This window comes from Novipirellula artificiosorum, assembly GCF_007860135.1.
Taxonomy (GTDB): domain Bacteria; phylum Planctomycetota; class Planctomycetia; order Pirellulales; family Pirellulaceae; genus Novipirellula_A; species Novipirellula_A artificiosorum.
In genome coordinates this window covers 57,672-154,597 of record NZ_SJPV01000003.1, presented here as the reverse complement: position 1 = coordinate 154,597, position 96,926 = coordinate 57,672, and the positions used below count along the sequence as shown (strand labels likewise).

81 protein-coding genes and 2 tRNA genes (1 of these 83 only partly in view) are annotated in these 96,926 nt (G+C 55.6%); 45 read left to right on the top strand and 38 right to left on the bottom strand.

All coding sequences use genetic code 11. The features are described from left to right. The 3 genes from Poly41_RS10025 to tnpB all read left to right on the top strand — a co-directional run. On the top strand, positions 1–452 hold a 452-nt coding region (locus Poly41_RS10025; RefSeq protein WP_146526505.1), incomplete at its 5' end, for an efflux RND transporter permease subunit. 94 nt (positions 453–546) lie between these two features. Further along, the gene (locus Poly41_RS10020) at positions 547–1,080 is read left to right on the top strand and encodes a C40 family peptidase (protein WP_231615561.1); all 534 of its coding nucleotides are present in this window, start codon (positions 547–549) and stop codon (positions 1,078–1,080) included. Between the two features lie 109 nt (positions 1,081–1,189). Next, complete coding sequence (tnpB, locus tag Poly41_RS35635) at positions 1,190–1,345, top strand: IS66 family insertion sequence element accessory protein TnpB (RefSeq protein ID WP_146526029.1); 156 nt, start codon at positions 1,190–1,192, stop codon at positions 1,343–1,345. Here the strand turns inward: tnpB and Poly41_RS33920 are convergent. Both Poly41_RS33920 and Poly41_RS10010 read right to left on the bottom strand, forming a co-directional pair. Next, positions 1,312–1,515: a hypothetical protein gene (locus tag Poly41_RS33920; RefSeq protein ID WP_197231200.1), complete on the bottom strand. Its 204-nt coding sequence runs from the start codon at positions 1,513–1,515 to the stop codon at positions 1,312–1,314. The genes tnpB and Poly41_RS33920 overlap by 34 nt on opposite strands. 10 nt (positions 1,516–1,525) lie before the next feature. Then, complete coding sequence (locus Poly41_RS10010; protein ID WP_146526027.1) at positions 1,526–2,386, bottom strand: endonuclease/exonuclease/phosphatase family protein; 861 nt, start codon at positions 2,384–2,386, stop codon at positions 1,526–1,528. An 81-nt stretch (positions 2,387–2,467) separates the two neighbouring features. On the opposite strand from Poly41_RS10010, the gene Poly41_RS10005 reads away from it, so the two are divergent. Both Poly41_RS10005 and Poly41_RS10000 read left to right on the top strand, forming a co-directional pair. After that, positions 2,468–3,040, top strand: a complete 573-nt coding sequence (locus tag Poly41_RS10005) for a hypothetical protein (protein WP_146526025.1) — start codon at positions 2,468–2,470, stop codon at positions 3,038–3,040. Between the two features lie 13 nt (positions 3,041–3,053). Further along, the gene (locus Poly41_RS10000) at positions 3,054–3,428 is read left to right on the top strand and encodes a DsbA family oxidoreductase (RefSeq protein ID WP_146526023.1); all 375 of its coding nucleotides are present in this window, start codon (positions 3,054–3,056) and stop codon (positions 3,426–3,428) included. A gap of 112 nt (positions 3,429–3,540) precedes the next feature. Here Poly41_RS10000 and Poly41_RS33915 read toward each other — a convergent pair whose 3' ends face one another. Then, positions 3,541–3,720 carry a hypothetical protein gene (locus Poly41_RS33915; RefSeq protein ID WP_197231199.1) on the bottom strand — a complete coding sequence of 60 codons (180 nt, stop codon included), beginning with the start codon at positions 3,718–3,720 and terminating at the stop codon, positions 3,541–3,543. A gap of 69 nt (positions 3,721–3,789) precedes the next feature. On the opposite strand from Poly41_RS33915, the gene Poly41_RS09990 reads away from it, so the two are divergent. Together Poly41_RS09990 and Poly41_RS09985 are read left to right on the top strand one after the other, a co-directional pair. After that, on the top strand, positions 3,790–4,200 hold the full coding sequence (locus tag Poly41_RS09990) for a DUF3024 domain-containing protein (RefSeq protein WP_146526022.1): 411 nt from the start codon (positions 3,790–3,792) through the stop codon (positions 4,198–4,200). A 27-nt stretch (positions 4,201–4,227) separates the two neighbouring features. After that, positions 4,228–4,623 carry a hypothetical protein gene (locus Poly41_RS09985; protein ID WP_146526020.1) on the top strand — a complete coding sequence of 132 codons (396 nt, stop codon included), beginning with the start codon at positions 4,228–4,230 and terminating at the stop codon, positions 4,621–4,623. Here Poly41_RS09985 and Poly41_RS09980 read toward each other — a convergent pair. Together Poly41_RS09980 and Poly41_RS09975 are read right to left on the bottom strand one after the other, a co-directional pair. Beyond that, a tRNA-Ser gene (locus Poly41_RS09980) sits at positions 4,594–4,680 on the bottom strand. The two genes, Poly41_RS09985 and Poly41_RS09980, sit on opposite strands and share 30 nt — an antisense overlap. A gap of 104 nt (positions 4,681–4,784) precedes the next feature. Beyond that, entirely contained in the window at positions 4,785–4,973 is a 189-nt protein-coding gene (locus Poly41_RS09975; protein ID WP_146526018.1) for a hypothetical protein, read from the bottom strand. A gap of 763 nt (positions 4,974–5,736) precedes the next feature. Between Poly41_RS09975 and Poly41_RS09970 the strand changes: the two genes are divergently transcribed. The 7 genes from Poly41_RS09970 to Poly41_RS09940 all read left to right on the top strand — a co-directional run bounded on the left by Poly41_RS09970 (position 5,737) and on the right by Poly41_RS09940 (position 13,630). After that, the gene (locus tag Poly41_RS09970; protein WP_231615560.1) at positions 5,737–6,750 is read left to right on the top strand and encodes a DUF3500 domain-containing protein; all 1,014 of its coding nucleotides are present in this window, start codon (positions 5,737–5,739) and stop codon (positions 6,748–6,750) included. A 217-nt stretch (positions 6,751–6,967) separates the two neighbouring features. Next, positions 6,968–7,636, top strand: coding sequence for a zinc metallopeptidase (locus Poly41_RS09965; RefSeq protein WP_146526014.1), 669 nt, complete (start codon positions 6,968–6,970; stop codon positions 7,634–7,636). 21 nt (positions 7,637–7,657) lie between these two features. Beyond that, positions 7,658–8,107 (top strand): DUF2721 domain-containing protein, encoded by a 450-nt coding sequence (locus tag Poly41_RS09960; RefSeq protein ID WP_146526013.1) that lies wholly within the window; start codon positions 7,658–7,660, stop codon positions 8,105–8,107. Between the two features lie 500 nt (positions 8,108–8,607). Continuing rightward, entirely contained in the window at positions 8,608–9,609 is a 1,002-nt protein-coding gene (locus Poly41_RS09955; protein WP_146526011.1) for a ThuA domain-containing protein, read from the top strand. Further along, entirely contained in the window at positions 9,596–10,480 is an 885-nt protein-coding gene (locus Poly41_RS09950) for an aminotransferase class IV (protein ID WP_146526010.1), read from the top strand. The genes Poly41_RS09955 and Poly41_RS09950 overlap by 14 nt, the downstream gene beginning before the upstream one ends. Before the next feature lie 235 nt (positions 10,481–10,715). Further along, a complete protein-coding gene (locus Poly41_RS09945) occupies positions 10,716–12,020 on the top strand; it encodes a hypothetical protein (RefSeq protein WP_146526008.1) in 1,305 nt (434 codons plus the stop codon). Then, positions 12,017–13,630 carry an ABC transporter permease gene (locus Poly41_RS09940; protein ID WP_146526007.1) on the top strand — a complete coding sequence of 538 codons (1,614 nt, stop codon included), beginning with the start codon at positions 12,017–12,019 and terminating at the stop codon, positions 13,628–13,630. The genes Poly41_RS09945 and Poly41_RS09940 overlap by 4 nt, the downstream gene beginning before the upstream one ends. Before the next feature lie 3 nt (positions 13,631–13,633). Here Poly41_RS09940 and Poly41_RS09935 read toward each other — a convergent pair whose 3' ends face one another. Genes Poly41_RS09935 through Poly41_RS09925 form a run of 3 tightly spaced genes read right to left on the bottom strand, consistent with a single transcriptional unit; the run spans position 13,634 to position 16,453 of the window. Further along, positions 13,634–14,941 carry a TRAP transporter large permease gene (locus tag Poly41_RS09935; protein ID WP_146526005.1) on the bottom strand — a complete coding sequence of 436 codons (1,308 nt, stop codon included), beginning with the start codon at positions 14,939–14,941 and terminating at the stop codon, positions 13,634–13,636. After that, positions 14,938–15,444: a TRAP transporter small permease gene (locus tag Poly41_RS09930; RefSeq protein WP_197231198.1), complete on the bottom strand. Its 507-nt coding sequence runs from the start codon at positions 15,442–15,444 to the stop codon at positions 14,938–14,940. The genes Poly41_RS09935 and Poly41_RS09930 overlap by 4 nt, the downstream gene beginning before the upstream one ends. Beyond that, complete coding sequence (locus tag Poly41_RS09925) at positions 15,434–16,453, bottom strand: DctP family TRAP transporter solute-binding subunit (RefSeq protein ID WP_146526001.1); 1,020 nt, start codon at positions 16,451–16,453, stop codon at positions 15,434–15,436. The genes Poly41_RS09930 and Poly41_RS09925 overlap by 11 nt, the downstream gene beginning before the upstream one ends. A 137-nt stretch (positions 16,454–16,590) precedes the next feature. Here Poly41_RS09925 and Poly41_RS33910 point away from each other — a divergent pair, with 137 nt between their 5' ends. The 8 genes from Poly41_RS33910 (at position 16,591) to Poly41_RS09890 (ending at position 30,988) form a co-directional block, all read left to right on the top strand. After that, positions 16,591–16,764, top strand: a complete 174-nt coding sequence (locus tag Poly41_RS33910; protein WP_197231197.1) for a hypothetical protein — start codon at positions 16,591–16,593, stop codon at positions 16,762–16,764. Positions 16,765–16,879: 115 nt separating this feature from the next. Beyond that, entirely contained in the window at positions 16,880–17,557 is a 678-nt protein-coding gene (locus tag Poly41_RS09920; protein WP_146526000.1) for a PspA/IM30 family protein, read from the top strand. Between the two features lie 141 nt (positions 17,558–17,698). Next, complete coding sequence (locus Poly41_RS09915) at positions 17,699–18,775, top strand: hypothetical protein (protein WP_146525998.1); 1,077 nt, start codon at positions 17,699–17,701, stop codon at positions 18,773–18,775. A gap of 3 nt (positions 18,776–18,778) precedes the next feature. Further along, complete coding sequence (locus Poly41_RS09910; protein WP_146525996.1) at positions 18,779–25,810, top strand: hypothetical protein; 7,032 nt, start codon at positions 18,779–18,781, stop codon at positions 25,808–25,810. Between the two features lie 68 nt (positions 25,811–25,878). Next, positions 25,879–26,928 carry a methionine synthase gene (locus Poly41_RS09905; protein WP_146525994.1) on the top strand — a complete coding sequence of 350 codons (1,050 nt, stop codon included), beginning with the start codon at positions 25,879–25,881 and terminating at the stop codon, positions 26,926–26,928. Continuing rightward, positions 26,925–27,767, top strand: coding sequence for an MBL fold metallo-hydrolase (locus tag Poly41_RS09900; RefSeq protein ID WP_146525992.1), 843 nt, complete (start codon positions 26,925–26,927; stop codon positions 27,765–27,767). Before Poly41_RS09905 ends, Poly41_RS09900 begins: the two co-directional genes overlap by 4 nt. A 285-nt stretch (positions 27,768–28,052) precedes the next feature. After that, a complete protein-coding gene (locus Poly41_RS09895) occupies positions 28,053–29,519 on the top strand; it encodes a nitronate monooxygenase (protein ID WP_146525990.1) in 1,467 nt (488 codons plus the stop codon). Between the two features lie 533 nt (positions 29,520–30,052). Further along, complete coding sequence (locus Poly41_RS09890) at positions 30,053–30,988, top strand: aldo/keto reductase (RefSeq protein ID WP_146525988.1); 936 nt, start codon at positions 30,053–30,055, stop codon at positions 30,986–30,988. A gap of 81 nt (positions 30,989–31,069) precedes the next feature. Here Poly41_RS09890 and Poly41_RS09885 read toward each other — a convergent pair whose 3' ends face one another. Then, on the bottom strand, positions 31,070–32,557 hold the full coding sequence (locus Poly41_RS09885; RefSeq protein WP_146525986.1) for a Gfo/Idh/MocA family protein: 1,488 nt from the start codon (positions 32,555–32,557) through the stop codon (positions 31,070–31,072). Between the two features lie 295 nt (positions 32,558–32,852). Between Poly41_RS09885 and Poly41_RS09880 the strand changes: the two genes are divergently transcribed. Beyond that, a complete protein-coding gene (locus Poly41_RS09880) occupies positions 32,853–33,431 on the top strand; it encodes a hypothetical protein (RefSeq protein WP_146525984.1) in 579 nt (192 codons plus the stop codon). Positions 33,432–34,143: 712 nt separating this feature from the next. After that, positions 34,144–34,217, top strand: a tRNA-His gene (locus Poly41_RS09875). Positions 34,218–34,311: 94 nt separating this feature from the next. On the opposite strand, the gene Poly41_RS09870 is transcribed toward Poly41_RS09875, so the two are convergent. Together Poly41_RS09870 and Poly41_RS09865 are read right to left on the bottom strand one after the other, a co-directional pair. Next, entirely contained in the window at positions 34,312–36,552 is a 2,241-nt protein-coding gene (locus tag Poly41_RS09870; protein WP_231615559.1) for a serine/threonine protein kinase, read from the bottom strand. Between the two features lie 139 nt (positions 36,553–36,691). After that, complete coding sequence (locus Poly41_RS09865) at positions 36,692–37,789, bottom strand: ATP-grasp domain-containing protein (protein ID WP_146525981.1); 1,098 nt, start codon at positions 37,787–37,789, stop codon at positions 36,692–36,694. A gap of 128 nt (positions 37,790–37,917) precedes the next feature. Between Poly41_RS09865 and fae the strand changes: the two genes are divergently transcribed. From fae to Poly41_RS09850, 3 genes are all read left to right on the top strand, one after another. Further along, a complete protein-coding gene (gene fae, locus Poly41_RS09860; RefSeq protein WP_146525979.1) occupies positions 37,918–38,415 on the top strand; it encodes a formaldehyde-activating enzyme in 498 nt (165 codons plus the stop codon). 108 nt (positions 38,416–38,523) lie between these two features. Continuing rightward, entirely contained in the window at positions 38,524–39,393 is an 870-nt protein-coding gene (locus tag Poly41_RS09855; RefSeq protein ID WP_146525977.1) for an NAD(P)-dependent methylenetetrahydromethanopterin dehydrogenase, read from the top strand. 67 nt (positions 39,394–39,460) lie between these two features. Beyond that, entirely contained in the window at positions 39,461–41,134 is a 1,674-nt protein-coding gene (locus Poly41_RS09850) for a glycoside hydrolase family 43 protein (protein WP_146525975.1), read from the top strand. Positions 41,135–41,253: 119 nt separating this feature from the next. Here Poly41_RS09850 and Poly41_RS09845 read toward each other — a convergent pair whose 3' ends face one another. The 4 genes from Poly41_RS09845 to Poly41_RS09830 all read right to left on the bottom strand — a co-directional run bounded on the left by Poly41_RS09845 (position 41,254) and on the right by Poly41_RS09830 (position 48,378). Further along, positions 41,254–43,773, bottom strand: a complete 2,520-nt coding sequence (locus tag Poly41_RS09845) for an arylsulfatase (protein ID WP_146525974.1) — start codon at positions 43,771–43,773, stop codon at positions 41,254–41,256. Positions 43,774–43,963: 190 nt separating this feature from the next. Further along, on the bottom strand, positions 43,964–45,484 hold the full coding sequence (locus Poly41_RS09840; RefSeq protein WP_146525972.1) for a hypothetical protein: 1,521 nt from the start codon (positions 45,482–45,484) through the stop codon (positions 43,964–43,966). A 103-nt stretch (positions 45,485–45,587) separates the two neighbouring features. After that, positions 45,588–47,378 carry a protocadherin gene (locus Poly41_RS09835; RefSeq protein WP_146525970.1) on the bottom strand — a complete coding sequence of 597 codons (1,791 nt, stop codon included), beginning with the start codon at positions 47,376–47,378 and terminating at the stop codon, positions 45,588–45,590. A gap of 58 nt (positions 47,379–47,436) precedes the next feature. Next, the gene (locus Poly41_RS09830; RefSeq protein WP_146525968.1) at positions 47,437–48,378 is read right to left on the bottom strand and encodes a YybH family protein; all 942 of its coding nucleotides are present in this window, start codon (positions 48,376–48,378) and stop codon (positions 47,437–47,439) included. A 308-nt stretch (positions 48,379–48,686) separates the two neighbouring features. Between Poly41_RS09830 and Poly41_RS09825 the strand changes: the two genes are divergently transcribed. After that, the gene (locus Poly41_RS09825) at positions 48,687–50,210 is read left to right on the top strand and encodes a glycoside hydrolase family 5 protein (RefSeq protein WP_197231196.1); all 1,524 of its coding nucleotides are present in this window, start codon (positions 48,687–48,689) and stop codon (positions 50,208–50,210) included. On the opposite strand, the gene Poly41_RS09820 is transcribed toward Poly41_RS09825, so the two are convergent. Then, positions 50,204–50,872: an RNA polymerase sigma factor gene (locus tag Poly41_RS09820; RefSeq protein ID WP_197231195.1), complete on the bottom strand. Its 669-nt coding sequence runs from the start codon at positions 50,870–50,872 to the stop codon at positions 50,204–50,206. The two genes, Poly41_RS09825 and Poly41_RS09820, sit on opposite strands and share 7 nt — an antisense overlap. On the opposite strand from Poly41_RS09820, the gene Poly41_RS09815 reads away from it, so the two are divergent. Continuing rightward, positions 50,858–51,688: a sigma-70 family RNA polymerase sigma factor gene (locus Poly41_RS09815; protein ID WP_231615558.1), complete on the top strand. Its 831-nt coding sequence runs from the start codon at positions 50,858–50,860 to the stop codon at positions 51,686–51,688. The genes Poly41_RS09820 and Poly41_RS09815 overlap by 15 nt on opposite strands. After that, entirely contained in the window at positions 51,685–53,487 is a 1,803-nt protein-coding gene (locus Poly41_RS09810) for a serine/threonine-protein kinase (RefSeq protein ID WP_146525961.1), read from the top strand. Before Poly41_RS09815 ends, Poly41_RS09810 begins: the two co-directional genes overlap by 4 nt. Positions 53,488–53,491: 4 nt before the next feature. Here Poly41_RS09810 and Poly41_RS09805 read toward each other — a convergent pair whose 3' ends face one another. The 7 genes from Poly41_RS09805 to Poly41_RS09775 form a co-directional block, all read right to left on the bottom strand. After that, on the bottom strand, positions 53,492–54,970 hold the full coding sequence (locus Poly41_RS09805) for a hypothetical protein (protein WP_146525960.1): 1,479 nt from the start codon (positions 54,968–54,970) through the stop codon (positions 53,492–53,494). 3 nt (positions 54,971–54,973) lie between these two features. Then, entirely contained in the window at positions 54,974–57,070 is a 2,097-nt protein-coding gene (locus Poly41_RS09800; protein WP_146525958.1) for an AAA family ATPase, read from the bottom strand. Between the two features lie 46 nt (positions 57,071–57,116). Beyond that, positions 57,117–60,581 (bottom strand): tetratricopeptide repeat protein, encoded by a 3,465-nt coding sequence (locus Poly41_RS09795; protein WP_146525956.1) that lies wholly within the window; start codon positions 60,579–60,581, stop codon positions 57,117–57,119. Positions 60,582–60,776: 195 nt separating this feature from the next. Further along, the gene (locus Poly41_RS09790) at positions 60,777–61,067 is read right to left on the bottom strand and encodes a DUF167 domain-containing protein (RefSeq protein ID WP_146525954.1); all 291 of its coding nucleotides are present in this window, start codon (positions 61,065–61,067) and stop codon (positions 60,777–60,779) included. Positions 61,068–61,134: 67 nt separating this feature from the next. Beyond that, positions 61,135–61,569: an AP2/ERF family transcription factor gene (locus Poly41_RS09785; protein ID WP_146525953.1), complete on the bottom strand. Its 435-nt coding sequence runs from the start codon at positions 61,567–61,569 to the stop codon at positions 61,135–61,137. Positions 61,570–61,832: 263 nt separating this feature from the next. After that, entirely contained in the window at positions 61,833–63,635 is a 1,803-nt protein-coding gene (locus tag Poly41_RS09780) for a prenyltransferase/squalene oxidase repeat-containing protein (protein ID WP_197231194.1), read from the bottom strand. A gap of 501 nt (positions 63,636–64,136) precedes the next feature. Continuing rightward, on the bottom strand, positions 64,137–65,138 hold the full coding sequence (locus Poly41_RS09775) for an extracellular solute-binding protein (protein ID WP_231615557.1): 1,002 nt from the start codon (positions 65,136–65,138) through the stop codon (positions 64,137–64,139). 29 nt (positions 65,139–65,167) lie between these two features. Here Poly41_RS09775 and Poly41_RS09770 point away from each other — a divergent pair, with 29 nt between their 5' ends. From Poly41_RS09770 to Poly41_RS09710, 13 genes are all read left to right on the top strand, one after another. Further along, positions 65,168–66,469 carry a hypothetical protein gene (locus Poly41_RS09770; RefSeq protein ID WP_146525950.1) on the top strand — a complete coding sequence of 434 codons (1,302 nt, stop codon included), beginning with the start codon at positions 65,168–65,170 and terminating at the stop codon, positions 66,467–66,469. Positions 66,470–66,711: 242 nt separating this feature from the next. Continuing rightward, positions 66,712–67,359: a GTP cyclohydrolase I FolE gene (gene folE, locus Poly41_RS09765; protein WP_456237821.1), complete on the top strand. Its 648-nt coding sequence runs from the start codon at positions 66,712–66,714 to the stop codon at positions 67,357–67,359. A gap of 130 nt (positions 67,360–67,489) precedes the next feature. Next, complete coding sequence (locus tag Poly41_RS09760) at positions 67,490–70,489, top strand: FAD-binding oxidoreductase (protein WP_146525948.1); 3,000 nt, start codon at positions 67,490–67,492, stop codon at positions 70,487–70,489. A gap of 131 nt (positions 70,490–70,620) precedes the next feature. Beyond that, positions 70,621–70,866: a MoaD/ThiS family protein gene (locus tag Poly41_RS09755; protein WP_146525946.1), complete on the top strand. Its 246-nt coding sequence runs from the start codon at positions 70,621–70,623 to the stop codon at positions 70,864–70,866. An 8-nt stretch (positions 70,867–70,874) separates the two neighbouring features. Continuing rightward, positions 70,875–71,315, top strand: a complete 441-nt coding sequence (locus Poly41_RS09750; RefSeq protein WP_231615556.1) for a molybdopterin synthase catalytic subunit — start codon at positions 70,875–70,877, stop codon at positions 71,313–71,315. 11 nt (positions 71,316–71,326) lie between these two features. After that, positions 71,327–72,481: an aminotransferase class V-fold PLP-dependent enzyme gene (locus Poly41_RS09745; RefSeq protein ID WP_146525944.1), complete on the top strand. Its 1,155-nt coding sequence runs from the start codon at positions 71,327–71,329 to the stop codon at positions 72,479–72,481. Positions 72,482–72,639: 158 nt separating this feature from the next. Beyond that, positions 72,640–73,449, top strand: a complete 810-nt coding sequence (locus Poly41_RS09740) for a hypothetical protein (RefSeq protein WP_146525943.1) — start codon at positions 72,640–72,642, stop codon at positions 73,447–73,449. A 127-nt stretch (positions 73,450–73,576) separates the two neighbouring features. After that, the gene (gene nusA / locus Poly41_RS09735) at positions 73,577–75,007 is read left to right on the top strand and encodes a transcription termination factor NusA (protein WP_146525941.1); all 1,431 of its coding nucleotides are present in this window, start codon (positions 73,577–73,579) and stop codon (positions 75,005–75,007) included. Positions 75,008–75,607: 600 nt separating this feature from the next. Next, a complete protein-coding gene (gene infB, locus Poly41_RS09730; protein WP_146525939.1) occupies positions 75,608–78,658 on the top strand; it encodes a translation initiation factor IF-2 in 3,051 nt (1,016 codons plus the stop codon). 242 nt (positions 78,659–78,900) lie between these two features. Then, the gene (rbfA, locus tag Poly41_RS09725; protein ID WP_146525938.1) at positions 78,901–79,401 is read left to right on the top strand and encodes a 30S ribosome-binding factor RbfA; all 501 of its coding nucleotides are present in this window, start codon (positions 78,901–78,903) and stop codon (positions 79,399–79,401) included. Positions 79,402–79,474: 73 nt separating this feature from the next. Then, on the top strand, positions 79,475–80,593 hold the full coding sequence (locus Poly41_RS09720) for a hypothetical protein (protein ID WP_146525936.1): 1,119 nt from the start codon (positions 79,475–79,477) through the stop codon (positions 80,591–80,593). A 15-nt stretch (positions 80,594–80,608) separates the two neighbouring features. Then, positions 80,609–81,352, top strand: coding sequence for a YebC/PmpR family DNA-binding transcriptional regulator (locus tag Poly41_RS09715; RefSeq protein WP_146525934.1), 744 nt, complete (start codon positions 80,609–80,611; stop codon positions 81,350–81,352). Positions 81,353–81,458: 106 nt separating this feature from the next. Continuing rightward, positions 81,459–82,574: a hypothetical protein gene (locus Poly41_RS09710; RefSeq protein ID WP_146525932.1), complete on the top strand. Its 1,116-nt coding sequence runs from the start codon at positions 81,459–81,461 to the stop codon at positions 82,572–82,574. Here the strand turns inward: Poly41_RS09710 and Poly41_RS09705 are convergent, their stop codons facing one another. The 9 genes from Poly41_RS09705 to Poly41_RS09665 form a co-directional block, all read right to left on the bottom strand. Continuing rightward, positions 82,575–83,219 (bottom strand): corrinoid protein, encoded by a 645-nt coding sequence (locus tag Poly41_RS09705; protein ID WP_146525931.1) that lies wholly within the window; start codon positions 83,217–83,219, stop codon positions 82,575–82,577. Between the two features lie 115 nt (positions 83,220–83,334). After that, positions 83,335–84,402 (bottom strand): uroporphyrinogen decarboxylase family protein, encoded by a 1,068-nt coding sequence (locus Poly41_RS09700; RefSeq protein WP_146525929.1) that lies wholly within the window; start codon positions 84,400–84,402, stop codon positions 83,335–83,337. A gap of 180 nt (positions 84,403–84,582) precedes the next feature. Further along, a complete protein-coding gene (locus Poly41_RS09695) occupies positions 84,583–85,413 on the bottom strand; it encodes a TatD family hydrolase (RefSeq protein WP_146525927.1) in 831 nt (276 codons plus the stop codon). A gap of 57 nt (positions 85,414–85,470) precedes the next feature. Next, complete coding sequence (locus Poly41_RS09690) at positions 85,471–85,743, bottom strand: hypothetical protein (protein ID WP_146525925.1); 273 nt, start codon at positions 85,741–85,743, stop codon at positions 85,471–85,473. 403 nt (positions 85,744–86,146) lie between these two features. Next, the gene (locus Poly41_RS09685) at positions 86,147–86,572 is read right to left on the bottom strand and encodes a TIGR03067 domain-containing protein (RefSeq protein ID WP_261344895.1); all 426 of its coding nucleotides are present in this window, start codon (positions 86,570–86,572) and stop codon (positions 86,147–86,149) included. Positions 86,573–86,673: 101 nt separating this feature from the next. Continuing rightward, complete coding sequence (locus Poly41_RS09680) at positions 86,674–86,892, bottom strand: hypothetical protein (RefSeq protein WP_146525921.1); 219 nt, start codon at positions 86,890–86,892, stop codon at positions 86,674–86,676. A 323-nt stretch (positions 86,893–87,215) separates the two neighbouring features. Further along, a complete protein-coding gene (locus Poly41_RS09675) occupies positions 87,216–87,839 on the bottom strand; it encodes a metal-dependent hydrolase (RefSeq protein WP_146525919.1) in 624 nt (207 codons plus the stop codon). Then, on the bottom strand, positions 87,836–88,156 hold the full coding sequence (locus Poly41_RS09670) for a hypothetical protein (RefSeq protein WP_146525917.1): 321 nt from the start codon (positions 88,154–88,156) through the stop codon (positions 87,836–87,838). Before Poly41_RS09670 ends, Poly41_RS09675 begins: the two co-directional genes overlap by 4 nt. A gap of 99 nt (positions 88,157–88,255) precedes the next feature. Further along, a complete protein-coding gene (locus tag Poly41_RS09665) occupies positions 88,256–88,672 on the bottom strand; it encodes a hypothetical protein (RefSeq protein ID WP_146525915.1) in 417 nt (138 codons plus the stop codon). A 313-nt stretch (positions 88,673–88,985) separates the two neighbouring features. Here Poly41_RS09665 and Poly41_RS09660 point away from each other — a divergent pair, with 313 nt between their 5' ends. Together Poly41_RS09660 and Poly41_RS09655 are read left to right on the top strand one after the other, a co-directional pair. Next, positions 88,986–89,432, top strand: coding sequence for a BlaI/MecI/CopY family transcriptional regulator (locus Poly41_RS09660; RefSeq protein WP_197231193.1), 447 nt, complete (start codon positions 88,986–88,988; stop codon positions 89,430–89,432). After that, positions 89,429–91,549, top strand: coding sequence for a M56 family metallopeptidase (locus tag Poly41_RS09655; protein ID WP_146525913.1), 2,121 nt, complete (start codon positions 89,429–89,431; stop codon positions 91,547–91,549). Before Poly41_RS09660 ends, Poly41_RS09655 begins: the two co-directional genes overlap by 4 nt. 268 nt (positions 91,550–91,817) lie before the next feature. On the opposite strand, the gene Poly41_RS35405 is transcribed toward Poly41_RS09655, so the two are convergent. The 6 genes from Poly41_RS35405 to Poly41_RS09630 all read right to left on the bottom strand — a co-directional run. After that, on the bottom strand, positions 91,818–92,312 hold the full coding sequence (locus tag Poly41_RS35405; RefSeq protein WP_146525911.1) for a TFIIB-type zinc ribbon-containing protein: 495 nt from the start codon (positions 92,310–92,312) through the stop codon (positions 91,818–91,820). Between the two features lie 1,074 nt (positions 92,313–93,386). Next, the gene (locus Poly41_RS33895; RefSeq protein WP_197231192.1) at positions 93,387–93,548 is read right to left on the bottom strand and encodes a hypothetical protein; all 162 of its coding nucleotides are present in this window, start codon (positions 93,546–93,548) and stop codon (positions 93,387–93,389) included. Positions 93,549–93,687: 139 nt separating this feature from the next. Continuing rightward, positions 93,688–94,848 (bottom strand): endonuclease/exonuclease/phosphatase family protein, encoded by a 1,161-nt coding sequence (locus tag Poly41_RS09645; RefSeq protein ID WP_146525909.1) that lies wholly within the window; start codon positions 94,846–94,848, stop codon positions 93,688–93,690. Between the two features lie 66 nt (positions 94,849–94,914). After that, on the bottom strand, positions 94,915–95,430 hold the full coding sequence (locus Poly41_RS09640; RefSeq protein WP_146525907.1) for a HEAT repeat domain-containing protein: 516 nt from the start codon (positions 95,428–95,430) through the stop codon (positions 94,915–94,917). A gap of 162 nt (positions 95,431–95,592) precedes the next feature. Then, positions 95,593–96,309, bottom strand: coding sequence for a ribonuclease PH (gene rph / locus Poly41_RS09635; protein ID WP_146525904.1), 717 nt, complete (start codon positions 96,307–96,309; stop codon positions 95,593–95,595). A gap of 9 nt (positions 96,310–96,318) precedes the next feature. Further along, positions 96,319–96,926, bottom strand: partial view of a phytoene desaturase family protein gene (locus Poly41_RS09630; RefSeq protein ID WP_146525903.1) — the end only. 1,006 nt of this gene lie beyond the right edge of the window; the window shows 608 of its 1,614 coding nt (coding positions 1,007–1,614); the start codon falls outside the window, past its right edge — the gene reads right to left on this strand; the stop codon is at positions 96,319–96,321.

The following is a 96,926-nucleotide window of genomic DNA, read 5'->3' as shown; positions in this document are numbered from 1 at the left end:
ATGCCTTACCCACTGCATTCATTGGTGGCGTGATGGCGTTGGTGATTACACAACAAAATTTGACCGTGGCCAGTCTCGTTGGTTTCATTTCGCTCGGGGGCATCGCGGTCCGAAACGGCATCTTGTTAGTGACACATTACTTTCATTTGATGCAGGAAGAGGGCGAAGAGTTTTCGCAAGCGATGATCATGCGAGGTAGCCTCGAACGACTCGCTCCCGTGTTGATGACAGCATTAACTGCAGGCATTGGTTTGATGCCGTTGGTGCTTGGTGGCCAAGAGCCTGGACGGGAAATACTGTATCCCGTCGCTACCGTGATTCTCGGCGGACTAATCACGTCTACATTCTGCGAATTTCTGATCCATCCTGGATTGTTTTGGAAATTCAGTGGAAAGGACGCTGCCTACTTGGCATTACACGAAACGGAGGAGGGCGAATTTGGAATGAAGTGATCGAATTAACAACGAATCCGTAGGGGCGATCAACGTCTCAACTTACTGTTCAAAACAATTTGCCAACACTCAAAACACTTACAGGAAACAAATTATGAAACTTTCAACTACGATGTTCACTCTCTTGACAACCGCGTGCGTCTTAAGCTTCGCCGGCTGCAAGGACGCAGGAACCCCAGCGACGTCGGCTCCCGAAGCGGCGGCGTCCAATGACGATGGTACGCACGTCCATGCCGATGGCACCGAACACGCGCCGCACGGAGCGCACGGTGTGGGGCCACACGATGGCACCATCGCCGATTGGGGTGGTGGTAAATATCATGTCGAATTCACCGTCGATCACGACAAGCAAGAAGGCACAGTTTATATCCTCGGTGCCGACGAGAAGTCGCCCGTTCCCATCGAAGCCGAGTCGATCGATCTGAGCATCAATGATCCCGTAATGCAAGTGAGTCTGAAAGCTGCACCACAAAGCAGCGACCCAGCAGGCAAAGCGTCACGCTTCATCGGTAACCACGCGAGTCTAGGCGTCGTTCAGGAATATGCAGGAACGATTGGTGGAGTAGTCGACGGCACGCCCTATTCCGGTGACTTTACCGAAGAGGCTCACGGCGACCACGAACACTAATCGTAGTGTGCTGGAACCATAGAATAACTCGATCAGCGGACAACTCCAGATTCAGCTGAGGCAATACAGATTCGATGGGCTTTGTGGACTTGTTACCTCTGTTCTGAAAATGGATCCGTTGTCCGGTCAACTGTTTCTGTTTATCAATCGAAGATGTGACAAGATGAAGATCTTGTACTGGGACGGTGACGGACTCGCCATCTGGTATCGAAGACTTGAACAGGGAACGTTTCAGTTTCCAAAAATCGCAGAAGGTCTCGGTTGAAGAACTGCAACAACTGGCGGACGAACTTGAGAACAAGGCTGGGTTTCATCCAATTCATCTCCTACATCCCACTGATCCATTTCCTTGATCAGCCAACAACCGGCTATGGGGCAAATGATAGAAGCCATCACATCGTTTAGGCGTGACGAGATTTTGTCGTCGCTGCTCATTGTCGTTTCCCTATTTCCACTCGAACACAGCCAACTGCGGCAAGTGATCACTCAACGCAAAGGATTCCTCGTCGTTTATATTCAGCCGAAAAGCTCCCTCAAACAACGGCTTCGATTCAACAACCCGATCTGCGATTGGTCCAGCCGCCATGACGTAATCGATTCGCCACTGGGGAATGTCAGACTTTATCGTGGGGCCATCGCCTTTCCCAACCTTGGCGAACGTATCCACCCAACCAGCGTCAATCCAAAGTTTGTACTCATCAGTGTCGGGGCCGTGGTTCAGATCGCCGATCAAAAGCATCGACCGTTTGGCATCGAGATCCGGTTTCATTGATTCGATCATCGCTCGAATCTCTCTCAGTCGAACCGTGGGATCGGCGGTCGGGTAAAGATGTGCCGAATGCACGATCAGCTTTTCGTCGCTCGGCAATTTGACCGTAGCTCTTCCCCAATGTCGGGTGAACAACTCTTTAGGTCTCTCGGTCTTCATTGGTGCGTTCTGAGACTCGATGATCTCGAATTTACTCAGCAGTGTTCCCGGCCAATTGCCGCCGCTGGGGAATCGAACGTGATTCATTCCCAGCAGTTCGGCAACTTCCTTGGTGAGCTTTTCGCTGGGTGATTCTGAGAAGTTGATGATATCGGGGTCATAGAGAGCTAGCTCCATCGCCAGCCGCCTTGCCATCTGGCCTTTGGCAACAGCTTGCTTCGCCAAGTTACGTTCGTTTGGCCAGCCAGTCAGCTTATAAATGTTGTAGGCGATCACTCGAAGCGGCTTGGGCTTCGGCTCATCAGCGAACAAGTTTGCGTTGGCTACGGTGAGACTCGCTCCAACTGCTCCGCAAAATTGTCGTCGTGAAATCGTCATCGTGTTCTCCATGGTAATGTTCTCCAAGATAATGCTCGCCAAGTCTATCCCGGCGTTGCTTGCTCCGATAGAATTGGCGCAATGAAGAAGCCATTTGAGACGATTCGAGTTGAAGTAGCCACCGTGTCAAACTTTCTGGCAATTACGTTCCTTTTCTTGCCTGCCATCGTAGGACTGACGAGTTGCGTCACCGCTTACGGGGATGACCTGCCATTCAGGATCACAACAAAGCGTGATGACGACAAAGTTGAAGTCAAAGTCGAAGAGGGCAAGACACACTTTACAGTCCAAAGCCCAGTTGGGATCAGTCAGGCAATCATCGAACGCAGCGGCGAGAATTGGCCGACCACCGTAATGTTGCGGTTGCGTCTGAAGGGACTAGAGAAATTCAAAGTCACGGATGGCAAGATCACGCTTGAAGCTTCGGTTTCGAGTCAGGATGGCAAGGTGCGGCTCTGGAAGGACGGCAAGGAAGATTCACCACTGGACTCGAAGCATCCGTACTGGATGGAGATTCGCATGGTCGGCAAGGATGGGAAACCAGTGAAAACGATTCCGCTGAAGGAAGGCTACTTCGAGATGAAGTTGCCCAAAGCCTTGTTTGAGGACAATCCGAAGTCGATTACCTTAAGCTGGATCGACTTTTATCGCTAAGCGGGGAGTTGCAATGAATCTTTTCGTCGATGTGATTTCTGATGTGATCTGTCCGTGGTGCTACATCGGCAAACGGCGACTTGAGAAGGCGATTGCTGCCATTGATGGTCAGCACGACGTGCAGGTTCACTGGCATCCATTCCAACTCAACCCGACGATGCCAAAGGAAGGCATCAGTCGCAAAGAGTATCGCACCAGAAAATTCGGCAGTTGGGAAAGGTCACTGGAACTAGATGCCAAAGTCATTGCTGTCGGTGAGTCCGAAGGAATTCGTTTCAACTTCTACAGAGCGGAGAAAACGCCAAACACAGTTGATGATCACCGGCTGATCTGGCTTGCCGGTCAAAATGTTCTCATTTGGCGGCGTGGGGAATCATCGCCCTGTTGATCGCCGTGTTTCCTGCCACCGTATATCTCTACCAGCATCAGGAGATTCTCCCGGCTTCGCCGCTCGTTCACCTGCTCCGACTTCCGTTACAGGGCGTCTTTATTCTGTGGGCTTATTGGCATACGAGACCGGCAGAGAAGAGACCATGAACCTGAAGCCCATCGTCCAAGCCATCCTCGAAGATTACGCTCTGCCACTTGGGGCCGATCAGCAGCCATGAATCCTGCGGCAAGAAATCGATACCTGCTGGCTTTAGGAGTCGCCGCAATCGGGCCGTGGAAAATCTACTCACCTTAACCTCCTCTCAGCTAAAGTCACTCAAAGAAAAGTACCACCAGTGAGTGGGCAAAGAGTAATGTCAATGTCAAAACCAAGAGAGCCGTGGAATATCCGACCGGCAAAGAAGAAAGTTGTCATCCCCGCTTCGATCAAGTCGCAAGTGGAAGCTGAAGCCAAAGACTTGATTGAGAATGTGTTGAAACCGAAGCACGTTTTGCCACCCAAAACAGACGAGAAGTTTAACTACATTTCGGACATCCATGCGAAATGGTTCAGAAACTATTTCTACTTCATTTCAACCTATACCTGCCCCGATCCGAACAACGCATATTCGACGTTTGATTCGAAATTCGCAAGGCTGGAATATCTTGGCAATGGCACGTTCGCACTCTACTTCATGAGGTACACCGGCGAATGGGTGGGCATGTACGATGCACTGTCCATTGATGAATCCATGAAAGCCATTCAAGACGATCCTTGTTTCGATCCTTGAGCGTGCGGCATGAATGAAGACCTCGCCATGAAACCCAGAATAGTTTTGCTACTGCTTCTGATCCTTGCCTTACTTTCCGGTGGGATCGCCTACTGGATGCTGACGACGACGCATCCATCGCAAAACGATGGCATTGCCAACGTCACGCCCCCAACGAACTCAATCGAAGACGTAAAGCCAGAGTCCGAGGGCGAAAAGACCCGCCGTATGCTGCTGGGTGTTTGGCAGGACGACTACCAAGGTAAACGAACGATGACTTTGAACGAGGATGGCAATCCTCTTCGGCAGAAGCCGAGCCCATATGAAATTGCAGCAAAATTGCACAACAAATTGCAGGCGAGGGCAAGAGGAAGCAAAACTTCCGTTATTTGCGAGAGAAACCGCAGAAGAGAGCGGATGGGGTGGGATTCGAACCCACGGTAGAGTCACCCCTACGCCAGTTTTCAAGACTGGTGCCTTCGTCCACTCGGCCACCCATCCGTCGAGTGCCGGGAATTTACCAAAGCATGCACCAACGCGGAACCGATCAATCGCGGTTCCGGTTCAATTTTTCTTGCGTGTGTCTCACCTTGCAATTTTGCAGCCTACCCTCGCAGGCTCTTTTGCAGCGATCGAGGCGAGACAAACTCGCGAAGATGCTCCTCGAGATCTTGCAATTGCTCGCTGACCCACTCGTCGAACTGGTCGGTGGATTGCGGTGATAAGGTCGCCGTCAAAGCGTGCCAAGTGCCTTCTTCGGGCGTTGGCGCTCGATGTTCGCTTGAAGTAGTCATCGGAGGAAGCTCCTGGGTCGCGGTCCGTCGCAAGGTGATAAGGTAAGCAAACCGGTCAGTGGATAAAAGGCGTTAACGTCGCCAAAGGGCTGCGTTATGTTGTCGCAGCGGACTCTCGACCACTTTGACAACTGCGGGAATACCTTGGTTCACTGCAAGCGGTATGCCTTGTCTCATGCTTACTTCTCGGTTTTGCCCGTAAGTCATTTACATAAAACAACTTGCGAAAAAAACGTTCTTTTGGATGCCTAGTTTTTGCGTCATCAAGCCGACATCCGTTGTCGCAAAATGCCAACCAGGCAGTCCTCTACGCCTCATTATCGTCCAAACACGTCTCACAGTGATATCCTAATCCGCTAGATGCGAATAAGGAAGGATATGCCGCCTATAGAACCTTTGTTTTGTTGAAAATATTATTCAAGGAGCGGCCAGGAAACGTCGGCGGAGAGCATGCGTATGCATCTCTCACCGGCAAGCCGCCTTGTTTTTTGGCAGGTGGCCATCCGTCGCTGGATCAGCGGCAGCTCCTTCTTGCCAGACTTCATCGATCGGTAGCATCGTTTGCATCCAAGCGGGCACTCAACTCCCACGCAGAGGGGCGATGTTGTTGGAACGTCAATTTATTCCGACCCATTCGCAGCGGATATCTGCTAAATTGCTCTCACACTGCTGCGTCCTTTTCTTAGAATCGAACAAACCCTCATCACTTCTTTCTGTTGGGAACCCTATGCGATTGACCCGTTTTCGTCTTTCCGTGCTGTGCATGTCCACTTTGTGTTTGGCCTCGTTGTGTGTCTTGGTTGGCATGAAAGTCGCGGATCCGCCGGGACAGCAGATGCAGTCGTTCGGATCGGCTTTTCTGGATTCACTCGATGACGACCAATTGGCGATTGCAAGGATGCCCTACGATTCTGCCGAGCGTTTGGCGTGGCATTTCATCCCCAAGCCGACGCGAAAAGGGTTGCCCTTGAAGGACATGAACACGGCTCAGCGGACCGCGGCGTTGCGGCTGTTGCGTGCCGCGCTGAGTGAAGCAGGCTATGAAAAGGCGAGTCAAATCATGCTGCTCGAAGGGGTGTTGCGTCAGCTCGAAGGCCCCGGCAGCGAATCACGCCGTGACCCACAGAAGTATTACGTGACCCTCTTCGGGGCGCCGAGTGAGACCGAACCATGGGGCCTTAGCTTCGAAGGCCACCACATGTCGCTGAATTTTAGCTGTCGTGGTGGACAGCTGGTCGACAGCACGCCTCAGTTTTTCGCATCGAACCCGGCGACGATCCAAAGCGACGTGGAAGGGCCCCTCGGCAAAGGGACTCGCGTGCTCAGGGAAGAGGAAACGCTTGGCTTCGAATTGGTCAATGGCTTGAACGCGCAGCAAGCCGAAAGTGCGATCATTGCGAACAAGGCGCCGGCAGAGATTCGTTTCGCAGGCGAGCCGCAGGCAGACGTCGGTGAGCCCGAAGGAATTCGGTTCGGACGACTGAGCGAAGATCAAGCCGAACTGTTGACGCGGTTGGTCCGTGTCTATACCGATGCGGCACCTGATCCGATTGCCCAGCAGCGCCGTGATGCAATCCAGTCGAGCGGGTGGGACAAAGTCCATTTCGCATGGGCTGGAGCGACCAAGCCAGGTATCGGCCACTATTACCGCGTTCGGGGAGAGGGGTTCCTGATCGAGTTCGTCAACACGCAAGCGGACGCATCCGGGAATCCCGCAAATCACATTCACTGTGTGTGGCGTGATTTGACTGGCGACTTCGACTTGCCCCACAACTAATCCCACCTCATGGAACGTGGCTGCCTTCTTCATGTCAGCTACGAACTCATCCGTTTTTCTAACCTCTCAAGCCGTTGAATCGCCGAAAAGTCGTGATTGCAAACCCAATGGTCCCGAAGTTGCTTATACTTGGGTTTCGCCCTCTGCGGACTGTCGTTTTGACCGTGCCGAACCGAGGGGTACTATCGAATGTAACCGTTGAAAGAGTTCCGTAGCCATGATGCTTTACTTCCTGTTCGTGATTCCGCCGTTTTTACTGGGTCTTTACGCTCAGTGGAAAGTGAAGTCCGCGTTTTCGCAGATGAGCGAAGTTCCGTCGCGAATGAGCGGATACCAAGCGGCAAGGCTGATGCTCGACAACGGTGGGTTGCACTCGGTCGACATCGAGCAGATCGATGGCAGGTTGAGCGACCACTACGATCCACGTGCGAAAGTGCTGCGGCTCAGCAGTGACGTTTACAATGGCCGCAACATGGCGGCGGTCGGCGTTGCCTGTCACGAAGCCGGGCATGCGTTTCAGGACGCTCATCAATACGCCCCCTTAATGATTCGCAACATGGCAGTCCCCGCGGCCAATTTTGGGTCGGGGGCCGGCATGTGGATGCTGTTCGGTGGCCTGATGCTGCACATGCCCGCTTTGGCGTGGGTGGGCGTGATTCTGTTCGCCGCCGTGGTGTTCTTCCAAGTGATCAATTTGCCGGTCGAGTTCAACGCCAGTTCGCGGGCTCGCGAAGAATTGGTTGCTCAGGGAATCATTGCGGGCAACGAAGAACAATACGTTGCCAAGGTGCTCAACGCAGCAGCATTGACCTACGTGGCGGCAACACTACAGTCGATCATGACGTTGGCCTATTACGTCTTCATTCTGACGGGAAATCGTCGATAGGTCCTTTGACGATCAAGCCCTATGTCACTACACGAACTGATCCCCATCCTTCAATTTGCGATTGGGCCCGTGATCCTGATTTCGGGCGTCGGCTTGATCTTGCTGAGCATGACCAACCGAATTGGCCGTGTGATCGATCGAGCGCGACTGCTTGCCCATGCCGTTCGGGTTGAGGCTGGCAGTGGCGACCAGGAGCGGATTCTCGATCAGTTACAGATTCTATGCAGCCGTGCCAGGATGATTCGCGCGGGGATTGCGTTTGGTGTCATGAGCGTGCTTGTCGCGGCGCTGCTGATCATCAGCCTCTTTATCGCTGCGTTGTTTCAGCTCAGCATTGTGCCGTTCATCATCTTTCTGTTCATCCTGTGTATGGTCAGCCTGATCGTCTGTTTGGCGTTCTTCATTATCGATGTGAACCTATCCTTGACCGCTCTGTGGCATGAGGTGCCGGCGGAGGGCCAACACCGTTAAATCGAGGTCCAAGGATAGCGGCACGGCGCAAGCAGGCCGGTGTCGAGGCCTCGCCAATTCCATCGTAAAACCGGGCGGCTCGCGCCGCTCCGCTAACAAAAGCGAATCTCGTTTGAGCGGTATTGAGCGGAAGGCCCCTGGTGGCTGGAACAAAAGCAGCGTTTCCCCCTCTCAACAATAGTACGCATGGCGCCGTAAGCCGGAGCCTGCAGCAAACCCCCAAGCAGGAGGTACACGCCAGGTGCCAATGAAGTCAGGGTTGACTGCCTCGCAGTCGGTCCGGGCTAGCAATCCCGGATGCAATCGAGTTGAATAACGTTTCCTTCGTTTGACTTTCGCATGGTACGGCGTCGGTTTCAAGAATGTTGAACAATCGCCCTCAAACATAGAACGAGGCGAGTTGCCCCCCGGGAAAACGGCGAAAGTCGTGCTTTGGCTCCTTCCCTTCCATTCCCTTCCATTTCCTTTCCTTTCCTTTCCCACTCAAGCGGTGAGCAAAAATGTCGAAAGTAAAAACAATCCTGGCTTGCTTTGTCGGTATGACGGTCCTGTGCTGCCCGACCGCCGAAGCCAAGATCCGTGCCTTGATCATTGATGGCCAAAACAATCATCTTGTCTGGCCCAAATCGACAATCATGATGAAGCAGTACTTGGAAGAAACAGGACTGTTTGAGGTTGAGATTGACCGAACGCGTTACACATGGAAAGCGGAGCGAGAAGAAGCGTATTTGCCATTGGCAGGCGTCGGCGAAACCGAGAATTTGAAAGAACCCAAGACCGATCCAATGTTCCGACCCAAGTTTGAGGATTACGATGTTGTGATTTCAAACTTTGGTTGGAAGGCGGCCGATTGGCCCGAGAGCACGCAACAGGCACTGGAAGCATACATGGAAGCAGGCGGCGGTTTCGTGTCGGTGCATGCCGCCGACAATTCGTTTCCCACATGGAAAGAGTTCAACCTCATGATTGGGCTCGGCGGGTGGGGGAACCGAAATGAGAAGGACGGTCCCTATGTCTATTACACCAACGAAGGTGAATTGGTGCGTGATGGGTCGCCGGGCGGCAGTGGGGCTCATGGTCCCGCACATTTGATTCCCATTACCGTTCGAGTTGCCGATCATCCGATCACCAAGGGGATGCCTGAGGTATGGATGACGACCAAGGATGAGTGCTATGCAAAGCTACGCGGGCCGGCCGAAAACATGACGGTATTGGCGACGGGAAAGGACATGTCGGGCAAAGCGCCGACGGACCGTCATGAGCCAATCTTGATGGTCATCGATTATGGAAAGGGACGCGTCTTTCATACCACGCTCGGCCATGACGACTACTCGTGCGAAGGCGTCGGTTTCATCGTCTCGTTCACGCGAGGTGTAGAGTGGGCAGCCACGGGAAAGGTCACCCAGCCGATTCCCGATGATTTCCCCTCGGCGGACGAATCGACTCATCGAGCATTCAAGCTCAAAGATGCAGAACTCGTGAAGTCGGATGATGAGTCCTAGGGGAAGCACGGCAAGCCACGTATCGTTTTTTTGTGGTGATTGGATTCCCTACGCCGAGATCCGGCTGTCGCCAGACGACTTGGGTTTTCGCCAAGGAGTCACCGCGGTTGAACGGCTTCGCACGTACGGCGGAAACGTCTTTTCGTTTCCGCAGCACTGGGACCGTTGGCAGCGGACGACCGAGTATTTGAAATTGGCGGGCTTGCCGGGGAAAGCAGAAACCGAAGCACTGGTTGCAGAGCTATTCCACCGCAACGTCGATTGGATCGCTGCTCAGGGGGATGTTGGCATCACATGGTTTGCAACACCAGGAATCATCGGAGCCTGCCGCGCGACGTTGGGTCTGCACCTGAACCAGATCGATCACGTGCGGGTGCATCATCGCCGCGAGCAGGGGCAAGTGTTGTTGGTCACCGACGTCGTTCAGCCACCCGACGCGACGTGGCCTCGATCGCTTAAGGTGCGTTCGCGAATCCACTATTACCATGCGGATCAACTCGCTCGCCAATACGATACGGACGCCAGCGGTATTTTGGTTGACGCCGATGGTACGGTCACTGAAACGAGCATTGCGAATTTGGCAATTGTTGAAGAGGGCATGATTATTTCGCCGCTCCGTGGCCAAATACTCGGTGGCATCACTCAGCAGGCAATGGAATCCGTCGCTCAGCAGCAAGGGCTCGTTTGGCGAAAAGAGCGGATCTCGAAAGATCGATTTGTCGCGGCGAAGGAGATTCTCTGCATGGGCACCGACACCGGAATTTGGTTCGCTCGTCAGATTGCCGGACAGTCGACCGATCTGCGAAAGGCGGGGCCGGTGTACCAAGCATTGGTTCGTGGTTTTGACCAGAGGGTGAACGCCGCAACCTAGTGGACCGTCAGCATTAAATTTTAGGGTAGTGGATTTCGTCAGAAATCCGTAACTCAAATGTTCTTAGGGACTTCTGGCGAAGTCCACTACGTCCCCACTCGCAGTTTTTACCTTGGCGGTCCACGAGAGCTGGGGCATACCGAGCGAAAACGCTATCATGCATAGCGAAAACTCGATCACGTCCGATTGCTCCTCCGCTTCTTTTCTTGCCCGCGTCAAATGGGATTGTCTCTTGATGAACCGAACGTCCCGGCGATCGCTTGGAATCTTGTTTTGGTGCTTGATCACCTTGTCACTGTTTTACGCCTATTCCGCAACGACGCGGTCATCCGGGTCGGATCATCGCAACGAGTTCGCTGCATTCTTGTTCGGCAATTCAACCCATCTGGTTGCGAGCGACCCAACCAAGACCTTGCAGAAATACGATCCGGTTTTTAGGCAAACCGAGGAAGGGGTTTGGAAACAATCGGGATACGTCACGGGGCTACGATCAGAGGGATCGTCGGCCAATCGGATTGGTTTGACATGGTATGACCCAACCTTGTCGGCATCCGAATTCGAGCTGGTCTACTATCGCAACGCAGGCCGTTTAGAGGATGTGGTTCGGATCATGCTTCCAGCCGAAAAACGGCTGCGTATCCAGCAGCAACTGGCGGCGGCGTTCAACGCACATGGGCAGGAATTCTCCAATGCATTCGTTCCGCTCGTTCAGCAGAGCATCGAGGAATCGTTGCCGGTGATCGAGGAGGAATTTCGAAAATCAATTGCTCGTCATCACGCCGAGGTCGAGCATCTTGCGGACCGTTGGAACGACGAAGTCGTCAGCGATCGGCTGATCCCGTTAGCCCGCCAAGAGATACTGCCGATCGTTCGTCAGCACGGTCAGCCCACGGCGGAAGCAATTGGCCGCGACGTTTGGAATCGCGCGTCGGTTTGGCGGTTCGGTTGGCGAGCGGTATACGATCGCGCGCCGCTGCCGGAGCAGAATCTTGTCCAAGAAGAATGGCGGCGTTTTGTCGAGCAAGAAGCCGTGCCGGTGTTCGAACGGCATGTGGACGAGATTGTGGAAAGTGTCCAGAAGATCTTAGCGGAAACCGCGGCAAACCCAAAGGTGCGAAGCGAATTGGCGGACGTGCTCAAGCAGCTTTCGAATGACCCCGAGGCGCAAGCGTTGGTCAAAGCGGTTTTAAAAGAGACGCTGGTGGACAACCAAAATGTCCGACAAGTCTGGGGCCGTGTGTGGCAAAGCGACGAAGCCAAGCAAGCGATCGAGATGGCGGGAGAGCGAATGGAGCCGGTTGTCCGCAAAATCGGTGACGAGCTTTTTGGTTCCCAGCAGACCGGAATCGATCCGATGTTCGCACGAGTGTTGCGAAACCAGATCTTTGGAAAAGACCGTCGTTGGTTGGTGGCTCGCCACCGAACGGACACCGCCTCCGAGGAACTGATCCAGATCGTCAAGGCCACCGATTCGATGGTCTACCCCGTTGTGTATTTGGCGTCGGAAACCGGATCGGGCAGCGAGGGAGGGCGACCATGAACGATACCCAACCTGATGACGAAAAATCGGTGCTGCCGCTACGGCTGATCGATCTCGAGATTCGGGCGGGGTCGCGAGTTCTGATCACCGACACGAATGTGACGATCGCAGCCGGCAAGATCACGGTGATTGTCGGCGGCAGCGGCGCGGGGAAGTCCGTGTTGCTCCGTGCCTTGGCGGGTTTGCTGCCCAGCGACGGTGAGGTGATCTCTTGGACCGGTCAAATCGATCTTGGCGAGCCCGCCGCAGAAACCACTCGGTCGTCGAATCTGGCGAAACGGGTAGGGATCGTGTTTCAACAATTCGCGTTGTTTGATGAGTTGTCACCAACAGCGAATGTCCAATTTGCGATCGATCATCGCAGCGATCCGAAGAAGCCTCCGTTGCAGTCGGCGCCCGAGTGGCTTGATGAACTCGGTGTCCCAATGCAGACCGGGGTTGCCGCTTTGAGCGGTGGCCAGAAACAGCGGCTCGCCATCGCGCGAACGTTAGCCGCCGATCCGGAAGTGATCCTTTATGATGAACCCACCAGTGGGCTTGATGCAGCGAGTGGTCGAAAGGTCGCCGAACTGATTCGCCACACCCAAGCGATGCATCGTCGAACCAGCATTGTCGTGACGCATGACTATGACACGCTGCTACCGATTGCCGATGAAGTGCTGTTGCTCGATTCCCAGCAGAAGCGTTTATTGCCGATTCCCAAGGATCAATGGGCACGGGTTCCCGAGCGGATGAAGCCGGTTCAATTCGATGAACAAGGGGTTCCGGAGCCGCGACCGCATTCCTGGGCAACTCGGTACGCACTTCTCGCGCGACGAGCTGTCGATGATTTCCTGGCCGCAACCGGATCGGCATTGGCAACGACGGTTTGCTTGCCTTCCGAACTTCGTCCCGTTTTTCCCCATCTGCGCTGGGGGCTACGTTTTGTTCTGCATTATTTGCGATTGGTTGGCGGCCCGTCGGCTTGGGTTTACTTGATCTTGGCGGGTTTAATCATTGGATTCACCAGCACCTATTTCACCTTTCGGTTCCTGCCATTTCGGGCCTACACCCAGCCGCTACTGATCGATGAATTGCTCGCCTCGGTCGGTTTCGCACTGTATCGAATTCTCGTCCCGGTTTTGGCGACGGTTTTGATCGCTGCCCGTTGCGGTGCGGCCGTGGCAGCGGACGTGGGGGTCAAACGCTACGGTGGCCAAGTCGATGCGCTACGGACACTCGGGGTGAAGCCAAGAGCCTACCTCTTATTGCCCATCGTGATTGCCTTCTTGATCGCAACGCCGATGCTGCAGTGGCTGTCCTTTTCGGCTGCGAAGATGATCAGTGTGGTGACCTTTGTTGCTGCCTATCCATCGATCGGCCCCCATTTTTGGCAGCAACATTTTTTGCGGAATTTGACGAGCGATACCAGCCTGTTCTTGGCGGGATGGAAGTGGGTGTTGGCAAAGAACTTGCTGTGTGGTTTTGGGACAGCGGTCATTGCTTACTATCGCGGGCTATCGCCAAAAGATTCTGCCAGCGATGTCAGTCACGCGATCACTTCGACCGTGTTGTGGACAACGCTGTATGTGTTGGTCGTACACTTCGTCGTCGCCTTGATCGAATTTTGAGAGCTAATTCATCCCAAGCCAATCCGGCAACCACAAGCTGATCGACGGTACGAAGGTAACGATCAACAATGTAGCGATCAGTGGGACTAAGAAGGGTGCGATGCCGCGCATGATCACGGGCATGCTGGATCCCGTGACGCTGCTGAGTACATACAGGACCAATCCGACGGGTGGCGTGATCAGGCCAATCACGAGATTCAAAATCATCACGATCCCAAGATGCAACGGATCGATCCCAAACTGAATCGCAACCGGTAGCAACACAGGAACGCAGATCAACAGCGCCGCGGTGGGTTCCAGCAGCATGCCCACCAAAAGCAAGAATGCGTTGACCAACAGCAAAAAGACAATGGGGTTGTCGGTAACCGCCAGCAGTGATTCTGCGACCATCTGTGGCCCCTGCTCGCGAGCAATGATCCATCCGAAGAGGCTGGCGGAGGCAACGATTAGCAAAATCGTTCCCGTCGTGGCCGAGGTTCGCAAGAAGACATTCGACAAGGCTTTCCAGCTCAGCGATCGGTAGCAACCCCCTAAGACCATCATGTACATCACCGCCGCCGCAGCCGCTTCGGTCGGAGTGAACACGCCGCCGAGAATGCCTCCGAGAATAATGACCGGCGTCAACAAGACGGGGATCGCGGCAGCCACGGCTCGCCCCGTTCCCGATGCCTCGATCCTTTCCGATTCCGCATTTGCGATTTCGACACGATCAGCTGCCAGCGGATGCCGACGAACGTGTAGAAAGACATGGAGGCACAACGACGTCGCCAAAATCAATGCGGGAATCACGCCAGCAAAAAATAGCCCGCCGACCGAGACGCCAGCGGTGACCGCAAAGATAATCGCGGGAATACTTGGCGGCATGATGGGGCCGATCATCGAAGAGGCGCCGGTCAGTCCAAGCGAGAATCCTTCGTCATAACCTTCCTTCCTCATCGCGGGTACCAACACCGCGCCCAATCCCGCCGCGTCGGCAATCGCAGCGCCGCTCATCCAGGAAAACATCACGCTGCATCCAACATTCACGTAGGCCAAACGCCCCGGCAAATGGCGAAGCAAGCGGGCCAACAAATCGAACAATCGCTGTGACAAACCTGCCGCATTCGCCAGATAGCCCGTCATGATGAACAGGGGAACCGCCAACAGAGGAAAACTGTTGATCCCCGCGACCATACGTTGCAGCGCAACTCCCATCGTGATGTCGGGCGAAATGGCCGTGTACAGCAAACAGGGCAACAGCATGGCGTGGGCCACGGGGACGCGAACCGCCATCAAGCCAAGCATGCCGAGTACCAAAAGCAACAAGGTCATGTTTGTTCTCGCGAAGGGTTGACGGGCTTGCCAAAAAGCCCCACGGCTGCATGAAACGACATCATCGCCAACCCAAAGCTGGCCGCGGCATACCATAAACTCATCGAAACGCCCGTTCCGGGTGAACCGACCGGCCAAACTCGCCATACGAATCGGAATCCGCCAATCAACAACATCAAACAGGTGACCATCACGATCGCGCCCGCTAACTGATCGCACATCCGACTCGCTCGTGGCCCAATCCGGCTGGGGAGGACATCGACCGTAATATGCTCCTGTTCCGCAGTGACGAATCCAGATGCGACAAAGGAGAGCCAGATCAAAGCCAACCGTGCGACCTCTTCGCTCCACGAAATGGGTGAATGAAACAGATACCTTGCGAGGACTTGCCCCGCCAACGTGACGACGACAACGGCCAGCAGAATCATCGCCATGGCCTTTTCAAACCGGACGAGATACAAGCTCACTCGCGTCCAGGGTGATGATGTGGATTCAGCGTTCATTGGCGATCTGCAAATAGAGGTCACTGAAGGGGAATCCTTCACGAAAGAACTGTCGCGATCGTTCTTCAAAAGCAGCGACCTCGACGTCTTCGACAATTTGGATCTCTGCATCACGTTTCCATCGCTGAAGCAGTTCGGCTTCTTGATGCCGGATCCCTGACAACACCTTGTCCCCGAGTCCCGCAACCGATTGACGCAGGGCCGTCTGCTGCGGCTCGCTCAATCGTTGCCACACCCGTTCGTTGATCAACACCAACACCGATGATTGGACGTGCCCGGTTCTGCTAAGGTAAGATTGGACCTCTTGAAACCCTTTCGCTTGGATGACCGGTACGGGGTTCTCCTGCCCGTCGGCGATCCCCTGTTGCAGTGCCATGTAGACTTCGGAGAACGCGATCGGCATCGGGCTGGCACCGAGCGCTCGGCCGGTGGCTTGCCACACCGAGGATGCTGGCATACGCAATCGAAAACCCTGTAAGTCGTCGGGATGCCGGACCGGACGATTGCCCGTGATGTGGCGAACACCGTAAGCCCAGGTGCCTAGCACGCGGATACCGAAACGTCGTCGCAATTCTTCCCAATGCGGCTGCATCACGGGGCCATCGGCGATGCGGAGCATGTGTTCGAGGTCCTTGAACGCGTAGGCTGCGTCAAACACGCCGACCGGCGGATGCCACATGGCAAGAAAGGAAGGACCGGCAATGGCCAAATCAATCTCGCCGGCAACCAGTTGTTCCAACAGCTCCGATTCGCTTCCCAGTTGCGATGCGGGGTAGACACGAAGTTCCATTTCGCAGTCGGCGTCCACAAGCTGAGCGTTCAACTGCCCCGCGCCGAACGTATGGGTTGGACTGTTGACTTCGTACACGTGCCCCATTCTCAAACGGAGCATGCCATCCGACCGGATAGCCGAATCGCAACCCATTTGGGTCAGAGCCAACGCAAATGCGGCGACGATCGAAAGAGCACGAAAACTGCTACAACCGGTCTTGTGCTCGTAGTTAATCACGTTTTCGTTGTCCCCCTGCTGACTCGAAGCAGCGAAAAGGCCAAGTATTGGCTAAAATGACCGACCAAACGGTTGGCAGTCCCATGCGGTGGATATCCGGTTCACCGCTCTACTTCGCTTGATGAATGTACAGGAAAATGGACAAGAAAGCAAAAAAACGGCTCGATGTGATTAACAAGAAACTAACGACGCTTCGTCCCCGGCTCGCGGGATCGCGGCAGCAGGCAGATGATCCGGACGAACTTCGCCAGCTTGAGGAAGAAGTCGCCAAGTTGGAAGCCGAAGTGAAGCAATTGAAAGAATCAAAATAGTTTTGTGACGCCCGAAGTTTCTTCACACCACAGGCTCTGGTTCTACAGAGGACGTTCCTGTTGCAACGTCTGTTCGAAGAACCCAAAAGAACCCGAAGGTGTCGAGGGGACTGTCATGAGTATTTTTTCGAGAGTGTCGGATATCATCAACGCGAACGTCAGCGATATGCTCGATCGCGCCGAAGATCCGGAAAAGATGGTCAAAATGCTGATCTTCGAGATGGAAGAACAGATCAGCTTGGCTCGCGCCGGCGTGGTGAAGGCGATCGCGGGCGAAAAGAAGTTGGAGCTCAATTTGACGAAGAACCGCGACGAAGCGGCTTCGTGGCACGCGAAGGCTGAGGCGGCCGTCACACGCGGTGACGAAGAATTGGCTCGCAAATGCTTGGCTCGAAAAAAAGAGCACCAGCGGATTGCCGAGAGTTTGCAGCCGCAGTGGGAGCGAGCCAACCAAACCAGCGGCACGCTGAAATCGGATCTCCGCCGATTAGAGGAAAAGCTAGACGAAGCGATTCGTCGTCGCGACAGTCTGATCGCTCGGCAAATGGCGGCGGAGGCACAGAAAGAGGTGCAAAGCGTTGCCCCGGCGTTGAACCGTGTCCAACGTCATTTCGACAAGTTCGATCGGATGGAACGCCGAATCGAGGACATGGAAGCCGAGGCTGCCGCAACCGCAGAGCTATCCAGCGCCGCAACCGAGTTGTGTCGTGAGGTTGAGCGGAAGCAGCAAGATGCCGAAGTCGAATCGGAGTTGGCGGCGTTGAGAGCGAGCTGCCAGAAAGATCCGTCGTAGGACGCCAACGTTGAGTCTTCGGTTTTCCGGCAAGATCCGGCAACGAATGCCTTGCCGCTCCAACGTGGTTGCAACGGAGTTCAAGAACGCACCGCCCTCAGGCCTGACAAGGTCTGTTGATGCCTTTGCAAGAGGATTCCCATGTCCGAGCCCGCAGTCTCCTGCCCCAATTGTGCTCACCCCAATGCCGCAAACCCATGGTGGTGTGAAAATTGCGGCACGCTTCTACCGCTGCGGCTTCCAACTCCTTTGCCGCCCGATCCCCCCTTGCTTAGCGAGCGAACTCAACTCTACCAGCGCGCGCTTCGCGATTTGGAGAGCTTAAAAAGGGATCAGAAGGTTGATCCGCAGACCTACGATCCCATCCGATCTTTCTATCAACAACAACTTGCGGAGATGGAAGCGATGGTCGCCGAGCGACGTCGCACCAAATCGGTTTTCCAACTGCTTACCGACGCGCATCGGGCAGCGCAGGACGGCAACCTGGAATTTGTCATGTCGCTATTGCAGCGTGCGGCAAGCGAGGAGCAGGGCGAATACCACGTCGCCCGCGTGATCGCGGAGGTGGCTCAGAAGCAAGATGCCAAACGCGTTGAGCAGGCGGAGCAAGAGGCACACGAGCAGGCGGCACGAGAACGGATGGCGCGAGCCGCGGAATCGCCCATGGGGGGAATCACATTAACGAACCAGCTTGACGAGAACGAGGGGGTCGAGTCCGAGGCTTTGAAGGTTGAATTGGCCAATGCTGACTCGGATCGCGAAGAGGTCATTGTTGCTGCGTTGGTCGAGTCGAAGCACGTGGCGAGTTTTACAGAAACGGTGGACGAGACGCCGAGTCCGATCCAGCGATTCGTCGAAGCGACATCACAGTGGTCGTCGATCGTGAAACCTTTCTTGCTTGACAATGTCGGCTGGTTCGTCGGCGCTTTCTTGGTGGTGGCCGGATTCGTTGTCTTAATCGTGACGTTCTGGAGTAACATCGAGCAGAATCGCATCTTGATGCACTCTCTTGCCTTTGTCTCGTTGGCGTTCGCGACCGCTGCCTTCTTTGCATCCGCCTACTTTATGCGGCTGAAGTACCCGCAGTTGGAAAGTTCCAGCAATGTGCTGCTGACGATCGTGGCGTTGTTGATCCCCTTGGTTTTTGCCGCCGCCCTGCTGACGTCGCTAATTCCTGGCGTCACTGCTGGTCCCGTTCTTCTCTTCTTGCCGGTGTAAATCATGGACATTACCGCAGTTTGGATCGGTTTGCTTTACGGCGTTTTCTCGGCAATGCTTTGCTACGTCGTCGCGATGATGACTTCCGGGTTGTTTGCGAGGTCGTTTTATCGTTTGTATGCTCGCGAGCTGATCGCGATCTGTTCCGTGATGCTCTCGGCGCCGGGTCTGCGATGGTTGGCCAATACGAATCCCCATCTCGCGTCAATCGCGTTGACCTTGGCACAGTTCGCCGTCGCCGGCATTCTCGGTTACGGCGTCTTTCGGTTTAACCGAGATTACATGAAAGGTGTGTTCATTGGCCGCAGTACCGCTGCGTATTTCACGTTCGGAACTCTCGCGAATGCGGCCGTGGTGACACTAACCTTCTTGCATTTATCGGTGACACGGGCTCCGAACTGGCAAGACCAAGTAAGTGGATTTGTTGGAGTGTGGCATTACGGCCCCCTGCTGATGCTACTGGCCGCGATGGTCTTTCACACCGACTACTCTCTCAAACGGGCCGTTGGCGATCTGCGAAAATTCAGCCGTTTTACCTTCGTCGGCTACGCGATCTCGTTTCTTGGACTGGCGTTCTCGGTCGTGCCCTATTTGGTCAACTCGCACACGTTCACGCCCCTTGCTGGGCAGCAGAGCCCGCTGCTGCAAAACTTCTTTTGTAGCCAAACGCTTGTGATCGCAATCGCTGTCTATGCGTGGTTGGTGTGGCGGTACGAATCGATTCCACCGTTGTTCGTCCTGTTGCTCTCGATCATGGGGTTGTACCACGTGCTCGTGACACAGTGGGTGGTGCGATCCTGTGGCGTGGCGAGTTGGGCCATTGCTTCGTTACCGCTGTATGGAGGATTGGCCACGATGAGTCAGTTCTTTGGTCAATGGGATGATCGCAAGCAAAAGTCGATCGAGCGAAGCGGCGTTGAATCGGTCGCCATGCGTTTTGCGATACCCTTTCGATTTGTCGAAGTGGCGCTGCTGGTGGCTGTGTTTTCGATCACGCTGTGGGTTCGCATGTCGGGATTGGACTCGGATGGAGCCATTTGGCTTGCTGCCACGTTTGCGATCTACGCGTGTTTTTTCTTCGGCATGGCGATTGTCAGAAAACAGCCGCACTGGATCTACATCAGCTGGATTCTGGCGGGTTCGGCCGTTCTCGCAGGGCCGCTGCCCTACACCGAACCGATGTCGGTTGCAATGCTAGCCTCGCTGGCATTGGCAGGGGCGGGGATGGCATGTGCGGGCCATATTCGAGGATTGAAATGTGCATGGCGAACGCCGTTGACGGACGGTGGTTTCCTTTCGGCGATTCTGGTTTGCATCATCGTGCTCGTTCGACATGTTTCGGGTCACCCTGCGTATCACTTTGCTCCCGTCGGCACACTCGACGCAGTCGCGCTCACGGTGTCGGCGTTGGCATTCGCCGCTACTGCGTACCAATATCGATCGTGGTTACCGGTTTTTGGTGTGCTGGTTGCCTTGGCAATTGCGGTGCCGCCTTGGAGCGCCGCAGTCGGGTTGTTCGCCACGGTTGTCGCAGCGTTCTTGAGCAATCGGTTGTCCTCGGAAAACGTGCTGGCATTAGAGAATCGCGTCCGTTTTGTCGGTAAGTACCGCATGCCGATGGAAGACGTGCTTCCGGGGCTTTACGCGAGTCCGCTTTCGATGGGGGCGATCCCGTTGTCGCTGATCGGTTTGCTGATCTCCCTAATGCACGTCATGCAAGACAACTATGATTTCTCGATTCTTTTGGGGGCCGCAATTTCAGCGATCGTGCTTGGGATCTTAACTCGCACCTACCGGTTACCTTGGCTCTACATTGTTTCGATTTTGGCAGGCTACTTCGCGGTTCATGCGTCCGCTCACGGGTATCTTCTTCGAGGTCTGCCCAACGACGATGCCGTGTCCGTTCACTTGTGTATCGATGCTGCGATCTCACTTGCCGGTTGGATTGCAGCGACCGGCTATGCGACGTGGTGTGGCTTCTTGTTCCGCCGCGTCCATGAAGACCAAGAAGCAGCCGTAATCCGCCGCCGTGACTACTACAGCGGGATTCTGTTGGATCTGACTTGCATCATCGCCATCGCCACTTTCGTGATCACGGTTCTGTTCTGGATCGCGGGCGATGGCAAGCCCGGTTTGTTGGCGATCAGTGCCGCATTGACGGCGCTCTTGTTCGCAGGTGCTGGGCGAGTTTACCGGACTCGGCTTGGATCCTACTTGGCGCTCGCGTCCTTCACGGTATCGGTCATGAATGTTCTCGTCCTGTTCGAGTACTCGCTTCCACAAATTGCTTTGGCCGTCGCAGGCATGGGGCTTGTCGCCTCGGCCTACTCCTGCGTAGCGTGGCGAATTTCGGTGGGTGACTCCGAGTTGGATTCAGGTTCTCCGGATCAATGGAAACCTGCGATCCGCTTGCTCGAACGAGATGCGACGGGGCTTTGGTTGCGACCGCTGGCGATGTATGCCTTGCTCACCTGTGTGGCTGCGGTGCTGGTTGCTTTGCAGAGTGATTTTTCCCGTGGTGAACGTTTTGTCCTCAGCGACATGACTCCGATCACGTTGGCAATGTGTAGTGTCGCATTCTTGATGAGTACTCGAGCGTTTCGGAGGCCCATCACCTACATCACCTCCATTGCGTTGGGGTATGCTTCAGTTCATGCGCTCGGAGTCCTCGCGGTTCAGGCGGGACGGATCCACGTCACCCCCGCACCGATGCACTTGGCCATTGCTGCGGCCGCGTCGCTGGTCGGTTGTTTGTTGGCGGCTTTGCTCGTCGTCGCAATCAACCGGCGCAACCGGCATGCGTTGGATACGGATCGGCTGATTGACAATCGCGAGTACTATGCCGGCATCTTGCTTCATTTCAGCTCAGGGGTGATTGGTGCCTTGCTGCTAGGGCTGGCCGCGTTGGTTGCGACTTGTGATTGGAGCCAGACACAGGAACTGCATCTGATGCTTTGGGTTAGCGTTCTGTTGACGGCTGCCTTTAGTCTGTCGGGGCTGATCTATCGCTCGCGTCTTCAGACCTATTTGGCGATCGCCGCTGCGTGCTTAGGGCTCTACACGGTTGTTGCCGTTTGGGTTCCCGAAGCGTATCGCGAAACCTATCAAACCTTCGCCTTGTCGGTCACCGGGTTGCTGTTGGTCGCCATCGCCAAACGGATCGAAGGGCGAGCAATACGGACGACCGATCTCGCATCGCCGCGACCAAGACGGCTGGAGTGCTGGCAGCAGTCCGTGCTTCCGCTGGTGCCGCAACATGAGTCGCTTTGGTCGTGGCCTCTTGCACATGTTTCGGTCCTCTTGTCCTTTTTCACCCTGCTCTTTGTCGGCCAGGATTGGATCGGACACCCCGAACAACGACATCGAACGTGGCTGCAGGTTCTACCCATCTTTTTCGTCGCCGCGTCGCTGTGGGTGGCGTCGTTGACGGAAGCATTCCGCTTCGTGTCACGTGGACTACTTGTGGAGCGCCACCGAGACGATGCCGATTCACGCTTCGGTCAAGGGATCGTGGAACGAGGGCTATTGTACGTCTCATCATTGATCGTTGCAGCAGCGGGGGTTCACATGACGGTTCACCTGTTGCAACTGCAGACGTTCGCTTGGCCAGCTGTTTTCCATTGGCATCTGCTCGTCACGATGTTGATAGCGACGACCGCTTGGGCGGCTGCCAGCCTGTATACAAAACGTTGCGTAGAGGGAATGCCAACGTCGAAGGATCCGCAACGGCTGAAAGCCAATCAAATGATCTACGGTGGCTCGGTTTATAGCACTTCGACATTTGCCGCCGGTCTCGTCCTTTTCGGCGTCTGTTGGTTCGGGATTCCGCCGCATGAGGTCTCGCTGCCGCTATTCGGTGTGATCACGCTGTTGGTCGTTCTGTTTGCGCTCGCCAGTGCGACCTATCGATCCGAGTTTCTTTGCCGGGTTTCGCTCCTGACGTTAGGGCTTGGCATGTTACACGCTGCTTTAGCGGCAATGCGTTGGATGCCAGAGATGGGGTGGCTCGACCCAGTTTTGATCACGCTGCTAAGTGTCGTGCTGATGTTGGCTAGCCAACGGTATCGCAAGCACAATTCGGGCCTTTGGACACGTCCGCTTTGCGATGTTTCCATCTTCTACGCGGTCGTCGGATTGGTGTTGATCGGCGTGCGTCCACTACTCGGTGGATCTCCCGACCACACCGCAATCCTTGCCATGATGACCTGCATGTTGGCGGTGTGCACGTTTGCGCTGGCAGCGTTGGCGTACCGGACGCCGCTGTTGACTTATCTTTCGGTCGGAATCTTCACACTCAGCACAATCCCGATGCTGAGGATTGCGGACCAACCCCTGACACAATGGAGTGTGGCCTTGTCCGCAGCGGCTTTGGTCCTTGGGTTCATCGCCTTGGCTGTGGAACAGATGGAGAGACGATCGAGTGCTGTTCTTCGAGAATCCCGCGTAGGCGTTTTGTCTCAGCTTTACCAGCGTCCATTGATTCGATGTTCTGCAGTCTTGGCTCCCCTTGCGATCGTCCATTGCCTCGCAATTGCGGTTCAACACGGCTGGGACGTAGCGCAAACGCCTCTGATCGCTTCGTGTGCATTGGGGGCAACCACGCTGATGCTCAACGCGCGTTCTTTGATTGCGTTGCACCGCGATACTTTCGCCCGGCTGCTCGTTTATCTTGGTGCCTTCGCGATCGCGGGCTTTACCCTGGCCCTTGCTTCGTTGCTGGGCGGGTCGGCCGCAGTTGGATTGACTGCTGCGATGACTGCGCTCGGAATGATCAGTTCTGGGCTGTGGTTGCTCGAACGCTCACGGTCGGCGAGTGACACAACCACCGAAAGAACCGGTTATCGGTTGTCGTTCGGGCAGCCACTTTCGCATGTTGGTCCAGGGTTGTCGTTCGTCGCGATCGGCATCGCCTTGGGGTCCGTGTTGGTGTCGTTGATGGCTGGACCTGGCGCCCGTGGGTTGGTTGAGACGTTCACGTCTCTCGACTGGGCTTTGCTGCGTCCCACGGCCGTCACCATTTTGATTGCTGCCGCAGTCAGCTTGCTAGCCGTCCGGGCTCAATCGAAAATCCTTTGGTTGTATTCGGCCGTGGCTCTTGCGATTGTAGGACTTTGTTTGCTGGGCAAGACACAATTCCATGGCTCCGTCGCGCTGGCGGTCATCGGAGCGTTGATGCTATTGAATGCGATCGTTGTCGTTGCCAGGGTTGTTCATCGCCAACACGCATCGGTTGCATCACTGCTGCGAGTTGCTCAGGATGACTCGACACGCTTAACCTGTGCACGACCCTTGTTTGAGATTCCGGCTCTGTTCACTGCCGTGCTGCTGCTTGTTCAATTGACGTACCTGGCTTGGCTTCTCCTTGGCAATCAAGCCTTGGCGTTCTCTTGGCCATGGTTGTGGGCGGGTCTGTTCAGTGGCGGACTTTTCTTCCACGTGATGTACCTTCGCCCGCGATCGGAATACGTCCACTTGTTAGTGATCAGCAGTGTGACCGGAATCATTGGAACGGTCATGTCGTATCACTCGCTGCTGACGGTCGACGTTGCGTTGTCGGTTTTGGGGATCGCTTGGGGAACGGTTGCATTTGTAATCGATCGTCCGTTGGGTCGGCGTTTGGCGATTGGATTCCGTTTGTCATGGTCGTCGCAGCATCGCTGCCGGGCCGAGCGTCATTTGGTGGGGTGGTCAGCTGGTCTGATCGCCGGATCGTTGGCGTTTGCGGTTTCAAATGCAGTTGGTCTCTTGAGCGGCGAAGCCAACATGACAACAACCCTCTTGTTGGCAACGTTTGCCACGGCAATCGGCGCGTTCCGATGGCGAACTGCGTCCGCGGCGACGTTATCGGCGGTGCTGCTGCTCCTCTCACTTGCATCCGCGGCGTTCCGCTATGGTGATGTCGATGCACTGTACCAATACGCGAGCTTGATCGTTGCAGTGATTACGGTCGTCTACTTCGGGGCGAGTCAAATCATGAGTCGGATGGCGACGACCGACCGGGACGATCGTTTTTACGGCGACGTTGCTCAATCATTATCCAAAATGGCAAGTCTTTTCAGTGCTGTCGCCATGTTCGCGGCCATCGGTGCGATCGCAAAGCCGTATGCTGCGGCTCCGATCGCAATTTCGCTTGGCGTCGTTAATCTGCTATGGGCTTGGAAGGCTTGGGTGTCTCACCGCGAAGCCTATGCTTACGCGAGTCTCATCGGCGGACTGTTCACGGTAGCATACACTTGCAACACCCTGCTCCACCTGCGGCTAGTGCAAGATTCACTTGCAGCATTCATGGTGATTTGTGGCTGCTTCGTGCTTTATGCGGTGAATATCTTGGCCAGTCGGTCGAGTCGAGGAGGCTTGAGGACGTTCATTCAACCCACGTACTACATTGCCCTGACTCTTCCGCTGTTGCTTTTGGTTTCGATACCGCTTCATCAGCGGGCGGTGGCAGCCTTTGTCCTGTTAGCAGCGGGCTCCTTTTATCTGGTGATTGCTCATCAATCGCACATGCGTTGGACGATGTATGCCGCTGCTGCATGTGTCAATGTTGCAATCTATCTCTGGGTTCCTGTTGCTCGCCAGTGGACGGGGCTGTACCAACTGTACGTGATTCCTGCGGCCATCACCGTGTTGATCTTTGCTGAATTGCATCGGCGAGATCTGAAGCCCTCCGTGCTTTCAAGCATCCGTCTGGCCGCATCGGGTGCGATTTTGGCCGTTTCGACCTCCGAGGTCTTTTTGACGCAAGATCCTGGGTTGCTGCAATTTGTCTTCGTGCTTGGCTTTTCGCTGTTAGGAATTGCAGCGGGAATTGCGCTACGGGTCAAGCCGTTCGTGTCGGTCGGATTGGCGTTCTTGGTGATCAATGTTGTCAGTCAATTGGGACTCCAATTTCATCAAGAAGGAGGAATCATCCGTGCGGTGATCCTGATTGGCGTTGGGCTTGTGGTGCTCATCGCGATGATCTTCTTCAACATTCACCGCGAACGGATTTTGGCACGCTATCGAGGATTCATGTTGGACGAGCATTGGCAGTAGCATGGTTGACGGACCATGATAGGCAACCGAAACTGGGTTTGCTGCCGTTATCCTTCCCAGGGCTGTTTATGAAAACCAATCCACTTCGCACGTCCGTCATTGGCAGCTATCCCTTTCCTGGATGGCTGGAATTCGCGTCACAAAACCTCGATCAATTTGGACCGATCGATGTCGCCGAGATGCAAGAAGATGCCGCCGTTGCGGCGGTGCGTGACCAAGTTGCGTCCGGATTGGATGTGATTACGGATGGAGAGCAAACGCGTTTGGATTTCAACCTCTCCTTCTACGGCTATTTGCAAGGTATCGACCTGGAATCCTCGCTACCGCGTCGATGGGGGCCACCCGCGCACGATCAGCGAGGAAAACACGACATCGTCGGCACGCTCAGCGCACCTGGCGGGCTTGGTGCGGTCGAAGAGTTTGAACGATTGAAATCGATTGCATCCGACATTGTCCCTGAACGCGTGACCTTGAAAGCCAGTATCCCAGGGCCCTTTACCTTGTCAGGACGCTTGAATCCGAACAAGCAATACCCAGACCGCTTCGCGATCACCGAAGCCTTGCTGCCGTTGGTGCGCGAGGAAATCACGCAGTTGATGAACCATGGCTGCAAGGAGATCTGTGTCGATGAACCCTCGATGAGCTGTTATGCGCATAAAGAAGACACCAGGCGCTTTGTGGATATCTTTAACCGTACCATTGAACCCATCGTCGGCAAGACACGCGTCTGCATGCACATGTGTTTTGGAAACTTTAAGGGGCGAAGTGTCGGAGGAAAGCGGCCGGAGTGCATGTTCCCTGACTTTTTGGAGATGAAGGTCGATGAGATGCATTTGGAGATGGCGACGCTGAACTTTGCTCCGTTGGAGTTGATCAAACAGGTGACCGATGCGGGAATGGATGCGGCGGTTGGAGTGGTCGATGTAAAAAGCTACTACATCGAAACGCCCGAAGACATCGCGGATCGAGTCAAGGCTTGCTTGAAGTTCTCGCCAGCGGACCAATTGGTGTTTGCACCCGATTGTGGGCTCAGCCAAACGGCTCGCTGGGCTTCGCGTCAGAAGTTGGCGAATATGGTCGAAGGGGTTCGCCGTGTGCGCGAGGGGTTGAAACTGTGAGTTTGATCCCAGCGGTTCAAAAGGATGAGGTGTTGCAGCGTGATTTTCAATCGGCCGTTCCCGCTGAAGGCATTCTCCTTTGGTGGCTCGGGCAAAGTGGTTTCCTGATCAAGAGCGAATACGGCACGGTGTTGTTCGACCCCTATCTTTCCGATTCGCTGACGGATAAGTACCGCGATACGGATAAGCCACACGTCCGCATGACGGAAAGGGCCATCAAGCCGAGCCAACTGACTGGCATTGATCTGGTCACCTCAACGCACAATCACACCGATCACTTGGACGCCGCCACCCTCGGTCCGTTGATTGCTGCGAATCCATCGATCAAGTTGGTGATTCCCGAAGCGAATCGAGCCTTTGTTGCGAAGCGACTTGCTTGTGATTTCGCGTGGCCGATTGGGTTGTCGGATGGGCAAAGCGAAACGGTCGGGGCGATAACGATTCACGCGGTGCCGGCGGCTCATAACAACGTGGATCGTGATCAACAGGGCCGGTGCCATTACCTGGGGTACATCGTCCAATTGGGACCCAACACGATCTATCACAGCGGCGACACGTTGATGTATGACGGGATGTCCGAGATCTTGCGGCCGTTCGCGGTCGATTTGGCAATTTTGCCCATCAACGGCATGCGGCCTGAGCGACGCGTGTCGGGGAATCTGTTTGGCGACCAAGCGGCCCAATTGGCTCACCAGATCGGGGCTCGGATGGTGGTGCCATGCCACTATGACATGTTTTCTTTCAACACCGAATCGCCGGATATTTTCATAGACACTTGCAAAATGCTCGGTCAACCCTATCGCATACTCGGATGTGGCGAACGATTTGCGTTTTCGTGACATTTTGTCGCAGTCCGAACGCGACTTGGGCGGCCTTAGCTAGCAAGCGACTTTGCCGTTTGAGCCGGTTGGCGAGAGTTTTGGACGATTCGGCGACATTGTGACAAAAAGTTTGCACAACGGTTACATAAGTCTCCGCCTCTAAACGGGGCGATGACGGTACAATACCGACGGAATTAACAGGACGATGGATCGCGAGTTGCGGGACTTAGCCAATTGTTTTTGGCTCGGCCGCCGGCATCCATCAATCATTGCTGCAAAGTATGCATAAAGGAAATAGAAGAGATGTCATCTACGGCTAGCCGAGCAGAACCGACCATCATTCAAGGCGGGATGGGAGTCGCCGTTTCGGCGTGGCAACTTGCCAGAGCGGTATCGAAAACGGGCCAATTAGGGGTCATTTCGGGAACCGCTCTTGATGCAGTCATGGTCCGTCGGCTTCAACTTGGGGATGAAGGTGGCCATCTGCGCCGAGCCATGGCCGAGTTTCCTTATCCGGAAATGGCCGATCGGATCCTGAAAAAGTACTTTGTCGAAGGTGGCAAGGCGGACGGCGAACCGCTGGTCGGGACCATGGTCATTCCGATGGAGCCGACGCAGGAGCAACTCGAATTGGTCGTGGTCGCTAATTTCGTCGAGGTTTATTTGGCGAAGGAAGGTCATGACGGAATTGTCGGTGTCAATTTTCTCGAGAAGATCCAGTTGCCTACTTTGCCATCGATCTTTGGTGCGATGTTGGCGGGTGTCGATTACGTGCTGATGGGTGCCGGGATTCCGAAAGCCATTCCCGGAATCCTCGACCGGTTGAGTGAAGGCAAGGCGGTTGAGTTGCCCATTTATATCATTGGCGCCGAGCGTGATGACAATTTCGTGACTCGGTTTGACCCCGTCCAATTCACCAACGGCGAACTGCCTTGGCTACACCGTCCCAAATTTTTGGCGATCGTGGCATCCGCGACCTTGGCAAACATGTTGGCCAAGAAAGCCAGCGGGTATGTGGACGGGTTCATCGTCGAAGGTCCGACGGCGGGCGGACACAACGCACCACCACGAGGACCGAAGCAGACGAACGACCGGGGCGAACCGCTGTACGGGAAACGCGATGTCGTTGATTTGAACGCGATCGCGGCGCTCGGACGTCCGTTTTGGTTGGCGGGGTCCTACGGGTCACCCGATCAAGTCATGAGAGCTTTGGAGTCAGGGGCAACCGGGGTGCAAGTGGGAACGGCGTTCGCATTTTGCGAAGAGTCGGGTTTCAGTGGCGACATCAAGGACGTCGTCTTCAACATGGTCAAAGCGGGCGAGGTGGATGTGAAAACCGACGCCGAGGCTTCACCCACCGGATTTCCGTTTAAGGTGCTGCAAATCGAAGGTACGATGTCCGACGAAAAGGTCTACAAGGCACGAACCCGCGTTTGCGACTTGGGCTTCTTGCGCGAAGGCTATCGCAAGCCGGATGGATCGGTCGGTTGGCGATGTCCATCCGAGAAGATCGCTGCATTCACTTACAAAGGTGGCGATGCGGACGACACGGTTGGTCGGAAATGTGTTTGTAATGGGCTGATGACCAATGTGGGTTTGGGGCAACGTCGCAAGAACGGTGAAGATGAGCTGCCACTGGTCACATGCGGAAACGACGTCGCAGGGATCAAAGGCTTCATGAAGACAGCCGGTTCGACGAGCTATTCCGCTGCGGACGTCGTCGAACGGTTGATGTCGAATGTTATCGTGCCGGCCGTCGCCGCCCACTGATCCGGGCAGCGACGGCGATCGGTTGTGAACCGACACTCGCGACAGACGCACGATCGATGGAACAACGGCATCGCGGCGGGAGGTTTGTTGACTCATCCGACGAAAGCGCGCGGAACCCAGACTCGAAGTTTTTTGGAGGTATGACTCCGGTGTCCAATGCTCTCTTAGAAAAGAGTCACCGACGGACGGTCGTCCGCCGGGAACCGGTAGCACCCTTGGCGCACCGTCGACCGGGATATCCCTTGTCAAGTTGCACCTCTGCAGAGCTCGACTCCGTTGCTCCCGGCAACTGCACGATAACCAGTGAAAATAGCTCCTGCCAGCAATGATGGGACACCGGAGAGATGCCTCGAAAACCTCCTGAGCACGCTTCCGCCGGATGAGCCGGCTTGTTGACCTCCCGCGCGACGAGGGATGCGTTGTTGCCCCTGCTGAGAACGTGTTGCCCCTGCTGAGAACGTGTTGCCCCTGCTAAGAACGTGGTACAATGTTGCTTTCTTTGACATTCCCCGTTCACAACGGCTCCCATTTCCATGCAACGAAACGCCCTCGGTAACACCGGCCTTTCTCTTTCGGTTCTCGGTTTTGGTGCGTCCTCGATCGGTGGCGAGTTTCGTCCGATTGAGGTGGGCGAAGCATTGAAATGTGTCAACGTCGCGCTTGATCGAGGGATCAATTTCATCGACACGGCGGCATACTATGGGCGTGGATTGAGCGAGTGCATGCTCGGTCAAGTCTTGCCCTCGGTGCCTCGTGATTCGTATCTGATCAGCACCAAACTCGGCCGGTACGCGCCAAAACACTTTGATTTTAGTGCTAAACGAGTTGCCGAGAGCATCGATGTGTCACTTGAACGGATGAAGATCGAATGCATCGACATGGTCTTTTGCCACGACATCGAATTCGTGAACTTGGACCTCATTGTTGAAGAAACGCTGCCTGCACTTCGCAAGGAAGTGGAGAAGGGCAAAGTGCGTTATTTGGGCGTCAGCGGCTATCCGATGAAGATTTTCACGGAGATGCTCGAGCGAAGTGAACTGGACGTGATTCTGACCTACAACCACTACACGTTGCAAAACGACATGGCGCTTCGATTGGTTGAGCCATGCAAACAGAAAGGCGTGGGGTTGATCAATGCGGCACCGTTCTCGGCGCGATTGCTTTGTAACGCTCCGCTACCCGATTGGCACAAAGCGACACAAGAAGTACGAGACATTACGGCCAAGGCAGCCGCTTATTGCGAGAAACAGGGCACCGACATCGCCAAGCTGGCACTCCAGTATTCGGTGGCCAACGATAGCTTCGCAAGCTGCGTGACCGGTTCGGCCAACCCGGACCGAGTGGCCCAGTGGTGTGATTGGATTGAAGAGCCGCTCGACGAGCACTTGGTTGCCGATGTGAAACAGATCCTTCAACCCATCCACAACTGGGTCTACTATGAAGGCCACCCTGACAACAGCGACGACTAAAGCACGAGGCTTCCGTTACCGTCGTCGGATGTCTTTGACAGGACCTGGCGAATTTCCACCCGCTGATTTCCAGCGATTCGATTACAAGTCGGCGAGGGCTGGCACCCTGAAACCAGGGTTATTGGGGTTCTTCAGCAACGCGTTGGCTTGATCGGCAAAGGGGCCAACGTGTCGTTCGGTAGCCGGATCAAAGGTAAGCATCGGCCCCACCGTGTACTTGGCTTGGGATTCGGAAACTCCGACTCCGTCACGCATCAGTTCATGGAGCTTGACGAAATGTTGCTTCGCAGCTTCGTTACCGTCAAAAGGGGCCGCATCGATTCTGAACGGAGCTTCTTGACCGAGTCGGTACGAGTTGTTCATCAGGTGTCCCAACGTGCAACTGTAGTGAGCTTCTTGAGCCGTCCCATTCGCCATTTCTGGCTCTGCGGCGCGAACCGCTGCGATAAACGAATCCCAGTTGCCGCCCGGGGTCACGTCGCCTGGCTCGACATCAAGTTTTTCCGCCTTCGAGGCGCCCGGACGCTTGATCTTGTATCCACCGTCTTCCACGATCACGCTGCCGTCTTCGAGATAATACTCATTCATCACCTGACGTTCGTAGTTCGCATAGTTGACATTGCGGACGTTGAAGAAAACCATTTGGCCGTTAGGGTACTCGGCCATCGCAAACATCGTATTGGGCGTCTTGCCTTGGTCGTCCCACTGGAAACGCCCACCGATGGCCATGGAGCGAATGGGGTGCGTTTGGTCGTCATCGAGAGCCCAACGAGCGACGTCAAGTTCGTGAGTGCCTTGGTTGTTTAAGTCTCCGTTTCCCGTTTCCCAGAACCAGTGCCAATTATAGGGGTGATAGTTGGCGTGATAGTTTTCAATCACAGCAGGACCTTTCCATAGGTCCCAATTCAAATTCGCTGGTGGCGGGCCGATCGGTTTGTGTCCAATCCCGTCGCGTGGTTTGCAGCAGTAGCCGTAAGCGATTTTCAGTCGAGGCAACTCGCCTGACTTGAGCATTCGATGAAGCCCAGCGATCGTTGCCGAGCTTCGTTTCTGTGTGCCGTGCTGGATCACAACGCCGTACTTCTTCTGAGCTTCCGCGACAATCCGACCCTCGCCGACGTCATGGCTCATCGGTTTTTCCACATAGACATGCTTACCGGCCTGAGCCCCGTGAATTGTGATGAGCGAATGCCAATGATTGGGCGTTGCAACGGAGATCGCATCGACGTTTTTGTCATCAAGCGCCTCGCGAAAATCGCTGACGGCCTGGGTCTTGAATTTCGTATTCCCTTGCGAAGCCTTTTCTTCAAGTACCTTCATGGAATTCTTGAGGACGCGAGCGTCGGGATCGATCACATATGCCAATTCGGTGTTCTCTGCTTTGCTCCAACCTGCGATGTGAGATTGACCACGCCCGTTCAACCCAGCTACCGCGATACGAACGCGATCATTCGCGCCCTGAATCGCACCGGATGCCTTTGTTCCGAGGATCAGAAGTGAGCCAGTCGCCGCCGAAGTCGATTTGATGAACTGGCGGCGGGACGAAGATGATTTTTGGCGTGAGATCATCGCGATGGGTTCCTTAGAGGTGGGAAGAAGCGGTGGGAGGACTTGGTGAGGAGCCGGGAAATCGTTCGGACTTCCTCCGACTAGTATAGAGCGAGACGCGGCGGCGATGGTGCTCGATCAGGCAAGGCAGGCGCAGCGAATTGACCTGCCCGTAGAAAACACACACCAGTAAAGATGGGCAATCTAAGTAGTGTGGGCATATTTTTTGTTGATTATGTCTATTCGGGAGGTAAAGTTGATGGAGATAGACCACTTCGTCACTAGGCGAAGATCTTCTCCTCAAGGGCTCAATACCATGCTTCTCACCAGAATTCTCTCCCTATCGCTTGCCGCGCTGCTGGTTTCGGCAATCGCTGCGCCTGCCCAAGCGTTCATGATTGCTGGGACGGAAAACAGCCAAGAAAACCGACTCGACCTCAAAACGATGGTTAGCGAACTCGCTGAGTTTAGTTCGGACGAGTCCATTACCTGTGAGCAAAAGATCGCTCGCATCGATCAAGCGTTGACGAAACTGGACGCGATCCTCGACGCCGGCACGATGGCAGAGGCAGACGTGCTGGCGACTCGCGACGCGATTCTCGAAATTCGCCGGAACTTGAAGTGCACCGAGCACCATCTTGCGGGTTGTCCCGATTGCCTAGGTGGCGACGTCATGGCCTCACCGATGTATGACGGCGGATTTGCGGCACCGATGATGGACGGCGGATTTGCCTCCGGAGCAGGCGGGTTTTCGGGCGGGGCCGGCGGTTCGGGCGTTGGAGGCGGCGGTGCTCGCTGGGGCTTGATTGCGGCCGGTGCTGCAGCCGCGATTGCCATTCCTTTGGCTACCAGTGACAATGAAGAACCAGGCATTCCTGCGTCGCCGTCGATGTAGTTTACTTCATGCAAAACCGTTTTTGAAACTTGAGCCCGCTCAGCTAACCCTGAGCGGGCTTTTTTGTTGGCGAGCCGATCCTTGCACGGTTCAGCGCCACACGAGATTTGTCTTGGTGCGAATGCGTCCATCCCTGTGGTTGGGCATCCCTGTGGTTGGGCATCCCTGTGGTTGGGCATCCCTGTGGTTGGGCATCCCTGTGGTTGGGCATCCCTGTGGTTGGGCATCCCTGTGGTTGGGCATCCAATCGATGGAAATCTGCGATGACAGGCTCAGGGTGGCCTGACGAATCGCGGTTAAGACGTATCGAAAAGTTGGCCGCGCGTTCGGGGCCCTCCCCCTCGCTGCGCTCGACCCCTCCCGCAAGCGGGAGTGGTGGTTTGCCTCGCCCTTTGGGAGAGGTCGAGCGCAGCGAGGGAGAGGGTTTCTTGGCACCCAATTGACTTGCTCCCTACGACCCCTTTCGAATCGGTGATCCTTTCCATCGGTCTCCAAAACCCCACCGATTCGTCAGGCCAGGCTCAGGGGGGGCTGCGTTGAACACGACCTGGAAAACGGGCGAACAACCTGCGACCGGTCGCAGCTTTCAGCACTTGGCGAACCCGCCCCAACAAGCCGAGTCAAAAAACTCCTTGGTTAAGCCGTTGACCAATTGCCAACCGGAAAGTAAATTTTCCGGTTCAAACGGCGGGACGATCCGCCGCGCGATACGGTGGGTGTAGCTCAGTTGGTTAGAGCGTCGGATTGTGGTTCCGAATGTCGGGGGTTCGAATCCCCTCACTCACCCCTGCGTAAAGCTTCGCCGATGCGCATCGTTATGGGGAAGCTTGGATCGATGTCGTAGCGTTTCTGCCTTTTCGCGATTGTTCAGACGGCGTCGCTAGTTGACGGCGATCGTTTCGGTGTTTCCGGTGCGATCGCTTGTTTCCTCCTCGGGAACACTCGGCAATTCGTTTTTCGATTCTCCGCTTCGGCGGACAAAGAACCACAACGCCACCATGACGAAGAGTGTCGAAATGATGGCGGCAGCCCCTTCGGACATCAGCATCGTCCGCATTTGGCCAACCGGAGCCAAGACTTTGCTCAATCGATATTGGACGAGCACCAACAGGTCGGTGGCGGTATCGCTCGGCGGGATGCGGTCATCATCGTCATCTTTGCCCGTGTCTTGAATGGGCAGCTGAACCGGTTGCATCGCGACGATCCAATCCCCAGCATAGGGTGCACCCTCTGGGACTTTGGCGACGGGATCTTGATAATCGACATCGTCTCGTTTGGAGATCTCGTCGATCAAATCGCTGGAAACCTGGAACTTTTCGTCCGCTAGTGTATTTCCTGATTCACGGAGTGCGTCCATCAGCGGATGTTGCAACACGGTGCCTCGCAGCGGGCCTTCACGCGCTTCAAGCAGCACCGCGATCTGGTTTGCCCCTTGTTCACTTTGCAGAAGCTGAAAATCGCCCAAATTGATCGTCGCCACGAAGACCGCGTCGGGGCGTTCTCGCTGGTCGCTAAAGTAGATCGGCGTGCTGACGGCAACTTTCCACAATCCGGTTGCCGTACTCAGAAAGGCTGATGACAAATGGGTGCGGCGTAGCGGCTCGATCGAATCAATCGGCGTCGATTTGACCAAATCATTCCGACCACCATGAAAGTAGGTGCGATAGGCGAAGTTTTGGCCCGCACTATTTTGGTCGCGCTCGACGGGCTTGTCATACCCAATTGCAATCATGGTTCCGCTTGAATCCGTTACAAACATGGTTGCAAAACGGGGCCGACGGAGGGACAGATCCGCATCAATGTAGCGATGCAAGCGTGTGGCCAAATAGTCGTCAAGCTGCATTCGAATCGGAGCATCGAGCAAACGTTCGCGTGCGTTCGTTTTCGAGAGCGGGTCTGCGGTCGGTGAACCAATCGTCAAACGCTCGGGTTTTACCGCCGTATCGTCAAGTGTCTTTTGCAAGAGTGCGTGAAAATCCTGGCTACTGGCTTCACGGGTCGCTGCATCGAAATAGCGTTCGATTTCACTTTCGAGTGTTCGAGCCGCGAACCGAGCTGCCAATTTATTGCTCCCCACCGCTTCCCGGCGGAGTGCAACTCGGGTGCTTTCAATTGCGTGCTCAATGCTCCGTGCGGCATAGAATCCGGTTGCTAGCAGAATCAACAGTGGGCCGACGATTCCCAGCAGCATCAAAGGCCGACGCGCTCGTATTTGGTCACGGCGATTGAGATCCTGCATGATCTGCTGGACATTGGCATACCGCTGCGCGGGATCGGCGGCCAAGCAACGATTCACAATCCGGCTGAGTGATCGGTCAACACCACGCATTTTCGAATGAGCGGTGGGGGGGGCACTTTCTTCAATTGCTTTGCGGTAGTGATCCAACCGCTGGGGCAGCGACTCGGCGGTGTCAATCTGGCCCAGCACGGCATCGCTACGATACGGTGGTTCGCCGGTTAACAATCGATAGAGAATCGCTCCCACTGCGTAGACATCCCAGGCTGCGTCGGGTGTCGACTGCAAATCAGCCTGTTCGGGTGCCATATAAAACAGCGTACCGAGTGCCGGCGTTTGATCGTGAGACATGCGGCTTTGGCCAAAATCGGCCAACCGCGGTTCGCTGTCTTCACCCAACAAAATGTTCGCGGGTTTCAAGTCGCAGTGCAGGACCCCCTTACCGTGACAGTGGTTCAACCCAACGAGGATTTTCCGAAACATCTCCACGGCGTCGCTGACGCTCAATCGATTCACTCGTTCCAATCGTTCTTCAAGTGACCCACCGCCAACCAATTCCATCACGTAATAGGGCGGGTCGGCATCCCAACCGACTTCAAGTACTTGAACGACATGGCGATCGGCCGACAATTGAACGAGATTCTTGACCTCACGACTCAACAGCGACCAGTTGACGCCACCGCGATGCAAGTAGAATTTGACGGCGACGCCTCGACCGGTATTCAGGTCCTGGCCAACCCAGACTTGGCCAAAAGCCCCCGCACCGAGAAAGCTTCTTAGACGGTATCCGGGGACATCTGCTGGCGGTGTCGTCGCAGCAACCGACAGTTTCTGGCTTGCGGATTGTGCTCCAGCGGTTTGGTACTGTGTTCGATCCTGACTCACCAGTTTATGCCCAAAAGACTTCCGTTTGTCATTACCAACTACGTCGACCCTCATTGTACTGCAGAAAGGCCCAATCGCGGCACCCCTTGCCATGGTTGCAAGCAATCAGCCAACGCATCGATCGGAATCGAGACGACGCTCATTCGAGGGACTGAGTCACGATTCTGATGGCTCCTCGCGTGGCTGCGCTCGATTCCCACGGCATCCGCAACGTGGCGATCGGCATTCCGGCTGCAACTTGCGTACCCGGCATCGGGATATCAGACAGGGTGATTGCCGGCGTTAGCCATCGATCTGCGACATCGCGATGAAACAGGCCCGCGTGCTTCGCGAAGACAACTCGCTTGAGTAGGGCTTGCGAGCGATCGGTTTTCCGACTCAATCGGCTTCGCAATTCCGCCGGGGTTGGCGAAGTCACCCGCTCAAACTCGCATCCGAAAAGCAACTTTGCAACGGATCCAATCAGCGATTCGTTCTGCTTGAGCATGCCACGACGGATCAAGTCCGCCTCAATCAGTTCGCTCGATGCCGTCCAGCGGGGATTGATTTCTAACAACCAGATACGTCCCGCTGAGTCCATCACCAGATCGATGCCAAATAGTCCCACAACACCGGTTTGTCGGACGATGGTGTCACCCAGGGATTGCAACTGGCAGTGGAAGGGTCGCGTCAATCTCAACGGTCCAAACGATCCCGAATACACGAAGGGTTGCGATCCTTTTCGTGTGTGCAGCGAGCGGCACACGCCGAGCATCACCGTATCGCGTCGATCGCTCAAGAACGAGACGCCGAACCTTCGTCCCGCGATCCACGGTTGCCAATACCCCTCCACTTGACCCTCACGTGAAAAGGAAACGCCAAGACCACCCGAGCCGATGCGATTTTTCCACAGCCAACGGACATTCGGGTCGAGATCGTTTCGGGGCGATTGATACGCTCCCGCAAAGCATGTGCCCGAATCGCGAGCAACCGATTCAAGCAGCGCGGGCTGTGCCAAATCGGGACTGGCCGCTGCGTGGTTTCGTCCGCCGACGGAAAGTCGTGGCAGGCTGGGCAAACGCAAGTTCAACTGCGCATCGGTCTCGTCCGGCCGAACGAGAATGAACCGTTCGCAGCAGTCTCGGCAATCGATGTCGCCAAAGAAATCGACACCGATCACGCGAATCCCAGCACGAACCGCCGATTGGGCAGCTGCCCGCACACTCGCCCCGATTAGAATGATCGTCGCTGGTGTCATGAATCACGGATGACTAGTGGTCGCAAGGATCTCGATCTGGTAATGTCTTGAGCTGACGAAAGGGTGCAATGAAACAGGAAAAGCGCCCCTTCCCCAACCCCTTTTGATTTCTACGGAGCTCTCCGCCCATGCAGTTTAACATTGGTGAAGCATTAGTTGGCGACGGCAACGAGATTGCCCACATTGATTTGATGATCGGTAGCAAAGATGGACCGGTTGGCGTCGCATTTGCAAACGCGTTGTCGAACCAAAGCGAAGGCCACACGAACTTGTTGGCCGTGTTGGAGCCCAACGTCGCCGTGAAACCTTCGACCGTGATGATCACCAAAGTGACGATCAAGGGTATGAAGCAAGCCGTGCAAATGTTTGGCCCCGCTCAAGCGGCGGTTGCGAAAGCCGTTGCAGACGCGGTCGCCGAAGGAATCATTCCAAAGGATCAAGCCGAAGAGTTGGTTTGCGTTTGCGGCGTGTTCATTCACCCCGATGCTGAGGATGATGAAAAGATTTACAATTTCAACTACGAGGCCACGAAGCAATCGCTCGTTGCTGCGATGGCGGGTAAGCCAACGGTCGACGAAATGATCGCGAAGAAAGACTCGGCGGCTCATCCGTTTAAGGGTTTCTAAGCGAATCGAATAAGCGATATCGAATGTTTTTTGCGTCCCAAGGCTGCTCGATCTGATTCGGTTCAGGTCCTGTAGCCTTTTTTCTCGCCTATTGCTTTTACCGCGGTCATGCCTCTCCCTAAATTGCTCATCCAACTTGACGTCGACGAGCACCCTAGTAGCTTCGATGGGGTGGTCGCCTACGATAGCGGCGTCGATCATTTGCTCCGCTATGCCAGCGTGACAGCCGATAACGTCACGTCTCTCGTGCATGGTGCCATGTTCACACGCGGTAGCGATCAGCTTCGCAACACCGCGATTTTTGTTGGTGGGTCAAACGTCACCGCCGCCGAGCAATTGATGAAGAAGGTCCACGAGTGTTTTTTTGGGCCGGTTAGGGTTTCAACCATGCTCGATGCAAACGGATGCAATACCACGGCCGCCGCCGCGGTGGTCTGCGCCGCGAGAGAAGTCAAGCTTGATGCGGCAACGGCGGTCGTCTTGGGAGCGACCGGCCCGGTGGGTCAACGCGTCACCCGCATGCTGGCTCGGGAAGGGGCGAAGGTGCGAGCCACTAGCCGTTCGATCCAGCGAGCCTCGGAGGTCTGTGACTCTATCAATGCCAGTTGCCTGGGGTGTGGGTCGGTGGAGCCGGATCAAGTTAACGGAATCGATGACGCCCGTCGTGTGCTTCGCGAGGCAACGATCGTGGTCGCCTGTGGTGCCGCCGGAACGCAATTGATCGACAAGCAAACCCTTGCCAACTGCGATCAATTGAAGGTTGCGATTGATCTCAACGCAGTGCCACCCGCTGGGATCGAAGGGGTTGAAGTAACCCATCAATCGGCAAGAGTCGGCGAAGTGGTGACGTACGGCGCGATCGGAGTTGGTGGATTGAAGATGAAGACTCACCGAGCCGCGATCAAAGCACTGTTTGAATCAAACGAGAAGGTGCTTGACGATCAGCAGATCTATGAGATCGCAAAGCAATTGGGATGATGTTGTCCTACATTTCCAGGTGTCGCGGTTGACTCAGCCGGTCGCCACAACGAGGAGAAAAAGCCTGATGAAACTTGCATCCCTTCCAGGGCTAGTCCTACTGGTGTTGCTTTCAAGCCCTGCAACCGCTCAGCAAACCGGCAGCTGGGGCGACCAGGGCGATGGCACCTATCGGAATCCGATCCTGAACGCGGACTACCCGGATGTGGACGTGGAACAAGTTGGCGATACGTACTACATGATCTCGTCCAAGCAGCACATGAGCCCAGGCATGGTGATCTTGGAATCCAAGGACATGGTCAACTGGACCAGCATCGGTCATGTTTGGAAGCGACTCGATTGGGCCCCTGAATACGACTGGGACCAAATGAATGGATACTCATTCGGCGTCTGGGCCGGTGACCTCGCTTATCACGACGGCACATGGTACTGCTACCAAATTGATTTCAAGCACGGGCTGTATATGAGTTCCGCCGCAGACATTCACGGCCCTTGGTCGACTCCGGTTCAAATGCTTCCAACGGAAAAGGTGTTTGACGACCCTGCGGTTTTTTGGGACGACACTGCTCATCAAGCCTACCTGCTCTGCAACACCGGCACGAAGCAGCGGACCGAACGTGATGGAAAGGGCGGAAACGAGAATCGTCTTTATAAGATGAGTTGGGATGGCCAGCGAATCGAAGACGAAGGGACGGTGATCTACAGGGGGACGGGCGCTGAGGCAGCAAAGATTTATAAGGTGGATGGCCGCTGGTATTTTTTAATTGCGCAGTGGTTTCAGAAAAAAGGCGAGTTGCGTGATCGCAAACAGGTTGTGTTGCGGTCAAAGACCGACAGCATCTATGGTCCTTATGAAAACAAAATTGTGCTGGAACGGGGTAACGGGTTCGCACGCAGTTGTAGCCAAGGCGCTCTGATGCAAGCTGCGGACAAGTCGTGGTGGTACACGCATCAATTGATCCAAAACATTGACAGTCCCTTTCAGGGGCGTCCTCAATGTCTTGAACCCGTCACCTGGATCGACGGTTGGCCCATCATTGGTCAAGACGTGGATGGCGACGGCATCGGTGAACCGGTCAGGCAGCACCAAAAACCGATCAAGGGTTTTGCAATCAACGCCCCCATGACGGACGACGATTTCTCGCAATCGCGGCTTGGTCCGAGTTGGGAATGGAATCACAATCCGCGTGACTCCCATTGGTCCTTGACCGAGCGCCCCGGGTGGTTGCGACTGAAGGCCTGCGTGCCGATTCCAAAAGATCAATACGCTGGCAGTAAAGATCAAGTCTTCTGGCGTGCATGCAATACGGTCAGCCAACGAATTATGGGGACGACCGTTGGATCCGCCGTCGCAAAGTTTGATCTGTCGAGTATGGCGCCGGGCCAACAAGCCGGCTTTGTTCGTTTTGGTGGCCAGTTTCATTTGCTTGGCGTTGAAGTCGAGGATTCGATGAAGAAGCATTTGTTCTTCATGAACCATGATGGAACCAAGCTCATTGGCCCAGAGATCACCACGCAGATTCTCTTTCTTCGAACTCGAAACCTGGCCGATCAAGCTAGGTTTGAATACAGCACCGACGGCGAGACCTTCCAATCGTTCGGACCCGAGTTCACGTTGGTGTTCGGCAGTTGGACCGGCGATCGGTTGGGCTTGTTTTGCTGGAACGAAAATGAAGAAGCGGGCTGCGTGGACATCGACTCTTTCCGCTATGACTACGACGGCCCCAAAGCAACGAGATGATTGAAACCAGCCCCTGAGCTGAAGGTAAAACCCCATGGCCGAGACGGTTCCCAGCATGATCCCAATCACGCCCAGGTAACCGTTGGGAATTCCCATCCCGAGCAGGTCTTCGAAGTTCCTTACTCGCGACCGGCATCGACTTTCTTTAGTCCTTCTTCCAACTGCTTGATTTCGTCTGGCGACAGCTCGGGGCGATCCACCTCGATGGTTAATTTGTTGAGTTTACCGGTGAAGGTGAAGGGTGGCTTGTAGTCAGCGTCATTGACACTCGTCAGCGTATCGGAGCCAATGTCGAAGCTCTCGTCCCATTGTAGGATCATCGGTAACGTGTGAGGCATCGCGACGGTCTGGACGACCTTGCCGTCCACCTTCAACGTTCCCGTTCCACCGCGTCCAAGACCACTCATGTTGTTAAACGCCAGCGTCCCGACTCCGAGACCGTCATACTTGAAGTCAAACTCCAGCGTGTGCTTGCCTGGCGCGAGTGCGTCAGGACCTTCCCACTTGATTCGATTCAAGTCAATCAGATTCCAGAGGAAAACGGGTTTGCCTTCAAGTAGGTAGAATCCGTAGCCGGCAAATCGGCCACCCGAAGTTAAGATCATTCCCTCGGCACCGCCCTTGGGTACCTCAATATCCGCGGTGATGGTGTAGGAACTGTTAAGCAGGAACGGTGAATCGCCTTGCGGTAGCCCCACCATCGGCTTGGTGTAGACGAACTGGGTTCGTCCGGCGGTGATGTTCGGACGCGGAGCCACAATGCGACCCGCAACCGACGCATCCATCGGGAAGACTTGGTACTTTTTCGCTTCCTCGATGAACATCTGCTTCATCTGTTTCACTTTATCAGGATGCTTGTCGGCGATGTTCTGAGATTGACTGAAGTCGGCGTTCAGATCGTAGAGTTCGAGGATTTGGTTGTTGAGTGGATCAGGATTGGCAGCTCCGAAAGCTTCCCATGGCGCACGGTTTACCTTGGTGCTCAGCAACCAACCCTCGTGATACAAGGCCCATTGACCCATCATTTCAAAGTACTGGGTCGTATGCCTCGACTTCTCCTTTGCAGCGTTTGCATCGAAGGTGTAGGCCAGGCTTGTACCTTCGATCGGCGCCTGCTGGATACCGTCCACGTACTCGGGCGCGGGAATCTCACAGGCTTCGAGGATGGTGGGGACGATATCGTTGACGTGGCAAAATTGCTCTCGCAAACTACCCTTGTCCTTGATGTGTCTGGGCCAAGAGATCGCCATGCATTGACGGATGCCTCCAAGTTTCGACGCATTCTGCTTAAACCAAGTGAAGGGCGTATCGAAAGCCCAGGACCAACCTGCCGACATGTGGTTGTAGGTCTCCTCGGTACCCCACACGTCGTAAAACTTCATCTGCTCGGCGACGGGCATCATGTTGACACCGTTGAAGAACGCGACTTCGTTGGGGGTGCCGAGCGGACCGCCCTCGGCACTGGTGCCGTTGTCGCCGTTGATGTAGATGATCAGGGTGTTGTCGAGCTTGCCCATGTCCTCGACGGTCTGCACGACCCGTCCGATTTCGTAGTCGGTGTAGGCTTCAAAGGCGGCGAACGTTTCCACCTGGCGAATAAACAGTTTCTTCTCGGCTGGCGTGCAATCGTCCCAATTCTTGATCACTTCGGTCGGCCATGGTTCCAACTGAGTGTTCGCCGGAATGACACCGAGACGCTTTTGGTTTTCAAAAATCCGCTCCCGAAGCTTGTTCCATCCGTCGTCGAACAGATGCATGTCGCGGATTTTCTCGACCCACTCTTGGGTTGGGTGATGCGGCGCGTGCGTCGCACCCGGAACGAAGTAGCAGAAGAATGGCTTGTCGGGCTGGATTTGGTTGATCTCGTTCAGGTAGTCAATCGCGTCGTCGGCCATGCCGGTCACGAGGTTCCAACCCGGTTTGCCTTCGAACGGATAGATTTGGGTCGTATTGCGGAATAGGTTCGGCTGCCACTGATTCGCGTCGCCACCGACAAACCCGTAGAAGTACTCAAAACCCTGGCCGATGGGCCAATTGTCGAAGGGGCCGACCTTGCTTGCGCAGAAGGCTGGTACGTTATGGTCCTTGCCGAACCATGAGGTTGCATAGCCGTTATCCTTCAGGATTCGGCCGATGGTTGCCTTGTCCTTGGCAATGATGCTGTTGTAACCAGGGAACCCAGTCGATTGTTCGGAGATCACGCCGAAGCCCGCCGAATGGTGATTGCGTCCGGTAATCAAAGCAGCGCGAGTCGGTGAGCAGAGTGCCGTGGAGTGAATATTGTTGTAACGCAAGCCGGTTTTCGCGAGTCGATCCATGGTCGGTGTTGGAATGACACCGCCAAACGTGCTGGGCACACCAAAGCCAGAGTCGTCCGTCATGATCAACAAGATATTCGGCGCCTGCTTCGGCGGCACGATACGAGGTGCCCACCACGCCTTGGACTGTAGCGCATCGTCCTCGATCACACCACCAAATTTAGGATCTGGCGCAGGCAACTGACTTCCGTCAATCGTCGTGGTCGCGGCGGGCGAGCCAGCGGTACCCGAGGTTTGAATTTGTGCCCATCCGGACAGCGGCGTGAGAGCAACAACTGCAATGAAGAGTCGAGTGATCAAGACTTGTGGGCTGGTTTTCATTGGATCCATTTCTTTGTTGGGTGCCATGTATGGGGACGATGCAATTGAACGGTTCAATCTTGTCCTTTGCGAAGGTTTGCTGAACCGATTGAGTGACCGTGAATTCAGGAGGTGGTGTCGCAACGTGCGAGGAGCAAGCTGGGGGTGGGGAAATCGATCGTGTAATCGAACCGCCCCGACCCGTCGCTTGTCAAAACTCGACGTTGTACTTTTCAGTCATCTCACGCCGCATGTCTGCCATCGCAACGGTGATCTGTTGCATAAGATTGTTTGCCGTGGCGTAGCCCTTGATCTTTGCTTGCTGCGCAATGTCCATGTCCTGCGTCGCAGTCGCTCGAGCCGACGCACGGGGATTGTAGGCGTACCGATAACCATACCCACCCCACGGACCTGTCGCCGTGCGATAGTTATAAACTTGAGCGTCAGGTGCGCTGAGGACTTGCGATGCCGTTTGAATCCCAACCGATCGCATTGCGTTTTGCGATTGACGCAGGGTTGCGGAGACTTGAGTTGCAAATTTGATCATCACGGGGTCAACATGAAGAATGGGTAATGCATCAATTTTTGCAGCATAGCGTTGATACCACATGGCCTCTAAACCTGTCGTGTAGGTGTCATGCTTTTCATCCTCGTTGCTTAGATCGGTGACCAAAAGCTGGATGGCGTGGAAGTACTGTTTGGTTGCTTGTGCAACCAGTTCCTGTTTCGACGCGGGATCGCTCCCCGTTGAGGAGGATGCAGAAGACACCATCGCATGCAAGGACTGCGGCGTGTCGAGTAAACTGAACAAACGCTGTACTCCACTCTGTTGCAAGGAGCCCTTCAACAAGATCTCTTTACCCGTGACTTCCAGCTTCCAGTCGTTGAATTCTTGAATCATCGCTCCGTGATGGCCGAGGCTCTCGAGTAGCAATGCTTTGGCATACGGTTCCATGAAGGTCACATCCTGACCAAAGTCGATCTTGATCGCTCCGAAGACACGATCTGTCACGTTGATTCCCAACATCGCCCCACGAATCGTCGCCAAGGTCGCGGCTAACTGGTCAAGGTCCACCTTTTGGCCCTGAAGTGACTTCATGCCATCCAAACGCTGGCGGATGAGTGTTTTTGAAAGCAGGTTTTCGAAATCCATCGCCATAATGATGGGGGTCTTGTTGTTGTCCGCGTAACCCTCCGCTTGCTGCAAGTATTCCCCGAGTGGCTTTCGCCCCGTGTTTGCATACGCTTCCTCGACCCAGCGAGCTGCTTTTTGTCGATCCGCGGGGTACATCATGCCGGCGATGAACTTGCCAAATTTAACGACATACGTGTTGTTTGAAAGCACTGCCGCTTCCTGGCCACCGATTTCATCGATGCTTCCGTCGTATCGTTCCGAGACCGTCAACATCGATGGCTCGTCACTCAGATTGACAACGGAAGCGTTCCAGTGAGGTTGCATCAGTTCGAAATCGGTTTCCGATGCCATTACGAGTTGTTGCGTTTGAGGGGGAATGAACAGAATTCCCGACTCAAACATGTTTTCTTGGTTCTCTGCCCATTTTCGTTGAACCGCTAAGGGTGAGGCAAGGATTTTCTCCATATTGAACAGCACCAACGTGTTGGCGCCCTCGGGCAGGTGCCGAACTAAGGTCTCAAACTGTGCGTGACTGAGTTGTGGCGTGCAAAGGGTTGTAGATGCAACGAGTAGCGTAAGCCAAAAGAAGCGGTTCATCGAAGGTTCCTGTTGAGTGATTACCGGCCGAAATCGAACGATAGAGCTGACGACAAGTCGTGCCGCCAGACGGAATTTAAAAACAAAGAAGGGGAAAAATACTCTAGGATGTCGCCGCGGTTGTCGCACCTTCGTCCTTTGTCAGCCGGACCAAGAGCCACTGTTCCGTCCTTTCTGTTCCTACATGGATGAGTGCCGGCGCTTCATCTTTGGTCAGGTTGTAAAGCCCTGTCTCAATAAAGTTTGATGTATTGTCGCCGACCGAGAAGGCAACCCGCTGCGTCTTCTTGTCTACGGCACCTTGGATCGTCTGGGTCTTGCCCGATGCTGTATCGGTGTAATTCCCACGAATGACTCCCTCTTTGTTCACCGCAAGTTCAATCGACACGACCGATTTCTCGTGGTCCTCCTTGGTCAGCGCAAACACGCCGAGCGGCAACCAATCGCCGTCCTCAGGAGCCTTCGCCTGGGCACCGCTTGCAGCCAAGTCACTCGCTTGTTGGTAGTATTGTTCGGTCGTCCCGGCATCCGTGCCGTCAACGTAAACATTGCCGTCCTCGACGGTGACTGTGTTTCCGTAGTCGTAATACACCGGCGTGGTTGGATAATAGCTCATCCAAGCGCCGACGGAATTCCATGTCGCCGCTCGCCATGCCGCTCCGCTTGCCCAGCCTGCGGCATACCAGGCACCGGGGTGATCGACGTGCCATCGGTCGCCGTAAACATCCCAGTGGTTGTAATTTGCGCGAACCGCGGTTGCCGTGGTGTAACGTCCCGAAGCGCTGACGCGAGTGAATCCTGCAGCAACGCCGCGGGGGCCAGCTGCAACCGCACCCGCCGCCGCATTTCCACGCGGACCCACAGCTGCCCGACCGGCAACCGCTCGGCCGTCCGGCCCCACGGCTGCACCCCGAGCCGCAGCGCCGCCGTCCGCACCCCTGACTCCGCCAACCCCAGCCACGCCACCATTGGGACCGACACCCATCGCTTGCCCTGCCGCATTTCCACGCGGACCCGTGGCAGCACGGCCAGCGACGGCACCCCCGTCTGGCCCGATGGCTGCACCCCGAGCCGCAGCGCCGCCGTCCGCACCTTTGATGCCGCCAACGCTCGCAACGCCACCGTCGGCGCCAACGCCGACAGCTTTCCCGGCAGTGTTTCCTCGAGGACCTGTCACGGTTGCTCCCGCAGCTTGCCCACCACGTGGCCCCGTTGCGGTGCCATGGTTAACATCGGCGTTTCCACCGAATGCCGGCGTTTGGGTTGATCGGGATCGATTGCCGGTGGCCAGTCCCTGCATGCCCCCATCGGATGGCATGCCCAAAAAGTTGCCAAGTTGTGCGCTGCTTGGCTTGTTGAAACCGCCGCGAGAAGCGGCTCCGCCGCCGGCACCACCGAAGCCTGCTTGACCCGCAGTCGCTCCCGTCCCTCCGAACCCGTCGCCACGAAAGTTGCCGAAACCGCCACCCGCCGAACCACCAGCTCGGCTTGCGCCGCCACCAAATCCATCGCCGGCAAAGTTGCCAGCTCCGCCGCTACCAAAACCGCCGGCACCCAAGCTGCCACCTCGGCTTGCTCCGCCGCCAGAAAGACCACTGCCACCCAAACTGCCGCCTCGGCTCGCTCCGCCGCTAAACCCACCACCGCCAAAGTTGCCAGCTCCGCCGCCAGAAAAACCGCCGCCACCCAAACTGCCACCTCGGCTTGCTCCGCCGCTAAATCCACCGCCGCCAAAGTTGCCAGCTCCGCCGCCACCGCCAAAGCTACGACCTCCGCCGCCACCGCCAAAACTGTGACCGCCTCCACCGCCCCGACCTCGGCCAGAGACATCGGCCAAGGGCAGGCTCAACATCAACAGTGCGGCGAAAATGCTAACTCGATAGGATCGATACATAAGAACTTCTCGTTCCGAAGAATATGGTTTTAAGATCTGGTTTTGAATTGGAAAAGAATCAACGTTCTTCCGACTTTCGTTTCATCACGACTTCATCGGTATCTGGCAAGGCAACATCGCCCGCGACTCGTTGAGTGGATTGCCAAACACATCCGTTCGCATCGAGCCTAGCCAGCAGGTTGACGGATCGCGTGGGCACACCATCGCCGGTCATTCCAATCATCTCAGCCACCCAGCCTGACTGCACCGGAGACCAAACGCCAATCGCGTGCCCACCCCCTGGACTGAAGTCCCACGATTGCAGGTGACCCTCCAACGGGTTCCAACCAATCATCTGCGTCCCAGAGGACGTTGTACCATCAATCGCCGTGGTCGTATAAGTCCGCTGAATGAAGCTCTCGTCAGCAACCCAGCGAAACACGGACTCCGCCCGAACGCCATGTTCTTCACAAACCCATGTCCCGATCAACCAATCGAAATCGGCTATGTTTTGTGGTGTCGCTTGAGCTTCAACCCATGATTCGCGCACGGAGGCCATCTGCCATGTATCACCCTCCTTGACGTGAACGGCGGTGTACTTGCAGTAGCCCGCGGACCCGTCCGGCGCCGGATCCAGCTTGGCCCGACCGTCCTCGATCGCAACGTGCTCGCCGACCAACCTAAGCGAATCAATGGCAACTTGAAGCTTGATGCCCGGATACTGCTCGAAAAATGCCGCATAGGCTTGCTCAATGGCAGCGCGACCTTCATGGGACTGTCCTGAGTCATCGATGTAATGAGCGTCGGAAGTCCACATTTCGGCGACAGCCTTGGCGTCGCCGCGGTTGACTGCATCCACAAATGCCTGTGATTCGCCGCGAATCGCATCAAGTTGCGGCGACACTTCGGCGGAAGCTTTCGGAACCGCTGGAGCCAACGGACTTGTTGCATTTTCTTGGGCGTGTAACAGACTGACACTTGCTGGTAGGAACAGCAAGGCAAAAGCGATTCGAAGTCCCATCTCGCGTAACGATCTCGTAAATAGAGTTAGGGGACGCAGCCATGCGTGGAAGGCGCGGACTCCGCCGCTGCTCGATTGTAAGTATACCGACTGTGCGAATCACCCAGTGTAATCTTGTTACGATATTCCCAGCAATTCTAAACAGCCAGTCGCCACACGAGGGGCCACATCGACGTCAACGACTTGAGAAAACCATGGGGACCGCAGCCCGATTGATCGCAACCCAAATGGTGAAAGCGGTAACCAGGGTGTATCCTAGAGCTTGCCCACCCACACCTGCTCCCCTCGACGCTCTACGGCTTTCTCCAATGAAATACGCGACCGGTTGCTTCCTTCTTGCCCTGCTCTTTGCTTCCGCCTTGAATTCACCCTCGATCTCTGCCGAGTTGCCTGATCCTTCACCTCACGATCTGCCGCGATGGCGCGGGTTCAATTTGCTCGAAAAGTTCTATCGGTCGCACGATAATGAAGCTTTCCGCGAGAGTGACTTTCAATTGATCTCTGAACTTGGATTCAACTTCGTCCGACTCCCCATGGACTACCGAGTTTGGATTGAGGACGGCGATTGGAACCAGTTCAATGAAGCACAGCTCAAACACATCGACCAAGCCGTCGAATGGGGGCAGAAATACTCCATTCACGTTTTGATCAACTTCCATCGAGCTCCGGGATACACCGTGGCGCGGCCTGCGGAGTCGACCGATTTGTGGACCGATGACGAGACCCAGCGTATTTGCGCGAAGCATTGGGCGATGTTTGCAAAACGCTACCGCGGAATCCCAAGTCGGTACCTCAGTTTTAATCTTTTCAATGAACCCGCAAACGTCTCGTCCGCCGCGTATCTGAAGGTCGTAAAACGGATGGCCGCGGCGATTCGAGCTGAAGATCCCGATCGTTTGATCCTGTCCGATGGGTTACAGTGGGGCAAACAGCCGATTCCTGAATTGGCGGAACTCAAGATCGCCCAAGCAACTCGCGGATACACGCCGACGGATGTGACACATTTTAAGGCAAGTTGGGTCAACGGGGCTGATCAATATCCGGTCCCAAGTTGGCCTCGTGTTCGGGCTTACGGAACGTTGTATGTGCCCAACAAACCTGATTTATCCGTCGAGGCCACGGCGGCAATGTCGGTGATCGGCCCCTTCCGTTCCCAGAGTCAGTTTCGGCTGCACGTTGGAACCGTTTCGAGTCGAGCAACGCTGGTCGCAAAAGCGGATGACCAGATCGTTTGGCAAAAGGAGTTTGTGTGTGGTCCTGGACAAGGGGAGTGGAAGGAGTCGAACTTCATGGAGCAGTGGAACTCTTATCAAAATGTTTATGACTGCGACTATCACTTCGCCATTCCCGAAGGCACAGGCAAAGTCGAATTGAGTGTGATCGCAGGAGATTGGTTGTCGCTAACCGAGGTTGCGATCCGCTCAAGCGATGGCGACGAGGACGTGTTGCCGCTACGTCCGGGTTGGAACGAGCCCCCGGCTCGGGTCCACTATGATGCCACGAACTCGGCGCTACCGTTCGTTGGTGAAGAGGTCGAGGATCGCAGTTGGTTGTGGGACACGACGATTGTCCCGTGGGTGAATGTGGAACAGCAAGGCGTTGGCGTGATGGTCGGCGAGTTCGGTTGTCACCACTTCACGCCTCATGACGTCGTCCTTGCGTGGATGGAGGATTGCTTGGCGAATTGGCAGCGTGCCGATTGGGGATGGGCTTTGTGGAACTTTCGCGGCACCTTTGGGGTCATGGATAGCGGCCGAACGGATGTCGACTACGAAGATTTCAATGGTCATCAGCTCGACCGAAAAATGCTCGAACTGCTGCAGCGTTATTGATTTAACAATGCGTTGGGATCATGACCGTAATCGCTTTGGAGCGATTCGGATCCGGCCGTCAGGTAGTTATCGAGTTCTTGCTTCAGCTTGGCTCGGGCACGTGACAAGCGACTTCGAACCGTCCCCATTTTGACCTGCAGCATTTCGGCAATCGTTTCGTAGTCGAAGCCTTCAAATTCGCGAAGCATCAAGATGGTTCGGTGGGCGTCGTCGAGCCGGGACAGCGCAACACGGACATGAATCCGATCCTCTTGACGTTCCGCACAATCCACGGGGGTTTCGTGTCGCGCGCTGCGATCGCGAGATTGGTCTTCATCCACGAATTCAATCGATACGGCATGGCCTCGCTTGTGCAAGTAGTTGCGGCGTGAATTTAGGGCAATGCGGTAGAGCCAGGTGTAGAAACTGCTGCGATTGCGAAACGATCGAAGGTGGATGTAAGCGTTCAAGAACGCGTCTTGGACGATGTCCTCTGCAAGCGCCGGACAACCAACATTGCTCCAAATCGATGTGTACAGTCGCTCTTGATAGCGGCGAACCAATTCGTCGTAAGCGGTGGAATCGCCTTGCAGCACCACTTGGATCAGTTGTGAATCGGTCCGCGTCGAAACGAGTCCCTCCGAAGCGGGCTCGATCGTGTTCGTAGCATGAGATTGCATCATCGGTTTCGGTCGGTTGAAGTCAGTTTCCAGGGCTTGGACCATCGCTGGGTGCGGTGTGATTCCAATCCGAGTGCCGTCGGGGGGATACGCGGCGCAATCGACAAGCGTCCGCAGGGTTTTCTCGATAAAAAGGTTGGAACTACGGTTCGGACGCAAATTTTGCTAGAATCGGATCAACTTGGTGGCCGTGGTGGCTTCGATCGTTCGGCTGGCCCCTCCCTTTTTTGGCTCGACTTGCACATGAATTCAGGCGAAATTGATATCGCAAAAACGCTGTCGCAAGTCGCTGACGGAGATCAAATTGCGGCGGAGCGTTTGATGCCTCTGGTTTACGAACGTCTGCGTGGGCTCGCCTACACGATGTTGAATCATGAATCGCCGGGCCACACCCTGCAGCCGACGGCACTGGTCAACGAAACCTATTTGCGGATGGCGGATCAGACGCGGGTGGATTGGCGGGGGAAAACCCACTTTTTCGCGATCGGTGCCAAGATGATGCGGCGGATTCTCGTCGACCACGCTCGCCGTCACAAACGAATCAAGCGTGGTGGTGGGATGGATCGAATCCCTTTGGCCGACGACATGCAAGTCACCATGCGTAACGACGAAGACGTCTTGGCGGTCGAAGCGGCACTTGAAAAACTCGCAGCGCTCGACCCCCGGCAAGCTCAAATCGTGGAGCTAAGGTTCTTTGGTGGATTGACCGTCGAAGAAGTGGCTGAGGTGATCGGTGTCTCCAAACGAACAATTGAAGCGGAATGGACTCTGCTGCGAGCTTGGCTGCGGCGTGAACTATCGGACGAGAGGTCAAGTTGACTCGCAACGACACACCCGCCGCCTTGAATGCCACACAGTATGCGAAGGTCAAGCAATTGTTCGCCGATGCGATCCAATTGAGCGTCCCCAAACGTCTCGAGTTTGTGGAGCGGCATTGCCAGGGTGACGATGCAGTTCGCCAGGAAGTCCTTTCACTGTTGCAGCATCACCTCGCCGAAACGGTCTTGGAGCCAGTTGCAAAGCGATCCACAACTCAGCTATCCAAAACTCAAGTCATCAAAACCGACGAATCCCCCAAACCTGCGATCGTGGTCGCTCCGCCGACCCAACCCGATTCGTTTCTGATCAAAAGTGACGTTTGGGAAGACAACTGCCAAGTGTTACGGAGGCGGTTGCTTGTCATTGCCGGTGTGATGGCCTGCTTCATCGCCCTCTCGATGATCCGTTTGATGACCTATCACTTTGCCTCCGTCGGGTATGGTGCTCGTATTTTCACCCTTTGCATCATCTTGGGAAGCGGATGGAGGTTGAAATCCAACAACCGATTGAGTCTCCGCGAATTGCGCACGATCGAGTTGTTAGTGATGGCATCGATGGGCGTGTTGCTGGTGGCTATCTATGCTCGACTGTTACTCGATGCAGCTCATCGAGAAGTTGCCAGCGCAGCAATCAGCGTGGACAATTGGAATCATTTCGCATGGGCATTGATGATCTTGGTCTACGGGATTTTCATGCCGAACACCTGGCAACGAGCCACGGCGGTCCTGTTGCCAGTCGTCGCGATTCCCTCGATCACCACACGGCTATGCGAGTGGGTCGATCCCGAATTGACAACGCTCCTTGCAGCGGACGATTTCGGGCAGCCGATCCCCCTGGTTTTGATCGCCGCCCTGATCGCAATCTACGCTGCTCATTTGATTCATGGCGCTCGATTGTCAGCATTTCACGCTCGGCGATTGGCCCAATACAAGATCCTTCGCCTGATCGGCGAAGGTGGCATGGGCCAAGTCTTTGAAGCCGAGCATTTGCTTTTGAAGCGAGCCTGCGCAATCAAGCTGATCCAACCGGAACGCGCCGTCGATGATCGGGCCTTAGCCCGGTTTCAGCAAGAGGTCCGTGCATTAGCGAAGTTAACCCACCCGCATACGATCGAAGTCTACGACTATGGTCAAACCAAGGACGGCGTTTTCTTTTTTGCAATGGAGCTCTTGCCGGGTCGAAACTTGGCTGAGTTAGTGAAGGAGTCTGGGCCAATGCCAGCGGAGCGTGCCGTCCATTTTGTCACCCAAGTCTGCGAGGCACTCGTCGAAGCGCATGGGGCCGGTTTGATTCACCGCGACATCAAGCCCGCCAATATCTTTGCATCGCAACGGGGCGGAATGTTTGATTTCACGAAGCTATTGGACTTTGGTGTGGTCCGTCAGATCAATCGGGAGGGTGAGGACGCGGCCGTTGCAAGCCGTGTCGCCGGAACGCCCGATTACATGTCACCCGAGCAAATCATGATGCCGGATTCGGTGGATCAACGGAGCGACTTGTATAGTCTCGGCGTTGTGCTTTACTTCTTGCTGACAAACCGGACGCCTTTCGAAACAGAATCGTCCCTTGATGTCTTGCTGGCACACGCCAACCAGATTCCCACTCGACCTTCGGTGTACCGCACGACGATTCCGGCGGATGTTGAGGCGATCGTGATGCGATGTCTCGAAAAGGCACCCTCCGATCGTTTCCAAACCGCAGCAGAGCTTCGCGATCACTTGATGAATTGCGATTGCGCCGGAAAATGGACTGCGGAAGACGCCGCACGGTGGTGGGAAACGTCAGTGCCTCCGACTTAAGCCCTTAGAGCCCTGCCAAGGCGACCCCGCCCGTCTGCTTTGCTAATTGGATCAAGTCGTCGTTTTGCTCTTCAACAATAAAGACATGCAACAGAATTCCCTTTAGCTCGTCCGCTTGAACATTGATCCCATGATCGCCGTCGGTCACGATGATCAGTTCCGGCTTCTCGGCGTCAAGATCACCGACGAGGCTTTTGACGCGAGTCACGCCTTCGCGTAGGGCCAAGTTGATATCCGTGTCATCGCCAGTGAAGAAATCGTAGTGCAATCGGCGAATCTCCTCGCGGGCTTCGGCAACCTCGGAAACGATCACTTGATCGTGGACGACCGAATCGAAAAAGCTGTAGCCCAAAATTGCTTCGCGCCGACCCACCGCGCGCAAGCGGTTCAGCAAAATCGCTAACAATTTGTAGATGCGTTCGCCTTGCTGCATCGACTTCGATCGATCAAGCATTGCGTAAAAGAACTGTTTCTTGTCACTTCGTTTGATCTTTTCGCGAACCATAAAACTCTTGGTTGCCAAGCGATAACGAAAATACTTCGGCGCCGCGGTTTTCAATGCCCACGCTGCGGGAGCAAGTTTTGGCAGTTCGTCGTACGACTGCATCATCCGCATTCGCGTTTGGTCGCCATCGGACGACGGGATCATCTTTTTTTCAAACCGTGGTTGGAACGCGACATACTCGTTTGCAATCCGGGAAATCCTCAACAATGCTTCCATGCCGGGTTCGGCCAACAGTCTTGACGCGACGTCCAATCGCCGTACAGACAAAGGATGAGTCTCCTTTTTTTCGGTTTCTTTCCTCACACCACCAAAACAATCGGCAAACAGGGATGCAATTCGACCGCGAGTGTCAAGGCGATCGACCAATTGGATCGACGTGATACCTCGGTCGCGTGACATTTGTTCGTAGTCGATTTGGTCGCTCGGCTTCAACCGACTCTCGTCGGGCAGACACTCCATCCATTCCACTTCGTCCGCTTCCAGAGAGCCGACTTGTTGCAGTGCCCAATTGATCTGCCAGCTGATCGACTCAGGGGGGATCCCGATTGCGATGGAACGTTTCGCGGTTGCAATCACCGCAACGTTGGCGATGGCACGGTCAACATCCGTTTTTCCCTTGATGCGATCGAATTCGACGTCGCGCAGGGCCACGGCCAATTGAAGGTACAAGGCAATGTCGCGATCCGCCCAATGAAAGACTTCATCGAGCCACGTGATGATCGGCCACATTCGCATTCGGTAAGTCAACCGTGTCCGGCGTTCAATCTCGCCAGCACCTGCCAAGCGGCCTTCATCAACCAGGTGCACACCATCCCAGATCATCGGCACTGCGATGTGCGACATACCGATGGCATCGAGCTTGTTGACCACCTCGGCCGTATTGATTTGCTGACGCCGCTCGCTCGTTTCCGGATAGGAGACATGCGTGTGGTAGTTGAGGAACCTACGAAAACGACGGTCGACGCGGATCGGTTTCATCGGCTAACTTCCCGCTTCGACTTCCGCCGCCAACTCGTCGACCAATTTCTCGCTTCGTTTTTTCCATTTTAGCAGTGCGGGATCCGAAACCTGCAGATAGTCCAGCTCGTGCTTGAGCGAGTCCATGCTACTCATCAAGTCGACCATCGCGGTGATTGCATCGTCGTTGACATCGCCGCGTGCTTCATCATCAAGACCTTTTGCCAGGTCGAACTTTTCATTGATCTCCTGCATCCGCCCGTGCAATCGACTCGCTCGTTCGTCAATGTCACTTAATAGCACCTCAACTCCACCTTCCAATAGCGCCGATCGGATCATGGCTTCGACATCCTGATTATACGATTCCATTCCCTGAACATTGCGGATCGTCAAAATGTCTTCGACAATCATTTTGCGGCGTCCGTGACGCCCGACACTGTTGGCTGCCAATCGCAATCCGCCCAATGCGATTCGCGGCGACACATGGAACCCCGAATCACGCTCATCGTTCAGATTCGCGATCACGTGTGCATAGATTCGGTTCAATTTCCTGCGATCGGGTCCGGCATCGGGATTTGTTTTGCTAAACAAGGCTTCATAGTCGGCTTGCTCGTACGAGGGCCAGCGGACTTCGAGTTGCAGCGGGAACCGTTCCAGCAGTGCTTTGACCGCGTCCGAGTCCTTGGCAAATTGCCGCGGATCCTTGTTCGTGCATGCGACGATCGCCTGAGACCGCATCGGTACCGCTTGGTTGCCATTCATGAACACACGCCGCGTCAAAACATCCTTTAGCGGCAACAGGGCCTGGCTCGACGCATCAAGGATCTCCTCCAAGACGACCACTTCGTAGGGTAGGAAGGACCGGGCGGTGTCGTATTCCAAGCAGACATCAAGTTTTGCAATATTCGGTCCACCCCACAAGCGATCTTCGGTCATTCCCTCCCCAAAGGATTGCAGGAAGATTTCCTCTTCTCGATATCCCAATTCTCGCAGCGCCGTCATGACCATGTCGGACTTGCCATGGCCCCCGGGCCCCCACAGCAGGACATTGCAGGGCTGGAAGAATGCGTGGGTCAGCACTTGAATGATCTCGTCACAGTGCACAAATCTGGACGCCAAGGCCTCGGACACCACGCCAGGGATCTCACCACGCGGTGTTTTAAGTGGGCCGTGATCGGTATGCGAGAAATCACGGTCGGACAAATTGATCTGTATCGACTCGGCTGTGGATTCGTCGGCAGAGGTTCCACCCGGCAATTGTTTTTCAATCCGTCGAGCCAAATCAGCGGTATACGACTGCATGCCTTGGACGAATCGAATGCTTTGAAACGATTCCGCCGTCACCGTATCGTCTCCATGAATTCGAGCCGCGTTGCTGACCACTTCGAGCGATTGAATGGCCATTCGCGGCGACATCACAAACGTCTTGTCCTCATTCAAGCCTGCGATGACTTTGGACAACATGGTTTGCAACTGCTTGCCGCCCCGACTGCTATCGGGGCGGATCTTTGCGAACAGTTCCCGGTAGTGCTTCGCTTGGTAACTCGGCCAGCGGACTTCCTTTTGCAACAAAAACCGTTCCATCAAGGCAGCAACGGCATCGCTGTCTTCGGCAAATTCCCGCGGATCCTTGTTGGTGCACGCGATCACGACTTTTGCCGCCATCTCAACCCGTTCGGGACCGTTCATGAACACGCGTCGGGTGAGTACGTCCTTCAGCGGCAGCAGGGCTTGGGCCGGTGCATCAAACAGCTCTTCAAAAATGACCACTTTGTACTGAGATGCCAGGAATGATCGCGTCGTGTCATAGCGCACGCAGGTGTCCAGCGACGCCATGTCGGGACCGCCCCACAAGCGGTCTTCACTCATCCCCTCACCAAATGATTGAATGAAGATCTCTTGGTCTTCCAGTCCCAACGCCTTGAGGGCGGTGACGGCCATCTCCGATTTGCCATGCCCCCCGGGCCCCCACAGCAAGACGTTGCACGGTTCGTAGAATGCGGCCGACAGCAGGTCTGCAATTTCGTCGCAAAACACGAATCGTTCTCGCAGCGCCGACAAAATCGTCGGCAGGATCTCTTTGCGAGGCGTGGGGAGCCAAAACGATTCGTTTGAAGCCAAGACAAGTTCACCTTTGTTGCCATTCGTACTCAATGGCAGTTCGCGATTAGGGGCCGTCGTGTTCGATCATGCTGGAGTAAGTTGTGTAAACCACCCCATTCTTGACAAGGGGGTCCAGTACACTATCGCGTCGCGGTCGAACCAACAAATCGTACTCTTCTGAATTGACCCCCACCAACACACCTGGAAGCCGCTCGACAACGGGCCCTGCTGAAAGCGTCAAGAAAATGTCGAGCTCACCACCGGAATCTTGCAATCGCTTGTCCCACTCTTCGAGGTCAACGAAATCGGCATCGTCATCCGTCTCGAGCGTTTCGATCAACGTGACAATGGGCATCGAAGGTGAGACAGGAACACGATCGTCCCATTTTAATTTCTGCGAAAGATCGGGTCCTATCCATTTCCTATCCTGGTTGTCCCAACAGAAAAGGATTGCAGTCTCGCCGGCGGCTCGCGAAGCAACCTGAAACAATCGCTCTTGAGCGGAGGGAAGGTCGTCCAAAATGCAGATCGTCATTCTCCGCAACGGCTCGCTGAGCGAACTGGCAAGCATCGGTGGCAACTCGCCAATCTCGTATTTCGGGTGCGACCACTGAACTAAGACCCGCTGCCCGGTCGAGGACGTCACCATCCACGCCGCATCGTCCTGCTCGAGCGGCTTGACCGGTATCGATTTGGCAACAAACCGTTCACCCAAGGCTTCGCCAATCAACCGCTGGACAACGGCGAGAGTGATGTCTCCTCCTTCCCCCATCACCAATTCACCGGTCGCCGCACAGGGGACACTCGAGATCGTGACAGGGTGCTGTTGTAACAGTTCGAGCGCCCACGCCTTGTCGAGCTGCGGCAGTAGGAGCTTGCGTGTGAGCGACTGGCTCAACCAGCTCGAAACGTCGTCGGGATCAACCTGTTGCAATGCGGAAACGAGCGTTTCGGAATCGCCTGCGGCCAAATCGACCGTAACGCGAAGCGGAACGCCGTCGCTCTCGCTTGACTGGGTCGACAACCAACTGCGGGCTTGTTCGATTCGGTCGGCATGCTTGGACAGCAGCAATGCTTCCATAACGTTCTCAACTTGGTGTTGGCGATACCAAGTTCGATCGGTTTCCGTATGGTCGACCGCACGTTTGAAAGCCTCGGCACTCGCCGCACTGTGCCCTCGCGCCAACTCGAACTCACCGATCTGTGCTTGAATGCTGGCGTAGGAATCACCGGATACGATCCCCATGTTTTCCGCTTGCTTTGCCCATACCTGTACCTGCTCTGCATCCCGCAGGTCGACGGATTCGGAAATCGCAGCGAGCATAAAGGTTTCGCGATCCTCGGGGGTCATCTCGCTGGCTCCGGCGATCTCGGTCTGACCTTGCCGAATCAACCGGCTCCAAACCAAGTCAATCGCTCGCTGCCGCAATAGTTCGTCAGCCCAATAAGTTTGATCGTCGCTATAGACACTTCGACTCAACTCAACTGCTTGCTGCTGCAACTCATCACCACGACGGGCATCACCATCGAAAAACGCCTCCGCAGCCTGTAGACGCAACCGTTGCAACTCGACCGATTCGCTTGGCGTTTGCTGCGTGTCCTTTAAGAAGGCAACGATCTGCTCGCGATTACCCGTTTGTAACAACGAAGTGCCAACCTGTTCGTGACGGGCAACGCTCTCAGGCCATCGCTGAATCACTTCCATCGGCCGGCCAAGACGCAGCAGCAATGACGCCAAATAGTAATCGGTGGTGTCGATGACCCAACGATCCTGTTCCGAAAGCGAATCAGGATTCGCGTCAAGCCACTTATCAAATGCATCAAAATCGGCAAATGCCGTTTCGTGTTGATCCAACATGAACTCGGCCCAAGCCTTTAACCCCGTCGCCCAGCCGATGGGCAGATCGGACGATCGTTTTTCCAGCGACTGAAGCAGTAATGCCTCGTCGCAGTAGAGCTCGTCTTCGCAAGCAAGTAGGAACAGCGACTTCAACGTAGCATTCAAGTCGTCGGATTCGGAGAACAGTTCGTCGTAGCGATCTTCGAGCATCCGCAGGCTCAAATAGTTTTCAGCTGCTAAGCTTTTGAGAGACTCGCGTTCGGCTGCCCGTTCGGCTGCGAGAAAATGCGTCGCAGCCAAATCGTGATCCTCGTTGGCCCACGCCAACGCCCCTCGGGCCAGCTGATGCAATCCTTTCGGCAACGTGTCTCGCGCTGAAATCTCTTCGGCCAACTTTTTGGCAAATGGCTCGTCGTAAATCGCCGCATCAAGGAGCGATGCCCAATCCTCGTTGTTTCCCGCGACCGCTTGCAATTCAACCAAAACCGGGACATCTTCCACACGCAGGCGGTCGACAACCGAGCGAATCAGCGTTGGGTCATGCGGACACACCTGCAGTGCCTTGACTGCGTACCCCGCCGCCTCGTCGTCACGGTCGAGATCGCGTAGGACTTCCGACAAGATCCAACGAGTATTCGGGTGATCGGGAGCTTGTTTTTCAGCGTTGCGTGCTGCTTCCAACGCATCCTCGTTCCGATCGAGGCTCCACAAACAGACGGCCATCGAAGGCCATACACCCCACATGCCATTGGGATCGGAGATGGTCTTCATCACCCGAATCGCCTCGTCATACTCTTCAAGTCGCATCCACGTGTGTGCCGTTCGCAAACGAGCCACCGATCGATCGGCTGCTAGCATCGGCTTCTTTTCGGCTTCAAGCAGCAACCGTCGTGCTTCCTCGCGGCGGTCCTCATACCAGGCAATTTCCGCTTCTGAGAGCAGCTCCATTGCCAGGTCGTAGCCTTCGTCGATCGGTGGTTCGCCTTTTATATAGGACGCATACTCATCGGACATTCGTCGACCGAACGCCATTCGTTGCCAATCGTAAAGCCTCCACTGGTCGTTCTCTTTCGCCAAGAACCACTCCAATGCATCGATTTGGCTTTCCTCGCTGTAGCTAAGCAGATCGACTTCTGCCAGATTGCCAGATGGGGCCATTCGGATGTCGATGACTCGTGTGAAATCATCCAGGCTGGCTGGAGCTGGCGGATATTCGTCAAGCCAGGTGCGCAGAGTCAATCGATCCAGGAAGCCAAAGCTTCCTCCGCTCGCTTTGCTGTTTGCCACCGCTTCAATGAACTGATCGCGACTAAATGCAATCTCATCACCCGCCGTTGAATCTTCGATGGACCGCTCGAGGAATCGCTCGAGTTCTGGATCGGTTGTGGTCGGCTTGAAGCCAGGGTCACTACTCAATCGGGCGAGAACTTGGTTGAACCGATCCGCATCGGCTTGGAACCCGCCAACACGCTCGGGTTGTTCAATGCCTGAGCTCGGCTGGGCAATCTGGCGAGCCGCAAAAAAAACGACCAATCCGATGCCGCCACAGAACAACATGACCCCCAAGGCGATCACCCCCAGCACGACGAACACGCGGTTGCCTGGCGAATGGGGTGGGGAAGACGGAGTTTGTGAAAAGCGAGGGGGCGAAGGTGAATAATTCTGCGAAAAGGGATTGTCGTTCGACACAGGCGTAGTCCGTTCGCTTGGCAAAAAAGGTCGGGCATATCCATGCACCATCGAATGGGCATCAACCCGAAGTTTACCCGAACCTCACCAACCTTTGAACATCGCGTCCTTGCAATTCTTGCTGCCCGTCGACTCGAGAGACGTGTCCGCCGTCGGGCAGGCGTTCCACACTCGTACGGGCACTCGCAAGAAGCTCTAACCCAGATCGATCAACGGCTGCAGATCGATTCGCTTGACGTCATGAATCGAGACCGTCTTTCGACGCGACGTGTGGCCTCGGATGATCTCGACCCGCGATTTCGCAATGCCCAGTGTCGAGGCGATCGATTCCGCTACCGCCTTGTTTGCTTTCCCCTTGTCGGCCGGTTGAAGCACGGCGACTCGCAGGGCCCCATCATGCATACCTCCGATCGAAGCTCGTTTTGCCTTCGGCGTGACGTGGACATCGAATGTGCAAGTCTCGTTGCTCCAATGGATCGGAATCATGAGGCTCTTGCTACCTGCGAAGAGGGTGTCGGCGAGCGTCAACTCAACCGGTTGCGGCGACGCTGCTCTACGCTTTCATTGCGGAAACGCCCTTTTTCCTGGCAAGACAAGCGAGCCGATACGCTTCTTCATCACCATACTTCTCGACGGAAAAACGCTTCGTCTTGCGGACTCCCTTTTTCGGACTCCACTGAGCAACCCAGTACAAATAGGTGGGCTGTGATGGCCAACGCATATCGACTTCCTCTACCAACCGAACACCAACAACGCCTGAAGTGTTGTTCGAACGCATGATCTTGGAGAGTTCTTTGGATGTGTATCCCTTCATCTTTTTCTCTTGTCCGTCCCGGAACGCCCGGGCCGCAGTCAACGCCTTTTTCTTGCCGCCGTTCTCGGAATCGGAAAAGAACTTTGATGTCTTCTTGCCCTTTCGCATAATCCGTACGAGGTAACCGCCCGAAGATTCTCTATCGATGCGGGTAATGTTGCGATTCGCATTCATAGTATTCTGAACCGTTCGTTTGTTTGAGTAGAGTGTGTTGAACGCCGCATTCCCGTTAATTGTAGACAACCAATCAAGAAGCCTTGACACGTTCAGCAGTTTTTTCGGCAAAAAAAGGGGCAAAACCTGGCTATTGTTTGCACCTGAGCGTCGTCATGCGTCCGCTTTGCTCTGTCGCAAGCGGGTGAATCCGCTCAATTTAATGAAACAAGCTGTCGCAGCGCCGTTTCGGCGGTCCACCAAAGGTAATCGGACGTGCACCGTCAGAACAACGGTTCGTCGCCGTCTGTGGTCTCTTGCAAAGAGTCACCCTCGGTTGACTCAGGTGGCTCCACGACTGCTTCGTTCTTTGCCGCGTCCTGTTCCTGCGGCTGATAAAGCGGCATGTGGCGGTAATAGACTTCTAAGCAGTACAGAGAGAGACAAGTTGTGTACAAGCGACCGCCACTGTGGCCCCAGGCGTCGCCCTGCGGCGACCAACTTCCTGCTTCGGGCGCCTGCCGTTGCTGCGACGCAGGCAGCACCACCCGCATCCGATCATTCCATTGTTCCCAGAGTGGTCCTCCGAAGTGGTGAATGGCCTGGGTCGCGTAGTACCAATAATAGACATCACGGCGGTCCAAATCGATGGGTTCGTTCATCACCAACGATTGCAGCCCCTTGGTCATCGGGCCCGAGTTCGGTTTCCACCCCAAGTATTGTCGACACAGCAACCCCTCGGCGGACATGGCTCGCGATTGAGGATCGCCTCGCTGGTACGCGTACGCCGCGCCGTAAGACGCTTCGACCGAATTCAGGTACTGGTCGACCCGATCGAAGACCAGGGGGTCGACTTCTAATCCCGCCGCTATTCCACTCTGCAGCCCCATCACAAACCACCCCGTCACCGAAGTATCGCTATCGTAGTGTGGCTCGTATCGCCAACCTCCGGGAGGCGACTGAGCGAGCGAGGCAAAGTCACATGCCAACTGAGCACGCGGACGAAGCCACGATTCACCGGTCATGCCATAGAGTTCGCACAAGGCGATTGTCGCTTGGGCCTGGGCATACATCTTATGATTGTGCTGAGAATTGTTCGCCATCCAACCCGTGCTGTCCTGCTGGCTGATCAGCCACTTTACCGCTCGCAATAATTCTTCGCTGTACGGGCCTTCGCGGTGAGTGTTTCCGGCGCCCATGAACGCTAACATCGCCATCGCCGTTGCGGCTGTCTTGCTGTCCACTCGACCGCCATCGCGATAGGGCCCCATCAAACTCCAACTGCCATCGTAATGCTGTTGTCGTTTTAACCAAGCCAACCCGAGCGCGACCGCCTGCTCGGTCAACTCGGTCCCGCCGGCCGATTCGAGCAGTCGCTGTTTCATCGCCCCAGTGCGTCCGCTAAACATGCCGTCTCGGATGCTGCCGACGTCCCCTTTGCTGCCTGGCGCTTCAAAGTTGGGGATCACGGTGGCCCCCGACCTGATCGTGTATGCCGAAAACAGATCGTCGACTTGGAGCGGTGTCGGTGTTGTCTCGACCGGATTCTCCACAACAATGTCGCGGACCGACGGCTCCATATCCACGTCGGACTCGATTTCTTCCATCTCGGGGAACGCATCAATCGCGATCGATTCGATCGCAAATTCGGCCAGTGCCGGTGCATCGCGTGGTTGCGTCTGAGCAGCGGAAAGCAGTAGCGTGCCCGGTTCGTTTCGCAGCGGCGTGACCAAAGCAAGGATCAAGAGTAGAAACAGGTGGAAGACGGTGCTGACAAGCCAAGCGGGAGTGTCATAGAAGCTCCGGCGATGATTCGCCAACGGCACCTCCTCATCCCCCACCTTGGCAGCATCGCTCGTGTCGGACTGAGCCTCTGTGAGGATGTGGACGTCGCCCGCCCAGCGGCGTCGCGATTGCCCGTCCTCGTCCCGACCCGCCCCGTTGCGACCCGACCCGTTCCGATTCGCTTCCAACCCCAACTCGGCACGTTTGACGCTGTGCTTCGGAACGACAACCCCAGCATTCCGCGTCCGATGCCGGTTCTGCGACGCCTCAAAAACGACTTCCCTGGGTGGTGGAACAACCATCTTTCGCTCTGGGAATTAGGGATCACCTTGACGACTGGTTCTGTGATTATGACGGTTTTCGACCTCGCATGCGATAGAAGGCCCCTTTTTTGGGCTCATCCGACGGAAGCGCGCGGAACCCAGACTCGAGGTTTTTTGGAGGTATGGCTCCGGTGTCCAATGATCTCTTAGAAAAGAGTCCCCGACGGACGGTCGTCCGCAGGGAACCGGTAGCACCCTTGGCGCACCGTCGACCGGGATATCCCTTGTCAAGTTGCACCTCTGCAGAGCTCCACTCCGTTTCTCCCGGCAACTGCACTATAACAAGTAAAAATAGCTCCTGCCAGCAATGATGGGACACCGGAGAGATGCCTCGAAAACCTCCTGCGCACGCTTCCGCCGGATGAGCCCTTTTTTGTCCGACAAATTTGCCCGACGGAGAACCCCCTTTTCTCGCAGGGGGGACGCAACCCGTGTCTCAACCGAAACGAACGGCAGATCGCTGGCTGCGGCCTCGCTGCCCTAAAGTGAGAAGATCTCAAGGACCTCGGCGGCCCATTGATCCCAATTCTCGGCGGCGGCTTCAAAGTCGACTTGCATCCACCGAACCGGCTGGTCCGGGAGCACTCGAGGCGGGAACTTGGCTGCTCGCGAGACCGGCAGCTGGCTGCTTTCGCCCATCGCCAAACGATCCTCGGTCTTTGGTGACACCACGTAGTCGGCAAGTCTTGCGGCGGCCACCGGATGGGGCGAATTTTTCAGCAACGCGACGCTGTTGGGGATTCGCAGGGTGCCGCTTTGGTCCGGCAATTGGTCGGGGAAGACGATGGCAACAGGCCGTCCGAGATCTTGTTCGATGATTGCGTCGTCTGTATCGGTCAGTCCCCACGCGGCGGTACCAGCCGAAACCGCGAGTGCGACTTGTTTGTTTCCTGATAGCACCACGGCGTTGTCCTTCATTTGCCCGAGTTGATCCAGGGTCGGTTGGTGACCGTTGAGTTCCCGGAGCACCGCAAAATGGGTCGCGGTTGTGCCAAACAGCGGTCGAGCCATCGCGCATTGGCCCTTCCATTTTTTATCGGTCAAATCGGAAACCGACCTTGGATAGTCGGCGGGATCGGTGATCCTGTCGGTGTTCACAAGGATGACTCGGGCCCGCGCTGCGAAACCGCACCACGACCCGTCGCTGGCAATCATATCGCTGGGCCACCCCTGCTCGACCGCCCACGACCGCGGTTGAAGCAAGCCGAGTTTTTGCAGTCGGACGGTGTGCAAAATTTCGTTGTTCCAAAACAGATCACATACCGGTTTTTCTCGTTCGGCAAGGATTCGGTTGACCAGTCCGACGGTCTTGGTCGATTCGACATCGAACTTCGATACCACAACGGTTTCTTGCTCGACAGACCGTTCAAACGCATCGAGAATTGGCGTCGCGAACTCTTCATCAAGTGCCGAATAAACGACGACGTCACTTTCGCTGCGCGGGACACACCCGAACACGAGAAACGCACCGAGTGTCGTCACGAGTGACAAAATTCGAGTAAAATGGCGGCATGAATGGAACACGATATCGATACCTGATGCTCGGGCTGGTGTTTTTTTGTTGCGGCGGGCACGTCAGCGTAGCAAATGAATTCCAAAAGATCACGGGCCAGCACCTTTCGCTGACGACGGATTTGCCGTCGCAGCAACAAGCAATGGATTTGGTGCAGTCGTTCGATGCCGCAGTTGGCCAATGGGAAGCCTTCTTTGCGTTGCCCCCCGAATCGTTGGCAACGTGGCGAGTGCAAGCCTATGTGATGCGAGACAAGGGGGCATTTCGCGACGCCGGATTGATCCCCAGTCGCGTTCCTGATTTTTCACAAGGTTATGCACTCGGTGATTCCTTGTTCGTGATCGAGCAGCCGAGCGAATATTACACGCGTCATTTGCTGCTCCACGAGGGAGTGCATGCGTTAGCGATTGACCAATTCGGCGGTACCGGGCCGTCGTGGTATATGGAAGGTGTGGCTGAGTTATTGTCGACTCACGCGTCGAGTGGCGATTCAGTGATGGTCAACCGTTTGCCAGCGGACCGTGAATCGGTCCCTTATTGGGGGCGGTTGAAATTGATCGACGCGCGGCGCGACGAAAATCAGATTCCGACACTTCAATCGGTGATGCGTTACCCGGCCGATTTGAACGCGGATGCCGAAGCGTACGGATGGTGTTGGGCCGCGGCGATGTTGTTTTCACACTACGACGAGTACCGCCCCGCCTACTTGGCAGCCGCTCGAGCGGGCCGAGACACCAGCCCTCAGTTCACGCGTCAATTTCAACAGCGTTTATCGATCGAGTGGCCAGCACTGGTTGCCCGATGGCGGTTGATGTGCCAGCAGATCGATTATGGTTTCGATTGGAACCGAGAGCAGGTAGCGATCCATCACAAGGATCCGCTTTGGGACGGATCGAGTTTGCGAACACGCGTCGATGCATCGAGAGGCTGGCAATCGCCAGGCATTCGGATTCCGGCATCGACGTCGGTGCAGATCGCAGCGAGGGGGGAATGTGTGATCGCAAAAAGGGAAAAGGATTGGAGCAGCCAGCCGGCGGGGGTGACGATCGAATACGTGCGAGGGAAGCCGCTTGGGCAATTGATCGCTTGCCTGGTCCCGGTCACCTCCTCTGTGAACGCATCGACTTGCGAGCCACTGGGGATTGTGGCGGTCGCCCCGAGTGTCACGATCTTTTGTCCGACCGAAAGCTGGTTGGTCTTGCAGGTCAACGATGCTCCGGCTGACCGGGGCGACAACGACGGGGAATATGAGGTGCAAGTTTCGAGGGGAAGGTCAAGGCCAATCCCAGCGGATCGGTGAATCGAAAGGACGTGCGGCCGGATGGGATACGAACCCATTTGCCAGACAATCCCGCGGCTCTTCCCGAACGACTCAATGGAAAGCGAAACGATTCGGGCGTGTCATCGAAAGATCGCGAAAGGGTGCTACAATGCACTAGCCGATTGCCTACCATTTCATCGAATGCTCCGTAACCCATCTCCCTACTCCCTTAGGAACCTGTCTCCGTGGAACTCCGTTCGTCGCAAGAACCGTTTACTGATCTGGACTCACACACCTGCGGCTCGTCTCGCAACGGCCGATCCGAACCGCCGTTGTTTGTTGATCCCAATGAGCCTCGAGCCGAAGGTGTCGATTTCAAGCGAATCGAGGCGGCGGTGCGGGTGATTTTGGATGCGGTGGGCGAGGATCCGGATCGCGAAGGGCTGCTCGAGACACCTGCCCGAGTGGCTCGGATGTACGCGGAGATGTTTGCGGGGTTGCAAAGCGATCCTGGCCGGCATTTGGCGAAGGTTTTTACCGAAGAATACGACGAGATCGTCTTGGTTCGCGATATTAGTTTCTGCAGCATGTGCGAGCACCATCTGTTGCCGTTCACCGGCAAGGCTCATATTGCCTATTTACCAAGCGGTAAGGTGGTTGGTTTGAGCAAATTGGCAAGAGTGGTGGAAGAGGTTGCGCGGCGTCCTCAAGTACAAGAGCGGATGACGCAGACGATAGCTGACTTGGTCGAAGATCGCTTGTCGGCTCAGGGCGTTGCGGTTGTTTGCGAAGCGACGCACAGTTGCATGACGATGCGGGGTGTACGTAAACCGGGAAGTTTGTGTTTGACCAGTGCGATGCGGGGGGCGTTCCGCGACGACCCCAAATCTCGGGCGGAAGTGTTGGGGCTAATCAACCGAGAATCTTAACTGTCACGGCGAAGCAGGAGGGGAAGAGACGCGGGTTCTCGTGGTCGATCCTCGGTAATTCGCAGGAAGTTCTGTTTTTTTTCCTTGACGAGCTTGACGAACAACCCCCTGTGCGATCGAAATAGGTCGCATGGATAGCGAACGTCAACGAGTGCAGGACGATTTACGCGGTATCGTGCGAGGCGAAGTCTTGTGTGATCCGTTGTCGTGCCAACTGTACGCCTCCGATGCGAGTGTCTATCAGATCATTCCAATCGGTGTCGTTCGGCCGCAAACCGTGGCGGATGTGATTGCAACGGTGCAGTACGCAGCGGAGCAACGCCTATCGATTCAGCCCAGAGGGGCCGGCAGCGGTGTTGCTGGCGAATCACTTGGTACAGGCATCGTGCTCGACTTTTCTCGGTTCATGCGACGGATTACGGTCGAACCGGATGCCACTCAAATCACCGTGCAAAGCGGGGCGGTGTTGGCGGAGGTGAACCAGACATTGGCTCCCTCTGGACGTTGGTTTGGTCCTGACCCGGCAACGCGCAGCATCACGACGATGGGGAGCGTGTTAGCGATCAATGCGTCGGGCAGCCACTATCTGCGCAGCGGATCGCCTCGCGACAACATCGTTTCGATGCGCATCGTCACCGCGGACGGCGAATTGTTGAAATTGTCCAAGCACCAGCCGGGTGAATCGGTCGAACGCGCTGCGGGTGAGGGCGTTTCGACGACTGCGGGACGGCTGGCACGTGGCGTCGTGGAAATCGAGAATCAGTTCCACAGCTTGATCACAGCGAAAAAGTACGTTGCGAACTCTCGTAGCGGCTACCGGTTTGACGGCGTGATCGATTCGGCCGGATCAGTCGATTTGGCAAAGTTCATGGTGGGGACTCAAGGGACGCTGGGAATCATCATCGACGCGACGCTGCACACCGAGTTGGTGCCGACCCATCGAGGGGTTGCGTTGCTGTTTTTTCGACGACTCGATTCGGCGGCGCGGTGTGCGGTCAAGGCAATCCAACATGGGTTGGTTGCTTGTGATTTGATGGACCGCCGCCTGCTTCAGATCGCTCGGGAAACCGAGCCGAAGTTTAGCGAGTTGCTGCCTCGAGAAGCCGAGGCGATGTTGCTGGTTGAGATTCAAGGCGAGTCACTCGGTGATTTGTACGACCGGTTGGCCATCATTCGCCAAGAACTCGCTCAGGGAACCGACGGCGCCTTCGCCTCGGTTGATGCGGTTCGCCAATCCGAACGAGATTTTTTTTGGTCGCTTTCTCGCCGAGTCATCCCGCGACTGCACCGCGTGAAGGGGGCCGACGCGCCGTTACCGTTCATCGAAGATATCGCGGTTTCGCCCGAATCACTGCCCGAAGTGTTGGTGGCGATTCAGGACACCCTTCAGAAGCTGCAAACGACGGCGACGGTGTTTGCTCATGCAGGGCATGGCCAATTGCACATTCGGCCTTTCTTGGATCTCAGCAGCCAATCGGACCGCAAAAAACTACTCGACCTTGCGAACGAGGTCGCCGAGGTGGTTTGGAATCATGGGGGGCAGATCAGTGTCGAGCATGCCGCGGGCTTGAGCCGGTCGTACCTGTTGCCCCGCCAATTTGGCGCACTTTGGCAAGCGCATGGCCAAGTCAAACGCTTGTTCGATCCGCTACATCGATTGAACCCCGGTAAGCTTTTCGGTGCGGAACTGCAGAAGCCGAATGTGAATTTACGTCCGGCCGACCAGACAATCGAGGTCAGCCGGAGTGGTCGCGTTTTGATTGAGGCCGACGAAGCGATTGCTCGCCAGGCACACGAGCAGGGCAAAGCGGTTCCGCAGTTGGAAGTCCTGCAAAATTGGAGCGCCGGTGCCTCTGTTTCTCAGGTCTCGCGTAGTTGCAACGGCTGCGGAAGATGCCGCACGAATTCGCCTGCGGAGCGGCAATGTCCGATGTTTCGCTCGCTGCGAAGTGAGGAGGCCTCGCCGCGTGCAAAAGCGAATTTGTTACGAGGCGTGTTGAGTGGCCAATTGAAGGTTGAAGATTTGGCCGATGATCGCGCCAAACAGATCGCAGATTTGTGTTTCAATTGTCATCAATGCCGGTTGGAATGTCCGGCGTCGGTGGACATCCCCAAAATCGTTGGCGAACTGAAGGCACAATACGTCGCCACCAACGGACTGCCGCTGTCGGATTTGTTGCTCGGCCGGATTGATTCCATTGCAGCAATCGCTTCGCGGATTCCCTGGCTATCGAACGTGTTGATCCGCAGCCGCACGTCACGATGGCTCGTCGAGCGATTGTTCGGATTGTCGGCAGCACGCGAGTTACCTCCGGTCGTTGGCGAAACCTTTTTACGCTATGCCTCGAAGCGACGTTGGACGAAATCCAACCCCCACGGCGGGTTGAAAGTTGCCTACTTTGTCGATCACTACGCGAACTACCACGATCCGGAGATCGGCAGGGCTTTGGCGGAGATTTTGCAACAGAACGGGATCGGCTTGTTCGTCCCACCCGGTCAAAAAGCGAGCGGAATGGCGAGGATTTCGGCCGGTGACATCAAGGGGGCCCGACGCGTGGCGAGACGAAACCTCCGCGTCCTTGCCGATGCGGTTCGGCAAGGCTATACGATTTTGGCAACCGAACCTGCAGCCGTTTTGTGCCTCCGGCACGAGTACGTCAACTTGATGAATGATCAAGACGCTCACTTGGTTGCGGAGAACTCGTTTGAAGCGTGCGACTACTTGTGGCGTTTGCACCAACAGAATCGCTTGTCGACCGACTTCATCCCAGTCGACGCGGACGTTTCCTACCACCAACCCTGTCATTTGCGAGTGCTCGACCCGGATCAAGCAGGGCCAAATCTGATGCAGTTGATACCGGAGCTTTCGGTCAATCGAGTCGAAGCGGGATGCACGGGGATGGCGGGGACCTGGGGACTACAACGAAAAAACTATCGAAATAGCTTGCGGGTCGGATGGCCACTGATCTCGGCGATGCGGGCAGCGGGCCCGTGGCGGGCAGCGACGGAGTGCAGCACGTGCAAGATGCAAATTGAACATGGCGCTGGACGCAAGACCCTGCACCCATTGAAGGTGATCGCCTATGCTTATGGACGAATGCCCAAGTTTCAGAGCGAAATCATGGATTAGGAAAGACGTTCCTGCAGACATTCAAAGGGCCGCAGCCACCCATCGTTGCGGTTCCCGTAATTGAACGGTCGCGACTTCTGTTTGAGCAACCGACCATCTCTTTCTCCTTCAATGTCCGGTTTCGACTGTCCATGAAATTCAACGTGCTCCTTTTTGCCGCCGTTCGCGAAGCAGCCGATGCGGATGCGATTGCGATTGAGCTGAATGACGATGCGACCGCCAAGGATGTGCTTGAAGAAGTCGCACAGCGTTTGCCGTCCGTCTCTGGTTTGTTACCCGCTTGTCGGGTCGCACTCGATTCTCGCTATGTCGCCCCCGACACTGCGGTGGCCGCGGCGACCGAAATCGCCATCATTCCACCGGTCAGTGGAGGGTAAGGCCAACGATGAACCCCCACTCCGACGCGATCGCGGTCGAACTTGTTGATCACGCGATCGACATGACACGTTTGGATGATTTTGTCGCGGATCCCGACGTTGGGGCCAAAGGGTGGTTTTGTGGAGTCACGCGACGGACGACCGGGACCCAGATCACCCGGTCGCTGTCGTATGATGCCCACCGGCCGATGGCGACCACCGAATTGCTTCGATTGGCAACCGATGCCGTCGAGCGATTCGGCTTGACGCGTTTGGTCATTGTGCATCGACTCGGCGAGGTTGCCGTGGGCCAAGCCAGCATCGTGATCGGCTGCAGCAGCCCCCATCGAAAACAAACCTTTGCCGCGCTTCCCTGGTTGATGGACCAGATCAAAACGGATGTCCCAATCTGGAAAAAGGAACATTTTGAGGGCGGCGCCACCGAGTGGGTGCACCCAACGGACTCCTAGACTGAAACTCCATGACACTCAACCGTATCTACTTGGATCATGCCGCGACGTCATGGCCGAAGCCGCCACACGTTCTCGATGCAATGGATCGTTACGCCCGGTTGTGTGGTGCAGCGGCAGGGCGTGGCCAGTATGGTTCGGCACACGAGGCGGATGCGATCGTTCACCAAGTGCGACGATCCCTGGCCCGATTCATCGGTGCATCGTCGACCGAATCGATTGCCCTGTTTTCCAACGGCACCACAGCAATCAATGCGGCCATTTTTGGCGTGGTTCGCAACGCAGATCACGTTGTCACCACGGCTGCCGAACATAACAGCGTTCTGCGACCACTCGCTCACCTGCAAAGCAGCGGTCGAATCACATTATCCGTGGTCGGCTGTGACCGGGACGGGATTGTCAGCGCCGAGGAAGTCCTCGGAGCCGTTACCGATCAAACCTCGCTCGTCGCCGTGGGGTCGGCGGGCAATGTAACGGGCGCAGAGCAGCCAATCGAAGAGATCGGACGTCATTTGGCGGAGCATCGGGCAATGTTTCTCTGTGACGCCGCCCAATCGTTTGGATACTTGCCGATGAACGTCGAGACGCTTGGGGTCGACTTGTTGGCGGCACCGGGGCACAAAGGCGGGACGGGACCACAAGGAACAGGGTTTCTGTATGTCCATCCAGAACGGTTCGATCGAGTCGAACCGATCGTGTTTGGCGGAACCGGCAGCCAATCGGAATCGTTGTCGATGCCGATCGTGATGCCAGGAAAATTGGAGGCGGGCAATTTAAACGTCCCCGCACTGGCGGGCTGGGCCGCTGGTTTGACCGTCTTGCTCGAGCAATCGGAGTTGCGTTCTGCCAGTCATTGCCAGCGATTGGCGAAACGCTTGCATGCGGGATTGACCTCGATCGATGGTTTGCGCGTGTTTGGAAAGCCAAGCCGTTTGCCGATCGCAAGTGTTGCAGCTGAGGGAATGTCACCGATCGATTTGGCGGCAATTCTTGATGCGGAATTTGGCATTGAAACTCGAGCCGGATTGCACTGTGCGGCGCTAGTCCACTCGTATCTTGGAAGCGCCCCCGAGGGGACGCTTCGGATCAGCGGATCGGTCGTGACAACCGACGAGGAGATCGACCAAGTCGTCGCGGCGCTGCAGGCAATTCTTGGCGAAGCCTAATAATGTGAGCCGCCGTTCTCGATCCTGTTTCGGCGTTTTTTGGTCGCTCCGGGGGCCGGCACGCTTTTTTCAGCATTTGGTTTGGCCCCAGGTATAATCGGAAGTCGCGCCCTCGCGATCGGTTCGCTGGCGCCACTCTTCTTCCCGAGGGCTTTATCTTGAAACGCCATTGCTGTGCCCCCAAGATCATCGACCTGCCTCGGTCGGTTTGGATCGCTCTGTTGGCGATCGCCGTGTTGTTGATCCACTATCTGGGGGCGCCCCCTGCGGTCTCGGGCCAATCGCTCGAACGACAATCATCCTGGTCCACGATGTCAGCCTGGGAACACACGCTTCAGTCCGATCCTGTTCCAGCACGCTGTCTCGATTGCGATGGGGGTGGCGATGTGGCGTTTTCGACGCTGCAATTTGATGGGGTTACGGAGTTCTTCACTTCGATCGATTCCGCGACGGCAGGGGCAACCGTTCAATCGACGGAACTGAATCCACAGTCCGTTTATCTCTCTGCGGCGCTCGCCAATTTTGATTCCGACGCACAGCCGGATGGTTGGATGGTCGAGTTGACGCTGATCGACCGCCAAGACCGCGCGGTCATCGTGCCTGCAACGGCCCGGATCGAAATGCACCCTCGGCCCACCTTGACCGATCATGCGGGGGCGACTCGGACCGAGGCCACCGAGAAGGTGATTCAGTGGACGGTGAGATTCGTTGCGGATGAGGATGGCGTTGCCCGCGTCAAATTGCCGCTTCGGCGGTCGCAGCAGCGGTCGCTGGGGTGGTTCGTCAGTGATTCCCCTTATGCCCGTGGTGATTTGTCGCGGCCGAAGTGGCAGCGGCAGTTGGCGTATCCGAAAGATGGCCAGTTGTCGGCGAGCGTCTCGACAGGCAGCGGAAAAACGTTCAAAGCGACGACGATGGTGCAAATTCGGCCGTCGTTCTTGGTTGACACTCCGTGGCCATATCGATAAGGTGAGGTCAAATAACGAGCATTCGACGTGCCCGGGCTTCTTTAGGTCCGGGCCGTTTTTGTATCGCCACCGTTGTTTTTGCCGTAAGCGCTTCCCATCCGTACGTCATTATTGCAATCAGTTACCTATGAATCCGCAAGACATCCTCCGTTACGTCGATTCGCTTCACCGAGAGAAGAACATTGACACCGAGATCGTCTTTTCTGCGATCGAGTCGGCACTGCAAACGGCAGCGAAGCGTCAGTATGGCGAGGATGCAAATATCTCGGTGCATTTGAATCGTGAAAACGGTCGGATTTCAGCTGTTCTTGACGACGAGGAATTGGGTGATGACCAGATCGGGCGAATCGGTGCCCAGACAGCCAAGCAAGTCATCATTCAGAAAGTTAAAGAGGCCGAACGCGATACGTTGATGAACGAGTATCGTGAGCAAGTCGGGCAAATCGTCGCGGGGATCATCGGCCGAGCCGATGGAGGCGTCGCGACGGTGAATCTCGGGAACGTCGAAGCGATCCTGCCCCGTAGCGAGCAGATCCCGGGGGAGTCGCTGCATGCCGGTGAACGAGTGCGCGCAGTGGTCTTTGAGGTCAAGGCGGCCGGAAACCGCGTCCGTGTCGTGCTAAGCCGGACTCGGCCACAGTTGGTTCAGGCACTCTTTGAGCAAGAAATTCCGGAGTTGGCCGAAGAGGTCATCGCAATCAAATCGATTAGCCGCGAGCCTGGCTATCGCAGCAAGGTCGCCGTCAGCAGCGTGGATACGCAAATCGATCCGATCGCTGTCTGTGTGGGCTATCGTGGTAGTCGGATCAAGGCCGTTCGCGAAGAATTGGCTGGCGAGCATATCGACGTGGTCCGTTGGAGCGACGATCCGCAAGTGATGATCCCCAACGCATTGCAACCGGCGGCAGTCGAGCAGGTGTTGCTTTGTGACATGATCGGTCGCGCCATTGTCTTGGTCCAAGAAGATCAGTTGTCGTTGGCGATCGGACGCCGAGGCCAGAATGTCCGCTTGGCCAGCAAGTTGTGCGGATGGGACATCGAAATCATGACCGGTGGCGAACTGGAAGAACAAATCGAACGAGCGGTCGGTGGGTTCAGTCAGATCGAGGGGATTACGGACGAGATTGCTCAATCGTTGGTCGAGCAAGGATACTTGTCGTACGATGACCTTTCCGTCATCGAGCCCGATCTGTTCATGGAGATGAGCGGATTGAGTGAAGAGCAGGTCGAGCGAATCGTAGACACCGCCGAAGCAAGGGCCGAAGAGGCGGAGAAGGCCGCTGCGGAAGAGCGACGCAACCGGAAAGAGAAAGAACGCTTGATGCGTGAGGCCGAGGCGTCGGGAATCGCTGAACCGGAAGTCGCCGAACCGGAAGTCGCTGAACCGGAAGTCGCTGAACCGGAAGTCGCTGAACCGGAAGTTGCTGATCCGGAAGTTGCCGCAACCGAGTCGCTAGAAAGCGAATTGGAACCGGTTGCGGAATCGGAACCAGTTGATGCAGAAACGCCGCAAGATGATGCTTCCGATCCAGATTCTTCTGCAACCAGAACGAGTTAGGCCGGATGCGTCGTCCGTTCGCGTGGGCAGTTCAGGCTCTGGCATTCGATTTGTAGGTGAGGTAGCGTCGCTGATTCGGCCTCGATCCCGTCCGAACATTGCGTCGGCGGACGGGCGAATCGGCACGTTATTCGTATTTCCAGCTCGATTGCCCTCCGGTCGTTGCTCATTAGCGATGGAATTCGGGGGAAAGTTTCCCCTTTGTTCCGGATTCTTTGGGGAAGACCTCTGCGAGAAGCATGTTTTTCGCTATCCTATCGATCTAGGTGGGACCCGACGGCGGTCCACATCCAACCCCTACACCATTGAACCATTCCCCGACGCGGTCCTCTCCAAAGCCACATTTTGTGGGGCTGCGGCGATGGAGGAAGTCATTTATGTAACCCCAATCACAAAGAAGCGAGCCGGTTTGCCATCCAATTAGGTGTGATTCGCCAAAACTGACACCCCCCTGTACCCTGCGTCGCGTGAACAGCGTTTGTTCGTTGCGATACGGTTGATCGTACAGCAAAGCGTGCCGATCCTGGTCCGACGCAGCAGTCGTTCGGGGCCGATCGGCGTTACCGGCTCCCATAACGAAACTGACAGGATTCCTACCCCGTGCCCGCACGCATTTACGCGCTCGCAAAAGAACTGAATTTAGACAGCAAAGATCTCGTTGATCTGGTGAAAAAAGTCGGCATCACCGGTAAAGGTTCGGCGCTTGCCAGCCTTTCCGATGACGAGGTCGTCAAAGTCCGCGAACACCTCGCTGGCGCTTCGAAAGCTGCACCTCCGAAAATGGCAAGCCCCAAGGCGGCTGCGCCGATGGCGGCAGTCCGCGATTCGGTCGTTCCTCAAGAACGGAAGCCGGTCGCGATCAAAATCAGTCGCCCCTCGAGCAAGGCTGCTAAATCGACTGCCGGGGGATCGAAACAGGCCACGCCCGCCCCGATCCGTTCACCCCTTTTTGGCACCGCCTCGGACGCAAAGCCGAGCGAAGAGAAACCCACGGCGCCAACGACCGACGTGGCCGCCAAGGTGGTGAGTGCTGAGAAACCTGCCGCCGCTTCCTCGGCGCCGCTCAGCGGAGCGGGTCCGTTGAGTAAAGCGGGGTCAACGGGAAATACGGGGCCGCTCAGCAGGGCAGGTCAGCCGGCCGCCGAAAAGCCTGCGGCGGCGGCAAGTTCGCCTGCCGAAGAGGCCACCCCCAGTTTGGCGTCGCGCGTCGCAAACAAGATTGGCTTTGGCAGCAAGGCCTTACCGAAGAAGACCTCCGAGCCGGTCGCGCCGATTCGTCGCGATGCTTCTGCTTCAGCCGGGGGGCCGATCCGATCGCTCGACCGACCAGCGGGATTGGGGGGCGACAAGAAAGTTGGCGCCGGTGGCAAGCAAGGTTCGAAGCCGAAACGACGCGAACCCCGAATCAACGTCAAAATGGCCTCGTTGCCAGACGCACCTGAAACGGCAATGCCCAAGACAGCTCCTGGCGAACCCAAAGCCCAGAAGCCCGATATCAAGCTCAGTAAAGATGTGATTGCCGGTCACAAGCAAGGGATGAAGGCCCCGCTCGAGCAATTGGCTGCGGAGGACTCGGAAAGCAAACGCGGCGGGACGCGCAAGATCGGCAGTGGCGGATTGAGTGGGTTCACGGGCGAAAAAGGACGAAAAGGCGGCCGCGGCCCTGAGGTGGAAGAAGAAAAACCTCGCAAGAAAGGGATTGCGGGGATGGCCAGCGCTCGGGCCGAACGGTCTCGAGGCGGCGGCGGACGCCGCAAGCAAAACGATTCGTTCGATCGAATGGGAGGCGGCAACGCTCGCGAATCTCGCTACCAACGTCGGACGCTCAAACGCAAAGGCACCAACACCGCGGCACCCCGAAAGGAAAAGGTCGAACTGGAATTGCCATGCACCGTTCGAAGTTTCTCCGAAGCCGCCGGAGTCCCGGTCGCGCAGGTGCTTCGCGTGCTGATGGGCATGCAAATGATGATCAACATCAATTCGGAATTGGATCTTAATACCGCCGAGTTGATTGCGACCGAAATGGAGCTCGATATCGAGCTGAAGGCATCGGAGACGCTCGAAGACGAAGTGATCTCGGGCCTCGAATCGATCGAGGATACTGCCGAGAGTCTGATCGCTCGACCGCCGATCGTCACCTTCCTCGGTCATGTCGACCACGGCAAAACCAGTTTGCTCGATTACCTGATCGGTATCGATGTCGTCAGTGGCGAAGCGGGCGGGATCACTCAGCATATTCGCGCCTATGAGGTCGACAAGGATGGCCGATCGGTGACCTTTGTTGACACGCCAGGCCACGAAGCGTTTACCGAAATGCGTGCTCGCGGTGCCAACGTGACCGATATCGCAGTGTTGGTGATTGCTGCGGACGACGGAATCATGCCGCAAACCGAAGAAGCGATCAGCCATGCGAAAGCGGCGGAAGTGCCGATCGTGGTGGCACTGAATAAGTGTGACTTAGAAGGGGTCGATCCCAATCGCGTGCTGACTCAATTGACCGAGCATCAACTCACCCCAAGTGAATGGGGTGGCGATGTCGAAGTGATCCGGACCAGTGCGATCAAGGGCACCGGGATGGACGAGCTACTCGAGACGTTGTTGACCATCGCGGAAATGAACGAATACACCGCCAACCCCGACCGCAACGCGATCGGCGTTTGTTTGGAATCCGAACAACAAGGCGACCGAGGTGTGGTGGCGAAACTGATCGTGCAAAGTGGCACCCTCCGAGTGGGTGACATTGTGGTTTGTGGTCCGTCCCACGGCCGAGTCCGAGCAATGCGGGATACGTTGACCGGTAAAGAGGTCAAGCAAGCCGGACCGAGTACTCCGGTTAATGTGATGGGGTTGGACCAAGCACCGGGCGCCGGCGACCGATTCCACGTGCTCGAAGACATTTCCAAAGCACGCGAGATTGCTGCGAGCCGAGCAGCAACCAGCAATCGCGAGAGCTTGTCTGGCAGCACAACCAAGGTTTCGTTTGAAAACTTCCAAGAGATGTTGCAGGGCGGCCGATTGGGCGTGTCCGAAGACAAGGTAAAGCTGAACGTGATCGTGCGTGCCGACGTCAAGGGCTCGCTCGAAGCCATCGACAAGGAATTGACCAAGTTCGATCATCCCGAGGTCGAGATTCGCGTGTTGCAACGAAGCGTGGGCGGTGTGACGTTGGCCGATGTGACGTTGGCCTCAGCCTCGGACGCGGTGATTTTAGCCTTCAACGTGATCCCCGACGAACTGGCTCGTTCATTGTCCGAAGAACGTGGCGTTCAAATCCGACGCTATGAGGTGATTTACAAGTTGACCGACGACATCAAGGCGATGATTGAAGGGCGACTGAAACCCGAGGAACGGGTCGTCGAACTGGGACGGGCTCTGGTCAAACAGGTGTTCCAGATTAGCCGCATCGGAACCATCGCAGGTTGTTATGTCGCTCAGGGAATGTTCCAACGAGGTTGCCGCGTGCGGGTCCACCGCGATGGTCGCACCATCGGTGATTATCCGCTCGATTCACTCAAACGTGTGAAGGAAGACGTCAAAGAAGTTCCGCGAGGAATGGAATGCGGGATCCGGTTGCATGGATTCAACGATATCAAGCAAGACGATGTTCTGGAGGCGTATCGAATCGAAGAGGTCGCCCGAACGCTCGATTAGTTTGCCCACACAGCGGATTGGACTCGCTGTCGTTCGTTGTGCGACGGCGAGCGATCGCACCGAGTGGGCTCATCGTAGCCTCGGGCACGCTTGCCCTAGTCTACGCTGCCGATGGTGACACGGCCCCCAAGGGCGCCCTGCATGCCAAGGCTCTGGCAAGCGACAGCATCTTCTCCGACTCCGCCCGCAGCAACTCGTTTCCTTTTGTCACACTTCCACCTTCAAACTTCTTCCTGCTGTCCATGTCCACTCGTCGTCTCTTGAAAGCTGCCGAAGCCATTCGCGAAGTCGTTGCTTCGACGATTCTGACCCAATTGCGTGATCCGCGAGTCAAGGATGTCACGGTGATCGGAGTCCAGGTGACGCCGGACATGCGAGAAGCGAAGGTTGCCGTAAGCGTGATGGGGAACGAAGCCCAACAACAACTGGCGTTGAGAGGACTCGAAAACTCTGCCGGTTTTTTACAAAGTAAAATCGCCAAGCGAATCGAATCTCGGTACACCCCGAAGTTGTCCTTCACGCTCGACAAGGGGGCTCACAACGCGCTGGTCGTGGGCGAATTGTTAGCCAAGATTCGTCAAGAACAAGAAGGCGAGACAGGATCCACCGAGGACGACTTGGAAAATCAGGGGGATGTGGAGCCCCAGGACGACAGGGAACCCCAGGATGAGGAGGAGTTGCAGGAGGACACGATGGACGGATCGACCGACGGCGATCACGATGTGAAGTCGTCTGACCTTTGATTTTTTTAGACCTGCCGAAGTGCCAAGAGACCATTGTTAAAACACCCCATTCCTTCCCCATCGATACTGCAAGATGTCTGCTAGTAACCGTGCCACGTTAATCAACAAACTGTTCGCTGCATTAAAAAAGCACTATTCGCCGTCGCCGACTCAACCTACGCGTCCGTTGCTGGAGCATTTGTTGTACGCTTCGCTGTTACAGGATGCACCGGCGGAACTTGCCGATGAGGGCATGGCGAAATGTGAGCAGGATTTCTTTGATTGGAATGAAGTCCGCGTCACGACGATCAGCGAATTGGCCCAAGTGTTGTCCCGCTTGCCGGATGCGGTGAAAGCCGCGACACGAATCAAGAGCAATTTGCAGTCGGTGTTTGAGGAGTTCTACACGTTTGACATTGACCATTTGAAGAAAGAAAACTTGGGCAAAGCGGTTGCCAAGTTCGAAAAAATGCCAGGTGTCACGCCGTTTGTGCTCAGCTATACGGTCCAACACGGATTGGGGGGGCACTCCATTCCGGTTGACTATTCGGCGATGGTGATCTTGATGGTTACCGAAATTGCTTCGCAAACCGAGGCGGCGGCCGGAAAGGTACCGGGATTGGAACGAGCAATCCCGAAGAGCAAGGGCATCGAGTTTTCCGATTTGTTGCATCAAGCGGCTGTCTCGCTCAGCATCAGCACGAAGGACAAGAAGTCGCGAGCTCTCGTCGACGAGGTAGCCAAAGGATCGAGCAAACGACTCGACGAATGGATCACGGGAAAGAAGGCCGCCAAGAAACGGGTCGCGGCGCGAAAAGCAGCTCAGGCCGCAGAGGACGAGGCGGAGGAAATCGCTCAAGCGGAAGCGGAAAAAGCAGCCAAGGCGAAGCCGAAAAAGCCGTCGAACAAAAAGGCTTCCGCAAAGCCGGCCGACACGGCGGCATCGAAGGCAACGAGTCCGAAAGCGGCCGACCCGAAAGCCGCAAAGAAGACGAAGACTTCGAAGCCCGAGGCGGCAGAAGCACCGCCAGCGAAAAAGAACGTGGCACCGAAAAAAGTGACGCCGAAAAAGACGGCGGCAAGCAAACCGGAGGAGCCCAGCAAAACAGCGAAAAAGGCATCCAAGAAGTCGAAGAGCGCTTCGTCGTCCGTAGCGAAAACCAGCTCAAAGAAATCGAGTAGTCGTAAATTAACCAAACGTAAACCGAGATAGATAGTCGAAGCAGTCATGGCCGGTCACTCAAAATGGGCAAACATCCAACATCGAAAAGGTCGCGTCGATGCCCAACGCGGAAAGATGTGGAGCAAGCTAAGTAAGGCGATCATCGTTGCGGCAAAGACCGGCGGCGGCGATCCCGACGCGAACATCCGACTTCGCAAAGCGATCGATGATGCAAAAGCGCTCAGCATGCCCAAGGACAATATCCAGCGGGCCATCAAGCGGGGCACCGGCGAACTGGATGGCGGTGAAGTCGAGGAACTGCTGTACGAGGGCTACGGCCCGGGCGGTGTCGCCGTGATGTGCGAAGTGATGACCGACAATCGCAATCGCACCACGCCTGAACTGCGCAGCATGTTTGGCAAGTTTGGTGGCAACATCGGCAATACCGGTTGCGTCTCCTATCTGTTCGATCGCAAAGGCTTGTTCGTGTTTGACGGCGAAAGTGTTTGCGAAGAAAAAGTTACCGAGATCGCGTTGGAAAATGGTGGCGACGATGTCGAATCGGAGGAGGGGAAGATCCAAGTGACTTGCGATCCGGATTCCTACTCATCGTTGCTCGACGCGTTTCAAGCAGCGGGCTTGGAACCCGAAATGGCATCCATCAGCCAGATCGCACAAACGATGGTCGAACTCGAAGGCTCGGTCGCCAAATCCGTCCTGCGGCTGCTTGAAGCCCTCGACGACCATGACGACGTTCAAAACGTTAGCACGAATCTAGACATCACCGACGACATGTTCGACGAAGAATAATCTGCGATCGGCTTTGCTCTGCCCTATCGAATTGCAAAAAAATATCGCCCCTCGGCCCCTCCCCTTCCCTTTGCTGGGTATATGATGGAAACGGGGGGAGACGATCATGCGAACCATTTTGTTATTTCCGGCTATTGTTTTCGTTGCAAGCGTCGCATTTGGCCAGGACTTCGAAGCGGTCCAGCCAAACGGTCAGATTGCTGCCAAAATCGCGGTCTCGTCTGGGACGATGCAGATTCGGATGCTCAATGGCCAACGGTTTCGGTACCGACGTGATCGCCCCTTTGATACGGTCGATGGCCGCTTTGTCGGTTATTTCCACCCCACGTTGAATCGCGTCCTGCGTTTTCCTCGTTCGGGCAATGGATTCATGATGATGGCCGACTTAGATGATCTGCGGCCGTTTTTCCGTCGAAGTACGATGGTGGTTCGGCCTGCGCGGCATCAACATCTGCCCCCTGGTCCGCCGCTGCATCCAGGTCATCTTCCCGGTTTTCACCCTGGCTTCCATCACGGGGGCTTCGTCCCCATCTATACGCCTGGTTTGCTGGGCGCAGGCATCTATCCAGCCCCTTGGTTTGGTTACGGTTACTACACCAGCGGCATCAATTTGATTGCCTCGCCCCCCGCAGCGTGGCATCCGGGTTTCGGGCACTTGCCAGGCCGGTTTGCGCCGCAATCGGTGATCGTCGATTCACGCCTTGTTCCTGGGCCACCGCTGGAACCGGTCGCAATTGGACTTCGCAATGGATCCAATAGCGAATTGATCGTGACGATTACGGATTTGCGTGACGGATCGGGCAATCGACAAGTTCGCATCCCTGCGGGAGAAGTGGTGACAGAAACTTTCAATCGGGAATCGGTCGCCGAGAAGATCGATACGTACGAAACCTATCGGCTCGATGGCTCGATCGATACCCATCAAGTCGCGGTATCGATAGCGCCACAGCGACGTTACGAGTTAACCGTTCATCAGTGGCGTCTGCAATCGATTGCGATCGATCGAACGGGAAAGAGCCCCAATATGATTGAGGACGTCAACTACCAAGGTAAAGGGCTGGGCCGGTTTCCGTTGCCTGCCGGCGAGCAATTGCGTGCCGGCACGATCGATGTGTATCGTGCCGCAATTCGCAGCGAAAATGCGGGCGCGGTGGCACCTCTCATCGACGACTCGTCCGACTTGCCAAGCGACCCCTTTTCGGGGTTGGATTTGCGGCGATAGCTAAGCAACCAATTGACGTGCCAGTGCCACTGCGGCGCTGGCGTTGTTGCTGTATCCATCCGCTCCGATCGAATCGGCGTATTGCTGCGTCACCGGTGCCCCGCCGACGATCACCTTACACGCCTGCTGAAGCCCCGCGGCTTGCACCGCTTCGACGACCGCTTTCATGCCGGTCATCGTTGTGGTTAGTAGCGCCGACACCGCGATGATACTGGCGTTGACTTCCTGTGCCTTCTCAACAAACGTATCCGCCGACACATCGACTCCAAGGTCCGTGACTTCGAAGCCACCCCCTTCTAGCATGGATGCCACCAAGCCTTTGCCAATATCATGCAGGTCACCTTTGACCGTTCCGATCACGACTCGCCCGACCGGCTCCACCCCTCGGTCAACGAGCAGGGGGCGAACGATTTCTAAGGCCCCCTTCATCGCTCGAGCGGCAATCAGTAGTTCCGGAACGAAGTACTCGTGGTTTTCGAAGCGTTTGCCAACTTCGTCCATCGCGGGGGTCATTTGTTCGGTGATCAAACACTGTGGATCCACGCCAGCTGCGAGGGCTGCATTGGTTATTTCCAGGGCTGCTTTCGCGTCGCCAACGAGCACAGCGTCAAATAGCTTGGTGAGATCCGGTGAGTTGTCTGACATGTTTGCTCCGGGGATGTTTCGAGGTGGGAACCCGATTTTCTGTCGTCCTGTCGCCTGCGTCAAGATCACTGCCTGTTGCTCGCTGGGCATGCGGGCGCAATCGCAGCCGTATCACTCATAGCGCGAGATCTTCGAATCGCGTTTCCCGGGCGACTTGAACCATCATTTTTAGGTTCTCCAGCGGCGAATTGCGGGGGACGATGCAGCCGGATCCGAGAATAAAGCCCCCACCACCAGCAGCCGCCTTGATGCACTTCTGGCATGCCGCTCGCATCGATTCCGGGTTCCCTTGCAGCAAATCGTTGACCGTATGGACATTTCCTTGGATCGTCACGCGGTCACCAATTCTCTGCTTGGCAACGGACAAGTCAACGACGTTGTCAATCTCAACCAATGCCGCACCGCTATCCGCATACAAATCCAAGACTTTGGTGCTGTTGCCACAAATATGCAAAAGCCCTCCCGTGATTCCGTGATCCTTCCAGGCCCGAAACACCTTCTTCTGGTAGGGAAGTGCAAATCGCTCGTAGGTTTTTGGCGAAATCATGTCACAAGACGAGAGCGAATCACCACAATGGATCACGTCGGCACCGGCATCCCAGCATGCTTTGCCAAATCGAATCAGCGACTCGGTGGCGATTTCTAAAGCATGTTGAATCCCCGCTTCGGCCTCGTCATTCATCCCCGCTTCGAACATTCCGACTTCGTAGAGCCACTGCTGCGAACCGACCAAGTAGGACGCCAAAGCAAAGGGCCCGGTGCCCGGTGAGCGGATCGCAACCGCGTCGCCAACGGCTTGACGGGTTTGACGGATTGCTTCAATCATCACAGGCATGCGACCATCGGTCGTGGGGTCCAGCGGACCGATCTTGAAAACGTCTGCCAACGAATCCACCGCCGGTTGAGTTAGCGCGGGCAGCTCATCGGGGTCGCGAGTCGTTTGGCATCCAAAACCCTCGGCAATGTAAAAGTTATCCGATCCAATCGCGATGACGTCTTGGTCCAATGCGTCATGCAAAGCCAATTGAGCTTTGACCATCGCTTCGGGAATCGTGTAAAAATCTAAGAGCGAAACGCCCGAAACGGGAACCGCAACGTCATACATGTACGGAGCAACCGCCACACAATCAGTCGGCTGATGGCGAATGCTGCGAAGAACTCGCTCGCGTGAAGAGAGTGACATGATGGAGACAACCGTTGGGATTAGGCTAGGGACGACAACTCGGAGGGCGTCGAGTTTTGAAAGCGAGAACAACGCCGAACCTTCGTTCCATTCTCACTTCCTTGGGAAGCGTCGAGCACGGGGAAGGTGAGGTTAAAAGGGGCGATCTTTTTGGCCGATCCCGGACACCGGGCGGCCAGACTAAATCGTCACGTGATTTCCATCACGCGGCGCAAACTGAAAGTGGTCGCTTTGCGAAAAGAACTCGATCGGGTTTTCGTAAACCAATTTCCGGATCAACGATTCGCGGTGCCCACGGCGGCGAAGCTCGAAAATCAAATCGGGAACGGCGGTCGGCTTGCTTGGCCCCCAATCGCCCGCCGAATTCGCCATCAATCGCTCGACACCGTAAACCTCGATCATGTCGGCGGCACGTTCTGGGGTGCACTTGGAAACGGGGTACAACGTCATCCCGGCCCAAAAACCACGATCCAGCACTTCGGCGATCGTGTGTTCTTCGACATGGTCCACAAGCACTCGCGACCGATCGATTCGCGAATCGTCGCAAAGCATATCCAGGATCATCCGCGTGCCTTGGAACTTGTCCTCCAAATGAGGTGTGTGGATCAGGATCGATTGGTTGTAGCGAACCGCCAAATCCAGATGCTCCAAGAACACGATGGATTCGTTCTTGGTGTTCTTGTTCAGTCCAATTTCACCGATACCCAACACGTTGGGATGATCCAAAAACTCGGGGATCATCGCCAGCACATCCCTCGACAGCGAGACATCCTCGGCTTCCTTCGCGTTGATACAAAGCCAACAAAACAGCTGGATCCCATACGCGGCAGCTCGCTTGGGCTCCACCTCCGTCAACTGCCGGAAATAATCTCGGAACCCATCAACGCTGCCGCGGTCATAGCCGGCCCAAAACGCGGGTTCGCTGACCGCGACACAGCCCATCCTTGCCAAGGTTGCGTAATCGTCAGTGATCCGTGAAACCATGTGAATGTGAGGGTCAATGTAATCCATCCGATTCAACTCTTTGTAGCCAGTGAAAGTGGGACATAATTTTCGAGACAGTCGTGACTACGAATCAATCGCCATATCGACTCGCCAACCAGGAGAGTATCTTCGGGAAAATAGCAACTGAATGCACTCGGCGCGATCAGGACGTTCACTCAGCAACAAGCGAATGGCATCGTCAATCTTATCTCGGCGGATGCTAACATCTTCATCCAACGGTGATCCCGTTTCCAAAGCACGATCGACGCGATCGAGCGCAGCGCCGACTTCGAGTAGCTTTGCGCGAACACTCAAAAACGATTCTTCCAAAACAACGTTCGCAGTGCGTGAGTGCATGTCGTAGGACTCCAATAACGTTTGGGACTCGTGACGCAGGCGCAAAGTGGGGCCAGGGCGAAACGGGGGTCAGCAATCAGTCGTGAAAAGCATCCTGCGGGACGGTTGCCGCGATTCGTTCCTGATGCCCATTTCACGTTCAAGCATTATAGACCACACGTCCTTGCTACTGCACCCCGCCTCTGTTGGGGCATTCCAAGAGGGCCAAGCAATGCTACCTCGCTCAAGCCATTTTTTTGGCTCTTCCGCAGAATCTGTGGCGCATTCAATACAGACTGGCCCTACTGCGGAGCAACCAGCCAAGGGATGGCGGAGTCAGAGCGGGAAGAGATTCTTGATTGGCCTCGGGCGAATATGAACGCTCGACTCCCGGAGATGCAAGGGGTCTGCGTCTCCCGCTTGCCTAACGCGATGATTGCCTTTGCCTCACATACGTGGTGACCAACGTGCGGGTTGCTGAGGGATCGGGGGTGAACGTTTCTGGTCGTCCCGTAACGTTTTCTGCGATTCTCAATTGGTCTTCCTTGATTTCGTAAATGCACTTTAGCACTTGAACTTTGCCATCCTTTTCTACTGAAATGTCCATCTGATGGGGCTTCGTGCTTGTATCGACCGTAATGGTGCACTTCAATTGGCGGGGGGCGCCGCCACGCGCGAGGATCATTTGATTTCCTTTGATTGTCCGCGTCGTGCCGCGCATTCTCACAGGTAGATCGTCACCTTCTACCTTCTCTCCACCGCGTTGCATTGAATTGAGGATCCAAACGCCGTCTAGCCGCGCATCAAGACGATGCGCTTCGATTGGCGTGTCTGCGTGAGCGTTGAGCATAACGCAAAAGGAGAAAAGGAGGGCAATGTTGAAAACTCGCTGAATCATGTTTCTACACCGGATTGCTTGAGTACTTGGTACGACTGGAAACGAATGCGGGATCAACGCTTGGAGACGGGCGGTGGATCTTTCAAGGTGAATCCCCCCTTTCCCTTTGCGAATCCCGTTACCGTGTATGCGAGCGTCTTCACCGCCTGGATCCCTTTCAGCGTCTTCTCGTAGGCCGGATTGCTGATGGGCTCCGGTTGTTGACCGGCTGCGGTGAACGATGCATAGAACTGTAGCAGCAGGCAAAACAAAAGCCCCTCATGTCGTCTCATCGTGATCAGCTCCCAAGCAGTAATTGTGGTCATTCTCCCACACGCAATATTGTACTCGGCCGGACTGGCATGGAACCTCTGAGCGAACAGCCAAGACAGGATGAGGCTGAATGTAACGCACCGGATCGTTCACAAGTGCTTGTCTCGGTAAGGGGAACGTCACCGATCACGTAGCGGCGACGAATGTTTGTCCATTTAAAGGCCCGATCTGTTCTGTCATTGATGTGGCATTTTGCTCTGACTAGCTGTACATCGCCACTTTGTGGACGGTTTTACCGCGGTTGCCGAATCAATCCTTGCCGCTCATCGAGTGCGTTTTCCAGCTAGAGCATTCCACGTGCCCAACCGCGGATCAGCACATAGCAGCCCAAGAAGACTAAGGTAACAGTTGATTGTAACGGCAATCTCTTTGGGTATTTTGCCATTGTAAGCGCTCCACACATCATAATCAGTGTAGGACCGATATCTCCCCACGGAGTCAACGGGTAAACGTATCCCACGTCTGAAATCGGCCAAAACGGCCTGATGTACCAATCTGACAACCCATTCCCACCGGAGACGACCATATCGCATGGCAGATGGATAGTTTGCACGGCGACACAAACCATAAACAGCGCTATAAAAGGTGCGGCAATCCCTGCTGGTTCCATCGCGAATTCTTTGGGCAAGTAGTTCTTCAAACGCGCCGTAAAAGCCTCAATGAAATGGAATCGGTATTGCAGCCTGGCAAGAATTAGAGATGCCAGAACGATCGAGAATATGTTATGCCCCCATACCCGATGTCCCTGTTCGAATCTTACCATGTCAAGAAGCATCGGCAGACCGTCCCAGTCTGGAAGATTGGAGGCGATGCCTGCAAGTGCGACAAAAGCCCAGCCAAATCGCTGGTGGGCACCGACTGCAATTGCGGCGTGAATTCCAACCAAGGAGTGTTCAGGGGTCGTCATTCTGCGAATCCTCCAGCCTCAGAACGGCATACATCGCTGAGCCGCAGGAGTAGGTCCGTATCGGGTTCTCCGCCGTGTAGGAATAATCCGCGCATGATAATGCAAAGACGAGCGATGCCATCGCATGACCACAACTCTTCTCCTGTGGCGGGGTCAAAGGCAAGGATCTTAGCGGAAATCAACGTGACCAGGGTAAGCAATCCACGGATTGAGAATTGGAACTTCCCATGTTTTGCACGACGACGAGCGACCTCGTAGGCCATCGCTACTGCGAGCAAGATCACGCCAACTACGAGCAACAGTGAAAAATGTTTCATCGCGTAATCCGAATGATGAAGTGGAACCGTCCGAAAGCGGCAATGGGATCGTCCACTCGGATGGAGATCCCCGGTTTTCGGTCGAGCAAGATGTCGCAATCATTTAAACCAACCCTTTACGTTCTCAATCTTGATGCCGTCACCGGTCTTTGGATCTGCATCAAGCACGTTACCGATGTCAACAAGTGTTCCGCTGTAGAGAAGGTAGGGGAGTTTCGCCGAGTGAACCACCTTCCCCTCTACCGTCAGATCGAACGAGCCGTTTGACCACATTCCATATTTCGTTCCGATGTAGAGAAGGTCGTTTTCACCACGATCGAAGATGCACGCATGAAGTCGACCACGTAAGTTCTTCGTCTGCTCAGCGTTTTGTCCGACGAATTGTATGACATTGCCGGTCAGCGCCGCGTCGTCTGATGCTGCCGGTTTCGCCGTTGTTGTGCTGGACGAGACACACGTTAGGCAAAATAGTGCTACGCACGCTGTCACGATGGTGCGCCGGAAGTTGTTTCGCATGGGTATGCTCCAGGTTAGGGTTTCAGCTTGCAGTATGGTTTGCTGAATATCTCAGCAACTTTCGCACAATGCAAATGCCTGACCGCTATCTCTGCCCCCTAGCAAGAGGTCGTGCAGTTTTTAAGTTGTTGATTGAAAAAGACTTACAAGATTTTCCTCTCCCTCGCTGCGCTCGACCCCTCCCGCTGGGGACGCGGGGCTGGATGCCTAAACACTACAACAGTCCCAACTTAATAACTGCACAACCTCACAACATGGGAATGGAAATCTGCATTTCTTTCCCTCTTGCGGTACGTACGCTTGTACGCTTAGAATGCCGCAAGTCAAATGTACGTACGGTGGGTTCGCGAGAGAGGGATTTATGGTTGATCGGCCTGGATTGTCGAAGGGTGAAATCGAAGTGGCTCGGGTGCTGTGGGAGATCGGCCCGTCGCCGGTTCGCGATGTTCACGAGGCGATCGCGGCACAGCGTGATATCGACTTTTCAACGGTTCAGACTTATCTACGGCGTTTGCAAAGCAAAGGCTACGCAAAGTCCGTTTTGAAGGGTCGCGTGCGGATCTACAAGTCTAAAACGAAACCGCGAACCGTGATTCGTGAAACCGTTGACGATTTGGTCCAGCGCCTTTTTGGTGGCGAAACGATGCCACTCGTTCGGCATCTGATCGAAGAACGCGGGATCGACGCAAGCGAATTGGACGAGCTTCGCAAACTGTTAAGCGAAATCGAGCCAGACCCAACGCGAAAGGGGCAAGGATGAATTACCTTCAAAACATCGTTGCCGCACAGCTCGTCCAGTTGTCGATTGTTGCGCTCGTGGCCTGGTTCCTTGCCGATACGGTTTTTCGTCGTCGCCCTCGGATGCAGTTCGCGGTTTGGTCCGTGGTACTGCTGAAATGTATCGTTCCGCCGTTGATGCCCAGCTTGATTTGGCCGACCGCATTGAGTGGCCCCGGGGCGTGGTCGAACCACAAAAACTTAACGCCGGTGCTGACGCAAGCCGAAGCATCGATTGTAACGACGACTTCTGTCAACGCCGCGGATCACCGACCGAGAACGCCACGCCACAATTCATCGCCGAGTTTGTTCACGTTGAATTCGTTCAGCGGGTGCGCCGCAGCGGTTTGGTTTGTCGGTGCGATGACGGTTTTCGCTTTAATCATCCTTCAAATTCGTCGGACACGTCTTCGATTACGCCGTCGTTGGCCGCGCAGGATCGATCAACTCGAATCGGCGTTTGACCAGGTTCAATTTCGATTTGGCGGGCAAGCACGTCGCACGTCGAAGGTCCGTCTGATCGTCACACGTGGTTGTTTTGGCCCCGCTGCGATGCACCCGACCCATCCGCTCATCGCGATGCCGGGCAAGTTGGCCGAGCGATTGAGTTCCCAGCAATTGCGACCGCTGCTCGCTCACGAGATCATGCACGTCCGTCGTGGCGACTTGTGGCTTGGGTGGCTGCAGACCGTTGCGGTTTGGCTTAACTGGTTTCACCCGTTGGTATGGCTAGCAAGTCGTCGATTGTCGGTCGCGATCGAGCAGTGCTGTGACGAAGACACAGTGCGGCTATTGCAATGTGATCCAGCGGATTATCGCCAGGGTCTGTTAACGACCGTGCTTTGGAAAAACTCAGTTCCCACGTTGCCGGTTGCGTCTGCGATCCGGCCCGCACATTTAACGCTTTACCGCATGGAGGCTCTTATGAAAATCGATCTTTCACGTCCCACTCAACCTTGGAAATGCCGTTTGCTATGGCTGCTGATGATCGTGCTACTGTTGCCTGGCGCCCGATGGTCCGTTTCCGCCTCGCCAGACAAACCGAAACCGACTGAGCCAATCTCACAGGAAGACAAAGCATCCGTATTACCGACAGGCGGATCTGAATCGGAAATCGAAATCTCTGCCGAGGATACGAGAGTCTACCCAAGGACTTATCGTGTCAGCGATTTGCTGACTGTCAAACAGTCCGTTCTGGAATCGCCTTATGCAGCAAGACTGAGTATAACGTCTTTTACCAATTTCGAGCCGCTGATGACAGAGCTCACCGAAAAGGTTGCACCAGAGACATGGGAATCTGCCGGTGGCGCCGGCACGATGGGTCCTTATCATCAAAATCTGTCTCTCGTGATTTCCACCACTTGGTCGGTTCACGATGAGATTGTGGACTACCTGACTGAAAAACGTCAGAAGCTGGGGAAAACGCAGGTAGTGCCTGCCGCACCAGCAAACGATCAAAGCCGGGGCGACTTGATTGAGCTTCGCAGCTCGATCTTGCAAGGTGCATGGGCTGATTTGCAAGACGTCAATCGTGATTGGAAACCGATCGATGACACCTCGGAAGCAACTTTTTTCATTAGTGATTTAACGAGTACACTTGAACCAAATCGACCATTGCGAGTCCGTTGGGCCGTGGTTGAAGCCGCGGCGGTTGAGCGGATTGCGGCGTCCAAGGGCAATCGCGGCACGGTTCATGTTGTGTCTCGCCCAACCGTTAGGATGAAATCTCATACGACGGCGTCGATCTCGGTTGGCAACGAACAGGAGATTAAGTTTCGAAAAGAGAATGGAGAAAGGGTCGACGAACGACTTTGGACCGGTATTCGTATGGAGTTGACTGCGGCAACGAAGCGTAGCGCAAGCGGCGACCCGTTAACTTCCATTTCGATGAAGTTCTCATCTCAAGAGAGACTGTCGGTTGAACCTGAGCTCAATGGCAAAGCCGACGGCCAAGCGAACGCCGGCAGCTATCCGGTGCTGGAGGCGCGAGCGTTGACGATCGATCAGGATTTGCCAAGCGGCAAGGCGCTGTTGGTGTTGCAATCGAGCGGCGACGACGACCAGCGATCCTCTTTGCTGATCATTTCTCGGAACGAGTGAGCACCGCTCCGGGGTTTTGTCGCTAGCCCGGATTATTCGTTGGAGTTGTAGGCTTTAGCCGACTGCGTGCTGGATCCTTGCTGAATCGGTTAAAGCCTACGACTCCAACATGCGAAGTCTGTTTTTTCTCAATCGATGTAAGGTGATTGCATACAGAGGGTTACGGGGGATATGTTTCGACTGATGAATAACCCTCCACGCCTGCCCCGCGATGACCTGAACGAACTAGATAGTGAGTTCCTGGAAAATCCGGGCTAGCGGCGGCCGATTAAAGATGAAGAACTGCGGTGATGAGCAATTCGATGACACCACCGACAACCGTGTCTGCAACGAATGCGCCCGCGCATTCGCCGGATTCTTGAATGACCGATTTTTGGTTTTTGTTCGAGCGGTTGGCGCCGTTACGTTTTCGGGGTCTTGCTTTGCGTTTCTTTTCTGTTTGTGAACCATGGCGTGTGTCGGCGAGTTTTTCAAGCGTGCCCTTATCAACATGCACGCCGCCGCAACCATTGCAACGGGCGACCGACAGCGACGCGAACTCGAGTGCACAGAAATCGTTGTGGTTGCAACGAGGGCACTGCAATTTACATCCAGCTAACTCCAAAACGCTGACGTGCCCCAGTTGGTTCGGCGACGCTGACGCTACCGCGTTCAATTCACCGGGATCGAGCCAAACCGATTGACAGTGAATGCAGCGGTCAATCTCGACGTCCGCCGCGAACATCGACTCCATTGGACCGAAACAGTGGGGGCAAGGAAGCATCAATACGTGCAGAGAATCGAATGAAATGGAATCTAGATCACTAGCAAAAACCTAGCTCGGATTTCGCGGCATGATGGCTCGATCAGGCACCTTTTCTGCAGAATATCTATCCGCCAAACCCAGGGTCGCTCGGCGGCGAAGCCGCAGAACGCACCCTAGGACACCTTTCTTTTTCCCGATAGGGATTCAAAGCAATTAGCCGTGGGTCGCGTAGCGCACCCACGGAAAGCAATTGAAAAAAAGAATTGCGACCCCGGAGGTGGTCGCAGAAAACCCAGCTTGGCGGCGCCGCGCCCCCCCTTCGGGGTCGGGCGTCAACGTGACGTTCGATCCCGGCGGTGTTCGCTGCGCTCGAACGCAGGCGAATGGCTTAAAACGCCTTCGGCGTATAAAAGTTGTGGGTGATCAACAGGAGGCTACGAGTCCCATCGACAGAATGGATCAAGGGACTCGTAGCCTCGTCCACTTCTATGAAATGTTTGCTGCTGTCAAGTGACTGTTGTGTTGGGGTGGTTGTTGATTGAGTTTGCGTTTAAACGATCCGGTTCCCCATTCTTCTATCCGAGCTCTGATGGCCCAAGTTTCCTGCACCAATTGCAGATAACGACGTTGCAGACGCGGCTCCAGCCGCGGAAGATTGATTCCATCCAGGGCAGTCTACAAACTAAGGAAACTTGTGTAGATACCAATGCCCAGAGGGAGAGGTAAACCACCCCTGCCCGCGCAGCGGGAGGGGTCGAGCGCAGCGAGGGGGAGGGCCCAGGACCCGTGGCCCACTCTTTGATACGTCTTAGCATCGATTCGTCAGGCCACTCAGAGCAGCGCCCCCAAGGTGCGCCGCTGCGCGTCGACCCTGGGCTCTGGAATTTAACCGCTTCGCGGCAAATAGAATTCCGAAACATATTTACCGAACGTCCCCTCGGGATAACGATCGGGCGCCAAAATCCCAAGGCGGGAAACCGTGGCCTCCACGGTCGATTGGCGGGACCGGCATGATCGGCGCATAAAAAAACCCGTTTCCAAACGCGATCGTTTGGAAACGAGTGCTATCGTGATCCTTTCTGACGCGTTGAACTACTGGTTGTTCGAGTCGCCCATCGACTGCTCTTCGTAGTCGTCTGGCATCGCCGATTCATCGGTTGCTTCGATGACAACGGGTTTCTTTTCGCTGCATCCAACCAAGCAAGCGGTGAATGCGATCATGGGCAACAAAAGAACGAGGTTGCGAAGTTTCATTTTGCTTTCCTTCAAGGTAAAGGCGTAAGTGAGAAATCGGACGGATGCTAGTATATCCAAAAGGATCCACTGCGTAACGGGGGCGCAAGCATTTCCTTAACAGACAATTTGACGCAGCCGAGGGGCCTTTTCAGCGTGGTCATCGGGGCGAGTGGTTTGCTTCCCAGACACTGAATTCGGCCCAAACGGGGAGATGGTCCGAAACCTCGAGCGCTTGATCACGGGTTAAGCCGAACGTGCGTTCGATATCGAAGACTCCCCATCGTCCCGTGAACTCGCCCGTGGCCTGTCCCTGGAACAAGATGTTGTCGTACGCCTTGCTTTGACGGGTATTGGTCATCGCACCGCGTACGACCCAGCGAATTCCTGGTATTTGTCCCAAACGTCCCAGTTGCGTTTCACTGGCGTTCAAGTCACCCAGCAAAATGACGTCGTCCTCATCGGCACGTGCCGATAACATGACTTCGAAGGCCTCAGCAAGCGCGTCGACCTCTTGTGGAACTTCGTCCGGGTCCGTGTGGGTGTTAACCAGCCAAAAGGAAAACCCATGGTCCGGTGACTGCGTGACGGCTCGAAAGCGGGCAACAAACGGTTCGCGGTGCAACAGGTCGGAGGGGTCGGTCATGGTGCCAACCGCATTCGGGTCGTACTGAACTCGCGTTTGATCAAAAACATAGGCGTATTGTTCGGTGCTGACGCTGCGTCCCAATCGCGGCCCAATCAGATACCCGTACTGGCTGCCGTCCGCGTTCAGCGACGCGACAAAATTGGGCAAGATGTTGTCGTCCTTGGCGCGGACTTCTTGGATGGCCACAAGATCAAAATGACGAACGACCTGCGTGAGCACATTGACCACCTCGGGTTTTGCCATCTTGCTTTGGCCGAACACTTGAATGTTGAAGGTTGCAATCAGCAACTTGTCCTGCGGCCGACGACTGGCGGACGTGGACGCTCCGAAAGGGCGTCGGTTGGTGGATGCATATTGAGCCGGAACGACTCGTGGGTCGTACGGCGTGTTGTTGGCGGCTGCTGGCAAGTTGGAGAGCTGCGTTCCCGGAAAGCGCTCCGCAATCGTGTTTCGAACTTCATTGCTGAGTTGGCGCCCCAGATCAAGATCGGTCAGCGAGGCCTCAGGATTCTGGGATTGCCATGTCGTCAACCGCTGAACCAGCGGTCCGATGACGGGCCAATTCGGATTGAAATAACCGCCAATTCCCGAACCGGAAAAAGTGGTGAAGATCATCCAAAAGAAGAACGAGACTCGCGACTTACTGCCTGCATTGGTTTTTCGTTTCGCCACGCTTCACAGGCCTCCTTGCCTGACGCTTCGTCGCCGGGGTGATCCGTCGTGGTCAGCGACTCTGCGTTAACGACACTGCTCGAGCGAAGTTTGTGCTAACCTCGCCAATCGAGGATCGCTTGATTGAGTTGCTGTTTTGAGTGCGGCTTTGGCGTTTTCGGAAATCGATTCCTTTGAAGCAGCACCGATTTTTCCGAGTGCCCACGCAGCCCGTTGCCGAACGGCGATGGATTCGCACGAGCGAACCGCATCGATGAGGACGTCCTGGTACGCAGCAGCGTCTGCTTCGGCGCGGCCCAGTAACGTGATGGCCCAATAAGCCACGAGCGGATTCGCGTCACCGGCCAACTCGGCGATGCCATGAATTTGGTCCGGCGGGGGCGGCCCCAGCTCTTCAAGCGCCGCGACGGACCAAGTCTGAATCGCTTCAACGTCCGCGCAGGCTTCCACCAATTCGATGGCCGCGGGTGCCGCATCGGGCCCCATTTGCGCCAACGCCTCCGCCGCCTCGGCCCGCTGATGCTGCTCGAGGCTTTTCAGCTGTGCCGTCCATTGTTGCTGCAGTTCCCTTCGACTTGGCACCGATCCTCCTTGTGGTAACCGTCCCGAGATCTTCGCTCTTAGTGGTTTGTCACAACCAAGGTGTGACAGCCCCCTAGCACTTCAACCGCACCATGCATAGGCATTCACGGCGTGAACCCACAAGATCAATCCTGTTCAGTAGCGTCGGGGGGGGTGCATTTCTCAATGCTTTGCGATCGCTTGGCGTTGTCGCTCCGTCAGCTCGCCAATGCCTTTGCGAGCCAATCGCAACAATTCGACCAATTGGGCGTCGTCGAAGGTTGCTTCTTCGCCCGTCCCCTGGATTTCGACAAATCGCCCAGCTCCTGTCATGACCACGTTCATATCGACATCGGCCGCCGAATCGAGCTGGTAATCGAGATCGAGGCGAACCAGTTCGTCGATCAACCCCACACTGATCGCCGCGACGCTGTCACGAATCGGTCCGTCGCCAACCCGGCTACCCGGAACGGCCATTTCGACCGCTTTCGCCAAGGCGATGAAACCGCCGGTGATCGACGCCGTACGAGTTCCTCCGTCGGCTTGCAACACATCGCAATCGACGGTGATCGAGTTTTCGCCCAATTGGTTCAAATCGATGATCGCGCGCAGACTGCGGCCAATCAACCGTTGAATCTCGGTCGTTCGCCCATCGATCTTGCCGCCACGGTCGCGACGCTTTCGCGGGCTCGTGCTGCCGGGCAACATATTGTATTCCGCCGTCACCCAGCCTTTGCCTTTGCCGGCCATCCACGGTGGCACCGACGTTTCAAGCGACGCGGTGCAAAGCACGATCGTGCCACCCGACTTGTACAGCACGCTGGCCGGGTTGGACGGAATGTAGCCGAGTTGGATTTCAACGTCACGCAGTTGATCGGCAGCGCGTTCAGGAAGATTCATGGATGAGTTTCATTCAGTAGAGGACGGAAAGGGGGAGACATTTTTTGCATCGCGGTCAAGCGAGTCGGCCGCGATCCAGCCGCTCATCAAAACCATGGGCATCCCGGGACCCGGGTGAGCCGCGCCGCCGGCCAAATACAGGCCGCGGAAGTCACGACGGCGGTTCGCAGGTTTGAACGCACCCGCAAACCGCCCGTGACTGGCAAGTCCATAAATGGCGCCGTTGAGCACGCGATAACGGTGGTGAATGTCCTCGGGGGTCAACACCGACTCGTACACGATGGAGTCACGAAGCCCCTGCATCCCCGCAGTGGTTTCCAGTTTGTCCAAAATCGTTTCCCGGTACGAGGGCAGCATCTTCTTCCAATCATGACCAGGGTGCAGATACGGTGTGTGCACCAGCACATACAGCGCTTCGCATCCACTCGGAGCCACATCGGGTTCGGTCATCGCCGGCGCACAGACATACGCGGTTGGGTCCGATGCAGGTTCGCCGCGCTGATAAATCGAATCAAACTCTTGCTCCGGATCCCGCGAAAAGACGAAGTTGTGATGCAGCAAGTGGTCGTAACGACGGTTCAATCCCAAATACAAGACCACGCCGCTGCAAGCGGCTT

Excerpts from the sequence above, each read along its gene's own strand:
- Poly41_RS09655 (WP_146525913.1), top strand. The coding sequence starts at position 89,429 with ATGAATTACCTTCAAAACATCGTTGCCGCACAGCTCGTCCAGTTGTCG.
- Poly41_RS09970 (WP_231615560.1), top strand. The coding sequence starts at position 5,737 with ATGTCCACTTTGTGTTTGGCCTCGTTGTGTGTCTTGGTTGGCATGAAA.
- Poly41_RS09695 (WP_146525927.1), bottom strand. The coding sequence starts at position 85,413 with ATGGATTACATTGACCCTCACATTCACATGGTTTCACGGATCACTGAC.
- Poly41_RS09885 (WP_146525986.1), bottom strand. The coding sequence starts at position 32,557 with ATGATCTCACGCCAAAAATCATCTTCGTCCCGCCGCCAGTTCATCAAA.
- tnpB (WP_146526029.1), top strand. The coding sequence starts at position 1,190 with ATGGATCCGTTGTCCGGTCAACTGTTTCTGTTTATCAATCGAAGATGT.
- Poly41_RS09855 (WP_146525977.1), top strand. The coding sequence starts at position 38,524 with ATGCCTCTCCCTAAATTGCTCATCCAACTTGACGTCGACGAGCACCCT.
- Poly41_RS09975 (WP_146526018.1), bottom strand. The coding sequence starts at position 4,973 with ATGACTACTTCAAGCGAACATCGAGCGCCAACGCCCGAAGAAGGCACT.
- nusA (WP_146525941.1), top strand. The coding sequence starts at position 73,577 with ATGAATCCGCAAGACATCCTCCGTTACGTCGATTCGCTTCACCGAGAG.
- Poly41_RS09895 (WP_146525990.1), top strand. The coding sequence starts at position 28,053 with ATGTCATCTACGGCTAGCCGAGCAGAACCGACCATCATTCAAGGCGGG.
- Poly41_RS09805 (WP_146525960.1), bottom strand. The coding sequence starts at position 54,970 with ATGAAACCGATCCGCGTCGACCGTCGTTTTCGTAGGTTCCTCAACTAC.
- Poly41_RS09985 (WP_146526020.1), top strand. The coding sequence starts at position 4,228 with ATGAAACCCAGAATAGTTTTGCTACTGCTTCTGATCCTTGCCTTACTT.
- Poly41_RS09905 (WP_146525994.1), top strand. The coding sequence starts at position 25,879 with ATGAAAACCAATCCACTTCGCACGTCCGTCATTGGCAGCTATCCCTTT.
- Poly41_RS09835 (WP_146525970.1), bottom strand. The coding sequence starts at position 47,378 with ATGTATCGATCCTATCGAGTTAGCATTTTCGCCGCACTGTTGATGTTG.
- Poly41_RS09770 (WP_146525950.1), top strand. The coding sequence starts at position 65,168 with ATGAATGGAACACGATATCGATACCTGATGCTCGGGCTGGTGTTTTTT.
- Poly41_RS10010 (WP_146526027.1), bottom strand. The coding sequence starts at position 2,386 with ATGACGATTTCACGACGACAATTTTGCGGAGCAGTTGGAGCGAGTCTC.
- Poly41_RS09950 (WP_146526010.1), top strand. The coding sequence starts at position 9,596 with ATGATGAGTCCTAGGGGAAGCACGGCAAGCCACGTATCGTTTTTTTGT.
- rbfA (WP_146525938.1), top strand. The coding sequence starts at position 78,901 with ATGTCCACTCGTCGTCTCTTGAAAGCTGCCGAAGCCATTCGCGAAGTC.
- Poly41_RS09825 (WP_197231196.1), top strand. The coding sequence starts at position 48,687 with ATGAAATACGCGACCGGTTGCTTCCTTCTTGCCCTGCTCTTTGCTTCC.
- Poly41_RS09955 (WP_146526011.1), top strand. The coding sequence starts at position 8,608 with ATGTCGAAAGTAAAAACAATCCTGGCTTGCTTTGTCGGTATGACGGTC.
- Poly41_RS09780 (WP_197231194.1), bottom strand. The coding sequence starts at position 63,635 with ATGGTTGTTCCACCACCCAGGGAAGTCGTTTTTGAGGCGTCGCAGAAC.
- Poly41_RS09965 (WP_146526014.1), top strand. The coding sequence starts at position 6,968 with ATGATGCTTTACTTCCTGTTCGTGATTCCGCCGTTTTTACTGGGTCTT.
- Poly41_RS09915 (WP_146525998.1), top strand. The coding sequence starts at position 17,699 with ATGTCCGAGCCCGCAGTCTCCTGCCCCAATTGTGCTCACCCCAATGCC.
- Poly41_RS09720 (WP_146525936.1), top strand. The coding sequence starts at position 79,475 with ATGTCTGCTAGTAACCGTGCCACGTTAATCAACAAACTGTTCGCTGCA.
- Poly41_RS09785 (WP_146525953.1), bottom strand. The coding sequence starts at position 61,569 with ATGAATGCGAATCGCAACATTACCCGCATCGATAGAGAATCTTCGGGC.
- Poly41_RS09750 (WP_231615556.1), top strand. The coding sequence starts at position 70,875 with ATGAACCCCCACTCCGACGCGATCGCGGTCGAACTTGTTGATCACGCG.
- Poly41_RS09910 (WP_146525996.1), top strand. The coding sequence starts at position 18,779 with ATGGACATTACCGCAGTTTGGATCGGTTTGCTTTACGGCGTTTTCTCG.
- Poly41_RS09665 (WP_146525915.1), bottom strand. The coding sequence starts at position 88,672 with ATGCGAAACAACTTCCGGCGCACCATCGTGACAGCGTGCGTAGCACTA.
- Poly41_RS10000 (WP_146526023.1), top strand. The coding sequence starts at position 3,054 with ATGAATCTTTTCGTCGATGTGATTTCTGATGTGATCTGTCCGTGGTGC.
- Poly41_RS09930 (WP_197231198.1), bottom strand. The coding sequence starts at position 15,444 with ATGAACGCTGAATCCACATCATCACCCTGGACGCGAGTGAGCTTGTAT.
- Poly41_RS09880 (WP_146525984.1), top strand. The coding sequence starts at position 32,853 with ATGCTTCTCACCAGAATTCTCTCCCTATCGCTTGCCGCGCTGCTGGTT.
- Poly41_RS09790 (WP_146525954.1), bottom strand. The coding sequence starts at position 61,067 with ATGATTCCGATCCATTGGAGCAACGAGACTTGCACATTCGATGTCCAC.
- Poly41_RS09850 (WP_146525975.1), top strand. The coding sequence starts at position 39,461 with ATGAAACTTGCATCCCTTCCAGGGCTAGTCCTACTGGTGTTGCTTTCA.
- Poly41_RS09685 (WP_261344895.1), bottom strand. The coding sequence starts at position 86,572 with ATGCTCAACGCTCACGCAGACACGCCAATCGAAGCGCATCGTCTTGAT.
- Poly41_RS09715 (WP_146525934.1), top strand. The coding sequence starts at position 80,609 with ATGGCCGGTCACTCAAAATGGGCAAACATCCAACATCGAAAAGGTCGC.
- Poly41_RS09815 (WP_231615558.1), top strand. The coding sequence starts at position 50,858 with ATGAGATTGCATCATCGGTTTCGGTCGGTTGAAGTCAGTTTCCAGGGC.
- Poly41_RS09890 (WP_146525988.1), top strand. The coding sequence starts at position 30,053 with ATGCAACGAAACGCCCTCGGTAACACCGGCCTTTCTCTTTCGGTTCTC.
- Poly41_RS09840 (WP_146525972.1), bottom strand. The coding sequence starts at position 45,484 with ATGAACCGCTTCTTTTGGCTTACGCTACTCGTTGCATCTACAACCCTT.
- Poly41_RS09755 (WP_146525946.1), top strand. The coding sequence starts at position 70,621 with ATGAAATTCAACGTGCTCCTTTTTGCCGCCGTTCGCGAAGCAGCCGAT.
- Poly41_RS09865 (WP_146525981.1), bottom strand. The coding sequence starts at position 37,789 with ATGACACCAGCGACGATCATTCTAATCGGGGCGAGTGTGCGGGCAGCT.
- Poly41_RS35405 (WP_146525911.1), bottom strand. The coding sequence starts at position 92,312 with ATGCTTCCTTGCCCCCACTGTTTCGGTCCAATGGAGTCGATGTTCGCG.
- Poly41_RS09935 (WP_146526005.1), bottom strand. The coding sequence starts at position 14,941 with ATGACCTTGTTGCTTTTGGTACTCGGCATGCTTGGCTTGATGGCGGTT.
- Poly41_RS09710 (WP_146525932.1), top strand. The coding sequence starts at position 81,459 with ATGCGAACCATTTTGTTATTTCCGGCTATTGTTTTCGTTGCAAGCGTC.
- Poly41_RS09940 (WP_146526007.1), top strand. The coding sequence starts at position 12,017 with ATGAACGATACCCAACCTGATGACGAAAAATCGGTGCTGCCGCTACGG.
- Poly41_RS10020 (WP_231615561.1), top strand. The coding sequence starts at position 547 with ATGAAACTTTCAACTACGATGTTCACTCTCTTGACAACCGCGTGCGTC.
- Poly41_RS09745 (WP_146525944.1), top strand. The coding sequence starts at position 71,327 with ATGACACTCAACCGTATCTACTTGGATCATGCCGCGACGTCATGGCCG.
- Poly41_RS09670 (WP_146525917.1), bottom strand. The coding sequence starts at position 88,156 with ATGAAACATTTTTCACTGTTGCTCGTAGTTGGCGTGATCTTGCTCGCA.
- Poly41_RS09945 (WP_146526008.1), top strand. The coding sequence starts at position 10,716 with ATGAACCGAACGTCCCGGCGATCGCTTGGAATCTTGTTTTGGTGCTTG.
- Poly41_RS09660 (WP_197231193.1), top strand. The coding sequence starts at position 88,986 with ATGCCGCAAGTCAAATGTACGTACGGTGGGTTCGCGAGAGAGGGATTT.
- Poly41_RS33920 (WP_197231200.1), bottom strand. The coding sequence starts at position 1,515 with ATGAGCAGCGACGACAAAATCTCGTCACGCCTAAACGATGTGATGGCT.
- Poly41_RS09760 (WP_146525948.1), top strand. The coding sequence starts at position 67,490 with ATGGATAGCGAACGTCAACGAGTGCAGGACGATTTACGCGGTATCGTG.
- Poly41_RS09920 (WP_146526000.1), top strand. The coding sequence starts at position 16,880 with ATGAGTATTTTTTCGAGAGTGTCGGATATCATCAACGCGAACGTCAGC.
- Poly41_RS09990 (WP_146526022.1), top strand. The coding sequence starts at position 3,790 with ATGTCAAAACCAAGAGAGCCGTGGAATATCCGACCGGCAAAGAAGAAA.
- rph (WP_146525904.1), bottom strand. The coding sequence starts at position 96,309 with ATGAATCTTCCTGAACGCGCTGCCGATCAACTGCGTGACGTTGAAATC.
- Poly41_RS33910 (WP_197231197.1), top strand. The coding sequence starts at position 16,591 with ATGGACAAGAAAGCAAAAAAACGGCTCGATGTGATTAACAAGAAACTA.
- fae (WP_146525979.1), top strand. The coding sequence starts at position 37,918 with ATGCAGTTTAACATTGGTGAAGCATTAGTTGGCGACGGCAACGAGATT.
- Poly41_RS09820 (WP_197231195.1), bottom strand. The coding sequence starts at position 50,872 with ATGATGCAATCTCATGCTACGAACACGATCGAGCCCGCTTCGGAGGGA.
- Poly41_RS09680 (WP_146525921.1), bottom strand. The coding sequence starts at position 86,892 with ATGAGACGACATGAGGGGCTTTTGTTTTGCCTGCTGCTACAGTTCTAT.
- Poly41_RS09960 (WP_146526013.1), top strand. The coding sequence starts at position 7,658 with ATGTCACTACACGAACTGATCCCCATCCTTCAATTTGCGATTGGGCCC.
- Poly41_RS09830 (WP_146525968.1), bottom strand. The coding sequence starts at position 48,378 with ATGGGACTTCGAATCGCTTTTGCCTTGCTGTTCCTACCAGCAAGTGTC.
- Poly41_RS33895 (WP_197231192.1), bottom strand. The coding sequence starts at position 93,548 with ATGAAACTTCGCAACCTCGTTCTTTTGTTGCCCATGATCGCATTCACC.
- Poly41_RS09705 (WP_146525931.1), bottom strand. The coding sequence starts at position 83,219 with ATGTCAGACAACTCACCGGATCTCACCAAGCTATTTGACGCTGTGCTC.
- Poly41_RS09675 (WP_146525919.1), bottom strand. The coding sequence starts at position 87,839 with ATGACGACCCCTGAACACTCCTTGGTTGGAATTCACGCCGCAATTGCA.
- Poly41_RS09700 (WP_146525929.1), bottom strand. The coding sequence starts at position 84,402 with ATGTCACTCTCTTCACGCGAGCGAGTTCTTCGCAGCATTCGCCATCAG.
- Poly41_RS09845 (WP_146525974.1), bottom strand. The coding sequence starts at position 43,773 with ATGAAAACCAGCCCACAAGTCTTGATCACTCGACTCTTCATTGCAGTT.
- Poly41_RS09690 (WP_146525925.1), bottom strand. The coding sequence starts at position 85,743 with ATGCACTCACGCACTGCGAACGTTGTTTTGGAAGAATCGTTTTTGAGT.
- Poly41_RS10005 (WP_146526025.1), top strand. The coding sequence starts at position 2,468 with ATGAAGAAGCCATTTGAGACGATTCGAGTTGAAGTAGCCACCGTGTCA.